Source organism: Streptomyces sp. NPDC001380 (assembly GCF_042895785.1).
In the GTDB taxonomy this organism is placed as follows: Bacteria; Actinomycetota; Actinomycetes; order Streptomycetales; family Streptomycetaceae; genus Peterkaempfera.
This window is the reverse complement of record NZ_JBIAWP010000008.1, coordinates 1-112,467: the sequence shown is the minus strand read 5'-3', so window position 1 is coordinate 112,467 and position 112,467 is coordinate 1. Positions and strand designations below refer to the sequence as shown.

General features: G+C 77.4%; 96 protein-coding genes, 2 pseudogenes and 1 riboswitch (1 of these 99 only partly in view). Of the genes and pseudogenes, 38 read left to right on the top strand and 60 right to left on the bottom strand.

Features of this window, described 5'->3' with window-relative positions; all coding sequences use genetic code 11:
• The 3 genes from ppk2 to ACFY07_RS12275 all read right to left on the bottom strand — a co-directional run.
• Nucleotides 1-264, bottom strand: partial view of a polyphosphate kinase 2 gene (gene ppk2 / locus ACFY07_RS12285; protein WP_390868591.1) — the 5' end (the start) only. Its footprint begins 636 nt before the window's first position; 264 of the gene's 900 nt are visible here — the first part of the coding sequence; it begins with the start codon at nucleotides 262-264; its stop codon lies off the left edge, out of view.
• Between the two features lie 80 nt (nucleotides 265-344).
• The gene (gene ppdK, locus ACFY07_RS12280) at nucleotides 345-3,068 is read right to left on the bottom strand and encodes a pyruvate, phosphate dikinase (protein WP_390868590.1); all 2,724 of its coding nucleotides are present in this window, start codon (nucleotides 3,066-3,068) and stop codon (nucleotides 345-347) included.
• Nucleotides 3,069-3,184: 116 nt separating this feature from the next.
• The gene (locus ACFY07_RS12275) at nucleotides 3,185-4,036 is read right to left on the bottom strand and encodes a universal stress protein (protein WP_390868589.1); all 852 of its coding nucleotides are present in this window, start codon (nucleotides 4,034-4,036) and stop codon (nucleotides 3,185-3,187) included.
• A 553-nt stretch (nucleotides 4,037-4,589) separates the two neighbouring features.
• Here ACFY07_RS12275 and ACFY07_RS12270 point away from each other — a divergent pair.
• Complete coding sequence (locus tag ACFY07_RS12270; protein WP_390868588.1) at nucleotides 4,590-5,900, top strand: cation:proton antiporter; 1,311 nt, start codon at nucleotides 4,590-4,592, stop codon at nucleotides 5,898-5,900.
• A gap of 286 nt (nucleotides 5,901-6,186) precedes the next feature.
• Here ACFY07_RS12270 and ACFY07_RS12265 read toward each other — a convergent pair whose 3' ends face one another.
• Entirely contained in the window at nucleotides 6,187-7,818 is a 1,632-nt protein-coding gene (locus tag ACFY07_RS12265) for a pyridoxamine 5'-phosphate oxidase family protein (RefSeq protein ID WP_390868587.1), read from the bottom strand.
• Nucleotides 7,819-8,274: 456 nt separating this feature from the next.
• Here ACFY07_RS12265 and ACFY07_RS12260 point away from each other — a divergent pair, with 456 nt between their 5' ends.
• The 3 genes from ACFY07_RS12260 (at nucleotide 8,275) to ACFY07_RS12250 (ending at nucleotide 12,908) form a co-directional block, all read left to right on the top strand.
• On the top strand, nucleotides 8,275-8,904 hold the full coding sequence (locus ACFY07_RS12260) for a hypothetical protein (protein WP_390868586.1): 630 nt from the start codon (nucleotides 8,275-8,277) through the stop codon (nucleotides 8,902-8,904).
• Between the two features lie 191 nt (nucleotides 8,905-9,095).
• Complete coding sequence (locus ACFY07_RS12255) at nucleotides 9,096-9,980, top strand: universal stress protein (protein ID WP_390868585.1); 885 nt, start codon at nucleotides 9,096-9,098, stop codon at nucleotides 9,978-9,980.
• A gap of 120 nt (nucleotides 9,981-10,100) precedes the next feature.
• Nucleotides 10,101-12,908: a cation-translocating P-type ATPase gene (locus ACFY07_RS12250; RefSeq protein ID WP_390868584.1), complete on the top strand. Its 2,808-nt coding sequence runs from the start codon at nucleotides 10,101-10,103 to the stop codon at nucleotides 12,906-12,908.
• Here ACFY07_RS12250 and ACFY07_RS12245 read toward each other — a convergent pair.
• Both ACFY07_RS12245 and ACFY07_RS12240 read right to left on the bottom strand, forming a co-directional pair.
• On the bottom strand, nucleotides 12,850-13,740 hold the full coding sequence (locus ACFY07_RS12245; protein ID WP_390868583.1) for a universal stress protein: 891 nt from the start codon (nucleotides 13,738-13,740) through the stop codon (nucleotides 12,850-12,852). The genes ACFY07_RS12250 and ACFY07_RS12245 overlap by 59 nt on opposite strands.
• Nucleotides 13,741-14,084: 344 nt before the next feature.
• Entirely contained in the window at nucleotides 14,085-14,975 is an 891-nt protein-coding gene (locus ACFY07_RS12240; RefSeq protein ID WP_390868582.1) for a universal stress protein, read from the bottom strand.
• A gap of 321 nt (nucleotides 14,976-15,296) precedes the next feature.
• On the opposite strand from ACFY07_RS12240, the gene ACFY07_RS12235 reads away from it, so the two are divergent.
• The 3 genes from ACFY07_RS12235 to ACFY07_RS12225 all read left to right on the top strand — a co-directional run bounded on the left by ACFY07_RS12235 (nucleotide 15,297) and on the right by ACFY07_RS12225 (nucleotide 17,454).
• Nucleotides 15,297-15,797, top strand: a complete 501-nt coding sequence (locus tag ACFY07_RS12235) for a universal stress protein (protein ID WP_390868581.1) — start codon at nucleotides 15,297-15,299, stop codon at nucleotides 15,795-15,797.
• 284 nt (nucleotides 15,798-16,081) lie between these two features.
• Nucleotides 16,082-16,768 (top strand): CBS domain-containing protein, encoded by a 687-nt coding sequence (locus tag ACFY07_RS12230; RefSeq protein WP_390868580.1) that lies wholly within the window; start codon nucleotides 16,082-16,084, stop codon nucleotides 16,766-16,768.
• A 56-nt stretch (nucleotides 16,769-16,824) separates the two neighbouring features.
• Entirely contained in the window at nucleotides 16,825-17,454 is a 630-nt protein-coding gene (locus tag ACFY07_RS12225; RefSeq protein WP_390868579.1) for a hypothetical protein, read from the top strand.
• A gap of 337 nt (nucleotides 17,455-17,791) precedes the next feature.
• Here ACFY07_RS12225 and ACFY07_RS12220 read toward each other — a convergent pair whose 3' ends face one another.
• Nucleotides 17,792-18,475 (bottom strand): CBS domain-containing protein, encoded by a 684-nt coding sequence (locus tag ACFY07_RS12220; RefSeq protein ID WP_230654174.1) that lies wholly within the window; start codon nucleotides 18,473-18,475, stop codon nucleotides 17,792-17,794.
• A gap of 296 nt (nucleotides 18,476-18,771) precedes the next feature.
• Between ACFY07_RS12220 and ACFY07_RS12215 the strand changes: the two genes are divergently transcribed.
• The 5 genes from ACFY07_RS12215 to ACFY07_RS12195 all read left to right on the top strand — a co-directional run bounded on the left by ACFY07_RS12215 (nucleotide 18,772) and on the right by ACFY07_RS12195 (nucleotide 23,371).
• Complete coding sequence (locus ACFY07_RS12215) at nucleotides 18,772-20,007, top strand: lycopene cyclase family protein (RefSeq protein ID WP_390868578.1); 1,236 nt, start codon at nucleotides 18,772-18,774, stop codon at nucleotides 20,005-20,007.
• Between the two features lie 98 nt (nucleotides 20,008-20,105).
• Nucleotides 20,106-20,558: a GNAT family N-acetyltransferase gene (locus tag ACFY07_RS12210; RefSeq protein ID WP_390868577.1), complete on the top strand. Its 453-nt coding sequence runs from the start codon at nucleotides 20,106-20,108 to the stop codon at nucleotides 20,556-20,558.
• 118 nt (nucleotides 20,559-20,676) lie between these two features.
• Complete coding sequence (locus ACFY07_RS12205) at nucleotides 20,677-21,420, top strand: class I SAM-dependent methyltransferase (RefSeq protein ID WP_390868576.1); 744 nt, start codon at nucleotides 20,677-20,679, stop codon at nucleotides 21,418-21,420.
• On the top strand, nucleotides 21,417-22,373 hold the full coding sequence (locus ACFY07_RS12200; RefSeq protein ID WP_390868575.1) for a phytoene/squalene synthase family protein: 957 nt from the start codon (nucleotides 21,417-21,419) through the stop codon (nucleotides 22,371-22,373). Before ACFY07_RS12205 ends, ACFY07_RS12200 begins: the two co-directional genes overlap by 4 nt.
• Entirely contained in the window at nucleotides 22,370-23,371 is a 1,002-nt protein-coding gene (locus ACFY07_RS12195; protein ID WP_390868574.1) for a DUF5914 domain-containing protein, read from the top strand. Before ACFY07_RS12200 ends, ACFY07_RS12195 begins: the two co-directional genes overlap by 4 nt.
• 53 nt (nucleotides 23,372-23,424) lie before the next feature.
• On the opposite strand, the gene ACFY07_RS12190 is transcribed toward ACFY07_RS12195, so the two are convergent.
• From ACFY07_RS12190 to ACFY07_RS12125, 14 genes are all read right to left on the bottom strand, one after another.
• Nucleotides 23,425-24,282 carry a hypothetical protein gene (locus ACFY07_RS12190; RefSeq protein ID WP_390868573.1) on the bottom strand — a complete coding sequence of 286 codons (858 nt, stop codon included), beginning with the start codon at nucleotides 24,280-24,282 and terminating at the stop codon, nucleotides 23,425-23,427.
• Nucleotides 24,283-24,422: 140 nt separating this feature from the next.
• On the bottom strand, nucleotides 24,423-25,997 hold the full coding sequence (locus tag ACFY07_RS12185; RefSeq protein ID WP_390868572.1) for an FAD-dependent oxidoreductase: 1,575 nt from the start codon (nucleotides 25,995-25,997) through the stop codon (nucleotides 24,423-24,425).
• Nucleotides 25,994-27,481 carry a phytoene desaturase family protein gene (gene crtI / locus ACFY07_RS12180; protein ID WP_390868571.1) on the bottom strand — a complete coding sequence of 496 codons (1,488 nt, stop codon included), beginning with the start codon at nucleotides 27,479-27,481 and terminating at the stop codon, nucleotides 25,994-25,996. The genes ACFY07_RS12185 and crtI overlap by 4 nt, the downstream gene beginning before the upstream one ends.
• Nucleotides 27,482-27,714: 233 nt before the next feature.
• On the bottom strand, nucleotides 27,715-28,116 hold the full coding sequence (locus ACFY07_RS12175; RefSeq protein ID WP_390868570.1) for an STAS domain-containing protein: 402 nt from the start codon (nucleotides 28,114-28,116) through the stop codon (nucleotides 27,715-27,717).
• Between the two features lie 29 nt (nucleotides 28,117-28,145).
• Entirely contained in the window at nucleotides 28,146-29,204 is a 1,059-nt protein-coding gene (locus ACFY07_RS12170) for a B12-binding domain-containing protein (RefSeq protein WP_390868569.1), read from the bottom strand.
• A gap of 22 nt (nucleotides 29,205-29,226) precedes the next feature.
• The gene (locus ACFY07_RS12165; RefSeq protein WP_390868568.1) at nucleotides 29,227-30,909 is read right to left on the bottom strand and encodes a PP2C family protein-serine/threonine phosphatase; all 1,683 of its coding nucleotides are present in this window, start codon (nucleotides 30,907-30,909) and stop codon (nucleotides 29,227-29,229) included.
• A gap of 373 nt (nucleotides 30,910-31,282) precedes the next feature.
• Complete coding sequence (locus ACFY07_RS12160) at nucleotides 31,283-32,203, bottom strand: DUF6891 domain-containing protein (RefSeq protein WP_390868567.1); 921 nt, start codon at nucleotides 32,201-32,203, stop codon at nucleotides 31,283-31,285.
• Between the two features lie 100 nt (nucleotides 32,204-32,303).
• Nucleotides 32,304-32,738, bottom strand: coding sequence for an SRPBCC family protein (locus ACFY07_RS12155; protein WP_230654154.1), 435 nt, complete (start codon nucleotides 32,736-32,738; stop codon nucleotides 32,304-32,306).
• Nucleotides 32,739-32,903: 165 nt separating this feature from the next.
• Nucleotides 32,904-34,316 carry an RtcB family protein gene (locus tag ACFY07_RS12150; protein ID WP_230654152.1) on the bottom strand — a complete coding sequence of 471 codons (1,413 nt, stop codon included), beginning with the start codon at nucleotides 34,314-34,316 and terminating at the stop codon, nucleotides 32,904-32,906.
• 106 nt (nucleotides 34,317-34,422) lie between these two features.
• Complete coding sequence (locus tag ACFY07_RS12145; RefSeq protein ID WP_230654150.1) at nucleotides 34,423-34,815, bottom strand: archease; 393 nt, start codon at nucleotides 34,813-34,815, stop codon at nucleotides 34,423-34,425.
• 95 nt (nucleotides 34,816-34,910) lie between these two features.
• Entirely contained in the window at nucleotides 34,911-35,348 is a 438-nt protein-coding gene (locus ACFY07_RS12140) for a DUF2267 domain-containing protein (RefSeq protein ID WP_230654148.1), read from the bottom strand.
• Nucleotides 35,349-35,678: 330 nt separating this feature from the next.
• Nucleotides 35,679-36,059, bottom strand: a complete 381-nt coding sequence (locus tag ACFY07_RS12135; RefSeq protein WP_390868566.1) for a chaplin — start codon at nucleotides 36,057-36,059, stop codon at nucleotides 35,679-35,681.
• Between the two features lie 110 nt (nucleotides 36,060-36,169).
• A complete protein-coding gene (locus ACFY07_RS12130) occupies nucleotides 36,170-37,633 on the bottom strand; it encodes an MFS transporter (protein ID WP_390868727.1) in 1,464 nt (487 codons plus the stop codon).
• 324 nt (nucleotides 37,634-37,957) lie between these two features.
• Nucleotides 37,958-39,079, bottom strand: a complete 1,122-nt coding sequence (locus tag ACFY07_RS12125; protein WP_390868565.1) for a PP2C family protein-serine/threonine phosphatase — start codon at nucleotides 39,077-39,079, stop codon at nucleotides 37,958-37,960.
• A gap of 260 nt (nucleotides 39,080-39,339) precedes the next feature.
• Between ACFY07_RS12125 and ACFY07_RS12120 the strand changes: the two genes are divergently transcribed.
• From ACFY07_RS12120 to ACFY07_RS12110, 3 genes are all read left to right on the top strand, one after another.
• On the top strand, nucleotides 39,340-40,356 hold the full coding sequence (locus ACFY07_RS12120; protein WP_390868564.1) for a CAP family protein: 1,017 nt from the start codon (nucleotides 39,340-39,342) through the stop codon (nucleotides 40,354-40,356).
• A gap of 166 nt (nucleotides 40,357-40,522) precedes the next feature.
• Nucleotides 40,523-40,855 carry a carboxymuconolactone decarboxylase family protein gene (locus tag ACFY07_RS12115; protein WP_230654142.1) on the top strand — a complete coding sequence of 111 codons (333 nt, stop codon included), beginning with the start codon at nucleotides 40,523-40,525 and terminating at the stop codon, nucleotides 40,853-40,855.
• A gap of 11 nt (nucleotides 40,856-40,866) precedes the next feature.
• The gene (locus ACFY07_RS12110) at nucleotides 40,867-42,270 is read left to right on the top strand and encodes a DUF2252 domain-containing protein (RefSeq protein ID WP_390868563.1); all 1,404 of its coding nucleotides are present in this window, start codon (nucleotides 40,867-40,869) and stop codon (nucleotides 42,268-42,270) included.
• 76 nt (nucleotides 42,271-42,346) lie between these two features.
• Here ACFY07_RS12110 and ACFY07_RS12105 read toward each other — a convergent pair whose 3' ends face one another.
• The 3 genes from ACFY07_RS12105 to ACFY07_RS12095 form a co-directional block, all read right to left on the bottom strand.
• Complete coding sequence (locus ACFY07_RS12105; RefSeq protein ID WP_390868562.1) at nucleotides 42,347-43,282, bottom strand: aldose 1-epimerase family protein; 936 nt, start codon at nucleotides 43,280-43,282, stop codon at nucleotides 42,347-42,349.
• Nucleotides 43,283-43,458: 176 nt separating this feature from the next.
• Nucleotides 43,459-44,856, bottom strand: a complete 1,398-nt coding sequence (locus tag ACFY07_RS12100; RefSeq protein ID WP_390868561.1) for a hypothetical protein — start codon at nucleotides 44,854-44,856, stop codon at nucleotides 43,459-43,461.
• 367 nt (nucleotides 44,857-45,223) lie between these two features.
• Nucleotides 45,224-45,670 (bottom strand): hypothetical protein, encoded by a 447-nt coding sequence (locus ACFY07_RS12095; RefSeq protein WP_374228200.1) that lies wholly within the window; start codon nucleotides 45,668-45,670, stop codon nucleotides 45,224-45,226.
• A 380-nt stretch (nucleotides 45,671-46,050) separates the two neighbouring features.
• On the opposite strand from ACFY07_RS12095, the gene ACFY07_RS12090 reads away from it, so the two are divergent.
• The 4 genes from ACFY07_RS12090 (at nucleotide 46,051) to ACFY07_RS12075 (ending at nucleotide 49,207) form a co-directional block, all read left to right on the top strand.
• Complete coding sequence (locus tag ACFY07_RS12090) at nucleotides 46,051-46,509, top strand: DUF6325 family protein (protein ID WP_390868726.1); 459 nt, start codon at nucleotides 46,051-46,053, stop codon at nucleotides 46,507-46,509.
• Nucleotides 46,510-46,514: 5 nt separating this feature from the next.
• The gene (locus ACFY07_RS12085) at nucleotides 46,515-46,808 is read left to right on the top strand and encodes an SHOCT domain-containing protein (protein WP_390868560.1); all 294 of its coding nucleotides are present in this window, start codon (nucleotides 46,515-46,517) and stop codon (nucleotides 46,806-46,808) included.
• A gap of 126 nt (nucleotides 46,809-46,934) precedes the next feature.
• On the top strand, nucleotides 46,935-47,576 hold the full coding sequence (locus ACFY07_RS12080) for a potassium channel family protein (RefSeq protein WP_390868559.1): 642 nt from the start codon (nucleotides 46,935-46,937) through the stop codon (nucleotides 47,574-47,576).
• A 155-nt stretch (nucleotides 47,577-47,731) separates the two neighbouring features.
• Complete coding sequence (locus ACFY07_RS12075; protein ID WP_390868558.1) at nucleotides 47,732-49,207, top strand: chloride channel protein; 1,476 nt, start codon at nucleotides 47,732-47,734, stop codon at nucleotides 49,205-49,207.
• 238 nt (nucleotides 49,208-49,445) lie between these two features.
• Here the strand turns inward: ACFY07_RS12075 and ACFY07_RS12070 are convergent, their stop codons facing one another.
• On the bottom strand, nucleotides 49,446-49,571 hold the full coding sequence (locus tag ACFY07_RS12070) for a hypothetical protein (protein WP_255744560.1): 126 nt from the start codon (nucleotides 49,569-49,571) through the stop codon (nucleotides 49,446-49,448).
• A 125-nt stretch (nucleotides 49,572-49,696) separates the two neighbouring features.
• On the opposite strand from ACFY07_RS12070, the gene ACFY07_RS12065 reads away from it, so the two are divergent.
• Nucleotides 49,697-52,069, top strand: coding sequence for a SpoIIE family protein phosphatase (locus ACFY07_RS12065; RefSeq protein WP_390868557.1), 2,373 nt, complete (start codon nucleotides 49,697-49,699; stop codon nucleotides 52,067-52,069).
• 54 nt (nucleotides 52,070-52,123) lie between these two features.
• On the opposite strand, the pseudogene ACFY07_RS12060 reads toward ACFY07_RS12065, so the two are convergent.
• The 9 genes and pseudogenes from ACFY07_RS12060 to ACFY07_RS12020 form a co-directional block, all read right to left on the bottom strand.
• A pseudogene (locus ACFY07_RS12060) lies at nucleotides 52,124-52,794 on the bottom strand (class I SAM-dependent DNA methyltransferase).
• Nucleotides 52,795-53,037: 243 nt separating this feature from the next.
• Entirely contained in the window at nucleotides 53,038-53,466 is a 429-nt protein-coding gene (locus ACFY07_RS12055; protein WP_230654127.1) for a hypothetical protein, read from the bottom strand.
• 177 nt (nucleotides 53,467-53,643) lie between these two features.
• Nucleotides 53,644-55,074, bottom strand: coding sequence for an adenylosuccinate lyase (gene purB, locus ACFY07_RS12050; protein WP_390868556.1), 1,431 nt, complete (start codon nucleotides 55,072-55,074; stop codon nucleotides 53,644-53,646).
• A gap of 142 nt (nucleotides 55,075-55,216) precedes the next feature.
• Nucleotides 55,217-55,675 carry a MarR family winged helix-turn-helix transcriptional regulator gene (locus ACFY07_RS12045; protein ID WP_390868555.1) on the bottom strand — a complete coding sequence of 153 codons (459 nt, stop codon included), beginning with the start codon at nucleotides 55,673-55,675 and terminating at the stop codon, nucleotides 55,217-55,219.
• A gap of 53 nt (nucleotides 55,676-55,728) precedes the next feature.
• Nucleotides 55,729-56,373 carry a thiol:disulfide interchange protein DsbA/DsbL gene (locus tag ACFY07_RS12040; protein WP_390868554.1) on the bottom strand — a complete coding sequence of 215 codons (645 nt, stop codon included), beginning with the start codon at nucleotides 56,371-56,373 and terminating at the stop codon, nucleotides 55,729-55,731.
• 166 nt (nucleotides 56,374-56,539) lie between these two features.
• Nucleotides 56,540-57,355: an ABC transporter permease gene (locus tag ACFY07_RS12035; protein WP_230654119.1), complete on the bottom strand. Its 816-nt coding sequence runs from the start codon at nucleotides 57,353-57,355 to the stop codon at nucleotides 56,540-56,542.
• A 108-nt stretch (nucleotides 57,356-57,463) separates the two neighbouring features.
• The gene (locus tag ACFY07_RS12030; RefSeq protein ID WP_374228198.1) at nucleotides 57,464-58,360 is read right to left on the bottom strand and encodes an ABC transporter permease; all 897 of its coding nucleotides are present in this window, start codon (nucleotides 58,358-58,360) and stop codon (nucleotides 57,464-57,466) included.
• The gene (locus ACFY07_RS12025) at nucleotides 58,327-59,523 is read right to left on the bottom strand and encodes an ABC transporter substrate-binding protein (RefSeq protein WP_390868553.1); all 1,197 of its coding nucleotides are present in this window, start codon (nucleotides 59,521-59,523) and stop codon (nucleotides 58,327-58,329) included. The genes ACFY07_RS12030 and ACFY07_RS12025 overlap by 34 nt, the downstream gene beginning before the upstream one ends.
• Before the next feature lie 77 nt (nucleotides 59,524-59,600).
• Nucleotides 59,601-60,683, bottom strand: a complete 1,083-nt coding sequence (locus tag ACFY07_RS12020) for an ABC transporter ATP-binding protein (RefSeq protein WP_390868552.1) — start codon at nucleotides 60,681-60,683, stop codon at nucleotides 59,601-59,603.
• 161 nt (nucleotides 60,684-60,844) lie between these two features.
• Here ACFY07_RS12020 and ACFY07_RS12015 point away from each other — a divergent pair, with 161 nt between their 5' ends.
• Nucleotides 60,845-61,588 (top strand): FadR/GntR family transcriptional regulator, encoded by a 744-nt coding sequence (locus tag ACFY07_RS12015; RefSeq protein WP_390868551.1) that lies wholly within the window; start codon nucleotides 60,845-60,847, stop codon nucleotides 61,586-61,588.
• A gap of 78 nt (nucleotides 61,589-61,666) precedes the next feature.
• On the top strand, nucleotides 61,667-62,518 hold the full coding sequence (locus ACFY07_RS12010) for a cache domain-containing protein (protein WP_390868550.1): 852 nt from the start codon (nucleotides 61,667-61,669) through the stop codon (nucleotides 62,516-62,518).
• Nucleotides 62,519-62,643: 125 nt separating this feature from the next.
• On the opposite strand, the gene ACFY07_RS12005 is transcribed toward ACFY07_RS12010, so the two are convergent.
• Nucleotides 62,644-63,102 carry a DUF3037 domain-containing protein gene (locus tag ACFY07_RS12005; protein WP_390868549.1) on the bottom strand — a complete coding sequence of 153 codons (459 nt, stop codon included), beginning with the start codon at nucleotides 63,100-63,102 and terminating at the stop codon, nucleotides 62,644-62,646.
• The gene (locus ACFY07_RS12000; protein WP_390868548.1) at nucleotides 63,099-63,857 is read right to left on the bottom strand and encodes a HipA family kinase; all 759 of its coding nucleotides are present in this window, start codon (nucleotides 63,855-63,857) and stop codon (nucleotides 63,099-63,101) included. The genes ACFY07_RS12005 and ACFY07_RS12000 overlap by 4 nt, the downstream gene beginning before the upstream one ends.
• Before the next feature lie 231 nt (nucleotides 63,858-64,088).
• On the opposite strand from ACFY07_RS12000, the gene ACFY07_RS11995 reads away from it, so the two are divergent.
• On the top strand, nucleotides 64,089-65,447 hold the full coding sequence (locus ACFY07_RS11995; RefSeq protein WP_390868547.1) for an NAD(P)/FAD-dependent oxidoreductase: 1,359 nt from the start codon (nucleotides 64,089-64,091) through the stop codon (nucleotides 65,445-65,447).
• On the opposite strand, the gene ACFY07_RS11990 is transcribed toward ACFY07_RS11995, so the two are convergent.
• The 3 genes from ACFY07_RS11990 to ACFY07_RS11980 form a co-directional block, all read right to left on the bottom strand.
• On the bottom strand, nucleotides 65,427-66,251 hold the full coding sequence (locus ACFY07_RS11990) for an FAD:protein FMN transferase (protein WP_390868725.1): 825 nt from the start codon (nucleotides 66,249-66,251) through the stop codon (nucleotides 65,427-65,429). The genes ACFY07_RS11995 and ACFY07_RS11990 overlap by 21 nt on opposite strands.
• Before the next feature lie 131 nt (nucleotides 66,252-66,382).
• On the bottom strand, nucleotides 66,383-66,943 hold the full coding sequence (locus tag ACFY07_RS11985) for an FMN-binding protein (RefSeq protein WP_390868546.1): 561 nt from the start codon (nucleotides 66,941-66,943) through the stop codon (nucleotides 66,383-66,385).
• Nucleotides 66,944-67,076: 133 nt separating this feature from the next.
• On the bottom strand, nucleotides 67,077-68,474 hold the full coding sequence (locus ACFY07_RS11980; RefSeq protein WP_390868545.1) for a ferric reductase-like transmembrane domain-containing protein: 1,398 nt from the start codon (nucleotides 68,472-68,474) through the stop codon (nucleotides 67,077-67,079).
• Nucleotides 68,475-68,727: 253 nt separating this feature from the next.
• On the opposite strand from ACFY07_RS11980, the gene ACFY07_RS11975 reads away from it, so the two are divergent.
• The 3 genes from ACFY07_RS11975 to ACFY07_RS11965 all read left to right on the top strand — a co-directional run bounded on the left by ACFY07_RS11975 (nucleotide 68,728) and on the right by ACFY07_RS11965 (nucleotide 72,833).
• Nucleotides 68,728-69,510: a response regulator transcription factor gene (locus ACFY07_RS11975; protein WP_390868724.1), complete on the top strand. Its 783-nt coding sequence runs from the start codon at nucleotides 68,728-68,730 to the stop codon at nucleotides 69,508-69,510.
• Nucleotides 69,511-69,566: 56 nt separating this feature from the next.
• Nucleotides 69,567-71,210 (top strand): sensor histidine kinase, encoded by a 1,644-nt coding sequence (locus ACFY07_RS11970; protein ID WP_390868723.1) that lies wholly within the window; start codon nucleotides 69,567-69,569, stop codon nucleotides 71,208-71,210.
• Between the two features lie 162 nt (nucleotides 71,211-71,372).
• Nucleotides 71,373-72,833, top strand: coding sequence for a glycoside hydrolase family 47 protein (locus tag ACFY07_RS11965; protein WP_390868544.1), 1,461 nt, complete (start codon nucleotides 71,373-71,375; stop codon nucleotides 72,831-72,833).
• Between the two features lie 54 nt (nucleotides 72,834-72,887).
• Here the strand turns inward: ACFY07_RS11965 and ACFY07_RS11960 are convergent, their stop codons facing one another.
• Together ACFY07_RS11960 and ACFY07_RS11955 are read right to left on the bottom strand one after the other, a co-directional pair.
• Complete coding sequence (locus ACFY07_RS11960; protein ID WP_390868543.1) at nucleotides 72,888-74,378, bottom strand: bifunctional phosphatase PAP2/diacylglycerol kinase family protein; 1,491 nt, start codon at nucleotides 74,376-74,378, stop codon at nucleotides 72,888-72,890.
• Between the two features lie 213 nt (nucleotides 74,379-74,591).
• Entirely contained in the window at nucleotides 74,592-75,944 is a 1,353-nt protein-coding gene (locus ACFY07_RS11955; protein WP_390868542.1) for an aminotransferase class I/II-fold pyridoxal phosphate-dependent enzyme, read from the bottom strand.
• A gap of 34 nt (nucleotides 75,945-75,978) precedes the next feature.
• Between ACFY07_RS11955 and ACFY07_RS11950 the strand changes: the two genes are divergently transcribed.
• The 3 genes from ACFY07_RS11950 (at nucleotide 75,979) to ACFY07_RS11940 (ending at nucleotide 79,103) form a co-directional block, all read left to right on the top strand.
• Nucleotides 75,979-76,719, top strand: coding sequence for a pyridoxamine 5'-phosphate oxidase family protein (locus ACFY07_RS11950; protein WP_390868541.1), 741 nt, complete (start codon nucleotides 75,979-75,981; stop codon nucleotides 76,717-76,719).
• Between the two features lie 43 nt (nucleotides 76,720-76,762).
• Nucleotides 76,763-77,416: an FMN-binding negative transcriptional regulator gene (locus ACFY07_RS11945; protein ID WP_390868540.1), complete on the top strand. Its 654-nt coding sequence runs from the start codon at nucleotides 76,763-76,765 to the stop codon at nucleotides 77,414-77,416.
• Between the two features lie 211 nt (nucleotides 77,417-77,627).
• The gene (locus ACFY07_RS11940) at nucleotides 77,628-79,103 is read left to right on the top strand and encodes a sugar porter family MFS transporter (RefSeq protein ID WP_390868539.1); all 1,476 of its coding nucleotides are present in this window, start codon (nucleotides 77,628-77,630) and stop codon (nucleotides 79,101-79,103) included.
• 159 nt (nucleotides 79,104-79,262) lie between these two features.
• Here the strand turns inward: ACFY07_RS11940 and ACFY07_RS11935 are convergent, their stop codons facing one another.
• Nucleotides 79,263-79,808, bottom strand: coding sequence for a Clp protease N-terminal domain-containing protein (locus ACFY07_RS11935; protein WP_390868538.1), 546 nt, complete (start codon nucleotides 79,806-79,808; stop codon nucleotides 79,263-79,265).
• A gap of 373 nt (nucleotides 79,809-80,181) precedes the next feature.
• On the opposite strand from ACFY07_RS11935, the gene ACFY07_RS11930 reads away from it, so the two are divergent.
• A complete protein-coding gene (locus tag ACFY07_RS11930; RefSeq protein ID WP_390868537.1) occupies nucleotides 80,182-80,883 on the top strand; it encodes a dienelactone hydrolase family protein in 702 nt (233 codons plus the stop codon).
• 226 nt (nucleotides 80,884-81,109) lie between these two features.
• Here ACFY07_RS11930 and ACFY07_RS11925 read toward each other — a convergent pair whose 3' ends face one another.
• The gene (locus ACFY07_RS11925; RefSeq protein WP_390868536.1) at nucleotides 81,110-81,814 is read right to left on the bottom strand and encodes a pyridoxal 5'-phosphate synthase; all 705 of its coding nucleotides are present in this window, start codon (nucleotides 81,812-81,814) and stop codon (nucleotides 81,110-81,112) included.
• Between the two features lie 594 nt (nucleotides 81,815-82,408).
• On the opposite strand from ACFY07_RS11925, the gene ACFY07_RS11920 reads away from it, so the two are divergent.
• Together ACFY07_RS11920 and ACFY07_RS11915 are read left to right on the top strand one after the other, a co-directional pair.
• Entirely contained in the window at nucleotides 82,409-83,155 is a 747-nt protein-coding gene (locus tag ACFY07_RS11920; RefSeq protein ID WP_390868535.1) for a VOC family protein, read from the top strand.
• Nucleotides 83,156-83,489: 334 nt separating this feature from the next.
• On the top strand, nucleotides 83,490-84,035 hold the full coding sequence (locus ACFY07_RS11915) for an HAD domain-containing protein (protein WP_390868534.1): 546 nt from the start codon (nucleotides 83,490-83,492) through the stop codon (nucleotides 84,033-84,035).
• Nucleotides 84,036-84,063: 28 nt separating this feature from the next.
• On the opposite strand, the gene ACFY07_RS11910 is transcribed toward ACFY07_RS11915, so the two are convergent.
• Entirely contained in the window at nucleotides 84,064-84,672 is a 609-nt protein-coding gene (locus ACFY07_RS11910; RefSeq protein WP_390868533.1) for a PadR family transcriptional regulator, read from the bottom strand.
• A 133-nt stretch (nucleotides 84,673-84,805) separates the two neighbouring features.
• Entirely contained in the window at nucleotides 84,806-86,299 is a 1,494-nt protein-coding gene (locus tag ACFY07_RS11905) for an FtsX-like permease family protein (protein ID WP_390868532.1), read from the bottom strand.
• Nucleotides 86,300-86,528: 229 nt separating this feature from the next.
• Between ACFY07_RS11905 and ACFY07_RS11900 the strand changes: the two genes are divergently transcribed.
• Nucleotides 86,529-87,362, top strand: coding sequence for a PhzF family phenazine biosynthesis protein (locus ACFY07_RS11900; RefSeq protein ID WP_390868531.1), 834 nt, complete (start codon nucleotides 86,529-86,531; stop codon nucleotides 87,360-87,362).
• Nucleotides 87,363-87,448: 86 nt separating this feature from the next.
• Here the strand turns inward: ACFY07_RS11900 and ACFY07_RS11895 are convergent, their stop codons facing one another.
• The 3 genes from ACFY07_RS11895 to ACFY07_RS11885 form a co-directional block, all read right to left on the bottom strand.
• Nucleotides 87,449-88,885 (bottom strand): CoA transferase, encoded by a 1,437-nt coding sequence (locus tag ACFY07_RS11895; protein WP_390868722.1) that lies wholly within the window; start codon nucleotides 88,883-88,885, stop codon nucleotides 87,449-87,451.
• Between the two features lie 166 nt (nucleotides 88,886-89,051).
• Nucleotides 89,052-89,840, bottom strand: coding sequence for a CPBP family intramembrane glutamic endopeptidase (locus tag ACFY07_RS11890; protein ID WP_390868530.1), 789 nt, complete (start codon nucleotides 89,838-89,840; stop codon nucleotides 89,052-89,054).
• A 145-nt stretch (nucleotides 89,841-89,985) separates the two neighbouring features.
• On the bottom strand, nucleotides 89,986-91,491 hold the full coding sequence (locus ACFY07_RS11885) for a glutamate--cysteine ligase (protein ID WP_230654072.1): 1,506 nt from the start codon (nucleotides 91,489-91,491) through the stop codon (nucleotides 89,986-89,988).
• Nucleotides 91,492-91,847: 356 nt separating this feature from the next.
• On the opposite strand from ACFY07_RS11885, the gene ACFY07_RS11880 reads away from it, so the two are divergent.
• The gene (locus tag ACFY07_RS11880) at nucleotides 91,848-92,468 is read left to right on the top strand and encodes a hypothetical protein (RefSeq protein WP_390868529.1); all 621 of its coding nucleotides are present in this window, start codon (nucleotides 91,848-91,850) and stop codon (nucleotides 92,466-92,468) included.
• A gap of 357 nt (nucleotides 92,469-92,825) precedes the next feature.
• A complete protein-coding gene (locus ACFY07_RS11875; RefSeq protein ID WP_390868528.1) occupies nucleotides 92,826-93,023 on the top strand; it encodes a DUF5999 family protein in 198 nt (65 codons plus the stop codon).
• A 97-nt stretch (nucleotides 93,024-93,120) separates the two neighbouring features.
• On the opposite strand, the gene gcvP is transcribed toward ACFY07_RS11875, so the two are convergent.
• The gene (gene gcvP / locus ACFY07_RS11870) at nucleotides 93,121-96,042 is read right to left on the bottom strand and encodes an aminomethyl-transferring glycine dehydrogenase (protein WP_390868527.1); all 2,922 of its coding nucleotides are present in this window, start codon (nucleotides 96,040-96,042) and stop codon (nucleotides 93,121-93,123) included.
• A 254-nt stretch (nucleotides 96,043-96,296) separates the two neighbouring features.
• Nucleotides 96,297-96,402, bottom strand: a riboswitch (glycine riboswitch).
• Between the two features lie 267 nt (nucleotides 96,403-96,669).
• On the opposite strand from gcvP, the pseudogene ACFY07_RS11865 reads away from it, so the two are divergent.
• The 3 genes and pseudogenes from ACFY07_RS11865 to ACFY07_RS11855 all read left to right on the top strand — a co-directional run.
• A pseudogene (locus ACFY07_RS11865) lies at nucleotides 96,670-97,032 on the top strand (PRC-barrel domain-containing protein); the annotation flags it as partial.
• A gap of 99 nt (nucleotides 97,033-97,131) precedes the next feature.
• Complete coding sequence (locus tag ACFY07_RS11860; RefSeq protein WP_390868721.1) at nucleotides 97,132-97,992, top strand: DUF2382 domain-containing protein; 861 nt, start codon at nucleotides 97,132-97,134, stop codon at nucleotides 97,990-97,992.
• A gap of 177 nt (nucleotides 97,993-98,169) precedes the next feature.
• Nucleotides 98,170-99,663, top strand: coding sequence for an MFS transporter (locus tag ACFY07_RS11855; RefSeq protein WP_390868526.1), 1,494 nt, complete (start codon nucleotides 98,170-98,172; stop codon nucleotides 99,661-99,663).
• Nucleotides 99,664-99,935: 272 nt separating this feature from the next.
• Here the strand turns inward: ACFY07_RS11855 and ACFY07_RS11850 are convergent, their stop codons facing one another.
• The 11 genes from ACFY07_RS11850 to ACFY07_RS11800 form a co-directional block, all read right to left on the bottom strand.
• A complete protein-coding gene (locus tag ACFY07_RS11850) occupies nucleotides 99,936-101,438 on the bottom strand; it encodes a DNA polymerase IV (RefSeq protein ID WP_390868525.1) in 1,503 nt (500 codons plus the stop codon).
• A 66-nt stretch (nucleotides 101,439-101,504) separates the two neighbouring features.
• Complete coding sequence (locus ACFY07_RS11845) at nucleotides 101,505-102,224, bottom strand: vancomycin high temperature exclusion protein (RefSeq protein WP_390868720.1); 720 nt, start codon at nucleotides 102,222-102,224, stop codon at nucleotides 101,505-101,507.
• Nucleotides 102,225-102,647: 423 nt separating this feature from the next.
• Nucleotides 102,648-103,298, bottom strand: coding sequence for a MerR family transcriptional regulator (locus tag ACFY07_RS11840; protein ID WP_390868524.1), 651 nt, complete (start codon nucleotides 103,296-103,298; stop codon nucleotides 102,648-102,650).
• 349 nt (nucleotides 103,299-103,647) lie between these two features.
• Nucleotides 103,648-104,124, bottom strand: a complete 477-nt coding sequence (locus tag ACFY07_RS11835) for a bifunctional nuclease family protein (protein WP_230654062.1) — start codon at nucleotides 104,122-104,124, stop codon at nucleotides 103,648-103,650.
• Between the two features lie 88 nt (nucleotides 104,125-104,212).
• The gene (locus tag ACFY07_RS11830) at nucleotides 104,213-104,908 is read right to left on the bottom strand and encodes a MerR family transcriptional regulator (protein WP_390868523.1); all 696 of its coding nucleotides are present in this window, start codon (nucleotides 104,906-104,908) and stop codon (nucleotides 104,213-104,215) included.
• A gap of 283 nt (nucleotides 104,909-105,191) precedes the next feature.
• Complete coding sequence (locus ACFY07_RS11825; RefSeq protein WP_390868522.1) at nucleotides 105,192-106,085, bottom strand: FHA domain-containing protein; 894 nt, start codon at nucleotides 106,083-106,085, stop codon at nucleotides 105,192-105,194.
• Nucleotides 106,086-106,200: 115 nt separating this feature from the next.
• Nucleotides 106,201-107,109: a DUF881 domain-containing protein gene (locus ACFY07_RS11820; RefSeq protein ID WP_390868719.1), complete on the bottom strand. Its 909-nt coding sequence runs from the start codon at nucleotides 107,107-107,109 to the stop codon at nucleotides 106,201-106,203.
• 513 nt (nucleotides 107,110-107,622) lie between these two features.
• Complete coding sequence (locus ACFY07_RS11815) at nucleotides 107,623-107,955, bottom strand: small basic family protein (RefSeq protein WP_230654058.1); 333 nt, start codon at nucleotides 107,953-107,955, stop codon at nucleotides 107,623-107,625.
• Nucleotides 107,952-108,860: a DUF881 domain-containing protein gene (locus ACFY07_RS11810; protein WP_390868521.1), complete on the bottom strand. Its 909-nt coding sequence runs from the start codon at nucleotides 108,858-108,860 to the stop codon at nucleotides 107,952-107,954. The genes ACFY07_RS11815 and ACFY07_RS11810 overlap by 4 nt, the downstream gene beginning before the upstream one ends.
• Nucleotides 108,861-109,060: 200 nt before the next feature.
• Nucleotides 109,061-111,556 (bottom strand): mannose-1-phosphate guanyltransferase, encoded by a 2,496-nt coding sequence (locus tag ACFY07_RS11805; RefSeq protein WP_230654241.1) that lies wholly within the window; start codon nucleotides 111,554-111,556, stop codon nucleotides 109,061-109,063.
• 99 nt (nucleotides 111,557-111,655) lie between these two features.
• Nucleotides 111,656-112,264 (bottom strand): CDP-alcohol phosphatidyltransferase family protein, encoded by a 609-nt coding sequence (locus tag ACFY07_RS11800; RefSeq protein WP_390868520.1) that lies wholly within the window; start codon nucleotides 112,262-112,264, stop codon nucleotides 111,656-111,658.
• Nucleotides 112,265-112,467 lie beyond the last annotated feature (203 nt).

The window sequence follows — 112,467 nt, the reverse complement described above, 5'->3', positions numbered from 1 at the left end:
GGTGACGCGTTTGATGGTGGAGCCCTTGCCCGCCGCGTCGCGGCCCTCGAAGACCACGACGAGGCGGGCGCCCTCGGCCCGCACCCACTCCTGGAGCTCGACGAGCTGCGCCTGGAGGCGGTACAGCTCCTGCTCGTAGCAGGCCCGCGGGAGGCGTTCCTGCGCACCGTTGCCGGCCTGCGTCCGGTCCCGGCCCCGCCCCTGCCCGCGGTCCGGACCGCGGTCCTGGCCCTGGTCCTGGTCCTTCCGTGACTTCTTCGCCATGGTGGGCGCTCCCTGCCGACGGTGCGGTGCTCCTGCGGCCACCGTACGGGCGTCCGCGGGGCGGCCGCAGCGCGGAGCGTTCAGCGGGAGGCGTCCCCGGCGTCCCCGGGACCCTCCGTGCCGCCCGCGAGGGCGGCACGGCCGGCCTCCAGGCGTGCGACGGGGATCCGGAACGGCGAGCAGGAGACGTAGTCGAGCCCGACCCGGTGGAAGAAGTGGACCGAGGCGGGGTCGCCGCCGTGCTCGCCGCAGACGCCGGTCTTCAGGCCCGGCCGGGCGGCGCGGCCCTCCTCGACGGCGATGCGGACGAGCCGCCCGACGCCGTCGGCGTCGATGGTCTCGAAGGGGGAGACGGCGAAGATGCCCTTGTCGAGGTAGGCGGAGAAGAAGGCGGCCTCCACGTCGTCGCGGGAGAAGCCCCAGGTGGTCTGGGTGAGGTCGTTGGTGCCGAAGGAGAAGAACTCGGCCTGGGCGGCGATGGCGCCGGCGGTGAGCGCGGCCCGCGGGAGTTCGATCATGGTGCCGACGGGGCACCGCACCTCGGTGCCGGACTCCGCGGAGACCTCGGCGAGCACCCGCTCCACCTCGGCGCGGACCAGCCGCAGCTCCTCCACGGTGTCCACCAGCGGCACCATGATCTCGGCCCGGGGGTCGCCGCCCGCCCGGCGGCGCTCGGCCACGGCCTCGGCGACGGCCCGCACCTGCATGGCGACCAGGCCCGGCACGACCAGGCCGAGGCGGACCCCGCGCAGGCCGAGCATGGGGTTCTCCTCGTGCATGCGGTCCACGGCGGCCAGCAGCTCGGTGTCGTGCGGGTCGGGGTGCCCGCCCGCGGCCTCGGCGGAGGCGACGCGCACGGCCAGGTCGGTGCGGTCCGGCAGGAACTCGTGGAGCGGCGGGTCGAGCAGCCGGATGGTGACGGGCAGGCCGTCCATGGCGGCGAGGATGGCGGCGAAGTCGCCGCGCTGGAGCGGCAGCAGGGCCGCCAGGGCGCGGTCGCGGCCCTCCTGCCCGTCGGCGAGGATCATGGCCTCCACCAGGCGGCGGCGCTCGCCGAGGAACATGTGCTCGGTGCGGCACAGCCCGATGCCCTCGGCGCCGAAGCGGCGGGCGCGGGCGGCGTCCTCGGGGGTGTCGGCGTTGGCCCGCACGCCGAGGCGGCGCACGCCGTCGGCCCGGTCCATGGCGCGGTGCACGGCCTCGGCGACGCCGCCGGCGGCGCGGGCGGCGTCCGCGGTGCCGCCGTCCTCGAAGTAGCGCATCACCGGGGAGTCCGCGAGGGGCACGGCGCCGGCGTGCACGGCGCCCGCCGTGCCGTCGACGGAGAGCAGCGCGCCCTCCTCCACGACGGTCCCGGCCGCGGTGGTGAAGCGGCGGGCGGCGGGGTCCACGGTGAGGGAGTCGGCACCGCAGACGCAGACCTTGCCCATGCCGCGGGCGACGACGGCGGCGTGGCTGGTCTTGCCGCCGCGGCTGGTGAGCACGGCCTGGGCGGCGATCATGCCGGGCAGGTCGTCGGGGGTGGTCTCCTGCCGGACGAGGACGACCCTCTCCCCCTCCGCCGCCCGCCGCACCGCCTCGGCGGAGGTGAAGACGGCGGTGCCGACGGCCGCGCCGGGCGAGGCGGGGATGCCGCGCGCCAGCGGCTCCCCGACCGCGGCGGTGTCGAACCGGGGGAACATCAGCCGGGCCAGTCCCTCGCCGGAGACCCGGGCGAGCGCCTCGTCGGGGCCGGTCAGGCCCTCGTCGGTGAGGGCGGCGGCGATCGCGAAGGCGGCCTCGGCGGTGCGCTTGCCCACCCGGGTCTGCAGCATCCACAGCGTGCCGCGCTCGATGGTGAACTCGATGTCGCACAGGTCCCGGTAGTGGTGCTCCAGGGTTCGCATGATCTCCAGCAGCCGGTCGTACGACGGCTTGTCGAGCCGCTCCAGCTCGGCGAGCGGCACGGCGTTGCGGATGCCGGAGACGACGTCCTCGCCCTGCGCGTTGGGCAGGTAGTCGCCGTAGACGCCGGGGCGGCCGGTGGCGGGGTCGCGGGTGAAGGCGACGCCGCTGCCGGAGTCGGCGCCGAGGTTGCCGAAGACCATGGCCTGGACGTTGACGGCGGTGCCCAGGTCGTCGGGGATGTGCTCGCGCCGGCGGTAGACGCGGGCCCGCTCGGTGTTCCAGGACCGGAAGACGGCGAGCACGGCGCGGCGCAGCTGCTCGACCGGGTCCTCGGGGAAGTCCTCCCCGGTGTGCTCGCGGATCAGCCGCCGGTACTCGCCCGCGAGGACGGCCAGGTCGGCGGCGTCCAGGCCGAGGTCGTCGGCGGCGCCGCGGTCCCGCTTCATCCGGGTGAGGGCGTCCTCGAAGACGGCCGCGTCGACGCCCATCACCGTGCTGCCGAACATCTGCAGCAGGCGGCGGTGGGAGTCGCGGGCGAAGCGCTCGCTGCCGGAGGTCTTGGCGAGGCCCTGCACCGAGTCGTCGTTGAGGCCGATGTCGAGGACGGTCTCCATCATGCCGGGCATGGAGAAGCGGGCACCGGAGCGGACCGAGAGCAGCAGCGGGTCGTCGGGCTGCCCGAGCCGGCGGCCGACGGCCCGCTCCAGGGCCGCCAGGTGCCGCCCGACCTCCTCGCGCAGGCCCTCCGGCTCGGCGCCGGTGGCCAGGTAGGCGCGGCAGGCGTCCGTGGTGACGGTGAAGCCGGGCGGCACGGGCAGGCCGAGCCTGGTCATCTCGGCCAGGTTGGCGCCCTTGCCGCCCAGCAGGCCGGCCTGCTCGCGGCCGCCCTCGGCGAAGTCGTACACGTACGCGGCCATGCGGTGCGCCTCCCGTGCGGGGTGGTCGGGGTCGGTGATCGGGGTCGGCGGTTCGGGGTCGGCGGTTCGGGGTCGGCGGGTCGGGGCGGGACGGGCCTGCCGGCCGTGCGGGGCCGTCAGTCGTGGGGGACGACCGCCACCGGGCAGCGGGCGAAGTGCAGGGCGGCGTGCGCGACCGGCCCGACCCGCATCGCCACGGCGGGCCGGCGCACCCGGCGGCCGACCACCAGCAGCCCGGCGTGCCCGGCGGCCCGGACCAGCACCTCGCCGTGGGAGCCGAGCTCCACCTGCTCGACGACCTCGACCTGCGGGTACTTCTCCCGCCAGGGGGCCAGTGCGGCGGCCAGGGCCTTCCGCTCGATGTCGGACTGCCCCTCGGCGAGGTCCACCGCCGCCTCGCCGTAGCCGTACACCGGCGGCAGGCTCCAGGCCCGGACGACCCGCAGCACGGCGCCGCGCAGGGCCGCCTCGCCGAAGGCGAACCCCAGCAGCGCCGGGGCCGGGTCGCGGTAGCCCTTGACCCCCAGCACGACCTCCTCCCCCGCGCCCTCCAGCGCCCTGCCGCCCTGGGCGCGGACCATCACCACCGGTCCGGCGGCGCGGGCCAGCACCTGGGCGCCGACGGAGCCCAGGACGAACCCGGCGACGGCGCCGTAGCCGTGCGAGCCGAGGACCAGCAGCTCGGACCGCTCCGACCGGTCGAGCAGCACGGCGACCGCCGACTCCCCCTCCTGCTCGACGGAGGCCTCCAGGCCGGGGTGGCGCTCGAGCAGGGCGCGCTCCGCCTCCCGGACCATGCGGGCGGCCCAGTACCGCCGGGTCTCCTCGTCCTGGACGGCGGGGGCGTCCGGCGGCAGCGTGTTCCAGGAGTGGACCAGGACCAGCGGCCGCCCGCGCCGCAGGGCCTCGCGGGCCGCCCAGTCGGCCGCGGCGAGACTCTCGGGGGACCCGTCGAGGCCGACGGTCACGGGCCGGTCGGTCGCAGCTCGGTCGGTCGCAGGCCGGTCGGTCGCGGGTCGGTCGGTCGCAGGTCGGGACACGGTGACACCTCCGGTGGCGGGGATGCGCGGGGGGCGCGGCCTGTGCCGGGCCGGCGGGCGGCCGGTCCGGACACCTCCCACCTTCGCGGCCGGGGGCGGTGCCCGCTGGGGCCACAGGTCCCGACCTGCCGCCCGTCCGGCCCCGCCGGGCACCGCGCCGGACGGTGCGGCGGCGGCGCCCGCCCGGCGGGACGCCCGGGCGCCGCCGCGGGGCGGGCGCTGGGCCGGACGGGTGGCGGACGGCGGGCCGTCCGGGTGAAACCGCCCGGACGCCCCCGGCCGGAGGAGGCCGGGCCCCGGACGGCGCGGCCGGGCGGTGCGGGGGCGCACGACCCCCTGCGGACCCGTGCGGGAGGCGGCCCCCGGGACCGGCGGGCCGCGCCGACGGGACCGGGGCGGCCCCGGGACCCCGGGGCGGGCCGCCGGGGAGGCGGCCGGTCCCGGGCGGGCGGGGGCGTCCGGCGCGGGTACCGGTAGGGGCATGGACGCGACCCTCTCGCTGGTCCTGCTGCTGCTCTTCCTCTGGGGCCTGTGCTCCCAGCGGGTGGAGCGGGTCGAGCTGACCGCCCCCATCGCCTTCGTCCTCGCCGGGCTGCTGCTCGGCGCGGGCACCGGCGCCGTCGACCTCGCCCCCTCCCGGGAGACGGTCAAGGCCCTGGCCGAGATCAGCCTGACCTGGGTGCTCTTCACCGACGCCGCCCGGCTGTCGTTCCGCGAGGTCCGGCCCGACCTGGGCCTGTACGTGCGGCTCCTCGGCGTGGGCCTGCCGCTGTGCATGGCGTTCGGGGCGCTGCTGGCGGCCGGCCTGCTGCCGGGCGTGTCCGGCTGGGCCGCCCTGTACGTGGGGGCGGCGCTGGCGCCGACCGACGCGGCGCTGGGCGCGGCGATGATGGTGAACCCCGTGGTGCCGGCGCGGGTCCGGCGGATGGTCAACGTCGAGAGCGGGCTCAACGACGGCATCGCCACGCCCTTCGTGGTGCTGGCGGTGGCGGGGACGGCGTCCGCGGTGGCGGGGGGCACGGGCCACCACGGTGCGGGCGGCGCGGCCGTGGAGTTGCTGGTCGGGGTCGTGTACGGCGCGGCGGTGGGGGCGGGCGGCGGGTGGCTGGTCCGCACGGCGCTGCGGCGCGGGTGGGCGGCGGAGGAGTTCACCGGTGCGGCCGTGCTGGCGCTGGCGCTGCTCTGCTACACCTGGGCGCTGGCGGTCGGCGGCAACGGCTTCGTGGCGGCCTTCGTCGCGGGGCTGGCGTTCGGCACGGTCCACGGGGGCGCGCCGGAGTGGCAGCTGCGGTTCACCGAGCAGACCGCGTCGGTGCTGTCGCTGCTGGTGTGGCTGGTCTTCGGCGCGGTCGCGGTGCCGTACGCGTTCGGGCACCTGACCTGGCAGGCGGTCGCCTACGCGCTGCTGAGCCTGACGGTGCTGCGGATGGTGCCGGTGGCGCTGTCGCTGGTCCGCAGCGGACTGGACCGCCGCACGGTGCTGTTCGTCGGCTGGTTCGGGCCGCGCGGGCTGGCGTCGGTGATCTTCGTGCTGCTCGCGGTGGAGGAGCTGGACCCGGACGCGGAGCGGGCGGTGGTGCCGGTGGTGGTGTGCACGGTGCTGCTGAGCGTCCTGGCGCACGGCCTCAGCGCCGGGCCGCTGGCCCGCCGGTACGGTGCGGCGGAGACGGAGGCGGAGGCGGCTGCGGCGAAAGGGGCGGCCGCCGGTCCGGAGGGCGCCCGGGGTGCCGAGCTGCCGGTGCGGGGGCTCTCCGCCCGCGCCACGGGACCGGGGCGGCCCGGCGGGACGTGAGCGGAGCCGCCCGGCGGGGCGCGGGCGCCGCGCGCACCTCGTGCGCCCGGCGCCCCGCCACCGCGCCAGGGGCCCTGCGGGGCGGGCCGCTCCGGGCCCGCGTCCGGGCCGGGGAGGGCCGCGGCTCAGAGCCCCCCGTCACCGCCCGGCCCTCCGGTACTGCGGGAGGACGGCTGCGCCGACCTGCCCGGCCGACCGGCACACCAGGTCCGGGGGCGGGCCGTCCGCGGGGCGGCGCCCCGGGACCCCGAGCGTGTCCCGGGGCGGCCGCCCGGCTCCCCGGCCCTCAGAGGGCCCGGACGACGCGGCCGGTGAGGCGGGTGACGGCGATGCGGATCCACAGGTCGCGGTCGCCGCCCGCCCAGGGCCGGGGCGCGGCGCGGGAGGCGAGGGCGCGCAGCTCGTCCGGGTCGGTGACGCGCTCGGCCCGGCCGGTCGCCAGGACGCTCCAGCCCTGGCTGAGGGCGTCGTCGACCTGGTCGACCTCGAAGGCGACCTCCTGGCCGATGGCGGCGGCGGGGGCCGCGCCCGCGGCGGTCCGGTAGACGATGCGGTCGCCGTCGACGGCGTAGTTGACCGGCAGGACGGAGATGCCGAGGTCGGTGGTGAAGGCGACACGCCCCACCCCGCGGCTGTCCAGGCGCGTGCGGCACTCCTCGGCGCCGAGCTCCTCCAGTTCGGGCCGGGCGGCGGCCTCGGAGCGGCCGGGCGGGAGGCCGACGTCCCCGCCGCGCAGCTGCTCGGCGGTGGTCTGCAGGGCCCCGGCCAGCCTCAGCAGGGCGCCGGGCTCGATCTGGGCGGGCCGCTCCTCCACGTACTGCAGGTAGCGGACGGCCATGCCGGCGCGGGACGCCACCTGCTCGCGGCTGAGCCCGAGCTGGCGGCGGCGCAGGGCCGCGCGGCGCCCGATGTCGCCGGCGTGGGGCGGCTCGGCGGGGCTGCCGGGCTGGTCGCTGCCGGACGGGCCGGGCACGTCGGGCCGGCCGAGCTGTCCGGGGCTGCCGGACTGGTCCTGCTGCTGGGTCACGGCGGACACCTCCGGGTCGGGTGTGCGCGGCTGTACGGGACGTCCCCTCCCCTCCCCAGGGAAGCACCCGCGGCGGCGGTCCGCCAGGTGCGCCGCCCGCCCGGGCCGCCGGGGGCCGCCGGTGGGGGTGACCAGGCCGTAGTGGCCGTCGCTGCGGTGGTGGAGCACGGCGCCGCGCCCGGTGGCGGCGTCGGTGAAGAAGACGAAGGGCAGGCCGGTGGCCTCCAGCCGGCGCACGGCCTCGGCCACCGTGGTCCGGGGCGCGGGGACCTCGCTGACGGTGACCGGCAGGCCGGCCGGGGGCAGGCCCGCGCCGGCGGCGGGGCCGGTGCGGGCCAGGCGGTAGCCGGTGGGCCCGGCCCGGTAGACCAGGGTGTCGAAGCCGGTGGCCGTGTCGGTGAAGAGGCGGAACCGGTGGCCGAGGGCGTCCATCTCGAAGACGGCCTCGTGGACCGGTTCGACGGGCGGTCCGGACGGCGCGCGGCGCACGACGCGCCGCTCCCCCGGGGGCAGCCGGCGCGGCGCCGGGGCGCCCTCGCGGCCGGCCGGGGTCCGGCGCAGGCACGCGCGGTCGAGCCGGCCCGCCAGCAGCTCGGCGAGCAGGTCGACCGCCGCCGCCGGGGTGGGGCCGCCCGCGCGGGCCCGCACCAGCCGCCCGCCGACGTCCACGGCCGCCTCGGCGGAGGCCGGACGGGCGCCGGACGGGCAGGCCGCCTGCGTGAGCCGCACCCGGACCCCGAGCACCGGTCCGGGCAGGGCGGCGACGACGGCCCCGACGGCGGTCCGCGCGCGGTCGGCGGCACGGCGGGGGACGTCGCCGTGCCGCTCCACCAGCACCTCGACGCCGCCCGGCAGGCCGACGGGCGGCACCTCGACGGGCGGCGTTCCCACGGGCCGCGTTCCCACGGGCGGCGTTCCCACGGGCGGCGTTCCCACGGGCCGCGTCCCGGCCGGCGGGCCGGCGGGCCCCTTCCCTGCGGGCAGCACCTTCGGACCGGTCATCAGTGCACCTCCTCCTCCGGCCACCAGGCTGCACCCCGCCGACGGCGCGGACCGAGGGCCGAAGGGGTCCCGACGGCGCGCCCAGAGGCCTGCCCGCAGGCCGGCGGCGGTGCCGGACGGCCCGCGGGGCCGGGACCTCCGGCACCTGCGCACGGGCCGCGCCGGGGCGGGACATTGGCGGCGCCCCGACCCCCAGGGACGGGCGACAACCACGGACGGGCGGCCGCCACGGACGGCCGGCGCGGACCGGGGGACGGGGCCCTGACGGGAGGACGGGTCCCGGCCGGGTCGGGGCGCGGACGGCAGCGACGGGCAGCAACGAGCAGCGGAGATGGGGAGAGGGCCATGGCAGTCCTGCGTGCACACCGGATCCGGGTCGGCAGACCCGGGCGGACACCGGCCGGGGAGGCCGGCGAGGCGGGGAAGGCGGCCGTGCGGCCGGAGGCGGCGGCCGCCGGGGCGGCGGGGGCGCGGGCGCTCGCCGTCCTGCGCGTCGCCACCGGAGCGGTGTTCCTCTGGGCCTTCCTCGACAAGGCCTTCGGCTGGGGCTGGGCGACCCCGTCGAAGGGCGCCTGGGTGAACGGCGGCTCGCCCACCCGCGGGTTCCTGGGCCACGTGGCGGCCGGACCGCTGCAGTCGGTGTTCCGCTCCTGGGCCGGCGCGTGGTGGGCGGACTGGCTCTTCATGGCCGGCCTGCTCGGCATCGGCCTGGCCCTGACCGCGGGGGTCGCCCTGCGGATCGCGGCGGCCGGCGGGGCCGTCCTGATGGCGCTGATGTGGGCGGCGGAGTGGCCCCCGGCCCGGCACCTGTCGGACGGCTCGGCCAGCATGTCGACCAACCCGCTGGTGGACTACCACGTGGTCTACGCGCTGGTCCTGGTCGCCGTGGCGGTGCTCGGCGCGGGCGGCACCTGGGGCCTGGGGCGCCGGTGGGCCGCGCTCCCGGTGGTCCGCGACCACCCCTGGCTGCGCTGACCGCCGCGGGCCGCGAGGCCGGGACGGAGGGCCGGGCCGCGGGGCCGGGACGGGCCTCCGCCCCGGCCCCGCGGCCATGGGACCTTGGGCTCGGAGCCGGGCGCCGATCGGCCCTGCCGCGCCCGCCGGGACCGCCGCACGCTGGGGGCGAGGGGCCCTTCCGGCCCGTCCGACGACGTACGGAGGCAGCCATGAGCGCGTTCCGAGGCGGGCGGCCGGTGGTCGCGGGCGTGGGGCGGTCCGCGACGGCGCTGCGGGCGGCGCACTGGGCCGCGGACGAGGCCGTGCGGCGGGGCGTCCCGCTGCGGATGGTCCACGCCCTGGAGTGGCCGCCCGGGTCGGACCCGCACCCCGCGGTGGACCACCCGGAGCGGACCTGGAGCGCCCACTACCGGGCCGCCGGCGAGGCCGTCCTGCGCGAGGCGGCCGACGAGGTGCGCCGCCGCCGCCCCGAGGCGGACGTGGAGACCCTCCTGGCGGACGGGGCGCGGGCCGCGGTGCTGCGCGCGCAGGGCGACGAGGCCGCGCTCCTGGTCATCGGGGCGAAGCGGCTGGCCGCCGAGGACGTGCTGACCACCGGCAACCTGGGCGTGGCGCTGACCTCGCACGCGGGCTGCCCCGTGGCGGTGGTCCGGGTGCCCGAGCACGTGACGCACGAGCCGCCGCTGGTCGTGGTCGGCGTGGACGGCTCGGAGAACTGCCGGGACGCCGTGGCCGTCGCCTTCGAGGAGGCCGCGCTGCGCGGCGCCCGGCTGCTGGCGGTGGAGGCCCGGCAGCACGTCGGCCGGCCGCTCGCGGAGTCCCGGAACCGGGAGCTGGAGGAGCGGGTGCGCGCGGACCTGTCCGAGGCGACCGCGGGCTGGCAGGAGAAGTACCCGGAGGTCGAGGTGCGGCACGAGGTGCTGCCCGGCAAGCCGGCGCAGGTCCTGCTGCGGGAGGCCGCGCACGCCCGCTGCCTGGTGGTGGGGACGCGGGGCCTCGGCGGCTTCCGCGGCCTGCTGCTGGGCTCGGTGAGCCACGTGCTGCTGCACCACGCGGCCTGCCCGCTGATCGTGGTCCCGCCGCGGACCGGCTGACCGGTGGCCGCCGCGGAGCGGGAGGGCGCCGTACGGCAGGGGGGCGGCGCGGCGCGGGCACCCGCCGCGGGGGCGCGGGCCCGGGGCCTGACGCCGCAGGAGGCGGCCAGGCGGCTCGCCGTGCACGGGCCGAACCGGGTGGAGCAGCGCCGGCGGGTGCCGCTGCGGTCGCGGGTGGCGGCGCAGCTCCGGGACCCGCTGATCCTGGTGCTGCTGGCCGCCGTCGTGCTGACCGTGGCGACCGGCGACCAAGCCGACGCGGTCGTCATCGCCCTCGTCGTCGTCGCGAACACGACGGTCGGCGTGGCGCAGGAGGTCCGCGCGGACAGCGCGGTGGAGGCGCTGACGGAGATGTCCGCGCCCACCGCACGGGTGCTGCGGGACGGGAGCGGCCAGCGGGTGCCGGCGGCCGAGGTGGTGCCGGGGGACGTGCTCCTGCTCGGCGAGGGGGACGTCGTGGCCGCCGACGCGGCGCTGGTGGAGGCCTCCGCGCTGCTGGTCGACGAGTCGGCGGTGACCGGCGAGTCCGTCCCGGTGGAGAAGGCCGCCGCGGGGGCGGGGGCCGTCTCCGGGGGCACGGGCGCGGCGGGGGCCGCCGTCGCGGGGGGCGCGGCCGGGGCGGGGGGCCAGCTGCAGGCGGGGACCGTGGTCGTGCACGGCCGGGGCGTGGCGGAGGTGACCGCGACGGGGGCGGCCAGCACCCTCGGCCGGATCGCCGCCCTGCTGGAGGCCCGTCCGCAGCGCACCCCGCTGCAGCGCCGGCTCGCGGACCTGGGCCGGGTGCTGGCGCTGACCGCGGTGGCGCTCTGCCTGGTCGTCTTCGCGTCCGGCCTGGCACGGGGCCAGGGCTTCGAACTGATGGCGGTGACGGCGGTCAGCCTCGCGGTGGCGGCCGTGCCCGAGTCGCTGCCCGCGGTGGTGACGCTCTCCCTGGCGCTGGGCGCCCGGCGGATGGCGGCCCGGCACGCGGTGGTGCGCCGGCTGCACGCCGTGGAGACGCTGGGGTCGGTGACGGTGCTCGCGACCGACAAGACCGGCACCCTCACCGAGGGCCGGATGGCGGTCGGCCGGGTGTGGACGCCGTACGGGTCGGCGCGCCTCACCGGGACGGGGTACCGGCCCGTGGGCGAGGTGCTGGTCGAGGCCGGTACGGAGGGCGGGGCCGGGGCGGAGGGCGCGGCCGGGGCGGACGGCCCGGACGGACGGGACGGCCGCCCGGACCGGGCGGGCGGGCCCGGGGGCGCGGGGGCGGACGCCGCGGCGCGGGCCGCGGTGCGCGCGGCCCTGGAGGCGGCGGCGCTGTGCAACGACGCGTCCCTGCGGCCGCCCGCCCCCGGCACGGACCGCTGGACCGCCCTGGGCGACCCCACCGAGGCCGCCCTGCTCGCCGCCGCCGCGAAGGCGGGCCTGGACCGGGACGCCCTGGTCCGGGAGCAGCCGCGGATCGCCGAGGCGCCGTTCGACAGCGCGCGGCGGCGCATGACAACCCTGCACCGGCGGCCCTCCGGCCGGGTGCGGGTGTGCCTGAAGGGCGCCCCGGAAGCGGTGCTCGACCCGGCGGTCGTGGCGGAGCCCCCGGCCGTGCTGGAGCGGGCGCGGACGGAGGCCGCGCGGCTGGCCCGCGACGGCTTCCGGGTCCTGGCCGTGGCGGGCGGTGGGGCGGACGGCCCCGACCCGTCGGCCGCCGAGTCGGGGCTGCGGCTGCTCGGCCTGGTCGGGATCGACGACCCGCCGAAGGCCGCCGCCGCCGGCACCCTCGCGGCCTGCCGCGCCGCGGGGATCGTCCCGGTGCTCGTCACGGGGGACCACCCGGCGACGGCCCGGTCCGTCGCCGTCCGGCTCGGCCTGCTGGACGGGGACGGCGGAACCGGCGGGGGGCGCGGCGGCGGGCCGGACGGGGTGGTGACCGGCGGCGACCTCGCCGCGGGCCGGGTCGGCGACATCACCCGGGTGCGGGTCTTCGCCCGCACCTCCCCCGAGCAGAAGGTGGACGTCGTCCAGGCCTGGCGCGACCGGGGCCAGGTCACCGCCATGACCGGCGACGGCGTCAACGACGGCCCCGCCCTGCGCCGGGCCGACATCGGCGTCGCCATGGGCCGCCGCGGCACCGAGGTCGCCCGGCAGGCCGCCGACCTGGTGCTCGCCGACGACGAGCTGGGCACGGTGGTGGCCGCCGTCGAGGAGGGCCGCCGCGTCTACGACAACATCCGCCGGTTCCTGCTGTACGGGCTGGCCGGGGGCGCCGCCGAGATCCTGGTCATGCTCACCGGTCCGCTGCTCGGCCCGGCCGTGCCGCTGCGGGCGGGCCAGATCCTCTGGATCAACCTGCTGACGCACGGCCTGACGGGGGTGGCCATGGGCGCCGAGCCCGCGTCGCCGCGGGCGATGCGGCGGCCGCCGCGCCCGCCCGAGCAGCACGTGCTGGGCGACGGGCTGTGGGCGGGGGTGCTGGAGCTCGGGGTGCTCGTCACGGCCGTCGGGCTGGGGGCCGGCCTGTGGGTCCGGCACGGCGGCGGGCCGTGGCAGACGACGCTCTTCCTGGCGCTGCTCGCCGCCCAGCTGGGGGTGTGCGCGGGCCTGCGGGAGCGCTGGCGCACCCGGGAGAACCCGTACCTGCCGCTGGCCCTGGCGGCCTCGGCGGGGCTGGGGCTCGCGGCGGTGTACGTGCCCGCGCTGCGCGCGGTGCTGGAGACGGTCCCCCTGGGAGGGGCGGAACTGCTGGCCGCCGCGGCGGCCGGGGTCGCGGCCGCCGCCGCGGCCAGGCTGGTGCGGCGGCGGGCGCGGCGGCGGGACGCCCGGACGGACGGCGGGGCGGACGCCCGGACGGACGGCGGGTCGGCCGGGGGCGGGCGGCCGGGAACGGCCGGGGTCAGCGGTACGGGACCACGGCGACCGGGCACGCGGCGTGGTGGACGGCGGCGTGCGTGACCGGGCCGATGTGCAGGCCCACGGCGGACTCCCGGTCCCGGCGCCCCACGACCAGCAGCCCGGCCTGCACGGCCGCCGCCGCCAGCGGGGCCCCGGCGCTCCCGCGCACCGTCTGGTGCACGACCCGCACCTGCGGGTGCTTCTCCCGCCAGGGCCGCAGCACGGCCTCCGCCCGCTCCTCGTCCGCGACGAGCAGCCGGGCGGCGGCCGCCGGCTCCAGCGGGGCCGGTCCGTGCTCGAGGCCCGCCGGGGGGTTCCAGGCATGGACGGCCCGCAGCAGGGCGGACCGCAGGGCGGCCTCCTCGAAGGCGAAGGCGAGCACGTCGTCGCAGGGCCTGCGCAGGTCCAGGCCCAGGACGACCTCCCGGGGCGGCGCTCCGGCGGGGTGCTCCGCGGCGGGCGCGGGCGGCAGGTCCGCGGCGGCCCGGACCAGCACCACCGGGCAGGCGGACCGGGACAGGACCGTCTGGGCCACGGAGCCGATCAGGAAGCCCCGGAGGGCGCCGAGGCCGCGCGAGCCGAGGACCAGCAGGGCGGCGCGCCGCCCCGCCGCGGTCAGGACCTCGGCCGGGGCGCCGGGGACCTGCGCGGTGGTGACGTCGGCACCGGCGTGGCGGGTGCGCAGCTCGACCTCCATCCGGGCCAGCACCCGCTCGCCCCAGCGGCGCCCCTCCCGGTCGGCCTCGGCGTGGCGGTGGCCTTCGGGCAGCCGGGGCCACGCCTGGACGAGTTCGACGGGCAGGCCGCGGAGCAGCGCCTCGCGGGCCGCCCAGTCGGCGGCGGCGACGCTCTCGGGCGAGGCGTCGAGGCCGACGACGATCGGTCGGGGCATGGGGGCCTCCTGTCGGCGGGGCGGACGCTGCCGTCCGCCCCGGTCCTGCCCGGCCGGGGTGCGGCCGGCCGGGGTGCGGGCCGTCCCGGTGTGCCCGGGCGCGGCGGCGCCCTCCGGGCGCCGTGCGGACGGTGCGTGCGGACGGTGCGTGCGGCCGGTCCGGGCGGCCGGTCCGGGCTCCGTGCGTCCAGCCTCGGCGCCCGGACCCGCCGCCGGCCAGGGGCGAAGGTCCCCGCGGCGGGCGGTCGCACGGCGTCCCGGACGCGGGCGTGCCGCCCGGTGGGGCGGCCCGCGGGCCCGGGCGGCGGGCCCGGGCGGCGGGCCCGGGCGGTACGGAGGGCCCGTCAGTCCTGCGGCGGGGGCGGGGTCCGCGCCTCGGGCACGACCGCGACCGGGCAGGGGGCGTGGTGCAGCACGGCGTGGTTGACCGGGCCGAGCTGGAGGCCGACCCCGCTGTGGCGGCGGCGGGCGCCGACGACCAGCAGGTCGGCGTCGGCGGCGGCCTCCAGCAGGGCCTTGTGGGAGCCGGCGTTGCGCGGCTCCAGCCGGAGGAGCACGCCCGGGTGGGCCGCGGCCGCGTCGGCGGTGGCCGCCTCCAGCATGCGGCGCGCCTGGACGTACCCGGCGTCCGCCATCGCGTTCATCGCCGGGCCGTAGAGCAGGAACGGGTCGGTGGAGTGCCAGGCGTGCACGGCCTCCAGCCGTGCGCCCCACGTCTCCGCGAGGTCGAGGGCGAACTCCGCGGCGGCGCGGGACGACCCGGGGTCCCCCACCCCCAGGACGACGCGGCCGTGCCGGCGGTCCACCGCGTCGTCCCCGCCGCGCACCACGACGACGGGGCAGGCCGCGCGGGCGGCGGTCTGCAGGCCCGTCGAGCCGAGCAGCAGCCCGGCGAAGCCGCCGCGCCCCCGGTCGCCGACCACCAGGACCGACGCCCCGCAGGCCGCCTCCAGCAGCGCCGGGACGGTGGCCTGCGGGACCACCTCGGCCCGGACCTCGACCCCGGGACGGCGGGTCCCGGCCCGTTCGGACGCGGTGTCGACCAGTTCGGCGACGGCCTTGCGGGCGAGGGCCAGGTCGGGGTTGTCGGACGGGTCGGGCTCGTAGCGGTCCCACAGCGAGGTGTGCAGCAGGCGCAGCGGCGCGCCGCGCACGTGGGCCTCGTCGGCCGCCCAGTCGACGGCGCGCAGGCTGGAGGCGGAGCCGTCGATGCCGACGACGACGGGGAGGGGCATGGTGGTCCTCCGTCCGGACGGTCCCGCGCGTCCGGGGTGCGGCGCGCGGACGGTGCACGGGCGACGGTGCCCGTTCCGGTACCAGTGCACGCCGGGGCCACCCGATCGGGCGAGGGCCGAACGGTCCAGGACCCGGCGGCGGCGCGGCCGGGCGTGGCGGGGTCGGGGGCCGGTCGGGACGGCGCGGGGCCGGGGCCGGGCCCGGGGACGGGGACGGTGCGGGTACGAAGGTCCCGGGCCGCCGGGCCGGGGCGGCCCTTGGCGGCCCGGCGGGCGCGGGGTCAGCCTGGAGGCCGGCAGGCGGTGCGGGAGGTGGCGGTCATGACGTCGGACGAGGGACGGGGCCGGGAGCCCGGCGGGCAGCAGCAGGAGCGCGGGCAGGGGCAGGAGGCGCGGGGGAGGCGGCGGATCGTGGTGGGCGTGGACGGCTCGCCCGCGTCGCGGGCGGCCCTGCGCTGGGCGGCGGACCAGGCGGCCCTGACGGGCGCGGTGGTCGAGGCGGTCACCGGCTGGGAGTTCACGCCGGTGTACGGGTGGAGCGTCCCGTCGCTCGACCCCGAGCTGGCCGCGGCCGCGGAGCAGACCCTGACGGAGAGCGTCCGCGAGGTGCTGGGCCCGGAACCGGCCGTGGAGGTGCACCGGTGCACGGCGTCCGGCAACGCCGCCCAGGTGCTGCTGGACCGTGCCCACGGCGCGGACCTGCTGGTCCTGGGCAACCGCGGGCACGGCGGGTTCGCGGGGGCCCTGCTCGGCTCGGTGACCCAGCACTGCGTGCACCACGCGGACTGCCCCGTGGTCGTCATCCCCCACGGCCGCGGCTGACCCGGCGCGGCCCGGCCCGGGCGGCGGCCGGGGCCGCCGGTCCCGCCGTGCCGCACCGGCCGGGGGCCGGGCCTCCGCACGGAGCCGCACGGGCCCGCCCCGGCCCGGACCCGAGCGGACCGGACCGGACCGGCCTCCGCCGGGGCAGGGCCGGTCGGCGGCGGCGGCCGGGGACGGACGGCCCACGCGGCGGCCCCGGCGGCGGGGCGACAGTGAGGGGGTGGGGCCGGGCCGGCGTCCCGAGAGGACGCCCGGCGGCCGCCGGACCGGAAGGAGCCTTGACGATGCGACACCGTACCGTGGGAGAGCTGATGACCTCCGGGGTGGTCCGCGCGCACCCGGACACTCCCTTCAAGGAGTTCGCCCAGCTGCTGGAGCGCAACGACGTGACGGCGGTGCCGGTGGTGGACGAGGAGGACCGCCCCCTGGGGGTGGTGTCCGAGGCGGACCTGCTGCGGCACGCCGCGGCCTGCGAGGACCCGGCGGGGCTGCTGCCCCCGGCCCGGCTGTCCCCCCGGGAGCGGGCCAGGAGCGAGGCCCTCACCGGGCAGGGCCTGATGAGCAGTCCGGCGGTGTGCGCCCGCCCCGAGTGGACGGTCGTCGAGGCCGCCCGGCTGATGGAGGGCAAGCGGCTCAAGCGGCTGCCCGTCGTCGACGAGGCGGGCCGGCTGATCGGGATCGTCAGCCGCTCGGACCTGCTGCGGGTCTTCCTGCGCAGCGACCGGGCGATCCACGAGGAGATCCGGCACGAGGTCCTCGACGGGACCCTCGGCCTGTACCCGGACTCGGTGGACGTCCAGGTGCACGAGGGGCAGGTGACCCTGTCCGGGGTCCTGGAGCGGCACAGCCAGCAGCAGGCCCTGGTCCGGCTGTGCCGGGGCGTGGACGGCGTGGTCGCGGTCCACGACCGGCTCGGGTACCGGGCCGACGACACGACGGGCCAGCCGGTGGGACCGGCCGGCCGCAGGTGACCGGAGTCCCCGCGGCCCGGTGGGGGCCGCGGGGCCGCGCGAGGAGGCGGAGTCCGATGCGCCCTACCGCACCCCAGCAGCGTCCGCCCGGCCGTCCCGGCCGGGCCGTCCGCCTGCGCCGCGCCCTGGGCCGGGACGGCAACCCCCTGTGGCGCCCGGTCGACCGGGCGCGGACCAGGCTCGCCTCGGTGGTGCTGCTGCTGGCGGTGGTGACGGCGGCGCTGTCCGCGGCGTTCTCCTGGACGCTGTACCGGTCGGACCTGAGGGCGGCCGACGCGCTCGCCGCGCACCGCCACCGGGTGGCGGCCACGACCCTGGCCGCGGCGCCGCAGGACGGCACCTGGATGCCGGGGGCGCTGGGCCCGCCGGTCCCGGCCCGCTGGCACTACCCGGCGCAGCGGACGCACACCGCGCCGGTGCCGGTGAGGAGCGGGACCCCCGCGAGGAGCACCGTCACCGTGTGGGTCGACGACCACGGGGCGCCGGCGGGCCCCCTGCGGTCCTCCGCCGACATCGTGACGGGCGCCGTCCTCGCGGGCTTCGCCGCGCTCACCGGCTCGGCGCTGCTGTGCGGGTCCGTCCAGGCGGTGGGCCGCCGGCGGATCGACGCCCGCACGGCGGCGGCCTGGGAGCGGGAGTGGGAGCAGGTCGAGCCGGGCTGGTCGGGTCGCTCCCGGTCGTCCTGACCCCCGTTCCCCGGGCCCCCCGCACGGGCCGGGACCCGCACGCGGCGCGCGGCGGGAGCCCGGTCCGTGCGGGCGTCGTCCGCGGGGCGTCCTCCGGGTCCTCCGCACAGGGCCCCGAGGAGGCTCCTCGGGGCCCTCGGCAGGGGCCCGGGACGTGCCGTGCGGGGCGCCCTGCGGGACGGGCGCCGTACGGGCCCGGGCCGGTGTGCGTGCCGCGGGGGCGCCCCGCGGCCGGTGGCGGCCTCCGCGGCCGGGCCGGGGCCCGGACGGCCGCGGAGGCGCACACGGGCGGCCGGTGCCCTCGGGGCACCGGCCGCCTGCGGGTCTCCCGGCCGGTTCAGTAGAGCGGGGCGGTCCTGGGCGGCTCGCGGTGCTGCGGGTGCGGGGCGTGCAGGCGGCAGTCGACGCCGACGACGCCCTCGACGGCGCGCGCCAGGCGGGCGGCCACCGGGACGAGGCAGGCGTCGCCGACCTCGCCGTCCAGCGTCACCACCCCTTCCACGACGGTGACGGAGACGCCGGCGGACGCCGGGCCGGGAAGGCCCTCGGCGAGTTCGCGCCGCACCTCGTCGGCGAGCTGGCCGTCCGCCCGCAGGAAGACCTTCAGCAGGTCGGTGCGGCTCACCACGCCGACCGGCCTCCGCTCGGCGTCGACCACGGGGAGCCGCTTGACGTGGTGCCGCGCCATCAGGCGCGCCGCCTCGGCGAGCGGGACGTCGGGCGCGACGCACACGGCGGGCCCGGTCATCACGTCGGAGGCGGTGACGCCGCCGGCCTTCTCGATCTCCTGGATCTGCTGCAGCTGCTCCCGGCGGGACGGCTCGTACCCGCGGTAGGCCTCCTTCTGCAGGAGGTCCGCCTCGGAGACGACGCCGACGACCCGGCGGTCGGCGTCGAGCACCGGCAGGGCGCTGATCCGCCAGTGACCCATGGCCGCGGCGATCTCCTTGAAGGGGGCGTGCCGGGAGACGGCGACCACGGGGGTGCTCATGACGTCCCGCACGCGGTAGGGCGCAGCCATCGTTCTCTCCTCCTCCGGTCCGTCCCGCCCCTGGTCGGACGGCTCCCCGGGGGCGGGCCCCGGGGCCCGCCGGGCCCCACTGCCATCGTGCGCGCGGGCGGCGGCGCGCGGTCAGGGGCCGAAGGTCCCCGGGGGCGGCCCCGGTGGCCGATACTCGGGGCCATGCGGAAACTCCCGGCCGGGACCCCGGCCCCGTGCAGGACTGCCCCGTGCAGGACGTCCCCGTGCCGGACGTCCCCGTGCAGCACCCCGGCCGTGCGGACGCCCCCGGCGGCCGTCGCGCGGGAGGGGCGCGGATGACGGGGGACACGGCCGGGCCGGCGGAGGGCGCCGGGTACGCCGGGGACGCCGAGGACGCCGAGGTGGTGGTCGTCGGGGCGGGGGCGGCGGGGCTGTCCCTGGCCCGGCACCTGGCCGGGGTGGTGACGGACGGTCCGCTGGTGGTGGTCGAGCCGCCGGACGGCCCGGCCCGCAGCCCGCTGCGGACCTGGTGCTGGTGGGAGGCGGGGCCCGGCCCGTACGACGCGGCGGTGCGGCACACCTGGGACCGGATCGCGGTCCACGGCCCCGACGGCACGCTGACCGACCGGCCGATCGCCCCGCTGCGGTACCGGATGCTGCGGTCGGACGACTTCGAGGCGCTGGTCGGCGCGGAGCTCGCCGCGCACCCGGCGGTGCGGCGGGTCACCGGGCGGGTGACGGCGGTCCGCGACGGGGCGCACCGCGCCGAGGTGGACGTGGAGGCCCCGGAGGGCCCCCGGCGGCTGCGGGCCCGCTGGGTGTTCGACTCCCGCCCGCTCCCGGCGCTGCCGCCCGCCCGCACCAGCCTGCTCCAGCACTTCCGCGGCTGGTTCGTCCGCACGCCCGCGCCGGTCTTCGACCCGGGGGCGGCGCTGCTGATGGACTTCCGGCTGCCGCAGCCCCCGCGCGGGGTGGCCTTCGGCTACGTGCTGCCCACCGGGCCGCGGGAGGCGCTGGTGGAGTACACCCTCTTCTCCCGCGCCCGGCTGGACGGGCCCGCGTACGACGCCGGCCTGGAGCACTACCTGCGGGAGGTGCTGGGCGTGGCGGAGTTCGAGGTGACCGGCACCGAGGAGGGCGCGGTGCCGATGACCGACGCCGCCTTCCCCCGCCGCACCGGCGCCCGGACGTTCCGCATCGGCACGGCGGGCGGCGCGACCCGCCCGGCGACCGGCTACACCTTCAGCACGGCGCAGCGGCAGGCCCGGGCCGTCGCGGCGGCGTACGCGGCGGGGCGGGTGCCGGTGCCGCCGCCGCCGCACCGCCGCCGGCACCTGGCGATGGACGCGGCCCTGCTGCGGGCGGTGGACACCGGGCGGATCAGCGGCGCGGAGCTGCTGGCCGGGCTCGTGGCGTCCGGCCCGCCGGAGCGGCTGCTGCGCTTCCTGGACGGCGGCTCGTCGCTGCGCGAGGAGGTCCTGATGGGCTTTCGGACGCCGGTGGTGCCGATGGCGCTGACCTGCCTGGAGCTGCCGCTGCTGCGCCGTACCGGGGCCCTGCGCGCCCGGTAGCGCCCCGCCGTCCCGCCGTCCCGCAGGGCCGTCCGCGCGCCCGCCCCGCCGCGGCAGGCCCGGGGGCCCCGCACGGACGTCCGGTTACGATGCGGTTCATGACAGGTATCGGCATCCGGTCCGCCGTCGCGGACGACGTCCCCGCCATCGTGGCCATGCTGGCCGACGACGTGCTGGGGGCCACGCGCGAGTCCCCCGACGACCTGAGCCCGTACGTCGCCGCGTTCGAGCGGCTCCAGGGGGACCCGAACCAGCACCTCGTGGTGGCCGAGCGGGACGGCGAGGTCGTCGGCACCCTCCAGCTGACCGTCATCCCCGGCCTGTCCCGCCGCGGCAGCACCCGGTCGGTCGTCGAGGGCGTGCGCGTGCACGGCTCGGAGCGCGGGCGGGGCCTCGGCCGGCAGCTGATGGAGTGGGCCGTCGACGAGTCCCGCCGCCAGGGCTGCTCGCTGGTGCAGCTGACCTCCGACGCGGCGCGGCCGGACGCCCACCGCTTCTACGAGCAGCTCGGCTTCGTCGGGTCGCACGTCGGCTTCAAGCTGCAGCTCTGAGCCGCCGCCCGGGACGCCCGGCGCGGCGCGCCGGGGCGTCGCGCGGTACCGCTGCAGGGGCGGGGACGGTAGCGTCTGGTCCCACGGACGACGGTCCGCGACAACGAGGAGGCAGGGGTTGAGTCTGCTGCGCAGCCGGGAGCTCTCGGACGCGTTCGACCGGGCGGCTCCCGCCTACGACAGGCTGGTGGGGGCCAATCCCGGGTACCACCGCCATCTCCGGCTCGCCGCAGGGCGGCTGGGCCTGCCGGACGGCGGCCGGGGGCTGGAGGTGCTGGACCTCGGCTGCGGGACGGGCGCCTCCACGGCGGCCCTGCTGCGCGCCGCCCCGCACGCCCGGATCACCGCGGCCGACGCCTCGGAGGGCATGCTGCGGCAGGCCCGCGCCAAGCACTGGCCGGAGCAGGTGCGCTTCGTGCACAGCCCGGCCGAGCGGCTCGCGGAGGCGGGCGTCACCGGCCCCTTCGACGCGGTGTTCGCCGCGTACCTGGTGCGCAACACCGCCGACCCGGACGCGGTGCTGGGGTCCGTCCGCGGCCTGCTGCGGCCCGGCGGCCGGCTGGTGGTCCACGAGTACACCCTCACCGGATCGCCGCTGCACCGCGCGGTGTGGCACGGGGTCTGCTGGTCGGTCGTCATGCCGCTGGGGGCCCTCGGCCCGGGCGGCGCGGGCCTGTACCGGCACCTGTGGCGCAGCGTGCTGGACTTCGACACCGCCGCCGACTTCCACGCCCGGGTGGGCCGGGCCGGCTTCACCGGGGTGCGGGCGCTGCCGGTCGGCGGCTGGCAGCAGGGCATCGTGCACACCTTCACGGCGCGCCGCCCGGCGGAGGGGCCCGACCCGGCGGAGGGCGCCTCGTGACCGTCCGCGAACTGGACAGCGCGGGCATCACCGACCCGGAGCTGCGTGCGGCCTACACCCGGTGCCGCGAGCTGAACGCCCGCCACGGCCGTACCTACTTCCTGGCCACCCGCTTCCTGACGCCTCCGCAGCGCCCGGCCGTGCACGCCCTGTACGGGTTCGCGCGCTGGGCCGACGACATCGTGGACGACCTGGGCAGCGACGCCTCCACGGAGGAGCGCGACGAGACGCTGCGCGGCCTGCAGAAGGAGCTGGACGAGGGCCTGGCGACCGGGTCCAGCGGCCACCCGGTGGTCGCGGCGCTGGCCGACACCGCCGCCCGGTACCGCATCGACCACCGGCACTTCGCCGACTTCATGGACTCCATGCGGATGGACCTCAGCGTCACCGACTACCCGACCTGGGCCGACCTCCACCGGTACATGCACGGCTCGGCGGCGGTGATCGGGCTGCAGGTGCTGCCCGTGCTGGGCACGTCGGCACCGCGCGAGGAGGCGGAGCCGCACGCGGCGGCCCTCGGTGTCGCCTTCCAGCTGACGAACTTCCTGCGCGACGTGGGCGAGGACCTCGACCGCGACCGGGTCTACCTGCCCGCGGACCGGCTCTCCCCGCACGGTGTGGACCGGGAGCTGCTGCTGTGGTGCCGCCGCACCGGCCGCACCGACCACCGGGTACGGGAGGCGCTGCGCGACATCATCGCCTCCACCCGCGAGATCTACGCCCAGGCCGCCCTGGGCGTGCCGATGCTGGCGCCGGTCTCCCGGCCGTGCGTGGCGACGGCGCTGGTGCTGTACCGGCGCATCCTGGACGAGATCGAGCACAACGGCTACCCGGTGCTGCACCGGCGGGTCGTGGTGCCGGCGGGCCGGCGGGCGGCGGTCGCCGCGGCGGGCCTGGGACGACTGGCCGCGGCCCGCCTGGGCCGCGGCGCGAGGAAGGGAAGGGGCCGATGAGGAGGCCGCGTCCGCTGCCGCTGAGCCTGCTGGGCGGCACCCGCTGGGCCGAGCAGGAGCCGACCTGGCGCGGCGCCCGCCCCGACGTCATCGACGGGGCGCTGAAGCGCGCCGAGGCGCGGCCGTCGGGCAACTGGTTCGTGCTGGGCGCCAGCGACGAGGTCCGGCGGGGCCGCCCCTTCGGGCGGACCGTGGCGGGCGTGGAGGTCGTCGCCTGGCGCGGCGCGGACGGACGGCTGCTGGCCGGCCCGGGCGCCTGCCCGCACCTGGGCGCGCCGCTGTGCGACAGCCGGGTCACGGGCGGGAGGCTGGTCTGCCACTGGCACGGACTGGCGCTGGGCGAGAAGGGCTTCGCGGGCTGGGAGCCGTTCCCGGCGCACGACGACGGCGTGCTGGCGTGGGTGCGGCTGGACGCGGCGGGCGGCGAGGAGCCGCTGCCGGAGCCGGTGGTGCCGGAGCGCCCGCCGCTCGGCCTGGCGCTGTCGGCGGTGACGACGGCGGTCGGCCGCTGCGAGCCGCAGGACGTGGTGGCGAACCGTCTGGACCCCTGGCACGGCGCGTGGTTCCACCCGTACGCCTTCGCGGACCTCACCGTCGTCGGCGCGCCGGGGTCGGGGCCGGTGGCCGAGGAGGACGACACGTTCGTGGTGGAGGTGGCGTTCCGGGTGCGGGGCCGCTTCGGCGTGCCGGTCCGGGCGGTCTTCACGGCGCCGGACCCGCGCACGGTCGTCATGCGCATCACCGAGGGCGAGGGCGAGGGCAGCGTGGTGGAGACCCACGCCACGCCCCTGACGCCGGACGGGCACGGGCGGCCGCGCACCGCGGTCGTCGAGGCCGTGGTCGCCGCCTCGGACCGGGCCGGCTTCGCCGCCGCCCGCCGCGCGGCGCCGCTGGTCCGGCCGCTGATGCGGCACACCGCCGCCCGGCTGTGGAAGGACGACCTGGCCTACGCGGAGCGCCGCTGGGAGCTGCGCAGCACGGGCCGCTTCCCGGGCTGACCCGCGCCGTCCCCCGGCCGCCGCCCCGAAGGGCGGCGCCGGGGGACGGCCCGTCAGCCGCCTTCCTGGCCCGAGGCGTCCGCAGGGAGGGCGTCGACCTCCTCGGCCAGGTCCTCCAGCGTGTACACGTCGGAGGGCGACGGCACCCGGACGTCGTCGTGGCGGCCGAGCTCGGAGTAGGTGAGCGTGGTGGTGAAGGCCCCGCGGCCGTCCTCGACGGTCTGGACCTGCCTGACGACCTCGTCGCGGCCGTTCAGCCAGAAGTCGAGCGTGACCTCGCTGACGCCCTGCTTCCCGTAGTCCTCCAGGGCCTGCGCGCGCTGCCGGGCGCTGAGCCACCGGGTCGCCGCCACGAGGGCGGCGACCGGCGCGGTGCACCGGTAGTGGACCGTGTCCGTGCCGGCGGCCTTCTCCTCCCCGGCCCTCCTCGGCGTGCCGGCGGAGGCCGCGACATCGAGCACGGAGGACGGGTGCGCCTGGTCGACCCAGGGGCCCAGCAGCATGGCGGCGGCACCGGAGGCGACGGGCTGGCCGGCCAGCCGCATCCAGTGCCTGCCGCCGTGCGTTGCCGCCTCGTTGTCGTCACCGCCGAGGTAGAGGGCGCTGTCGACCCTGAGCACGCGGGAGGGGGTCTCCGGGGAGGTGAAGGTCACGTCCATGGCCACGCGGCCCGACCAGTCCAGCACCCCCCTGGCGGTCCTCCTCGAGTCCAGGGGGCCCCGGATGTCCAGGGTGAAGGCGGCGCTGCCCGCCTTCGCCATCGCCGCGGAGGCGGCCCGGAGGACCTGTACGGGGGTGCGCCGGTCCTCCTTCCCGGCGGCGTCCCTCCCCGCATCGCAGGCGGACAGGCCGCCCGCGAGGACGCAGGAGGCCGCCGCGACCGCGGCGGCCCTCATGATGCTGACGTGCACGTGTCCCGACCCCTCGCTCCGTTGCGCCCCGGGCGGCCGCCCGGTCGGGGGAGACTAGCGGAGGGTACGGCCCCGGTCACGCGGGAGGTCCGCCCGTCCCCGGGAGCCTGACGGCTTCCCGGGGACGGGCGGACGCGCCGTCAGAGGCGGCGGGCCAGGGCGCGGAGCGGGGCGGAGCGGCCGGCGGTGGGCACGGACCACAGGTGCTGGCCCTGGACGCCCCAGCCCTGCAGCAGGTGGTTGGCGGCCTCGAAGCCGGTGGTGGCGGCACGCTCCATGAGCGCGCAGGGCACCCGGGTGCGGACGAGGTCGCCGGCCAGGACCAGCCGGGGGTGCGGGGTGCGGACCTCCGGGCGGTCCCCGTAGCCGCCGACGGGGAAGAGCGGGCAGTCGGCGCGCCACTCGTGGCGGACGTCGACCGTGCGGGCGGCGGCGGTCTCGGGGTAGATCCGGTGGAGTTCGGCGAGCAGCCGGTCCTCCACGGTCCGGCGGTCGGCGCCCGCGTCGACGGCGTAGGCGTGCAGCTCCACCACCGACCCGCCGGTGCGGTCGGCCCAGCGGCGGGCCTCGCCCTCCCAGCGGTCGAGGACGCTGACGTTGTCCAGCGGCCCGTAGCCGCTGGTGCCGAGGAAGCCGGGCCGGTCGGCGCGGACCGGGCGGTCCAGCCAGAGGCGGGAGACGAGGAACGGCGGCGCCTGGCGCAGCGTCCCGATCGCGCCCCGCCAGGCGGGGTCGCCGAGGTCGGGCGACTTCGCCACGAGCTGCTGGAGGCCGCCGGAGTCCAGGGCGAGGACGACCGCGTCGTAGGCCTCGGCGGGGCCGCCGTCCGGCGCGACCTCGAAGCCGCCGCCGGCCAGCGGGTCGACGCGGCCGACGGCGGTGCCGGTGCGCAGCCGGGCGCCGTGGCGCTCCAGGTAGGCGGCCAGCGGGTCCCACAGGGCCTGAGGGAAGGGCTCGGCGGGCACGTCGAAGAGCAGGCCCTCGCTGGAGCCGAGGAAGTAGATGTGGAACATCAGGGCCAGCTCGGCGGCGGAGAGCTCGCCCGGGTCGGCGAAGAAGCTGCGGGAGAAGACCTCGAACGCCAGGTGCCGGGCCTCCTCGGGGAAGCGCACGGCGTCGAGGAAGTCCTGCGCGCTGGTGCCGTCGAGGCGCTCGTACACCTCGGGGACCCGCACGTCGAGCAGCGGCAGGGCGGCCACCGGGTCGATGCCGGCCAGGGAGGACCAGGTGAAGGTGGGGCTGAGCGCGGCGAAGCCGAGGGCGCTCCACGGCGGGGTGCGCGGCACGCGGGCGAAGCTGTCGCGGGCGCCGCCGCGGCGCTGGAGCGGGTAGTCGGGCAGCGGGACGAGCATCCCGAGGCCCGGGTCGGCGCGGCGCAGCAGGCCGCGCAGGTTGTAGTACTGGCGGAAGAAGGCGTGGAAGCCGCGGCTCATGGTGGCGGTGGAGCCGTCGGCGAGGGTGGTGGACCAGCCGGCCAGGCGCCCGCCGAGGGTGGGGCGGGCCTCCAGGAGGTCGACGCGGACGCCGCGCTCGGCCAGGGCGGTGGCGGCGGCCAGGCCCGCGATGCCGCCGCCGACGACGGCGGTGCGGGGGGCGGGTCCGGCGGCGCGGGGGCGGCCGGCGGGGGCGGGCCAGGTGCGGGCGCGGCGGTCGCGGCCGCGCCGGGGGGCCGGTGGCTGCGCCTGGGGCCGGAGGAGGAGGTGCGGGGCGGTCATCGGCTTCCTCCGGTGATACGGGCGGCGGCGAGCTTGCCGGAGACCAGGACGGTGGGGACTCCGACGCCCGGCACGGTACCGCAGCCCGCGATGACGGCGTTCTCGGTGCCGTGCACCAGGTTCCGGGAGCGGAACGGGCCGGTCTGGGCGAAGGTGTGGGCGGCGGAGAAGGGCGTGCCGGCGGCGTGCCCCTGCGCGGCCCAGTCCGCGGGGCTGACGGTCCGTTCGACGCGGACGGCGTCGCCGAAGCCCTCCAGGCCGCGCTTCTCCAGCTCGGTGACGACCTCGTCGCGGTAGCGGGGGGCCAGCTCCTCCCAGTCCCGCGGGCCGGTCTCCAGGTTGGGGCAGGGGGCGAGGACGTAGTGGAGGTGGCGGCCGTCGGGCGCCAGCGAGGGGTCGGTGGCGGTCGGGCGGGTGATGAGCAGCGACGGGTCGGACATGAGGGCGCCGTCGCGGGTCAGCTCGTGGAAGGTGCGGTCCCACTCCCGGCCGAAGGAGATGGTGTGGTGGGCGAGGTCCGGCCAGGTGCGGTCGGTGCCGGCGTGCAGGACGAACGCGGACGGGGACCAGCGCAGCGGCACGGGCCGGCGCGGGGTGCGGCCGAGCAGGGCGTGGACGCCGGGCAGGTCGGGGGTGAGGACCACCGCGTCGCAGGGGATCCGCTCGCCGTCGGCGGTGAGCACGGCGGTGACCCGGCTCCCGCCGGGGCCGCGCTCCAGTCCGGTCACCTCGGCGCCGTACCGGAACTCCGCCCCGGCGCCGGCCGCGGCCTCGGCCATGGCGCGGGGCACGGCGTGCATGCCGCCGCGCGGGAAGTACACGCCGGCGACGGTGTCCATGTAGGCGATGACGGCGTACGCCGCCAGCGCCCGCTGCGGGGGGACGCCCGCGTACAGGGCCTGGAAGGAGAAGACGCGCTGCAGCCGCTCGTCGTGGAGGAACCGCCCGATGCGGGGGGCGAGGCGGCCGAAGCCGCCGAGGGCGGCGAGGCGGGCCAGGTCGGGCCCGAGGAGGGAGAGCGGGGAGTCGAAGTTGGCGTCGATGAAGCTGCGCATCTGCACCCGGTACAGCTCGGTCAGCCAGCGGCGCAGCCGCCGGTAGCCGACTGCCTCGCGGGCGCCGGCGAACCGTTCGACCTCGGCCTCCATGGCCGGGCCGTCGGTGTGGACGTCGAGCGAGGAGCCGTCGGCGAACCGGGCGCGGTAGGCGGGGTGCAGCGGGACGAGGTCGAGCATCTCGGCGCTGGAGCGGCCCACGGCGGAGAGCGCCTCGTCGAGCAGGTCGGGCATGGTGAGGACGGTGGGACCGGTGTCGAGGAGGTGCCCGTCGAGGTCCTCGCGGCCGGCCCGGCCACCGGGGAGGGCGGCCCGCTCCAGGACGGTGACGCGGCGTCCGGCGCCGGTCAGGTGCAGCGCAGCGGACAGGCCCGCCAGGCCCGCCCCGACGACCACCACGTGGTCGGTAGGTCCCGGTACGGTCCGCATCGCCCCTCCTCACCCGGCGTGCCGCCCGGCACGCCCTCACCTTCTCGGCCGCCGTGCGGGCGGCCGGCCGTCCTCCGGACGGTACCGTTCGGACCGTATCGCGGGAGCGCCCCCCCGAACCGCGGGACCCGCCGCAGCAGGCCGGCTCCTCGGCGCGGGGACCGCAGGACGGGGCTGCGGGACGGGGGCTGCGGCGCGGGGGGCTGCGGGACGGATGCCGGGCGGACGCCGGATCAGCCGGTGCCGGACGACGCGGAGTCCGCCAGCGAGGCGGATCCGGCGGCGGAGGCGGGGTCCTCGTCCTCGGCCGTGCGGGTGAGGTGGTCGAGGACGCCCGCGATGGAGAGGCGCTCCAGCGGCTGGCGGGCGGCGTTGACGACGCGGAGGCCGCCGGGCGCCGGGGCCGCACGGCGGGCGCGCAGCAGGCACACGATGCCGGAGGAGTCCATGAAGGTGACGCCGCCGAGGTCGACGACGAGGCGGTGCGTGCCGGGGGTGAGCGCCCGGCCGAGGGCGTGGTCGAGGTCCTCGCAGGTGTCGTAGTCCAGCTCGCCCTCCAGGACGAGGTGGACGGTGCCGTCGTCGCGGCGCGCCTCGGTGATGTCGAGTGCGGGCCGGTGTTCGGGGGCGTGCAACGGGTCGTCTCCTTCCTCGGGCTCGGGGGTCAGCGGGAGTGGGCGTGTCCGGCCCCTTCCAGGCTCTCCTTCCCGGCGGTGAGGTGTGCAAGGGTCCTCGGGAAGTCGTGCAGGGGGCCGGTGAGCGCGTCCACGGCCAGGTGGAGGCCGGCGGGGGGCACCCGCCGGGCGGCGAGGATGTGCGCGCTGAAGTCGAGGAAGCCGGTGAGGACGCGGGGGTCGTCGACGAAGACGCCCGCCGTGAGGAAGTCCAGCAGGTGGCCGAGGTCCTCCAGGGTGGCCTCGTGCTGGTGGTCGCTGTAGTCGCGCATGGCGGGGAACCGCTCGTGCAGGGTGTCGACGAGGTGCCGCAGCAGTTCGGGGCGGCGCCTGACGAGCTGCGCGTACTCCTCGTCGGCGAGGTGCGGCAGCGAGACCGCGCCGTCGAAGGGCGGCGGCCAGCCGCGCTGCAGCAGGTCGGCGGCGCCCGCGGCGTCGGCCGCGTACAGGTCCGCGCCGAGGGCGGCCGCCCAGGCCCCGTCGGGCCCGAAGCCGGGGCCGCCCGCGAGCACCGGCACCCCGGCGAGGCGGGCGGCCTCGACCATGCGGTGGGCGCGGGGCAGGCGCACCGGGAGCATGCAGGACAGGGCCGCCAGGTCCGGGCCGTGCTGGTGCAGGTAGGAGACCAGGTGGGGGGCGGGGACGTGGGCGCCGAGGAAGGTGACCCGGAAGCCGCGCAGTCGCAGCACCTCGGCGAGGATGCGGGCGGGCAGGGCGTGCCACTCGCCGTCGACGCAGGCCACCACGATGCTCCCGGCGCCCTCCTCGGCGGGGCGGCGGGTGGCGGCGGCGAGCGCGGCGACGGTCTGCTCGCTGACGTGGGTCGCGGCGTGCTCCTGGGCGACGCTCCACTCGGCGGAGGCCCACCGCTCCCCCACCGCGACCTGGGCGGGCGCGACCAGGTCCAGCAGGATCCGCTCCGGGGCCCAGCCGGCGTCGAGCAGCCCGAGCACGAGGGCGGCGGCTGCGTCCTCGTCGGCGCGGGCCAGGTGCGCGTCGTAGGCGGACCGGACGTCGGGGTCGAGGGCGGGTCGGGTGGCGGTGGTCACTCGGGTGCTCCTGGCTGAGGGGTCAGTCGGTGCGGGCGGGCGCCTGGAGGACGAGTACGGCGATGTCGTCGTGGGGGCGGCCGCCGAGCCACTCGGTGGCGAGGAGCTCGACGCGCTGGGCGACGGCGCCGGCGGGCATGCCCCGGCAGGTGGCGAGGTCCCGGACCAGCCGCCGCTCCCCGTACATCTCGTACCCGGCCGGGCCGCCTCGGGCCTCGGTGACGCCGTCGCTGTACAGCAGCACCAGCTCCCCGGGGGCGAGGTGGATCTCGGCCTGGTCGAAGATCGGGTCGGGCAGAGCGCCGACCAGCGTGCCGCCGATCTGCACCGGCTCGACCCGGCCGTCGTCGCGCAGCACCAGCGGCGGCAGGTGGCCGCCGCCGGCCAGGACCACGTCGAGGCCGCCGTCGGCGGCGGAGCGGGCGGAGCCGGTCACCAGGGTGGTGAAGCGGGCCTCCCCCGCGTCCAGCAGCGCCTGGTTGAGCAGGTGCAGGACGCGGACCGGCCGGATCTCCACCAGGGCCAGGGTGCGCAGGCTCTGCCGCACCCGGCCGGTGAGGACCGCGGCCTCCACGCCCTTGCCGCAGACGTCGCCGAAGAAGAAGTCCAGGCCGCCGCCGGGGCGGGGGTCGACCTGGTAGAAGTCGCCGCCGATCCGCAGGGCCTCGCGCGCCGGGCGGTAGGCGGCGCCCAGCCGCACGCCGTCGGCGGCGGGCAGCGCGGCGGGCTCCAGGCCCGACTGCAGCACGGAGGCGGTGTGGGACTGCTGCGTGTAGAAGGCGGACGCGGCCAGCGCGATGCCGGCGCGGGAGGCGAACTGGCGCACCAGCTCGGTGTCGACCGCGGTGAACCCCTCGCGGTCCGGGCCGCGGGCCAGGACGAGGGCGCCGGCGGGGACGCCGTTGCCCGGCAGCGGGATGACCAGCGCCTCGCCGCCCTCGCCGAGCTGCTGCGGGACGACGCCGAGGTCCTCCAGCTCCTGCCAGGGGCAGGCGGTGGGCTCGGGCTCCAGGCCGGACAGGGCGTCGGCGACCCGCGGCACGCCCTCCAGCACGGCGGCCGCGATCCGCCCGGCGACGGGCTCGGGGGTGTGCGGGCCGAAGCGGTGCCAGGTGGTGCGGTTGCCGCGCAGCGGCAGCACCACGACGGCGCTGTCGGCGAGCACGGGGACGGCCGTGCGGACCAGGGTGCGGACGGTGCGGCCGTGGTGGAGGGAGGCGCCGAGCTGCTTGCCGGCCTGGGCGAGGAAGGCAGACCGGGAGCGCTCGGCCAGCAGGGCGTCCTCCCGCTCGCGGACGGCGCTGTCGTCGCGGACCAGCCAGACGGTGCGGCCGTCCCAGGCGGTGCGGCGGCCGCTGAGCCGCCGGCCGAGGAAGTCGGCGTCGAAGGCGTCGGAGCCGTCGGCCGCGGCCGCCGCGAGAGGGCCGGCCGCGGGGGCGCCGAGCACCTCCCCCACCCGCAGGCGGGGGAAGAGCCGCCCGGCGGGGGCGTTGGTGCGCAGGACCACGCCGTCGGCGTCGCAGACGACCACGGCCTGGTCCACGAGGTCCAGCAGGCCGTCCTCGGGGTGCGCCGGGGCCTGCTGCGGGGCGGCGGGGGCCGGGGACGCGGCCGGGGCGGGACGCCGGGCAGCGCGGGCCGGGCCTCCGGCCTCCCTGAGGTCGCCGGGGGCCGGCTGGGCCGTCTGCTCCGTGTGCTCCGTCACCGGCGCCGGCCCGGGGCGGGGGCGCGGGGCGGGAGGGGGCGGTGGGCCGCCGCCTCCGTCGTGCTGCGCTCCATCTCTCCACCTCCGCCTGTCGTCGGTCCGTCTCCGGTCGCAGATCCGTTACCAAGGGCAACGGTACGCCCTTCCGGGTGTCCCCCGCGAATGTGCGGCAGGTGTGCGTGGCGCGTCCGCGGGCGTGGGCGCGGGCGGGGGGGGACGGGTAGGGCACCGGCCCGGGACGGCGGCCCGGCCGGCGTGGCGCTGCTCATCGCGGGGGTCGTGCCCGAGGGCGGCTGAGGGCGGCCGGACAGCGCCCGGGCCCGCCGGGGCCGCCCGCCTCCCCCGAGGGGGGCAGGCGGGCAGGCGGGCAGCGCTATCCGACGAGCCTCCTGCGCCAGTCCAGCGGCGTGACCGTGAGGGCACGCCCGGGGTCGCCGTCCCAGACGACCGGCAGGCCGACCGCCCCGAGGGCCGCCGCGACCTCCCGACCGACGGCCGCCGTCGTCTCCTCGGACCCGTCGAACCCGCCGTACAGCAGCGTCAGCCCGCGCCCGGCCGCCGCGCTCCCCGTGCACTGGGAATGGAAGTAGACGAAGCCGCGGGCGTCCGGTGCGCCCGCCGCACCGATCTCCGCCCCGCCGCAGGTGCGGCAGCAGGTGAAGTGCTCCCGTGCCGTGATGCCCGCCGCCTCCAGGGCGGCGAAGGCCCGGGTGAGCCGCTCCGGGTCCGTCTCGCCCTCCCAGGCGGCCTGCTCCCCGACGCGCTCCAGCCACATCCGGTCGGCCAGGTGCCGCGCCTGCTCGGGGGAGACCGGCCGGCGGCCGCCGGAGACGAGGTGGTCCTCCGCCGCCTCCGCCAGCTGCGCCCGGGTGGCGTAGCCGCCGGCGAGGATGCCATGGAGATGCTGTTCGAGCTGCCTGCGGTCGTCCTCGTCGAGGTCGAGCGGCGGCGGGGGCTCCGGAACGGGCCCCAGATCGAGCGGCGACCAGTCCGGCCCGGCGTCCCAGCCGTCCTCCCGGCGGGCCCAGGCGGCCATGGCGGCGGCCACCGGCTCCGGCCCGCCGAGCGTCGCGGCGAAGTGGCGGTCGGGCGCGCCGGCGCGGTGCTCCAGGGTGTAGTCGCCCCCAGCCTCGTGCCACACCTGGACGAAGACGTCGGGCAGGTCGGGCACCGGCTGGACGACCAGGAACCTGTCCCTCTCACCGCCGATCCGCCGGACCAGGCCGACGAGCTCCTGCGCGGTGGGCCGGACGCGCCGCCGCCCGTCCTCCGTGAGCACGGTGATCTCGAGCATGGCGCGCATTCTGGCACGGGCCGCCGACGGCCCGGGGGCCGCCGGCCCCTGCCGGGGACTCCGGCGGTGCGGCCCGGCGGCCGGCCGGCGGGGAGCCCGGCTAGCCGCGCAGGAGGCCGTCGACGGCGCGGCCGAAGAGGAGGCGGCCCGCCCAGCGGGACGGCGCGTCGAAGAGGGCGGGGACGCCGCGGACGCGGGCCTCCTCGGTCCACACGACCCGGGAGCCGGCGCCGTGCGGCGCCACCTCGATCTCGGCCCAGCCGGTGACCGTGCGGCCGCGCTTCTCCAGGCGGCAGCGGCCGGGCCGGCCGGCGGCGGGCGGCTCCCAGGCGACGACCTCCATCGGGTCGTCGAACCCGACGCCGCCCACGGCGGTGCGGGCGGTGAAGGCGGTGCCGGCCCGGTTGGGCGGCGGGGTGGTGACGGTGATCCGGGTCATGGGCACGTGGGCGGCGTGCCGCTCCCAGTCGGTGAGGCGGCGCCAGGCCTCGTCGGGCGGCAGGGCGGTGAGGCGTTCGATGCGGAAGGGGGCCACGGCGCGAGCATAGGCCCGGCGGGCCGCGCCGAGGGCGGGGCCGCGCCGGGCGCCGGGGCGCCGGGGGCGGGGCCGGGGTGTGCGGGCCGGGTGGCGGACGGCCTCGCCGCGCCGGGTGCAGGGGCGGGGATGCGGCGCCGGGGGCGGGCCGCCGGGGTCCGGGGCTCAGCCCTTGACGACGCCGAGCGGGACGAGCCGGGCGACCGGGCGGCACAGCCCGGCGCCGGCGGCCGCCGCCACCACGGCGTCGACGTCCTTGTACGCCCCCGGGTGCTCCTCGGCCAGTCCGCGCCAGGAGGAGGGCCGCACGGCGATGCCCGCCGCCTCCATCCGGTCGCGCAGCTCCCGGCCGCTGACCCCGCGGGCGGCCTGGTGGCGGCTCTGCACCCGGCCGGCGCCGTGGCAGGCGGAATGGAAGGCGCGGCTGCCCGCCACCCCGGTGAGGACGTGGGAGGCCGTGCCCATGGTGCCGGGGATGAGGACGGGCTGCCCGACCGGCCGCAGGTCCGGCGGCAGGTCGGGGTGGCCGGGCGGCAGCGCGCGGGTGGCGCCCTTGCGGTGGACGCACAGCCGGGTCGGGACGCCGCCGACGGCGTGCTCCTCCAGCTTGGCGAGGTTGTGCGAGACGTCGTAGACCAGGGAGAGCCGGGCGTCCGCGACGGCGGAGAAGACCCGGCGGGCGGCCTCGGCGAGCATGTGGCGGTTGGCGCGGCCGTAGTTGGCCGCGGCGGCCATCGCGCCGAGGTAGGCGCGGCCCTCGGGCGACTCCACGGGGGCGCAGGCGAGCTGCCGGTCCGGCACCCGGATCCCGTACCGGGGCATGGCCTGCTCCATCCGCCGCACGTGGTCGCCGCAGATCTGGTGCCCCAGCCCCCGCGACCCGCAGTGGATCATCACGCAGACCTGGTCCGGACCGAGGCCGAAGACGGCGGCGGTCGCCTCGTCGTACAGCTCGGCGACGCGCTGCACCTCCAGGAAGTGGTTGCCGGAGCCGAGGCTGCCGACCTGCTGCATCCCGCGCTCCAGGGCCCGGTCGCTGACCTGGGCGGGGTCGGCGCCGCCGACCGCGCCGCCGTCCTCGCAGCGCTCCAGGTCGCCCGGTTCGCCGTGGGTGCGCTCCAGGGCGCGGCGGGCGCCGCCGGTGAGCAGGCGCAGCAGCTCGCCGCGGTCCGGCGGGGTCCAGACCGCGCCGCGGGTCATGCCGCGCGGGACGGCCGGGTCGAGGGCGTCCATCAGGCTGCCGAGGACGGGCGCCAGCTCACGGGCGGTGGTGTCGGCGGCGAGCAGCCGGACGCCGCAGGAGATGTCGAAGCCGACGCCGCCCGGGGAGACCACGCCGCCGCGGGCGGGGTCGGTGGCGGCGACGCCGCCGATGGGGAAGCCGTACCCCCAGTGCACGTCGGGCATGGCGTACGAGGCCTCGACGATCCCCGGCAGGGTGGCGACGTTGCGGACCTGCTCCAGCGACTGCCCGGCGTCGCGGAGGAGGTCCCGGGAGGCGAACACCACGCCCGGGACGCGCATCCCGCCGCGCTGCTCGACCCGGAACTCGTAGGGGCCGGTCTGGGTGAGGTCCATGGCGGTCCCGGGGTACCCGCGGGGGCGGGGCCGAAACGGCGGGTCCGGCGAGGGTCCGGGGCGGGGGTCGGCGGGCGCGACAGGGCCCGGCGGGACCCGGCGGGGATCAGACGTCCACCGTGAAGGAGCAGGACCAGCCGTCCCCCGCGCCCATCCGCAGCCCGTGCAGCGACACCGCCTTGGGCAGGGCGCCGACGGCCTCGACCTCCCCGGTGCCGGCCATGGCCAGCCGCACGTCCAGCCCGCCGCCGGGGACGGGGGCGGCCTCCACCGCGACCGGCAGTTCGCCCGCCACGTCGAGGCGGTAGACCACCTCCTCCAGCAGGGCCACCAGCAGGTCCTCGTCGGGGGCCGGCGGGAGGCGGAGGGAGGCGGTGCGGTGCGGCCGGGCCGCCGCGCGGTCGGCGAAGGCGTCGACGAGTCCGGCGACGGCCTCGGCGAGGCAGCCCTCGCGGTCGGGTGCCCACGCCTCGACGCGCAGGTCGGCGGTGTGGGGCACGGTCCGGTGCCCGGCCGGCCGGCGCCGCCCGGCGGGAGGTCCGGGCGGCGGGGAGCCGGGGGGAGGCGCGGGGGCCGGAGGTCCGGCGGGCGGGGTCAGGCCGTGGACCACGGCGCGTCCTGCGTCCGGGCCTCGGGCAGCAGTTCGCGGATGTCGTGCGGGAGGACGTGGCCGAGCTTGCGCATCAGCTCGGGCGAGAGGGAGGCGTCGAGGACGTCGAGGACGGCGCCCGCCTCGCGGAGGGCGACCTCCTCGTCGGTCCCGGACCGCCAGGCGATGCGCCCGGCGAAGGTCGTCAGGTCGAACCGCTCGCCCCGCCGCCGCTCGTCCCGCGAGGCGCCGTGTCCGACGGCGGCGCGCAGCAGGTACTGCCCGAGGGAGGGCGGCAGCTGGGCGGCCATGTGCTCGGCGAGGCCGACGGGCACCCGTTCCCCGAGGGTCTCCAGGGTGGCGCGGGCCGCGCGCTCCGCTGCCGCGCGGTCCGGCAGCGCACCGCGCGCCCGGACCTGGCCGATGAACTCGTCGTGGTGCATGGGACCGGCCTTCCGTCGTCGAACGGTCGCCGGGCGGCCCGCCGCAGCGCGTCGGATCCGTCGCAGCGCGTGCGGGCCGCCGCCGCGCTGTCCGAGGGTCGCGTGTCCGCAGGGAGCCGGCCGAAACCCCGCCGGGCCGCCGGGACCGGGAACGGGCCTGCGGAGAGGCCCGTGGCGGGATCCGCGAAAGCGCGGCCCAGAGGCGGCGAAAAGGCGGCTCCCGCCCGAGCAGGCGCTCGGGCGGGAGCCGTACCCACCGGCGAACCGTGCTGCCGCGCCGACAGCGCGCCGGGCCGGGGGGTGGGGGGTGGTGCGTGACGGACGGGGGACTTACCAGTCCTTGCCGCCCTCGTGGCGTCCGCCGTGCTCGCCGCGCCCGCCGCCGTGGCCGCGCTCGCCGTACTCGCCGCCGTAGCCGCCGAAGCCGTGGCCGCGGCCGAAGCCCTCACGGCCGTAGCCGCGGCCGAAGCCGCCCTCGGCGTTGATGCAGGTGTTGCCGCCGACCGGGTTGAGCGCCGCGAGGACGTTGACGCCCAGGCCGCAGACGTTGATCGGGACGTCGATCGGGATCTGGACGACGTTGCCGGACAGGACGCCGGGGGAGCCGACGGCCGCACCCTGGGCGCCGGAGGCGCTGGCGGTGCCCGCAGCGGTGGCGGTCAGGCAGCCGGCGACGGCGGCCAGGACGGCAGCCTTGGTGATCTTGTTCATCGAGGAGCTCCTCAGGTGAAGAAGTGGTCGCCTACTGGGTAACCGATCCGACGCCGCGTCAGCGCGCGGCGCACGCACTCTCACCCGGATAGCCCGCCCGTACGCCCTGATCAGCCCAGACGCCGCCCCCCGCCGGGAGCAGCGGCCGCGCCGCCCGGCTCCGGCTCCGCGCCCGCCCCCGGCGGCCGGCCCTGCGCCCGGCCGGTCCCGGCGCGCCCGCGGCCGCCCGTCACGTCCACGAGGGCGGCCACCAGGGCCAGCAGAACGAACCCGGTGGCCACCGCGATGCCGCGCTGGAAGGCGCCGGCCCAGTCGCCGCCGTGGGAGTTCAGGTGGGCGAAGAAGACGGAGCCGACCGCCGCGATGCCCACGGCCGAGCCGATGCGCTGGCCCGTCTGCAGGACGCCGCCCGCGCTGCCCGCCCGGACCACGGGGACCTCGCTGAGCGTGAGGGTCTGGTTCGGGGTGATGACCAGGCCGCTGCCGACGCCCGCGAGGAGCAGCGGGGCGAGGGTCGCCAGGCCCGCGGAGTGCCCCGGCACCAGGTGGACGGCGAGGGCCGCGCCCGCCATCCCGACCGCGACCAGCACCAGCCCCCAGGCCACCAGCGGCCGGCCCATCCGGTTGACCACCCGGCCGCCGGCCGCCGCCGCGACGGCCGAGCCGAGCGCGAAGGGCGTGATCGCGAGTCCGGCCTGCAGGGCGCTGTAGTGCAGGCCGTTCTGCAGGTAGAGCGTGAACATGAAGAAGATCGCGGTGAAGCCCGCGAAGTACACCAGGGAGAGCAGCGCCCCCAGCGCGAAGGACCGGGCGCGGAACAGCCGCAGGTCCACCAGCGGCTCGGCGCGGCCCGCGTACCGGAGCTCCCAGAGCGTGAAGGCGGCCAGCAGCAGGGCGGCGGCCGGCAGCAGCAGCCACTTGCGGGCGCCGGGCCACTGCTGCTCCTGGACGAAGGGCAGCAGGAGCGCCACCGTGCCCGCGCCCAGCAGGAGGACGCCCACCGGGTCGAAGCCGCGGTCGCGCCGGACGGCCGCGCCGTCCCCGACCCCCTGGGCCAGGGGGCCGGGCAGCAGCCGGTACGCGACCGGCAGGGCGGCCACGCCGATCGGCAGGTTGACGTAGAAGACCCAGCGCCAGCCCTCCTGAACCCCGAAGGCCTGGATGAGCAGGCCGCCCAGCAGCGGCCCGATCGCGGTGGAGACGCCGACGGTGGCACCGAGCAGGCCGAAGGCCCGGCCCCGCTCCTCGCCGCGGAAGAGCTGCTGGACGAACCCGGACACCTGCGGCATCAGCAGGCCGCCGGCCAGGCCCTGCAGGAGGCGGGCGCCCACGAGCCAGACCTCGTTCTGCGCGGCGCCCACCAGGGCGCTGGCGGCGGTGAAGAGGGCGAGGCCCGCCATGAAGACGGCCCGGCGGCTGCGGACGTCCCCGAGCCGCCCGGCGGGGACGAGGACCAGCCCGAAGGCGAGGGCGTACCCGGAGAGCACCCACTGCAGGGCGCTCTCCGACGTGTGCAGGCCGGACCGGATCGACGGCAGGGCGACGTTGACGATGCTGACGTCGAGCAGCGTCATGAAGGCCGCGATCAGGCAGACGGCGAGGGCCTGCCAGCGGTGCGCGGCCTGCGGGCGGCCGCCGCTGCCGGGCCTGCCGAAGACGGCGGATGCTGTGCTCACGGGTGGGCCTTTCGGGCGTCGTCGGGCGGCGCCGGTCGCAGGACGCCGGGCGCCGCTCCCTGCCTGGACTGCTGCCCCGGCTGGTCGCCGGGATGCGGGGCGGGGGTGGCGTCGGGGTTCGGGCCGGAGGACCGGGGCGGATGCACGGCGGGGGCGGGGCGGAGGCAGGCGGCAGACGGCGGTGCGGCGGCGCGGTCAGGCGGCGGCGGTGCGGCGGCGCGGTCAGGCGGCGGCGGTGCGGCGGACGAGGAGGACGGCGATGTCGTCGCGGTGCACCCCGGCCGTGTAGCTGTCCAGGTCGTCCCGGAGCGCCTCGGTCACCTCCGGGACGCTGCGGCCCGCCCAGCGCGCGAGGCGTTCGGTCAGCGGGTAGAAGGAGCCGTGCCGGTCCCGGGCCTCGGTGACGCCGTCGGTGCAGAGCAGCAGGACGCTGTCCCGCGGGAAGTCGAACCAGGCGACGGTGCGGGGGACCGCAGCCAGGTGCTCCAGCCCCAGGGGCACGCCCGGCTCGCCGAGCGGCACGGTCCGGGCGCCGTCCCCGTCCAGCAGGTGCGGGGTGATGTGCCCGCAGTTGACCGCCTGGCAGGAGGTGGCGCCGTCCACGCCGAGCACGAGGGCGGTGACGAACCGCTCCTGCTCGCCCTCCCCCAGGGCGTAGGTGTTGTGCCGGACGACGGCGTCCTCCAGGGCGTCCACGACGGCGGTGAGCGTCGGCTCGCGGTACGCCGCCTCCCGGAAGGCGCCGAGCACCGCGAAGCCGGTCCCGATCGCGGCGAGGCCCTTGCCCTGGACGTCGCCGATGAGCACCCGGCTGCCGTACGGGGAGGCGACCACCTCGTAGATGTCGCCCCCCACCAGGATGTCGCTCTCGACCGGGTCGTAGAGGCCGCCGACCAGCAGCCGGTCGGTCAGGAGCGGCAGCGGGCGCAGGATCTGCCGCTGGAGGGCGGCGGCAGTGGACCGCAGGCGCCCCAGCTCCTCCTCGCGGCGGATGCGGCGGCGGCACGCCTCCACGCTGAGCCCGCCCAGCACCGCGCAGAAGCCGGCGGCCACCAGGCTGGTCACCCCGCTCCGGTCCGACAGGTAGCTGTAGGCGGTCGAGACGGCGGCGGTCGCCCAGACGGCGGCGAGCACGGTCTGCGCCACCGTGCCGAAGATCGCGGCGAAGGCGGGGAGGAAGGCGAGCAGCGGGGCCAGCCGGACGTCGACGCCGAGCAGGACGCTGCTGCCGAGGACCAGGGCGGTGACCGCGACCAGGGTCGCGAGGACGGCCTTGAACGCCGTGCTGCGCCGCCCGTGCGGCTGCCGCCGCCGTCCGCCCCGGGACCGCCCCGGCGTCCTCACGGGCGCCGCCGGCCGCCGGGGACCGCAGGAAGGGTGGATCGCATCCTGCTGCGCTCCTCTCCGGGTCCCACGGCCGATCCTCGCCCGCCGGGGCGCCCCGCCGCCTCCCCGGATCCGTGCGGTGTCGGCCGGACGGGTGAACCCGGGGCGCCCTGCCACGCCGCCGGTCGGAGCAATCGGCGGGCCGGGGGCGCCGGGTGGGGTGGACTGCGTCACCCGGCCGTGCGCGGACGCGGCGCCGCCCGATCTGGAGGTTGTCCATGAACAGGCCGAACCGGCAGAGCCGGCTGAACCGTACGACGAGGCTGGGCGCCCTGGCCGCCGCGGCGGCCCTGGCGGGACTGGCCGCCGCCCCGGGCCCGGCCCGGCCCGCCCTCCCGGACGCCACCTCGCAGCGCTTCCTCCAGGAGGCGCTCCAGGCCGTGAACTCGGTGCGGGCGCGGCACCACGCGCCGCCGGTGGTCCTGGACCGGCGGCTCACCGAGTACGCGGAGCAGCGGGCCCGCGAGGTCTCCCGGTGGGAGGGCCTGTCCGCCCGGCGCGGGGCCCCCGCGCCCGGCACCGGGGAGGACCTGTACTGGAGCGGCAGCTCGGTCCGGGTGGTGCGCACCGCCGGGGAGGCGGTGGACGCCTGGTACCGCGAGGCCCGGGCGTACGACTTCGGGCACCCCGGCACCTCGCGCGGGACGGGCCGCTTCACCCAGCTGGTCTGGCGGGCCACCACGCGGATCGGCGCGGCCCGGGTGGCGGGGCGGGGCGCGCACTGGTTCGAGACGTACGTGGTCGTGGTCTTCCGCGGCGCCGGGAACGTGCCCGGGCAGTACGGGCGGAACGTCCTGGCCGCCGACCCCGGCCCGGCGGGGGGCTCCGGACCGGGCACGGGCCCGGGTCCGCGGCCGGGTGCGGGGAACGGGACCGGCGCGGGGAACGGGACCGGCGCGGGCGGCGGTCCGGGGAACGGCGGCGGACCGGGAGCGGGGAACGGGACCGGCGGACCGGGTGCGGGCGGCGGGACCGGTGGCGGTACGGGTCAGGGCGGGAGCGCGGGACAGGGCGGCGGCACGCGGCCCGGCACCGGCACCGGCACCGGCACGGGGAACGGCAGCGGGGCCCAGCCGGGTACGGGGAGCGGGAACGGCGCGGCCGGCGGCACGGGCACCCGGCCCGGCGCGGGCGCCGGGGGCCGTCCGGGGGCCGGTACCGGCCCGGTGACGGCACCGGGGAGCGGCTCCGCGGCCGCCCCGGCGCCGGAGGCGGGCCCCGTCGTCGGCAGCTGACGCCCCGCCCGCCGCGGCCCCTCCGGCGGGAGGGGCCGCGGCCGTGGGGGCGGCGGGTCCCCGGCGGCCCGCCCGCCACGGACTGCGGGAGGCGGCCGACGGGAGGAGACTGGGAGTGTCCGCCCCGCAGGGACGGCACGACGGGGGCAGGACGAGGAGGCGCCGGATGACCACGAGCCGCCCGCTGACCACCGAGGAGCTCCTGGGCGTGCTGGCCCGGGGCGACGCGCAGCTCATCGAGGGGCTCACCACGATGACCGCGGGCGCCTTCGAACGCTCGGGCCTCGACGAGGAGACCTACCTGCTGATACGGATCGCCGCCCTGATCGCCATGGACGCCTCCCCCGCGTCCTACCTGGTCAACCTGGGTGCGGCCGTGCACGCCGGGGTGCCGGCGGAGAGGCTGGAGGGCGTCCTGGTGGCCCTGGCCCCCCTGGTCGGCAGCGCCCGCACCGTCACCGCGGCCGGCAACATCGTCCAGGCCTTCGACCTCCACTGAGCGGGCACGCCATGACCGGTCCGACGGCCGCGGGCCGCACACCCCGGGAGCGGGCCGCCCGCGGCAAGGCCGCCCGGGCGCGCACCCCGCGCTCCCTGCACGGCGAGTTCACCCCGGCGCGGGGGCGGCCGCACCCGGTGGACGTCGTCGAGCGCCAGTCCGCGACCCGGCTGCCCGAACTGGTGCCGATCCGGTACGGGCGGATGACGGAGTCGCCGTTCCGCTTCTACCGGGGCGCCGCCGCGATCATGGCGGGCGACCTGGCCGGGACGCCGGACTCCGGACTCACGGCGCAGCTCTGCGGCGACGCGCACCTGCTCAACTTCCGGCTGCTGGCGACGCCCGAGCGGCGCCTGGTCTTCGACATCAACGACTTCGACGAGACGCTGCCGGGCCCGTGGGAGTGGGACGTCAAGCGGCTGGCGGCCAGCCTGGTCATCGCGGGCCGCGCCAACGGGTTCGACCGCCGGGAGCGGGCGTCCGTGGTGCAGGGCGCCGTGCGGTCGTACCGGGAGTGGATGCGCTCCCTGGCCCTCATGGGCAACCTCGCCGTCCACTACGCCAAGGCGGACGCGGAGGAGCTGCAGGTGCTGCTCCGCGGCCGGCTGCACGAGGCGGGGCGCCGGCAGGTCTCCCGGGCCGTCGCGAGGGCCCGCACCCGCGACAACCTGCAGGCGTTCGGGGCGCTCACCCGGCTGGTGGACGGCGAGCGCCGGATCACGCCCGACCCGCCGCTGGTCGTCCCGGTGGCCGACCTGCTGCCGGACCTGGAGCGCGGCGCCCTGGAGGACCGGATCCGCGGGCTGATCCTCAACTACGGCCGCACCCTCCAGTCCGACCGGCGGCAGCTGCTGGAGCAGTACCGGATCGCGGACATGGCCCGGAAGGTGGTCGGGGTCGGCAGCGTCGGCACGCGCTGCTGGATCGTGCTGCTGCTGGGCCGCGACGACGGGGACCCGCTGCTGCTTCAGGCGAAGGAGGCCGACCGGTCGGTGCTCGCGCCGTACGCCGGGGAGAGCGCGTACCCGAACCAGGGCGAGCGGGTCGTCTCCGGGCAGCGGCTGATGCAGGCCGCCAGCGACATCTTCCTGGGCTGGGAGCGGGTGAGCGGCATCGACGGGCGGCCGCGCGACTTCTACGTCCGCCAGCTGCGGGACTGGAAGGGCATCGCCGTGCCCGAGGCGATGGCGCCGCGCGGGATGCGGGTCTTCGGCGAGCTGTGCGGGGCGACGCTGGCGCGGGCGCACGCCCGGTCCGGCGACCGGATCGCGATCGCCGCCTACCTGGGGTCGGGCGACGTGTTCGACCGGGCGCTGGTGCGGTTCGCCGAGAGCTACGCCGACCTCAACGAGCGCGACCACCGGGCCCTGGTGGAGGCCGTGCGCAGCGGGCGGGTCGCGGCCACGCGGGCGTGACCCGGCCGCGGCACGGCCACGGCGCCGGTACGGGCGCAGGGCCCGTGCCGGCGCGGCGGCCGCGGGGCGCGGCGCGTCAGGCGCGCCAGGGGGTGAGCCCCCACCGCAGGACGTGCCGCTCCCCCGGGGCCAGCACAACGAGGTCCGTGCCGCTGCGGAAGGCGTCGGGCGGGCAGGACATCGGCTCGACCGCCAGGCCGCGGCGCCGCGCGCCCTCCGCCAGGGTGTCCCCGGTGAAGAGCTGGACCGCCCGGACGCCCTCACCGAGCCACAGGTCGGTGCCGTGCTCCCCCGACGGGTGGGCCAGGCGCACCGCAGGGCGGCCGCCGGGCCCGGCCTCCAGGCCGGTGTAGGCGGTGTCCAGCTCCAGCGCGCCGACGGGGCGCGGGGTGCGGAAGTCGTAGGGCGTGCCGTCCACGGGCTCCGGGTCGCCGACCGGGGTCCCCCGGTCGCCGGTGCGCAGCCGGAGGCGGGCGGGCACGGTGAGCACGGCCTCGTCGACCAGGTCCGTGCCGGCGGTGAGGTAGGGGTGCTGGCCGATCCCGTAGGGCGCGGCGGCGCCGGAGCGGTTGCGGGCCGTCACCGCGACCTCCAGGCCCCCGGGTCCGAGCGCGTACTCCGCGCGGACGTCGAGGCGGAAGGGGTACCCGGGCTGCGGCCAGACGGTGGCGCCGAGGACGACCCGGTCCTCCCCGTGCTCCAGCGGCTGCCAGGCGGTCCACCGCAGCAGGCCGTGGATGGCGTTGCCGCGGGCGGGCTCGGTGAGCGGCAGCTGCTGCTCGCCGCCCTCCCAGGGGTAGCGGCCGTCGGTGATCCGGTTGGGCCAGGGCACCAGGAGCTGGCCGCGGCCGCCGCTGATCCGGTCGCCGGAGGCGAAGCCGTCGAGCACCGGGCGGCCGCCGGCCTCGTAGTGGCGCAGCGCGGCCCCCAGCTCCACGACGACGGCGCTCTGGTCGCCGCGGGCGATGCGGAACTGACGGCCGGTGGGCGTGTCGTCGTCCGTCTGCGGCATCCGGCGCCTCCTTCTCGGCTGCGGGATCTCCCGGGGGACCTCCCGCGGGCGGGCCGCCGCGGTGCGGCCCGTCGGGACACCGTACCCGGGGGCGGCCGCCGTGCGGGCCCGGCGCGGCGGGTGTCGCAGGGCCGTGTGGGGGGCGCGCCGGAGCCGTAGGGGACCTCCCGGGGCCGTCAGGGGCCGGTGTCCAGGAACTCGCGGACGGCGAGGGCGGCGAGGACCGCGGCGGCGGTCCAGAGCACGACCCCCCACGTCGGGTACGACCAGGTGAGGAGCACGACCGCGGCCACGGCGAGGATCAGCGCCCCGATCCAGCGCTTGCGGCGGTGGACGAACCGGCCGACCGGGCCCGTGCGCATCCCGGCCGAGGCGGCCGCGCCGCGCAGCGCGCCGACCGCGCGGGCGCACCCCGAGCGGACGGCCACCGCGGGTCGCGAGGGGCCCTCCAGCCAGGCACCCAGGGCGGTGACGGCGGCGAGGGCCCCGAGCGCCCGCACGGCGGCCCGCAGGAACCGCACCAGCGCGTCGAAGACGGCCCCGGCGGCGGCCTGGGAGGTGCCGGGCGGGAGGCGGTCCAGGTAGAGGGCGCGGAAGGCGCTGAGGGAGAGGCCGAGGACGAGCATGGCCGCGGTGACGCCGAGGGCGGCGCCGAGCAGGGCCCGCCGGCGGTCGGCGGCGAGCAGCACCCCGCAGGCGGCGAGCAGCAGGGCCGCCACGGGGAGCCAGGTGCCGGCCAGCTGGAGGAGGCGGATCCCGGTGCGGAGCCTGCCGACGTCCTTCGAGGCGAAGACGGTGATGGTCGTGTGGACGACCGGGATCTTCGCGGCGGGGGCGAAGCCCGCCTTGACGAGTTCGTCCTTGGCCCGGGCGATGACCGGCCCGATGTCGACGGTGACCTGGTTGTCGGTCAGCGCGACGGCACCGCCGCCCTTCCCGGAGAGGGCCTTGTCGAAGGAGGCGTGGGCCGCCCGGTTGGCCTCGGTCCAGACGGTCGCGAAGGCGCTGCTGGTGACCACCTTGTGCACGGCGTTGCCGACGAGGTCGCTCAGCCCGCTGGTGATGGGGCCGCTGAGGCGGGTGATCAGGTCGGCGGCCTGCGGGGGGACGCCCTTCTGCTGCGCGGCCTTCGCCAGCTGGTCGACCAGGCCCTTGACGTCGATCCGGGCGACGATCTCGGCGGTGGCCCGGTCGGTGACGGCCTGTTGGACGGCCGGGTCGGAGGCCAGGGGCGCGACGGTGGCGACGTACCGGTCGGTGTCGTCGACGATGCTGTCCGCCCAGACGGCGACGACGGCGAGCAGGGAGAGGAGCGAGGCGGCCAGGATCAGCAGGAAGGAGGAGAGCGACCGCAGGCGGTGGTGGCGGGCGGGGGGCGGACCGGCGTGCTCCAGCACCTCGACCCGGTGGCGCAGCTCGTCCAGCTCGCGCGGCCCGCCCGGGTGGTCGGGGCCGTCCGGACGGTCGGGGCCGTCCGGGCGGTGGGGGCCGTCCGGGCGGTCCGGGCGGGCGGGGCCGCGGGGCCCGGCGGGGCCGGGGGGTTCCGGCGGGGGGCCGGGGGCGTGGTCCGCCATGGTCGGCCTCCTGCGTCCGGTGGGGGGTGGCGGGCGGGGCGGTGCGGCGGGCGGACCCGGCGCGGGACGCGGCAGCGGGGATGCGCCGGTACCGGTCCTCCCGTCGACGCAACCACCGGTGCGGCGGGGCGGCACGCCGTGGGCGGCTCCGGCTGCTCCGTCCGGGGCGGGGATCCGGCGGACGGCCCAGCGGCCCGGACGGCGGGCCCGGCGGTCGGGGGCGGCGAGCCCGCCGCCCCGGGCCGGCGGTGCGGGGTCCGGGGGCGGGAGGGGCCCGCCCGGGCAGGGGCCCGGGCGGCGGGCGGCCGGGCAGGGGGCGGCCCCGGCCGGGCGGAGCCGGCCGGGGCCGCAGGAAGGCGGCGGGAGGTCAGGCCTCGGCCGCTCCCTCGCCGGTCCGGGCGACCAGGGCCCAGATGATGACGACGTCGAGCGCGATCACCACGATGGCCCACAGCGGGTACCAGGGGAGCCACGCGAAGTTGGCGAGCATGCTCAGTCCGGCGAGCGCGACGCCGACGACGCGCGCCCACATGGCGCCGGTGAACAGGGCGCAGCCCGCGAGGGCGACCAGGACGCCGAGGATCAGGTGGATCCAGCCCCACCCGGTGAGGTTGAACTGGTAGACGTAGTTGCGGGTGACGACCAGCAGGTTGTCCTTGGCGAGGGCGGAGATGCCCTCGAAGATCGCCATCAGGCCGGCGAAGATCATGAGGACGGCGGCGAACATCGTCCAGCCCGTCACCATGGTGTTGACGCCGGTGGTGGCGCGGGGAGCCGTACCGGCTGCACCCGCCCCGCTCACATGACTGGCCATGTCGTACTCCTCCGGGGTGAGAGAAGACCTCACGCCGGCCGGTCGGGCCGGACGGCGACCCCCGTGTCCAGCGTGGCACCGGTTCACCCGGTCGGCATCCCCGTGGAACCGTCCGGCTCACGGACGTGCCCTACGGCCCAGCCGAAAGGCCCAGGCAGGAGGGCCCTTCCGTCGCCCGCGGCGGGCGGCCGCGGCACGCGGCCGTGACGTGCGGCCCGGTCCGGCCGGTGGTGCAATGGCGGGGGCGGCGGGACCCCGCCGCCGCGGGACCGTCCGGGGCCCGCCCCGCGCAGGCGGCCGGTGCCGCCGGAGGCCCCGGTCACCGGGGCGACCGCACTCCTGAACGGCGAGGAGCCGACGTGAGCGACGACGTGGACGAGATGGGGCCCATCGACTACCTGGTCGTGGAGTTCCCCGGCGGCCGGACGACCGGTGAGGGGATGCCGCTGCTGGTCGACCTCGTCGACCGGGGCGTCATCCGGCTCCTCGACCTGGCGTTCCTGCGCCGGGAGGCCGACGGCTCCGTCACCGCGCTGGAGCTGGCCGACCTCGACCGCGACGGGCGGCTCGACCTGGCGGTCTTCGAGGGCGTCTCCTCGGGGCTGCTCGGCCGGGACGACCTGGACGAGGCGGCTGCCGCCCTGGAGCCGGGCAGCTCGGCGGCGGTCGCGGTCTACGAGAACCTGTGGGCGGCGCCGCTCGCCGCCGCCCTGCGCCGGTCCGGGGCCCGCATGGTGGCCGGGGGCCGCATCCCGGTCCAGGACGTCCTGGCGTCGCTGGACGCCGCAGAAGCAGCGCCGGGGTCCGCAGGCGGCCCCCGGCCCACCGTGGGGAGGTGAGGAGCGTGCCCGGACTGATCCGCGGGGTCGCCCGCACGGCCGTGATCTCGGGGACGGCGACCGCCGTGTCCAACCGGGTGTCGCGGCGTCAGGCGGGCCGCTGGGCCCAGCAGGAGGCCGCCCAGCAGGCACCGGTGCAGCAGGCGCCGGCTCCGGCGCCCGCCGCGGCGCCCGGACCGGGCGGCGACCCGGTCAGCCGGAAGATCGACCAGCTGAAGGAGCTCGCCGAGCTGCGGGAGCAGGGCGTGCTGACGGACGCCGAGTTCGAGGCGCAGAAGCAGGCCGTGCTCAGCGGCTGAACCGCCGCGCCCGCCGCCCGCCCCGGGCACGCGGCCCGGACCGGGCCGCGTGCCCGGGGCGGGCGGCCCTCCCTGACCGGCCGTCGGACGCGGGCCGGCCACGGCAACGGAAGGGGCGAAGGACTCATGCCGGACAACGGGGGTTCCGACCCCGGGGCACCGCCCGGCGTCCCCGGCGGACGGACGAGCCCGTGGCTGGTGCTGCGCTCGCTGGCGAGCTCGGCCGCGACGGTCGCCATGCTGGTCGCCCTCTACTCCATCGCCCCGCTGGACACCCCCGTCGACGCCTGGACGGCGCTGGCGCTCGTGGCCGGGCTGCTGGTCTTCGGTGCCGTGGTCGCCCTCCAGGTGCGGGCGATCGTCCACGCGGACCACCCGCGCCTGCGGGCGATCCAGGCGCTCTCCTGCGTCATCCCGCTGTTCCTGCTGCTCTTCTCCGCGACGTACTTCATGATCGCCCGCAGCACGCCGGACTCCTTCACCGAGAGGCTGGGCCGCACGGACGCGCTGTACTTCACGATCACCGTCTTCGCGACGGTGGGCTTCGGCGACATCGCCCCGGTGACGGCGGACGCCCGGATCGCGACCACGGTCCAGATGGTGCTCGACGTGCTCCTCGTGGGTGTGATCGCCAAGGTGCTCCTGGGCGCGGTGCAGATCGGCCTGCGGCGCCGGGGGGCGCAGGCGGGGTCCGCCGGAACGAAGGAGGCCGCCGGAGACCCGGGCGGCACGGGCGGCACGGGCGGCACGGGCGGCACGGGCGGCTGAGGGCGCGGGTCCCCTGCCGCACGGCCCGGGGCGTCCGGGACCCGCGCGGGTGCCCCGGGAGGCGGCTCCCGGGGTGCCGGAAGCCCGCCGGTCGCCGACGCTGGGGGAAGGTGCCGGCCGTGCCCCCGCGGCCGAACGGGCGAGGAGACGCGCGGATGGCCCAGTCGAGCAGGGAACCGCAGGGGCCGGCCTCACCGAGGGGGGCGCAGGCCGGAGCGGCGGAGCGGGAGGCCGTCCGGCCGGTCCAGGCCCCCGAGACCGTGGAGCTCCACGACCTGCTGCGGACCTCCGGCTACCGGCGCATGCTGCTGCTGTCCGCCCTGGTGGGCATCCCCGTGTCGCTGCTCGCCTTCGGGTTCGTCGCCCTGGAGCACGAGATGCAGCACGGCGTGTGGGTGTCGCTGCCGCACGCGCTCGGCCTGTCCGCCCCGCCCTGGTGGTGGCCGCTGCCGTGCCTGACGCTGGCCGGCCTGCTGGTGGCGCCGTGCGTCACCCGGCTGCCCGGCCACGGCGGGCACGTCCCCGCGGCGGGGTTCGGCGCGGGCGGGCCCTCGCTGCCGTCGCACGTGCCGGGCGTGGTGCTGGCCGCGCTCGCGAGCCTCTCCCTCGGCGCGGTGCTGGGCCCGGAGGCGCCGCTGATGGCGCTGGGCAGCGGGCTGGCGCTGGCGGTCGTGCGGTCGGCGCAGCGGGCCGAGGCGCCGCAGCTGGCCACGGTCCTGGGCACGGCGGGTTCGGCCGCGGCCATCTCGACGATCTTCGGCAGTCCGCTGGTGGCGGCGGTGCTGCTGATCGAGGCGGCGGGCATCGGCGGGCCTCAGCTGTTCGCGCTGATCCTGCCGAGCCTGCTGGCCAGCGGGGTGGGCGCGCTGGTCTTCACCGGGTTCGGCCGGTGGACGGGCCTGGACGTCGGCTCGCTGAAACTGCCGCTGGAGGCCCCGGTGCCCCACCTGGACACGGGCGACTTCCTGTGGGGGCTCCCGCTGGCCGCCCTCGTCGCCGCCGGTGTGGCGGGCCTGACCACGCTCGGCCGCCGCACCGCCGCCTGGACGGGGCGGCGCACCGTGGAGCGGACAGTGCTGTGCGCGGCGGCGGTCGGCGTCTGCATCGCCGCGTACGCCCTGGCGACCGGGCGCGACCCCGCCGAGGCCGCCCTCTCCGGCCAGAGCACCCTGGCCGTGCTGGCGGGCGACCCGCACGCGTGGCCGGTCTCGGCGCTGCTGCTGCTCGTGCTCTTCAAGGGGCTGGGCTGGGCGGTGTCGCTGGGCAGCCTGCGCGGCGGCCCGATCTTCCCCTCGATCCTGCTCGGGGCCGCGTTCGGGACGGCGTGCTCGGGCCTGCCCGGCTTCGGCACGGTGCCCGCCATGGCCGCGGGGCTCACCGCGGCCGCCACCGCCGTCATGCGGCTGCCGGTCTCGGCCGTGGTGCTCTCCTCGCTGCTGCTCGGCAAGGACGCGGCGGAGGACATCCCGCTGGTCGTCCTCGCGGCGGTCGTGGGCTTCGCCGTCGGCGAGCTGCTGCGCAACCGGACGCACGGGGAGGACGCGGCGGCACCGCCCGCACCGCCCGCACCGGGGGCGCCGGGGGCGGGCGGCGGACCGGGGCCGGGCGGACCGGCGCACACCGGACCGTGACCGCCGCCCGTGCGCCCGCCGCCCGGCTGCGGCGGCGGGACCCGGACCTGCTGGCGGTCCGGCACGGCGTCCGGGCGGACGGCCGTCCACCTGGCCGACGTCCGGACGTGGCTGGGTGCGGTCGGCCGCAACCTCGGCGGGCTGTCCCCGGACAGCGGGGCCGCGCCCGCGGCGGCGGGCCCGGGGCGGCCGGGGGCCGCGGCGGGCGGGCCGGCCGGGAACGGACCGGTCAGGAGCGTCAGGAGCGGTGGCGGGGAGGCGCGGGGCGGTCGCGGTAGCGGAGGCCGCCCATGAGGAAGAGCAGCGTCCCGGCGCAGACGGCCAGGACCAGCAGCGCGTAGCCGATCATCTGGAGGGCGATCATCGCGGGCCCCTTCCGCCGGGCGGTGTGCCCGGTACGGACCCATTAAGGCACGGCAGGGCGGGTGGTGCAGAAGTCTGCGACGATCGAGGTTGCGGGGGCCGTGCGTGCGGGAGGTGAGCCGACCGGTGTCCGAGCGAGACGTGCTCATGCGGCTCGACACCCGGGGCGTCGTGGTGGAGTGGAGCCCCGAGGCCGAGCGGCTCCTCGGCCGCACCGCGGCGGAGGCGCTGGGCAGGGCGGCCGCCGCGCTGGGCCCGTTCCCCGACGGGGCGGCGGACCTGCGCCTGGAGGTCCGGCCGGTGCCCCGGGCGGACGGGGCGGCCGTGTGGGAGGTGACCGCCCGCCCGGCGGGGGCGGACCGCGGGGGCGAGGGAAGCGGGGACGGCGGGGACGCGGCGGCCGGCGGCCTCGGGGCCGCCCTGGTGGAGGCGCTCTTCACCCAGTCGCCCGTCGGCCTGCACCTCCTCGACCCGGAACTGCGCCTCCTTCGCTTCAACGCCGCGGCCTCCGGGGTGCAGGGCGCGGATCCGGCCGCCCTGCTGGGCCATCCGGTGACCGAGGTCTACCCGCTGTGCGAGCCGACCCGGGCCGAACCGATGCTGCGCAAGGTCCTCGCCACCGGGATGCCCGTGCGGAACCACCTGGTGCGCTGCGGCACGGTGGCCGAACCCGACCGCAAACGGTCCTTCGCCCTGTCGGCCTTCCGGCTGCTGGGCAGGGACCGGCGGGTGCTGGGCCTGGCCGTGTCCGTGGTGGACGTGACCGAACAGGAGCGGGCCCGGGCCCGCCTGGTCCTGCTGGGCCAGGCGCGGACGGCCATCGGGCGCACCATGGACATGATGCGGACCGCCGACGAGCTGGCGGGGGTCACGACCCCGGGATTCGCCGACGCGACCGCCGTGGACCTCCTCGACTCCCTCGCTCGGGGCTCCGACCCTCCGTCCGGGCCCGTCGACCCCGACGTGCCCCTGCGCCGGGCGGCCTTCCGCTCCCGGCACGGGCTGCCGGGCACCCGGCCGGTGGGGAACGTGGGCCGGTACCCCTACCCGACGCCGTTCACCCAGAGCCTGGCCGACCGGCAGCCGCGCCTGGTCCGCAGTCTGGACGACGAGGGGCAGGCCTGGCTGGCCCGGGACCCCGAGCGGGCCCGGCAGCTGCGCGCCGCCGGCGTCCACTCGCTGGTCGTGGTGCCGCTGGTCCTCCGGGGCGCGGTGCTGGGCCTGGCCGCCTTCTACCGGTCGGGCGACTCGGAGCCGTACGACCAGGACGACCTGCCCGTGGCCGCCGACCTCGCCGCCCGCACGGCGCTGTGCGTCGACAACGCCCGGCGGTACACCCGCGAGCACATGGTCGCCGTGACGCTGCAGCGCGAGCTGGTCCGCTGCACGCTGCCCGAGCAGGCCGCGGCGGAGATCGCCCACTACTACCTGCCGGCCGGGGCGGGCGGCGACTGGTTCGACGTCATCCCGCTCTCCGGCGCCCGGGTGGCCCTCGTCGTCGGCGACGTGGCCGGGCACGGGCTGCGGGCGGCCGCCACCATGGCGCGGCTGCGCACCGCGATCGACGCGCTGGCCGTCCTCGACCTGGAGCCCGATGAGCTCCTGGCCCGCCTCGACGACACCGCCCTGCGCATCGCGGAGGAGGGCTCGGACTGGCCGCCGACCCCGTCCGGGGGCTCCGACCTGCTGCTCGCCACCTGCCTGTACACGGTGTACGACCCCCTGTCGCGGCGGTTCACCGCCGCCAGCGCCGGCCATCCGGCGCCGCTGCTGACACGCCCCGACGGGACGGTCGAGGAGGTGGGCGTCCCCGTGGGGCCGCCCCTCGGCAAGGGCGGCCTGCCGTTCGACGCCGTGGAGCTGGAGCTGGCCGAGGGCAGCCTGCTCACGCTGTACACGCCCGGGCTGCTGCGCGGCGCGACGACCGGCGAGGCCGGCCGGCCGGGCGGCACGACCGAGCTGCTGCGCAGGGCGGTGGCCCGGCACGACCGGCCGCTGCGGGCGATCCGGGACGAGGCCGTCTACGGGCTGCTCCCCTCCCGCCCGGAGGACGACGCCGTCCTGCTGCTGGCCCGCACCCGGACCCTGGACCCCGCACGGGTCGCCACCTGGTCGCTGCCCTTCGAGACGTCGTCGGCCGCGGCGGCGCGGCGCCTGGTGCGGGAGCGGCTGGCCGCGTGGGGATTGGGCGAGGAGGCGTCCGCCGCCGAGCTCGTCGTCAGCGAGCTGGTCACCAACGCGGTCCGCCACGGGGCGGCGCCGCTGCGGCTGCGGCTCATCCGCGACCGGGCGCTGACCTGCGAGGTCTTCGACGGCAGCGACAACGCGCCGCGGCTGCGGCACGCCCGCGCCAACGACGAGGGCGGGCGGGGCCTGTTCATCGTGGCCCGGCTGGCCCAGGGGTGGGGCACCCGCTACACCTCGGGCGGCAAGGTCATCTGGGCGCAGCTGGCCGCGGGCCAGGCGCCCGGGGAGGACCCGGACGGAGGACAGCGGTAGGCGCCGGGTGACGGGCCCGGCACGGGATCCTGTGCCGTCTCCGGCGCCCGGTCCTCAGGCGGGGCGCTCGGCCATGACGACCAGGCCCGGCCCGCTCTGCTCGCCCGCGGGGAGCCGGAGTTCGGCGACCGGGCGCAGCCCGGCCCGCGCGATCAGGTCCACGAGCTGTTCCGGCCGCCACCGGTGCGTCGTCCACCGGACGGGCACACCTCCGTAGGCCTCGGTGCGCACCACGTCCCCGTCGCCGACGTGTGTCGCGGTGATGAAGTGTCCGCCCGGCTCCAGGGCGCGCGCGAACAGGGCGAGGACCTGAGGAAGGACGTCGCGGGGGAGGTGGAACAGGGACCACCACGCGAGCACGCCGCCGAGGGACGCCTCACCGAGGTCGAGGTCGGTGGCGGAGGCGACGTCGAAGCGGCACTGCGGATGGAGACGGCGCGCGTTCTCGACCATGCGGGGGGGGAGAGGTCCACCCCGGAGACGTCGAGTCCGCGTTCGGCCAGGTGGGCGGTCACCGTCCCGGGTCCGCAGCCGACGTCGAGAACGGGTCCGAGACCGCTCACGGTGTCGGCGAAGGCATCGACGGCCGCCTTGAGCCAGGGATGGCGCCGGATGTCGCCGAACCCGGTCGTCACCACCATGCGGGCGTAGGTGTCGGCCACCCGGTCGTAGGACTCGCGGACCGCGTCGAGATCGGCCGGGCGGTCGGTGCGGTGTGCGCGCATCAGCCGAGGATAGGACGACGGTCCCGGTTCCGGCGGTGCAGCTGTCGGAACACGGACCGGCCGGGGTCCGGCCGCCGCGAGGGGGCCGACGCGGTTCCCGTCGTCGCGGCGGACCCTGCGCCGGGCCGGGGCCGCTGTCGGGGCCGCTGCCGGGCCTCGGGTCGGGCCTTGGGTCGGGAGCGTCCCCGGCATCCGCGCGGTGCCCCACCGCCGGCTCCCGTTCCGGCGCTCCCCGCGGGCCGGTCAGACCGACGGCTGGGCGAACCACTCCCGCGCGGAGGTCAGGCCCCACACGATCACGGCGTCGATCGCCACGACCAGGACGCCCAGCACCGGCGCGGACGGGATGAAGAACATCCACCGCACGGCGCTGACCACGGCGAAGGCCAGCGCCAGCAGCCTGCCGGTGACACGCTGCCGCCCGTTGAGCGCCCAGGCCGCGTAGAAGGCGAGCAGCGCGAGGACCAGGTCGAGGACGCCCCACCAGGCGTGGGCGGAGCCGAAGACGGCGAAGGCGCGCGGGGAGAGCCAGCTGCTGCCGGCCCACTCGGTGACGGCGGCGATGACGAGGAAGGTGCCGAGCAGCACCATCATCACCGAGGCGAACTCCACCCGGGGAGGCATGGCTTCCTCCGGCTGCGCGGGCCGTCCTCCGGGTGCGTCGCTGTACATGACCCGATCCCAGCACCACGGCGGCCCCGGGGCACGCCGGGACGGCGCGCCGCTCCCCCGGCCGGGTGGCGGCCCGGTCCGGGGGAGGCGGCGCGGCGGCCGTCCGTACCGCGCGGCCGCCGGCGGGGCGGCCGCGGGTCGGGCGGCGCGGCGGGGGTCAGGCGGCGCGGCGGCGGGTCAGAGGATCGCGCCGGGGGTGTACTTCGCGGCCTGCGGGTACTGGTCGGCGACCTCCTGCACGCGGCGGGCGACCTCGGCCACCTGCGCGCCGGCCGCGCCGGTGAAGGAGAGCCGGTCGGCGAGGAGGGCGTCGAGGGCGGCCCGGTCCAGCGGGATGCGGCCGTCGGCGGCGAGCCGGTCCAGCAGCTCGTTGTGCCGGGCGCCCTCGCGCATGGCCAGGGCGGAGGCGACGGCGTGCTCCTTGATGACCTCGTGGGCGGTCTCCCGGCCCACGCCGGCCCGCACCGCGCCCATGAGCACCTTGGTGGTGGCCAGGAACGGCAGGTAGCGGTCGAGCTCGGCCTCGATGACGGCGGGGAAGGCGCCGAACTCGTCGAGGACGGTGAGGAAGGTCTCCAGCAGGCCGTCGAAGGCGAAGAAGGCGTCCGGCAGGGCGACGCGGCGGACCACGGAGCAGGAGACGTCGCCCTCGTTCCACTGGTCGCCGCCGAGCTCCGCGGTCATCGAGGCGTAGCCGCGCAGGATGACGGCGAGGCCGTTGACGCGCTCGCAGGAGCGGGTGTTCATCTTGTGCGGCATCGCGGAGGAGCCGACCTGGCCGGGCTTGAAGCCCTCGGTGACCAGCTCGTGGCCGGCCATCAGGCGGATGGTCTTGGCGAGGCTGGAGGGGGCGGCGGCGAGCTGGACGAGCGCGCTGAGCACGTCGAAGTCCAGGGAGCGCGGGTAGACCTGGCCGACGCTGGTGAGGACCCGGTCGAAGCCGAGGTGGGCGGCGACGCGGCCCTCCAGCTCGTCGAGCCTGGCGGTGTCGCCGCCGAGGAGGTCGAGCATGTCCTGGGAGGTGCCGACCGGGCCCTTGACGCCGCGCAGCGGGTAGCGGCCGAGGAGGTCCTCCAGGCGGGCGAAGGCGGCGAGCAGCTCGTCGGCGGCGGTGGCGAACCGCTTGCCCAGCGTGGTGGCCTGGGCGGCGACGTTGTGCGAGCGGCCGGCCATGACCTGCTCGGAGTACTGGGCGGCGAGGCGGCCGAGGCGGACCAGCACGGCGACGGTGCGGTCGCGGACGTGCTCCAGGGACAGCCGGATCTGGAGCTGCTCGACGTTCTCGGTGAGGTCCCGGGACGTCATGCCCTTGTGGATCTGCTCGTGGCCGGCGAGGGCGCTGAACTCCTCGATCCGGGCCTTGACGTCGTGCCGGGTGACCCGCTCGCGGGCGGCGATGGAGTCGAGGTCGACCTGGTCGACGACGCGCTCGTAGGCGGCGACGGCGTCGGCGGGGACCTCGATGCCGAGGTCCTGCTGGGCCTTCAGCACCGCCAGCCACAGGCGGCGCTCCAGCACCACCTTGTGCTCGGGGGACCAGAGGCGGGCCAGCTCCGCGGAGGCGTACCGGGCGGCCAGGACATCGGGGATGTTGGGCTTGGCGCTCACGCTGCGCAAGCCTAACAGTCCTGGTCAGCGCGGAGCCGCCCGGGACGCCGCGGGGGCCCGGGCGGGAGCCGCGGGTGGCGGGGCCCGGGCGGGACGGCCCCGGCGGCAGGCCGGCCCCGGCCGGGATCAGTCCTGGCCGGGATCAGTCCTGGCCGGGGCCGGCCAGCAGCGGCAGCAGCGCGCCGCAGAGTTCGTGCAGGGCGCGGCGCTGGCCGTCGTCGAGGGAGTCGAAGGCCCGCCGGGCCCGCTCCATCCCGGCCCGGATACTGTGCAGCGCCTCGCGGCCCTCGTCGGTGACCACCACGATCTTGACCCGGCGGTCGGTCTCGGCGGCACGCCGCACGGCGAGCCCGCGGCCCTCCAGCCGGTCCACGATGCCGGTGACGTTGGAGGCGTCGCAGCCCAGCCGCCCGGCGAGCGCGCGCATCGGCACCGGCTCCTGGACCGCGCCGAGCGCCTTGGCCTGGGCGGAGGTGAGCCCGAGGCGGGCGGCGGCGGCCGCGAAGTCGTGGAAGTAGGCGGCGCCCACGGCGGCGACCGCCTCCATGAGGTCGGTGGTGGTGGGGGTCTCGGCGGTGGGGGCGGCAGCGGTCTCGGCCATGCCCCCACGGTACGGCAGACAACTTGACAGGTTCAAGATTTCACGGGCGCAAGCTACCGGCGCGGCGCCGCCCGGCGCACCAGGCGGTCGACCACCGGCACCATCCCCTCCACGCCGCCCGCCAGGGTCGGCGCGGTGCGGTACCGGCCCTGGACCACCACGCTGGGCAGCTCGGGCACGGCGTAGCGGGCCATCAGCGCGGGCGCCTCCCGGGTCTCGCGGCGGACCTCGGCCGAGGCGTAGGCCCGGCGGAACCGGGCGCCGTCCACGCCCTGCTCGCGCGCCCAGGCGGCCGCCGACGCCTCCGTGGTGAGGTCGCGGCGCAGGTCGCGCACGGCGTGGAAGGCGGCGGCCTGGAGGCGGTCGACCAGGCCGAGCCTCTCCAGCGTGTAGTAGAGCCGGGCGTGGGCGGTCATCACCCGGTCGCCGCCCGGCCACACGGCCGGCACCCGGCGCAGCCGCACGTCGCGCGGCTGCCGGACGGCCCAGGCCGCCAGCGGCCTCTCCAGGCGCTGCGAGTGCCGGCAGTCGTACCAGAAGAACTCGACCGCCTCCCGGCCGCCCGGCCGGTCCACGGCCTGGGGGCGGTCGAGCCGGACGTACCCCTGCGGGGGCGCGCCGGCCGCGGTGGCGGCGGCGGGGCAGAGGGCGGCGGCGAGGGCCGCGAGCACGGCGGCGGCCCGGGTGCGGAGCTTCATGGCGGCACCCTGGCAGGTGCGGGCGCGGGCGGGTGCGGGGCGCACGGCGGCCGGCGGCGGATTCCCCCGATGGGACGACCGGGCCAGGGCCCGTTATCCCGTAGGGGGACGGTCGGCCGACCGCCCCCCTGCGGGCCGGGCGGGGACCGGCCCGGCCCGGCTCCCGTCACAGGCGGCCGCCGGAGGCGGAGTCGGCGGAGAGCCGCTGCGCCAGGTAGACGGGCACCACCGAGGCGACCACCAGGACCGCCGCCACCACGTCGACCACCGGCGCCTGGTTGGGCCGGGACATGTTGGAGAAGATCCACACCGGCAGGGTCTGCACCCCCGCCCCGGCGGTGAAGGTGGTCACCACGATCTCGTCGAAGGAGAGCGCGAAGGCCAGCAGCGCCCCCGCCGCCAGGGCGGAGCGCACCATCGGGAAGGTGACGTCCCGGAAGGTGCGGAAGGTGTCGGCGCCCAGGTCCATCGCCGCCTCCTCCAGCGAGGCGGCCGTGCGCCGCAGCCGGGCGGCGACGTTGTTGTAGACCACCACCACGCAGAAGGTGGCGTGCCCCACGACCACGGTGAACAGGCCGAGCCCGACGCCGAGCGGCTGGAGCACCGTGCGGAAGGCGGTGTTGAGGGCGACGCCGGTGACGATGCCGGGCAGGGCGATCGGCAGCACCAGCGCGAAGGAGAGCGCCTCGCGGCCGAAGAAGCGGTGCCGCTGGGCGGCGAAGGCCGCCATGGTGCCCAGCACCAGCGCGAGGGCGGTGGCGCCCAGGCCCGCCTTGACCGAGGTCCACAGCGCCGAGCGGGCGCCGTCGCTGTGCCAGGCGTCGGACCACCAGTGCAGGGTGAGGCCGGAGACGGGCCAGCCGAGGGTCCGGTCGGCGTTGAAGGACTGCACCAGGACCAGCAGCAGCGGCAGGTAGACGGCGGCGAGCACGGCGGCGGCGGCGACGCGCAGGGCGGTCCGGGCGCGTCGGGAGAGGTTCATGGGGGGCTCGGCTCCTCACGGACGGGGCGGGCTGGCTGCGCGTCGGGGGGGACGCCGTACCGGGTCGGGGCCGTGCGGGGCCGCGGCTCCCGCGGCCCCGCACGGGCCTCACAGGCTGCGGAGGGCGCCGCTGCGCCGCACGGCCAGCAGGTAGAGCAGGATGACGACGACGGGGACGGTCCCCAGCGCGGCCGCCAGCGGCAGGTCGAGGGTGATGTTGGCGTACACGAGGTTGCCGATCAGCTGCGTGCGGCCGCCGACGATCTGCACCGCGATGTAGTCGCCCAGGCTGAGCGAGAAGGTGAAGACCGAGCCCGCCGCCACCGACGGCAGCACCATGGGCAGCACCACCGAGCGGAAGGTCCGCCCGGCGCCGGCCCCCAGGTCCGCGGAGGCCTCCAGCAGCTTGTCGGGCAGCTGCTCCAGGCCGGCGTGGATCGGCAGGATCATGTACGGCAGCCACAGGTAGGCGAGGACGGCGACCACGGCGGGCAGGCCGAAGCCCGGACTGCCCAGGCCCAGCGGCCGCAGCACCCAGTCCAGCGGACCGCCCTCGGCGAGGATCGCCCGCCACGCGTACACCTTGACCAGGTAGCTCGCCCACAGCGGGGTGAGCACCGCCACCACCAGCAGGCGGCGGTGGCGGGGCCGGGCGACCTTGGCCATGTAGAAGGCGACGGGGAGGGCGAGCAGGACGTCGATGACGGTGACCGCCACGGCGACGCCGATGCTGCGCAGCGCCACCGTGCGGAAGACGTCGGTGGTGACGACCGCCCTCAGGTTGTCGAGGCTCCAGATCCGGACGACGTCGGAGGTGAAGGGGTCGGTGGTCCAGAAGGCGGAGAGGAAGAGCGCGGCGAGCGAGCCCAGGTAGGCGACGACCAGCCAGGCGGTGGGCGCGGAGAGCAGTCCGGCCAGGCGCAGCCGGGGGTGGCGGTGGAGGAAGGCGGCGAGGGCGGTCACGTCGGTGCTCAGCCCTTGATCCCGGTCCAGGCCTGGACCCACTTGGCGTAGGGGACGCAGGTGGTGTCCTTGCGGCCGTCGACGCACTGCGGGATGGGCGTGGTCCAGAACCAGACCCGCTTCCAGTAGGCGGCGTCAGAAGCGTGGTAGGTGGCGCAGAAGGACTTGTCCGCGGTGTGGTCGCAGGCGAGGCGGTTGGCGGGCGCCTCGCCGAAGTACTCGGCGACCTGGGCGTTGGCCTCGGGGGAGACGATCCAGTCCATCCACCGGTAGGCGCAGTTGGGGTGCTTGGCCTTGGCGGAGACCATCCAGGTGTCGGACCAGCCGGTGGAGCCCTCCTTGGGCAGGACGGCGTCGACGGGCGCCTTCTCCGCCTGCGCGGTGTTCGCGATGACCTGCCAGGTGGTGCCGAGGACCGAGTTGCCGGACTTGAAGGCGGAGACCTCCTTCAGGTAGTCGCTCCAGTACTCGCCGATGTTGGCGTTCTGCTGCCGGAGCAGCGCGACGGCGGCGTCGAACTGCTCGGAGTCCAGCGCGTAGGGGTTCCTGATGCCCAGCTCGGGCCTGGTGCTCATGAGGTGGAGCGCGGCGTCCGCGATGTAGATCGGCGAGTCGTAGGCGGTGACCCTGCCCTTGTACGGGGAGTCGGCGGCGAAGACCGGGGCCCAGGAGTCGGGGGCGGGGCTGACCTTGTCCTTGCGGTACATCAGCAGGTTGGCGCCGTAGCCGTGGGGGATGCCGTAGGCGACCCCGTTCACGGAGTTCCACTTCTGCATCTTGAGGGAGGCGAACACGTCCTTGTAGTTGGGGACGAGGTCGGTGTTGACGGGGGCGGCGTCGCCGGAGGCGATGAGGCGCAGCGAGGCGTCGCCGGAGGCGGAGACGGCGTCGTACTCGCCGGTCTTCATCAGGTTGACCATCTCGTCGGACGTGCCGGCGACCTTGGTGCTGACCTGGCAGCCCGTCTTCTTCTCGAAGGGGTGGACCCAGTCGACCTTCGGGTCGTCGGAGCCGTCCTCGGCGTAGCCGGCCCAGGCGATGAGGTTGACCCTGCCCTCGCCGGGGCCGAGGGTCTTCATGGCCTGGAGCCTGGGCGGGGTGAAGCCGGCGCCGCCCGCGGCGGACGGCTTCGCGGTGGAGGAGCAGGCGGTCGCGGCGAGCGCGACGGCGCAGAGGGCGGCGGCGAGGGCGGGGGTGCGGCGCACGGGGAGGGCTCCGTTCGGAGGCGACGGGGACGGGGGTGTGCGGGCGGTGCGGGGAGGGGCGGCCGTGCGGCGGTGCGTCAGGCGGCCTCGCCGATCCGGACGTTGTGCCGCCGGTCCCAGACGAGCAGGGCCCGGGCACCGCGCAGGGCGGCGGAGTCGGTGGCGGAGGCGTCGAGGTTCTGGCGCAGCGCGGTGAGGCGGCCGCCCGCGTCGAGGTCGACGACCAGGCGGGTGGTCTCGCCGAGGTAGACCGCCTCGGCGATCCGGCCGGCCGCCCGGCAGAGCTTCGCGTCGCCGTCCCCGCCGTCCCCGCCGCCGGGCTGCGCGGCGTCCTCGCCGGTGAGGACGCGGATCTTCTCGGGCCGGACGCTGAAGGTCCCCCGCTCCCCCAGCACCTGCTCGGCGGCGTCGCCGTCGAGCAGGTTGGAGGTGCCCACGAAGGAGGCGGCGAAGGCGGTGGCGGGCCGCTCGTAGAGCTCGGCCGGGGTGGCGACCTGCTCGATGCGGCCGGCGTTGAAGACGGCGATCCGGTCGCTGAGGGTCAGCGCCTCCTGCTGGTCGTGGGTGACCAGGACGAAGGTGATCCCGGCGGCGCGCTGGATCTCCTTGAGCTCGCCCTGCATCTGCTCGCGGAGCTTGAGGTCGAGGGCGCCCAGCGGCTCGTCCAGCAGCAGCACCCGGGGGCGGGTGACCAGGGCGCGGGCGAGGGCCACGCGCTGGCGCTGGCCGCCGGAGAGCTGCCCGGGGCGCCGGTCGCCGAAGCCCTCCAGGCGGACGCCGCGCAGCGCCTCGCGGGCGCGCTCGGCCCGCTCGGCCCGGGGGACGCGGCGGACCTTGAGGCCGTAGGCGACGTTCTGCTCGACCGTCATGTGCGGGAAGAGGGCGTAGTCCTGGAAGACCGTGTGGACGTCGCGCTCGAAGGGGGCGAGGCGGGTGACGTCGCGTCCGGCGAGCTCCACGGTGCCCGCGGTGGGGGCCTCGAAGCCCGCGATCATGCGGAGCACGGTGGTCTTGCCCGAGCCCGAGGGGCCGAGCATGGCGAAGAACTCGCCGTCGGCGACCTCCAGGTCGACGCCGCGGACCGCCTCGACCCGGTCGTACGACTTGCGCAGTCCGCGCAGTGCGATGGCCGGGGTGTCGCTGGTCGGCTGCGCCGGCATGGTGCGGTTCCTCCTCGCCGTAGGGGTGTGGGCGAAAACCTATGGAATTATATTTCAAAGGACAAGACCCGGGCCGGGTAAAGCTTCGGCCAAGTGGGAGAGTGGACACGGACATCCGTGCGTACGGGGCCAGCGCGGAACGGTCAGAAGGACGGCGGAGGTTGGAACGACTCTCGGGCGGCGCCCACCTCGGCGTCTTCGCCCCCGTGCAGAACCAGGCGCGCGTCGGCGCCGTCGCCCGCCGCCTCGGCGACGCCATCGAGCTGGGCCTGCTCGCCGACGGCGAGCAGCTGCCCGGCGAGGCCGACCTCGCCGCCCGCCTCGGCGTCTCCACCGTGACCCTGCGCGGGGCGCTGGTGGTGCTGCGGGAGCAGGGGCTGCTGGAGACCCGCCGCGGCCGGGGCGGCGGCAGCTTCGTCACCGCGCCCTCCGGCCCGCCCGCCGAGCGGCTCCGCGCGCGCCTGGCCGAGTACGGGGTCGAGGAGCTGCGGGACCTGGGCGACCACCACGCCGCGGTCTCCGGCGCCGCCTCCCTGCTGGCCGCCTGCCGCACCGACGAGGACGGCCTGGCCCGGCTGCGCCGGTTGGAGGAGGAGTTCGCCGCGGCGGCGGGCGACGCGGCCGCGCTGGCCCGGGCCGACCGGCGGCTGCACGTGGAGGTCGCGGCCGCCGCGCAGTCGCCCCGGCTGACCCGGGAGGAGATCCGTTTCCAGACGGAGTCCGGAGCGCTACTCTGTCTCGCACTTTCGGAGGACGATCTGGCAGGGGCGGCGGTTCGGCAGCACCGCTCCCTGCTGGCGGCCGTCGAGGCCGGGGACGGGCAGGGGGCCCGCGCCCTCGCCGAGGAGCACGTGCGGGCCGCCGTGGACCGCCTGGTCGACCTCCGGCTGCACCTGCCCGACTGAGCCCCCTCCCGGGGCACCGGCCGGGCGCCCGACACCGCCCGCCCCCGCGGCCGCGGCACCCCGACCCAGGCAGGCCCCGTGACCGTCCAGCACTCCCCCGCCTCCCCCCGCACCGCGGCCCGCACCACGGCCCGCGGCGGACCGGGCCGCACCCCCGCGGGCCCCGCCGCCCCGGCGGCCGCGGCGGACCCGGGAGCGGCGGCCGCCACGGCCGAGGAGGCGGTGGCACGGGTCCGGGACACCCTGGAGCGGGTCTTCGCCGCCGTCGAACGGACCCGGGAGGCGGCGGAGCGCATCGTGGGCGGCGCCCGTGCCGCCGGCGCCGCCCCCTCCACCGCCGACCTGGCCGCACTGCGCCCGCTGCTGCTGCGGCAGCTCGCGGAGCACGCCCCCCTGATCTCCGGCGCGGGCTTCGTCGCCGAGCCCGGCAGCCTCGCCGACGCCCCCGCCTGGCTGGAGTGGTGGCAGCCCGGCCCGGACGGCGCCCCGCGGCCGCTGCGCCTGCACCTGGACCCCGACCGCTCCGCGTACGCCGACTACACCCACTGGGACTGGTTCGCGATCCCCCGCACCACCGGGCAGCGCGCCGTCTCCGGCCCGTACGTCGACTACCTCTGCTCGGACGAGTACAGCCTCACCCTGGCCGCGCCGGTCACCGTCGGCGGGGAGTTCGCCGGGATCGCGGCGGCCGACGTCTACCTGCGGCACTTCGAGGCGGCGGTGCGGCCCGTCCTGCGGCGGCTGCCGGCCCCCGCCTGCCTGGTCAACGCCCGCGGGCGGATCGCCGCCTCCAACACCGCCCGGCACGTCGCCGGCTCGCTGCTGCGGGGCGTGGACCCGGCGGCGGTGCCGGGGACCGGCGCCCACCGCCAGGGCGGGCTGGAGCTGCGGCGCTGCGGGACCCTGCCGCTGGTCCTGGTCACGGGCTGACGCGGGACGCGGCGGCGCGGCGGCACACGCGGGCCACCCCGGAGACAGCGGGGTGTCCTGGGCCGCACCGGGAGGCCGGCTCCGGCGGACCAGGAGGGCCGCCTCAGCGGACCAGGAGGACTGCCTCAGCGGACCAGGAGGTCCGCGAGCCGCTCCAGTTCGGCAGCCGGGTCGGCGGTGAGGCCCGTGTGGACCGGCCCCGGCTGCACGACGGTGCTGCGCGGCGCCGTCAGCCAGCGGAACCGCTGCCCGGGGCTGTCGGCCGCGGCCTGTCCGGCGTGCCCGCCGCCCAGGCAGACCCCCTCCACCCCGCGCAGCACCCGCCGGACGCCCTCGGTGTCGGCGTGCGGGTCCAGGGCCAGCAGCCGCGCCTCGTCCAGGTGGGTCAGCGCGCCGACGAAGCCGGGGACGCGGCAGTAGAGGAGGACGCCCACGTTGACGCACTCGCCGCGCTCGACCCGGGGCACGGCGCGGAGCACGGCGTACTCGTAGTCGTGGAGCACCGGGTCCGGGCCGCCGGGTGCCGGGGCGGACGCCGGGCCGGACGCCGGGCCGGGTGCCGGGGCGGGGCGGTCGGCGGTCATGCGGGCACCTCCGGGAGCCAGTCGCGGGGCCCGGCCGCACGGGCGGCGAGCTGCGCGGCGTACGCCTCGCGGACCGCGTCCGGGCAGTCGAAGCCGGGCTCGTCCGCCAGCCACTCGTCGGGGACGAGTGCGGCGGCCTCCAGCAGCAGGTCGTCGGTGACCAGGGGCCCGAGCTCCCGGTCGGCGGCGGCGACGTCGGGCCCGAAGCGGAGGAGCGCGTGGTCGCCCGCGTCGAACGGGCGGCGGGTCCAGGCCGGGGCCCCGGGCCAGTGGTGGTGGAAGATCAGGCAGGCGCCGTGGTCGACGAGCCACAGGCCGCCGCCGTCGACGAGCAGGTTGGGGTTGCGCCAGGAGCGGTCCACGTTGCCCACCAGCGCGTCGAACCAGACGATCCGCCCGGCCTCCCGCGGGTCCACCTCGAAGCAGAGCGGGTCGAAGCCGAGCGCGCCGGAGACGAAGGCCATGCCCAGGTTGAGGCCGCCGCTGGCGCGCAGCTGGTCCTGCACCTGCTGGTCGGGCTCGCTGCGGGCGAGGACCGGGTCGAGGTGCAGGCGCCGCAGCTCGGGCACCCGCAGGCCCAGCCGCCGGCCGATCTCCCCCGCCAGCACCTCGGCCACCAGCGCCTTGCGGCCCTGGGCGGCGCCGACCCACTTGGCGACCCACACCCGGTGGTCGTCGCCCTCGACGAGGCCCGGCATCGACCCGCCCTCACGCAGTGGCGTCACGTACCGGACCGCCGTCACCTCGGGAAGCACCCGCACACCCTACCCACCGCCGGACGGCCGCCGGGAATCCGCGGTCCGCGGCACCGGCCGCACCCGTCCGCCGCGCATGATCCGCTGCGGGCCGGTGAGGAGCAGGGACGAGGCCGTGCGGACCGGTGGCGGGGCCTTCGGCGCCGTGCCACTGTGGCCGCAGGCGGCGACGGTGCCGCCGCACGGGGACACCGGCGGCAGTGACGAGACCAGCGCTGTGAGGGATGCCTGATGGAACGACCCCGGATCCTGGTGGTGGGCGGCGGCTTCGCCGGAGTCGAGTGCGCCCGGCGGCTGGAGCGCAAGCTCGCCCCGGCCGAGGCGGAGATCGCACTCGTCACGCCCTTCAGCTACCAGCTGTACCTGCCGCTGCTGCCCCAGGTGGCGGCCGGCGTGCTCACCCCGCAGTCCGTCGCCGTGTCGCTGCGGCGCGTCCTGCGGCGGACCAACATCATCCCCGGCGGCGCGATCGGCGTGGACACCCAGGCCAAGATGTGCGTGATCCGCACGATCACCGACAAGGTGGTCGTCAAGAAGTACGACTACATCGTGCTGGCCCCCGGCAGCATCACCCGCACCTTCGACATCCCGGGCCTGAACCAGTACGCGCGGGGCGTGAAGACGCTCGCCGAGGCCGCGTACATCCGCGACCACGTGATCTCCCAGCTGGACCTGGCCTCGGCGACGGCGGACCGGGCCGAGCGGGAGTCCCGGCTGCAGTTCGTGGTGGTCGGCGGCGGCTACGCGGGCACCGAGACCGCCGCCTGCCTGCAGCGGCTCACCACGGCCGCCGCCAAGCGGTACCCGCGGCTGGACCCCCGGCTGATCAAGTGGCACCTCATCGACATCGCGCCCCGGCTCATGCCCGAGCTCGGCGACAAGCTGGGCCGCACCGCGCTGGAGATCCTGCAGCGGCGCGGCATCGAGGTGTCGCTGGGGGTGTCCGTCGCCGAGGTCGGCGAGGACAGCGTGAAGTTCACCGACGGGCGGCTCGTCCCCAGCCGCACCCTCATCTGGACCGCCGGCGTCGCCGCCAGCCCGCTGATCGCCACCCTCGGCGCCGAGACGGTCAAGGGCCGCCTGGCGGTCACCGCCGAGATGCGGCTGCCCGGCGTGGAGGGCGTCTTCGCGCTCGGCGACGCGGCGGCGGTGCCCGACCTGGAGACGGGCGACGGCGCGGTGTGCCCGCCCACCGCCCAGCACGGCATGCGGCAGGGCAAGGCGGTCGCCGGCAACGTGGTGGCGGCGCTGCGCAACCAGCCGCTGAAGCCCTACCGGCACAAGGACCTGGGCCTCGTGGTGGACCTCGGCGGCATGGACGCGGTCTCCCGCCCGCTCGGCGTGGAGCTGCACGGCCTGCCCGCCCAGGTGGTCGCCCGCGGCTACCACCTCATGGCGCTGCGGACGAACGTCGCCAAGGTCAGGGTGTCGACCAACTGGACGCTCAACGCCACGGCCGGCGACGACTTCGTACGGACCGGCTTCCTCGCGCGGCGCCCGGCCGCGTTGCGGGACTTCGAGTACACCGACGCGTACCTGACCCCGGAGCAGGTCCGGGAGCACACCCGGTCACTGCTGGCCAAGGGCTGACGGCACGGCGGGCCGCCACTCGCCCGGGTCCGCGGAGGCCCGGGCGGGGGCGGCCCGCGGCGCGTCGGGTGCCTCGGGCGCGTCGGGGAAGCCGGAGGTGCGGCGCAGGGCGCCGTCGGGCAGGACCGCCAGCGCCTCCAGTCCCCCGCGGGCCTCCAGCCGCGCCACGCAGGCGGGACCCATGGCGAAGGCCGCGGTCGCCCAGGTGTCGGCCTCGGTGAGGCCCGTGCCGACCACGGTGACCGAGGCGAGCGCGGTGGCGGGGCGGCCGGTGTGCGGGTCGGTGATGTGGGCGCCGCGCTCGGCGGTGCCCGAGGTGGCGACCGCGATGCCGTACCCGGAGACCACCGCGGCCAGCCGCCCCGGCAGCAGGGGGTGGGCGACGCCGATCCGCCACGGCCGGCCGGGCGCCGGGCCGCCGGTGGTCTGCACGTCGCCGCCGCCGGTGACGCTGTGGCTCCGCGAGCCCGCCTCGCGCAGCAGCCGGGCGGCCTGCTCCACGGCCCAGCCCTTGACGAGGCCGCAGGGGTCCAGGCGCCCGGCGGGGCGGGCGGTGAACCAGCCGCCGGTCTCCCGGGACGCCTCCTCGCACCACTCCAGGACCAGGGCGACGTCGGGGTCGCACTCCTCCAGGGCGGTCTCGCCGCGGTCGAGGCGGCTGATCTGGCTGTCCTCCCGGTAGGGGGAGAAGACGGCGTCCACCCGGTGCAGCCAGGCGACCGCCCCGCGCAGGGCGTCCTCGACGGCGGCCCGGCGTCGGCCGCGGCCCGCGTCGCGGACGTCGAAGGAGAAGACGGTGCCCATGGCGTGCTCGACGTGGCGCAGCGGGGGCGCGGCGGGGTCGACGGCCGCAGGGGCGGTGGTCGAGGGGTCGACGGCTGCGGGACCGGTGGCCGCAGGGCCTTCCGGGGTGGCGCCGGCCGGCGCGGCGGCGGTCACAGGCCCGCCCTGTCGAGCGCGCTCTGCAGGGAGCGGGTGTAGCCGTCGCTGGTGTAGGTGGCGCCGGAGACGGCGTCGATCCGGGCGCTCTGGGCGCTGAGGGCCTCCTGGTTGAGGATCGGCAGGGCGTAGCCGTTGATCTCCTGGTCCCGGTGGTCCTCGTTGGGGTACTGCACCACCGAGATGTCGGTGATCTTCTTCCCCTGGACGCTGACCTTCACCTGGACCGGCCCGTAGCGGGTGTCGGCGGCGTCGCCGGTCACGGTGCGGGCGGTGCCGGGCGCCGTACCGGACGAGCCGGACGGGTTCGACGAGCCCGACGTGCCGGACGTGCCCGACGAGCCGGTGGACCCGGTGGTGCCGCCGTCGTCGGTCCCGCCGTCGGCGCCGCCCTGGTCGTCGCCCCCTGCGGCGGTCCCGCCGGACGCGGTGGACGTGCCGCCCCCCGCGCCGGTCGAGATGGGCGCTCCGGCGGTGGACTGCCCGTGGGGCTTGAGGGAGAGCAGCAGCACCACTCCGGAGACGGTGGCTGCGCTGGTGATGACGGCTCGGCGCACGGCGGGCTCCTCGTTGTCCGGGATCGGATCGGGTCGGGCGGATCGCGCGGGGTCGGGCGGATCGCGCAGGTCGGGTGGGTCGCGCAGGTCGGGTGGGTCGGGCGGATCGGGACGGGCGGGCCGGCCTCCGGCCTCAGAGGGCGAAGGACTCGTGGTGGATCCGGCTCCGCCGCACCCCTGCCGCCCGCAGGGCCCGGACCGCGGTCTCCGCCATGGCGTCGGGGCCGCAGAGGTAGACGTCGTGGGCGGCCAGGTCGGGCACCAGGCGGCGCAGCGTGTCCGGGTTGAGCGGCTCGCCGACCTCGGCCCGCCGGCCCACCAGGTAGTGCCGGGCGGCGCCGCGGCCCGCCGCGATCGCCTCCAGTTCGCCGCGGAAGAGCAGGTCCTCGGCGCGGCTCGCCCGGTAGACGAGGGTGAGGTCGCCGGGCGCGGCCGGCAGGGTCTCGAAGAGGGCGCGCAGCGGGGTGATGCCGACGCCGGCGCCCAGCAGCAGCACCTTGCGCGAGCGGCGGCGGGCGGCGGTGAAGGCGCCGTACGGGCCCTCGGCGCGGACCCGGGTGCCGGGCCGGAGCCGGGCGGCGGCCCGGCTGTGGCCGCCGAGGTCCTTGACCGTGAACCGCAGGTACCGCGGGTGGACGGGCGCGGAGAGCGAGTACGGGTTGGCGGCCCAGCGCAGGCCCGGCGCGAGGAACTGCAGGCGGAAGAACTGCCCGGGCTCGGCCCGCAGCTCCTCCAGGTGCCGGCCGGTGAGGAAGACCGAGACCGTGCCCGGCCCCTCGGGGCGCACCTCGGCGACCCGCAGCCGGTGGCGGCGGTCCAGCCGGAACGGCACGAGCAGCCGGTACCAGCCGAGCAGCGCGGCCGTGCCGAGGTAGAGCCCGTACCAGGCGGCGCGGGCGGGGGCGCTGGACACGAAGTCGGCGCCGTTGGCGAGCTGGTGGGCGAAGCCGAGGGCGACGGCGGCGTAGGTGGCCAGGTGGAGGTAGTACCAGACCTCGTAGCCGAGCCTGCGGCGGGCGGCGCGGGCCGAGACGGCGGCGGTGCCGAACAGCAGCAGGGTGGCGGCGGTCGCCTTCAGCATCTCCGGGTAGTGGAGCACGATGTCGACGGTCTCGCCGGCGACGCCGTGGCGGTTGGTGAGCGCGTAGCCCCAGATCGTCAGCACCACGTGGGCCGCGACCAGGCTGATCATGTACCGGCCGCCCATGGCGTGCCAGCGGGCGAGCCGGTCGGCGCCCACGCCGCGCTCCAGGAGCGGCAGCCGGGCCATGAGCAGCACCAGCAGCGGGGCGGCGTAGCCGGCGAGCAGGCCGGTGATGCGGCCAGCCCCGGTGAGCCAGGCGCCGGTGCCGGGGACGGCGGGGGTGCCGGTCCACCACAGGGCGAGGACGCCGGCGGCGCCGGCCCACACCAGGGCCAGGACCGCCGCAGGGAGCACGCCCGGGGGCAGGGCGGGGCTCCCGGGTGCGGCGGGACGGCGGTGTGCCGGGGGGCCGCCGGTGCGGGTGCGTCCGTCCGTGACAGTCGCCATGGGGTTCCTCCTTCGCCGGGGCCGGCGTGGGGGCCGGTACGCCGCAACCCTGGCACCGCTCCCTCTGCGTTCCCTCTGAGCCCTGCGGCCCCCGACCGCCCCCGGACGGCGAACCCGCAGGTCGGAGCGGCGCGGAGGGCGTCCGGGGCCTTCGGATCCCCCCAGGGTTCTCATAGGGTTCTCAGAGGAAGGCGTGACACTGTCGGGAGGAGCACGGGTGCCGGGGCACCTGACGGCGGACCGGACGGGGACGATGGACGAGCAGACCGCAGCAGCAGCCACCGCGCCGGCGGCGGCCGCGCAGGACGGCGGCGGCCCCGTGCGGGTCCTGGTCGTGGACGACGAGCCCGACCTGGTGGACGTGCTGTGCGGGGCGCTGCGCTACGAGGGCTGGGAGGTCCGGGGCGCAGCGAACGGCGCCGCGGCGGTGGCGCGGGCCCTGGAGTTCCGCCCGGACGCCGTCGTGCTGGACGTGATGCTGCCCGACGTCGACGGCCTGGAGGTGCTGCGCCGCATCCGGGCGGCGCAGCCGGAGGTGTGCGTGCTCTTCCTCACCGCGCGCGACGCCGTGGAGGACCGGATCGCGGGCATCACGGCCGGCGGCGACGACTACGTGACCAAGCCGTTCAGCCTGGAGGAGGTCGTGGCCCGGCTGCGGGGCCTGCTGCGCCGGGCGGGCATGTCCCGGGCGGGCGCGCCCGCGCCGGGCCGGGGCGCGGGGCCGGTCCGCGGCGAGGGGTGCCTGGTGGTGGGCGACCTCGTGATGGACGAGGAGGCGCGCGAGGTGTCCCGGGGCGGCGAGGCGGTGGAGCTCAGCCCCACCGAGTTCGCCCTGCTCCGCTACCTGATGCGCAACCCGCGCCGGGTGCTGAGCAAGGCGCAGATCCTGGACCACGTGTGGTCGTACGACTTCGGCGGCCAGGCCCACGTGGTGGAGCTGTACATCAGCTACCTGCGCAAGAAGATCGACGCCGGGCGTGCGCCGCTGATCCACACGGTGCGGGGCGCCGGGTACGTCCTCAAGCAGGCCCAGTGACCGGCGGACGGGCGGGAGCCGCGGCGGACGGGCGGGCGGCCGTCGGCCCGCGCGGCCTGCGGCGGCTGGTGCCGCGCACCCTGCGGGCCCGGCTGATCGCGGGGCTGGTGGTGCTGCTGGCCGTCACCTGCGCCGGTGTGGGCCTGGCGACCACGGCGGCGCTCGGCCGGTTCCTGGTGGACCGGCTGGACCAGCAGCTGGCGGACACCGGCGGCCGGTACGCGGCCAGCCTGGAGCACGACGACGAGCGCCCGGGGCAGGGCGGCGACACCCGGGGGCAGGCCGACGGCACCTTCGGCGCCCGCCTGGTCGGCGGGCGGGTCACCCGGGCCGGGGTGGTCGACGGCGACGGCGACGACTCGGCGGCCGGGACCGACGACGCGGTCCCCCTCGCCGGGCGGGACCGCGCCGCCCTGGCCGCGCTGCCCGCCGACGGCCGCGCCCGGACCGTGCACCTCGCCTCCCTGCCGCCGTACCGGATGCGCGCGGTGCCCGGACGCGACGGGGACGTCCTGGTCACCGGCCTGCCGCTGGCGCCGGTGGAGCAGACCGTGCACCGGCTGGCCGCGGTGGAGGCCGTGGTCTTCGCCGTCGCGCTGGTGGTCGCCGGATCGGCGGGCGCGGCGTGGGTGCGGCTGTCGCTGCGGCCGCTGCGGCGGGTCGCCGACACGGCGCAGCGGGTGGGCGAGCTGCCGCTGGCCAGCGGGCGGGTCGCCCTGTCCGAGCGGGTGCCGTACGCCGACCCGCGGACCGAGGTCGGCCGGGTCGGCGCCTCCCTCAACCGGATGCTCGGGCACGTCGAGGACTCCCTCGCCCAGCGGCACGCCGTGGAGGAGCGGCTGCGGGCCTTCGCCGCGGACGCCAGCCACGAGCTGCGCACCCCGGTCGCGGCCGTGCGGGGCCACGCGGAGCTGGCGCTGCGGCACCCGGGCCCGGTGCCGCCGGAGGTGCGCCACGCGCTGGAGCGCGTCCAGGCCGAGTCGCTGCGGATGGGCGCGATCGTGGAGGACCTGCTGCTGCTCGCCCGGCTCGACGCGGGCCGCCCGCTCGCCCGCGAGCAGGTCGACCTGACCCGGCTGGCGCTGGACTGCACCGCCGACGCCCGGGCCGCCGACGTGCAGGCCGCGGGCGTGCAGGCCGCGGGCGTCCGGGCCGCCGGGGCGGGGTCCGCCGGGTCCGGCCACCGCTGGCGGCTGGAGCTGCCCGAGGAGCCCGTGTCGGTGCCCGGCGACTCCCACCGGCTGCAGCAGGTCGTCGGCAACCTGCTGGCCAACGCCCGCACGCACACCCCGGAGGGCACCACGGTGACGCTGCGCGTGGACCCGGCGGCCGTGCCGGGCGGCCCGGTGGTGCTGACCGTCACCGACGACGGCCCCGGCCTGCCGCCGGGGCTGGGCGACGCGGTCTTCGGCCGGTTCGTGCGCGGGGACCGCGGGCGTTCCCGTGCCACCGGCAGCACCGGGCTGGGGCTGGCGATCGTCCGGGCCGTGGCGGAGGCGCACGGGGGCTCGGTGTCCGTGGAGAGCCGTCCGGGCCGCACCGCGTTCCGGGTGGCGCTGCCGTCGGCCCGCCCGCAGTCCCCGGGCGGCGCCGCGGACAGGGTCCCGGAGGACGGCGGCGCCGCGGCCGGGGACGCGGAGGAGCGCGGCCCCGCGGGCGGCGGGTCCCCGTACGGCGGCCGGGTGCACCCCTCCGGGTGACGCCGGCTGCACCACGGCCGGGTCACCCGTGGGAGTGGTCCCGCGGCGGGGCCGGACGGCCCGGAGGCCCGGTGGGAGACCGGTCCCGGGCCCCGGGGGCGCCGCCGCGCCGCACCGGCGGGTCCCGGCGCGGGCGCGGGGCGGCGGTAGCGTCCCACAACCATGCGATCGCTCTCCCCCGCCGCGCTCCGCGCGCGGCTGCCCCGCCGTGCCGTCCTGGGCGCCGGCGCGGCCGCCTCCGTGGCCTCCCTCCTGCCGGCGCGCCGGGCCTCCGCCGCGGCGCCCCCGCCCGCCGCCGCAGCCGACGGCCTGCGCGCCCTGCCCTCGGACGCGGAGGTCGCCCGGCAGGTGCGCGCCGAGTTCGTGCACAGCTGGGAGGGGTACAAGCGCAGCGCCTGGGGCCGCGACGAGGTGCGCCCCCTGTCCGCCGGGCACAACGACTTCTACCTGCCCGGCCGCACCTTCGGCCTGTCCATCGTCGAGGCCCTGGACACCCTGTGGGTCATGGAGCTGGACCACGAGGTGAAACGGGCCGCCGACTGGATCGAGAAGCACTTCGACCCGGCGCAGGACGGCGACATCCACGTCTTCGAGGCGGTGATCCGCCTGGTCGGCGGCCTGCTCTCGGGCCACCTGTGCACCGGCCGCCCCAAGCTGCTGGCCCGCTGCCGCGAACTGGCGGACCGGCTGCTCCCCGCGTTCACGGCGTCCCCGACGGGCATCCCGTACACCCGGGTCAACCTGCGCACGGGCGCGGTGTCGGGCACCAACCCGCCGCTGGCGGAGGTGGGCAGCAACATCCTGGAGTTCGGCGTGCTGTCGCAGCTCACCGGCGACCGGCGCTACTTCGACGCGGCCAAGCGCGCCTACCGGGCGGTGCTCGACCGCCGCTCCTCGCTCGACCTGCTCGGCACCAGCATCGACACCGAGAGCGGGCGCTGGACGGACACCACCTCCAGCGTGCCCAACCCGCCGGTGGACTCCTTCTACGAGTACCTGTGGGCGGGCGGCGAGCTCTTCGGCGACCGCGAGCTGCGCGACTGGTACCGGCTGCTGACCGACGCGGTGCTGCGGGCGCAGGGCGAGCGGAGCGACGGGCGGCTGTGGTTCGCCCAGGTCGACCAGGAGACCGGCGAGGTCGTCGGCCGCAGCCAGTCGGAGCTCGGCGCCTTCTACGCCGGGCTGCTCGGCAAGGGCGGGGACCGCGCCGCGGGCGAGGACTACTACAAGTCCTGGACGATGCTGCTGGACCGGCACCCGGTGCTGCCCGAGGCCGTCGACTTCGGGGAGGGGACCATCCTGTCGGCGCGCAACGACCTGCGGCCGGAGTACGTCAACTCCTCCTTCGACCTGTGGCGGCTCACGGGCGACGCGTCCTACAAGCGCACGGCGTACCGGTACTTCAAGGGCCTGCGCGACCACCTGCGGGTGCCCGGCGGGTACACGGTGGCGGCCGACGTGACGACGTCCCCGGTGCGGCTGGGCGACCTGACGCCCGGGTACTGGTTCGCGGAGAACCCCAAGTACCTGTACCTGATGTTCGCCCGGACGAGGCGCTTCGACCAGCGCAAGGGGCTGCTCTCCACCGAGGGCAAGATCCTGCGGGGCGCGGTGCGGTCCTGACCGCGCACGGCGGCGGCCGGCCCGGGCGGGGCCGGCCGCCGCCGGGGCCGCCGGTCAGTCGGCGGGGCGGTAGACGGTGAGCGCCTGCCGCTGCTTGTCGAGCAGCAGCGCGTCGGGGGCGGGCGCCACCTCGCCGTCGAACGCCATGTGCCCCACGTCCTCCAGTCCGGAGAGCCGCAGGCGGTGCAGGCGGGCGGCCCCGTACACCCGGGAGCGTCCCAGGGTGCCGGTGAGGACGGCGGCGATGAGCCGGGTCCGGGCGAAGGGCGTGCTGCCGTCCACCGTCCGGATGTCGAGCAGCCCGTCGTCGAGCCGGTCGCGGTAGGTGGGGGCGAAGCCGTCGGGCCGGTACACGCCGTTGCCGGCGAAGAGGAGCCACAGGCGGCGCGGGCTGCCGTTGACCTCGACCCGCAGCGGCTCGGCGGTCCGCAGCACCCGCACCAGCCCGACGGCGACGGCCGGCCACTTGCCGAGGCGGTTCTCCAGCTGCTCGCGGGCGCGGACCAGGTCGGGGTAGACGCCGATGCTGAAGGTGTTGAGGAAGCGCGCCCGCTCGGTCTCCGGACCGCCGTCCGGCCCCGCGGCGCGCACCAGGCCGAGGTCGACGCTGACGGCCTCGCCCGCGCACACCGCGTCGGCGCACGCCTGCAGGCCGTCGATGCCGAGGTCCAGCGCGAAGTGGTTGAGGGTGCCGCCGGGGAAGACCGCGAGCGGCAGCCCGGCGCGGGCCGCGGTCACGGCGGCGGCGTTGACGCTGCCGTCGCCGCCGCACACCCCGAGCGCGCCGCCCAGCTCGGCGGCGCGGCGGGCGGCCTTCTCCAGCAGTTCGGCCAGGTCGTCGTCGGGCCCGCACGGCACGATCTCCGCGGCGGGCAGCAGGGCCCGCAGCCGGGCGGGGAGGTCCGCGGCCGGGTCGGACGTGCCGAGGCCGGCCCGGTCGTTGACCACCGCGACCAGGCCCTCGCCGCCGGGCAGGGCGGGCGCGGAGGTCCGCACCCGGGCCTCGGCGGGCGACTCGGGGCGCAGCGGCCACCAGCGGGTGGTGAGGGCGGCGGCGCCCATGCCGAGGGCGCAGCCCGCCAGCACGTCGCCGGGGTAGTGGACGCCGACGTACACGCGGGAGGCGGCGACGGCGGCCGCGACCGGGGCCAGGACCGCGCCGTAGCGGGGGGCCTCCAGGGCGACGGCGGTGGCGAAGGCGACGGCCGAGGCGGAGTGGCCGGAGGGGAAGGAGCTGCTGAGCGGCTGCCGGGACAGGCGCCGCATCAGCGGGACCGGCCCGATGCCGGGCCGGGTGCGGCGGGCCGCCCACTTGGCGGCGGTGTTGGTGGCCAGCGAGGCGACCGCGAGGGAGCCGATGCCGCGCAGGGCGGCGCGCCGGGCGCTGCGGGTGCCGACGACGCCGAGGGCCGCGGCCGCGCCCATCCACAGCACGCCGTGGTCGGCGGCGCGGCTGAGACGGGGCAGGACGGGGTGGGCGCCGCGCAGGCGGGCGGCGGCGACGCGCTCGAACAGCCGCCGGTCGAACTCGCTGATCCTCTGCATGCCCGGCGGATACCCCTCGCGGCGTCCGGACACGCCTGGGCAGGGCCGACACGCCCGGGGCGGGGGAACGGGCAGGGGCGCCGGGGCGGACCGTCCGGGCGGGCGGCGGGCGGCGGGCCGGGCGGACCGGTACCGTCCCGACCGCCGGTGCCGGTCGGGCCGGGCCGCCACGGGACGGTACGGGCAGGAGCGGGCCGGTCGGGGCGGGGCGCCTCAGACCGGGCGGCCGGAGGCGGCGCCGCGGCCGAGGGCGGCGGCGGTGTCGGCGGCGAGGGCGGGGACCTCGTGGAGCGTCAGGGGCGAGACGGTGAGCCGGATCCCGGGCGGCGACTCCAGCCGGAAGCGGGCCCCGGGCGCGGCGGCCCAGCCCCGCTGGAGGAGGCCGGCGACGGCGGCGGCCTCGTCCCGGACCGGCACCCACACGTTGAGCCCGCCGGCGCCGTGCGCGGCGACCCCGTGCGCGGCGAGCGCGGCCAGCAGGGCGTCGCGCCGCTCGCGGTAGGCGGCGGCGTTGCGGGCGGCGGGGGCGGCGTCGGTGCGCCACAGCTCGGCGACGGTGCGCTGGAGCAGGTGGCTGACCCAGCCGGCGCCGAGCCGCTGGCGGCCGAGCACCCGGTCCACGGTGTCGGTGTCGCCGGCGGCGACGGCGAGGCGCAGGTCCGGTCCGTACGCCTTGGCCGCCGAGCGGACCACCGCCCAGTGGCGGACCGTCGGCCGCCCGTCCGGCGCGGCGGCGAGGGGCCGGTACGGCTGGTCGACGATGCCGTGGCCGTGGTCGTCCTCGACCAGCAGGACGTCGGGGTGGCGGGCCAGGACGGCGCGCAGGTCGCGGGCGCGGGCGGCGGTGAGGGCGGCGCCGGTGGGGTTCTGGGCGCGGCTGGTGACGACCAGGGCGCGGGCGCCCGCCGCGAGGGCGCGGGCGGCGCGGTCGGGCAGCGGGCCCTCGTCGTCGACGGCGACGGGGACGGGCCGCAGGCCGAGCGCGGGGACGAGGTCGAGCAGGCTCCCCCAGCCCGGGTCCTCGACGGCGACGGCGTCGCCGGGGCGCAGGCGGGCGGTGAAGATGCGCTCGACGGCGTCGAGGGAGCCGGAGGCGACGGCGAGCGGCCCCTCGGGCACGCCGTCGGCGCGGAAGGCGGCCGCGGCCAGGGCGAGCAGCCCGGGGTCGGCGGCGGGGTGGCCGTAGAGGACGGGCTCGCGGTCCAGCGCGGCGGCCGCGGCCGCGAGGGCCGGGGCGAGCGGGGGCAGCAGGGCGGTGTCGGGGTTGCCGGTGGACAGGTCGCGGACGCCCGGGGGCACCTCGACCCGGATCTGGTCGCGGGGGGCCACGGCGGGCCGGGGCCGGATGCGGCTGCCGCGCCGCCCGGCGGTCTCGATGACGCCGCGGTCGCGCAGCAGGCGGTAGGCGGCGGCGACGGTGTTGGGGTTGACGCCGAGGCCGGCGGCGAGGTCGCGCAGCGGCGGCAGGGCCTGGCCGGGCGCCAGCTCACCGGAGCCGACCGCGCGCTCGACGTCGGCTGCGATCTCCGTGGCACGGCGGCCACGGATCCGATAATCTCCTAGCACAAAGCAGAGTATGCACTAGTGCAGAGGGGCTGTCATGTCGGCGCACACGGACGCGGACGGGACCGGGACGGCCGGAGGGGCGGGGGAGGCCGGGGAGGCCGGGGAGGCCGGGGAGTACGCGCGCACCCCGCGCACGACCCCGACCCGGTACCGCGACCGCGCCACCTGGGAGCGGGAGGCGGTCCGGGCCGTCCTGGACGAGGGCTTCGTCTGCCACCTGGGCTTCGTGGCGGACGGCGCCCCGGTGGTGCTGCCCACCGTGTACGCCCGGGTCGGCGACCGCCTGTACGTCCACGGCTCGACCGGCAGCCGCCCGCTGCGCGCCGCCGGGGGCGGGGACGGCGGGACCGGCGAGGGCGTGCGGGTCTGCGTGACGGTGACCCTGGTCGACGGGCTGGTGCTCACCCGCTCCGCGTTCAACCACTCGGTCAACTTCCGCTCCGTCGTCGCCCACGGCACGGCGCACCGGGTCACCGACCCCGGGGAGCTGGCGGTGGCGCTCGACGCGATCGTGGACCAGGCCGTCCCCGGCCGGTCCCGGGACTGCCGGCCCGCGAACGCCCGCGAGCTGGCCGCGACCGCGGTGCTGCGGCTCGACCTCGACGAGGTGTCGGCGAAGGTGCGGGCCGACGGCGCGGAGGACGACCCGGAGGACCTGGGGCTGCCGCACTGGGCCGGGGTGGTCCCGGTCCGCACCGTCCGCGACGCGCCCGTGCCCGACCCCGCCCTGCCGCCCGGGCGGCCGCTGCCGGACTACCTGCGCGGCGCCGGCTGAGGCCGCCGGACGGACCGGGGGCCCGCCGACGAGAGGACGTACCGTGCTCATCCGCCCCTGGGACCGCGGCGAGGAGGCCGAGTGGCGCGCCTGGCTCGCCGAGGGCCGCGACTTCGGGCTGCTCGCCGCCAACGGCCCGGCCGGCAGCGGTCCGGTGGTGACCCCTGCCCACTTCGTCCTCGACGCCGACCGCGCCGAGATCCTCGCCCACCTCTCCGCCGCCAACCCGCTCTGGGCGGCGCTGCGGGCGGACCCGCACGTCACCCTCACCGTCACCGGCGACCACGCCTTCGCCCCCGGCACGTGGCGCGCCCCCGACGGTGCGCCGCCCGAGCACGGCACCCCCACGAGCTCCTACGCCTCCGTGCAGTTCCACTGCACCGCCGCGACCGTGGACGACCCGGAGGAGAAGGCGGAGCTGCTCACCCGGCAGCTGGCGCACTTCCAGCCGGAGACCCCGGGCCTGTCGGTCACGCCGGGCGCGGCGCCCTTCGGCGGCCTGCTGCCCGGGCTGCGCGGCCTGCGGCTCACGGTGCGGGAGGTGCGGGCCACGTTCACGTACGACGACAAGCTGACGCCCGCCCGGCAGGCCGCCGCCGGGGAGCGGCTGGCGGAGCGGGGCCGGCCCGGCGACGCGGGCGCCCGGCGGCAGCTGCTGCGCCGCGCCGCGGCGCGCGCCGGGAACCTCCCCGCCTGACCGGCGGCCGGGCGGCGCGGCAGGCGGCCGGCGCGGGGCGGCCGGGGCGGGGCGGGGAGCGGCCGGGGCGGGCCGCCAACCGGGCTCCGACCGGGGGAGATTGGCCGCCGGACGGCGGGGCAGGGGCCGGAGGGCAAGGGACCGACGGCTCCCGGATCCGGAAAAGGTGGTATCGCACCCTTGCGTGCGGTATGACCGTTTACCTGATGTCATGGGAGCGGACGACGTCCATCCGGCCTCGCGGGCGGCCCGCCCCAGTCCTCGGGAGCACACCCTGACCAGCACCAGACCGGCACACCAGGCCGGAGAGACCCCCCTCGCCCACGTCGTCTTCATCGCCGCGAGCGCCGCCATGGGCGGCTTCCTCTTCGGCTACGACAGCGCGGTGATCAACGGCGCGGTGACGGGCATCCAGAAGCACTTCGCCGTCGGCAGCGGGGAGACCGCCGCCACCGTGGCGGCGGCCCTCCTCGGGTCGGCGGTGGGCGCCGCGGGCGCGGGGTGGCTGGCCGACCGGTTCGGCCGCATCCGCATCATGCAGCTCGCCGCCGTGTTGTTCGCCGTGAGCGGCGTCGGCTCGATGTTCCCGCCGAACATCGAGGTCCTGGCCATGTGGCGTGTGATCGGCGGCATCGCCATCGGCATCGCGTCCGTGATCGCCCCCGCCTACATCGCGGAGGTGTCCCCCGCCGCCTACCGGGGGCGGCTGGGGTCGTTCCAGCAGATGGCGATCGTGCTGGGCATCGCCGTGTCCCAGCTCGCCAACTACGCCCTGAACCAGGCGGCGGGCGGCGACTCCAGCGGGCAGCTGGCCGGCATCGAGGCCTGGCGGTGGATGCTGGGCGTCGAGGCCGTCCCCGCCCTCGTGTACGGCCTGATGTCGCTGGCGATCCCGGAGTCGCCGCGCTACCTGATCGCCTCCGGCCGCGAGGCGAAGGCGCGCGAGGTCCTCGCCGAGGTCGAGGGCCCGGAGGCCGACCTGGACGCCCGGGTCATCGAGATCCGGTCGGTCATGGCGACCGAGCGGCGCTCCACCCTGCGCGACCTGCTGGGCGGCCGCTTCGGGCTGCTGCCGATCGTCTGGGTCGGCATCGGCGCCTCGGTGTTCCAGCAGTTCGTCGGCATCAACGTGATCTTCTACTACTCGTCGCTGCTGTGGCAGTCGGTGGGCATCAAGGAGAGCAATTCACTGCTGATCAGCCTCTCCACCTCGATCATCAACATCATCGGCACGGTGATCGCGATGTCGCTGGTGGACCGGGTGGGCCGCAAGCCGCTGGCGCTCGCGGGCTCGGCGGGCATGATGGTCGCCCTGGCCGTCGCCTCGTGGGCGTTCTCGTACCGCACCGGCACCGGCGACACGGCCCAGATCCCGAACCTGCAGGCCGTGATCGCCCTGGTGGCGGCGCACTTCTTCGTGCTCTGCTTCGCCTTCTCCTGGGGCGTGGTGGTGTGGGTCCTGCTGGGCGAGATGTTCCCCAACCGGATCCGCGCCCTGGCGCTCGGCGTGGCGGCCTCCGCCCAGTGGCTCGCCAACTGGATGATCACCGTCACGTTCCCGTCCCTCGCGAACTGGAACCTGTCGGCCACCTACGCGATCTACGCCGGGTTCGCCCTGCTGTCGATCCCGTTCGTGATGTTCGCCATCAAGGAGACCCGGGGCCGCACCCTGGAGTCGATGGGCTGAGCCGGCACGGCCCGCACGGGCCGGTACGGACCGCCGACGGGCGGCCCGCGCGGACACGGCGTCCGCCCGGGCCGCCCGTCGGCGTACGGATGCCGCAGGCCTCCCGCGCCGGCCGGGCGCGCCTCGGGCGGCTGCCGGGCCTCGGGCGGCTGCCGGGCCTCAGACGGTCTGCCGGACGCCGGCGCAGCGGGCCCGGACCGCCACCGGGTCGATGCCGGACGAGCGGAGGATCTGCGCCGCCCGGCTGTCGGGGTCGGCGAGCAGCGCGGCGAGGAGGCGGTGGCCGACGGGGAGGGCCTCCGGGCGCGCCGCGGCCTCCTCCAGGGCGGCGGCGGCCGCCCCGCTCAGGCCGGGCCGGTCGGGGGCGCTCCGCGGCGCCTCGGCACCGGCGGTGTCGGGAACGGCACCACCCTCGGCGCCGGCATCGGCATCGGCGCCCGGCTGCTCGGCGGTGGCCCGCCAGCCCCGGCCGAAGCCGATGGAGCGCTGCACCAGGTAGCCCATCAGCCGTACGGCCTGCCGGGGCAGGGGCGCGGCGGCATCCAGCGCGGCGGCGTCCGACTCCAGCAGCGAGTGCAGCAGGTGGCCGGTGTCGACGGCCTCGTCGCCGGCCCGCGCGGCCCTGCGGCGGGCCGCGGCCGCCACGGCGCCCAGGACGGCGGGTGTTGCGGGCAGAGGGGTGGTGCGGAGGAGTTCTGGCTGCACGGTTCCACCCCATCACTCGGCCCCGGGTGCGGTCGTCCGCCCGGGGTACCGCCCGGGATCCACCGGGAGGAGGGCCGACACGGGCCGCACTCCTCCGCGGGAAGGAGGCCGCCCCGGCCGGGACGGCTGCGAGCAGTGTGCTGCGTACGGTGACGGGGCGTCAACCCACAGGCACCATCGCTCCTCCGGCGCACCGTGGAAGCAGGAGTGACGTCGCACCAGCCGGATTTCCGACGGGTCCGCCGCATCCGGAGCGGTCCCGGCATCGGAAGAGGTCAGCGTGGTGACGCCCCCGGGCGGCGGCGTCCGCATACGATCGTCGGCACGGGCGGCAGCGCCCGCACGCCGCACGCGCCGTCCCAGAGGAGGGGCCATGGCAGACCCGGGAGGCTCCCGGCAGAACGTGACCTTCCCGAGCAACGGCGGTGAGGCCCACGGGTACCTCGCCCCGCCGCCCTCGGGATCCGGGCCCGGCCTGGTGGTGGTCCAGGAGTGGTGGGGGCTGACGTCGCACATCGCGGAGATGTCCGACCGGTTCGCCGCCGAGGGCTTCACGGTCCTGGCGCCCGACCTGTACGGCGGCCCCACCACCCACGACAAGGAGGAGGCCGCGCGGCTGCTGCAGGAGATGCCGGTCGAGCGGGCCGCGCGCGACCTTCGGGGCGCGGTGGACTTCCTGCTGGAGCACCCGGCGGCCACCGGGGACGCCGTCGGCGTGGTGGGCTTCTGCATGGGCGGCGGCTTCGCGCTGGTCCTGGCCGCCCAGGAGGGCGACCGGGTGGCCGCCGCGGTCCCGTTCTACGGACTGCCGCGCGTCCCCGGGTACGACTACCGGGGGCTGACCGCGCAGGTCCTCGGCCACTACGCCGAGCAGGACGCGGGCATCCCGATGTCCGCGGTGGACGAGGCGGCGGAGCGGATCGAGGCGGCCTCCGGACGCAAGCCGGAGATCCACTTCTACCCGGCCGGCCACGCCTTCATGAACGACGAGAACCTGATCGGCACCTACGACCCGGAGCAGGCCGCCATCGCCTGGCGGCGGACGCTGGCCTTCCTGCACGGCGTCCTCGGCTGAGGCAGGCGGCACGGCGGCCCGGCGCAGGAGGACCGCGCCGGGCCGCCGTACTGCCGGTGGGCCGCCGGGCGGTGTCCGGTCCGCCCGGCCCGCCGGCGTCCGGCCGCACCGGGCGGCGGCCCCGGGCGGCCGCAGCACGCCCGGCGGCCCCGCGCCGCGGCGAGAACCGCTCCACCGCCCGCCCTGCGGGCCGGCGCCGCCCCCGCTCGCGGCGCCGACCGGACCGTCAGGGCCAGAGGAGGCCGCGGCCCCAGGTCCCGTCGGCGTGGCGGGTGTAGGCGAGCCGGACGTGCCGGCGGTGCCGGTCGCCCTGCCAGAACTCCACCTCGTCGGCGACCAGGCCGTAGAGGGTGTGGCCGGGGGCCACGAACCCGGGGTCGGCGTCCATCAGGGCGGCGGCCTCCTGCCAGGCGGCGTCCAGCTCGCCCGGGCCCTGGAGTCGCTCGCTCTGGCGGCCGACCAGGCCGGCGACCCGGGAGGCGGGGCTGCGGCCGAGGAAGTCGGCGGCGGCGAGCCGGGGGTCCCCCGTCTCCACCCGGCCGCGCAGCCGCACCTGGCGGCCCTGCGCCGGCCAGTACACGGTGAGCGCCGCCCACGGGGTGGCGGCCAGCTGGCGGCCCTTGGGGCTGTCCGCGTCCGCGGCGAACCACCAGGCGCCGCGGGCGACGTCGACGTCCCGCAGGACCAGCATCCGGGCGTCCGGGCGGCCGTCCGCGTCGACCGTGCTCAGGGTGACCACCTGGGCGTCGGGGGCGTCCGCCTCGAACGCCTGCAGCAGCCAGTCGACGAAGAGCGGGCCGGGCTCGTCCGGCACGTGCCCGACGTCGAAGGAGGGGAGCTCGCGGGCCATCGGCGGCCGCCCGCGCAGCAGGGCCGCCAGCGGCCCCTCCGCCCGGCCGCCCGCACCGGCGCCCTCCACCGTGTGCTGCACAGCAGCCTCCTCACTGCCGCCCCGGCGGGCGGCCTCGGTGATCATTCCCCGCCCATACTGCCGCACACCCGCAGGCGGGAGGGGCCGTCCGGCACGGGCGCGCCCCGCGCGGCGCGGGCTCGTCCGGGCCGGACCACCAGAAGCCGGGCGAAAGACGGGACGCCCGGCGGCGCGGCGGCCGGACCGCCGGGCAGACCGGGCCGACCGGGCCGAACGGGCCGACCGGACTCCGCGGCCGCACCCCCGCACGCCCCCCGGCGCCCCTCGCACGCCGCCGCCCCGGGGACGTCACGGGCCGGACGCGGGTGGGCCCACCGCTGCCTGCAGCCGGACGGTGGACGCCCCGCGGGAGGGGACCCGGACCTCGGCGGCCTGCTCACCGGCACCGGCGACGACCGTCCGCACACGCGGCACACCAGCAGCGCCTTCGGCCACGTGCCCCCGCACAGGGCCTCCGCAGGCCGACCCGGTCTCCGGGGGCCGCCCCGCAGCGGTCCCGCGGCCGGGAGCCGGGCATGCGGCGGGCGGGCGGGCCGGTCCCCGTTCGGCGACGGTGCCTGCGTCGTCGCGGAACGGGTGCATAGGATCACCGGCATGGCGCTGCGACCTGTCCAGGTGAACATCAAGGCTCTCGACGACTCGGCGGTCGGCCGGTTCTGGGCGGAGGCGCTCGGCTGGGGCGTCTCCAGCGAGGGGCCCGGCGTGACCAACGTCGAACCCGGCGGCGGCTTCGTCTGGCCGGACCCGGTCGCCGTCTGCGTCGACGTCGTCGTCGTGCCGGAGCCCAAGCCGCCGGTGAAGAACCGCGTGCACCTCGATCTCGCCACCACCTCCGCGGCCCATCAGGCGGAGCTGGTCGCGCGCCTCCGCGCCGTGGGAGCGACGCCCGCCGACGTGGGCCAGGGCGACGTGCCGTGGACGGTCCTCGCCGACCCGGAGGGCAACGAGTTCTGCGTGCTGGAGCCCCGGGAGGTCTACCGGGACACCGGGCCGATCGCCGCGGTGGTCGTCGACTGCGCGGATCCGCGGGCCATGGCCCGGTTCTGGGGCGAGGCGGTGGACTGGAGCGTGCACGAGGTGGCGGACGACCATGCGGTGCTGCGCTCGGCCGAGGGGGTAGGCCCGTACCTCGAGTTCCTCCGGGTGCCCGGCGTGAAGACCGTGCCGGACCGCGTCCACCTCGACCTGCTGCCGTACCCGGGCGACGACCAGGAGGCGGAGGTGGCCCGGCTGCGGGCCCTCGGCGCCACCGGCCTCGACCTCGGCCAGGGGGACGTCCCGTGGAGGTGCCTGGCCGACCCGGAGGGCCACGAGTTCTGCGTCCTCGCGCCGCGGTCCTGACGCGGAGCCCCGGCCGGCGGCGGGCCCCGGCACCCCGGACAGCGGCGCGGCGGCCGGACCGCCGGGCGGGACCGGTCCGTCCGTGCACGGCCGCCGGCGGCACCCGGTCCTGCGCGGGGGCTTCGGCGGCCGGCCCCTGCCCCGGGGGCCGGCGTCCTCCCGGCGCGGCCGGGCCCGGGTCCGCCGAAGGCACGCGGGCCGCGGGGCGGCCCCGGGGAACGACGGAGGCCGGGCCGGGCCGGGCGCCGCGGGGCGGGCCGCTCCCGCCGGCGCAACCGCCCTCCCCTCCCGCGCGTCGTCTCCCCCGAGGCCGCCGGGCGCGGGGAGGGGGCGCATGCACAGGCCGCTGCTGTACCTGGACGTCGACGGGGTGCTCAACCCCCTGGCGCCGCCGCCCGGCACGGACTTCGAGAACCGGCGCGTGCTCGGCCTGACGGTGCGGCTCCACGCCCGCCACGGCGCCTGGCTCCGCGAGCTCGCCGACGTCTGCACCCTGGTGTGGGCGACCACCTGGGAGGAGGACGCCAACGTGCACCTCGCGCCGCTGCTGGGCGTCCCGCCCCTGCCGGTGGTGCGGTTCACCGGGTACCGGCCGCAGCCCGGCGACCCCCGGCTGCCCCTGATGGAGCTCCTGTCGGCCCGGAAGTGGGCGCCGCTCCTGCGCCACGCGGCGGGCCGCCCGTTCGCCTGGGTCGACGACGTGATCCCGGCGCGGCTGGTGCGGCGCTCCCTGCTGCGGCGCGACCGGTTGCTGCTCCGGGTCGACCCGCTGGAGGGGCTGACGCGCGGGCACGTGGACCGGCTGCTGGCCCGGCCCCCGGCGCCGGGACTGCCGGGCCGGGCCGGCAGGCGTCCGGCCCGGCCCTCCTCGGCGCGGTAGCCGCGGGGCGCGGCGGCGGCCCGGCGGCTCAGTCCTCCTCGGCGAGGATCAGGTAGAGCCTCCGGCGCGTCTCGGCGAGGAGCGCGAGGGCCTTGGTGCGCTGCTCGGCGCTGCCGGCCGCCACGACCTGCCGCAGGGCGTCGGCGAGGCCGCCGAGGGACTTCACGGCGTCCTGCGCGGCCTCCCAGTCCGGTCCCGGACCGCCGGCCGCCTCCTCCCAGGGGGCCTCGGGACCGGCGTCGGCCTCGGCGCGGCCGCTGTCGGTGAGCTCGAAGAGGCGCTTGCCGCCCTCCTCCCGGCTGCGGATCAGCCCCTCCTCCTCCAGCATCTGGAGGTTGGGGTAGACCGAGCCGGGGCTGGGGCGCCAGGCGCCCGAGGTGCGCTCGGCGATCTCCCGGATCATCTCGTAGCCGTGCATCGGACGCTCCCGCAGCAGGGCGAGGAGCGAGGCGCGCACGTCGCCGCGCCGGGCACGGCCGCCGTACCGGCCCCTGGGGCCGCGCGGACCGGGGCCGAAGCCCCCGAAGCCCGGTCCGCCGAACGGCGGCCCGAAGGAGCCGAAGGCGGGACGGGCGCAGGGGCCCCCGTGGGGGTGGGGCCCGGGCCTGCCCGGGCCGAAGGGGAATCCGGGTCGCATGGCGTCTGCCGCCTTCCATGTCACCGTAGCATCTCAGGGCTTTGACGATATATCGGTGACAGTCGCCGGTCAACGGACTGCGAGGAGCTCGCCCCCGGGCGCCGAAGCGTCCGGGGGCGAGGCGGGATGCACGTCACCCGTTCCGGGCGGCCTCGGGGCCGGTCATCCGCCCGAGCCGAGGGAGGGTGGAGCCGATGATGCCGAGCGCGGCGGCCAGTCCGCCCGAGACGAGAAGGCAGTAGGCCGCGTCGGGCAGGACCAGGTCGTAGTGCATCTGCGACGTCAGGAACATCTCCGACGCGGCGAAGGCAGTGCCGATCGCGGCCGCGGAGACCTCCAGCAGCGGCAGCGCGCTCTCGAGGCCCACCACGGTCTGCAGCAGCCGCAGCGGTGCGCCGGCGAGGCTCAGGATCGCGAACGGGCGCCTGCGGTCCGACAGGCCCGCGACGACGCTCACCGCCAGACTGCATCCCGCGATCGGCAGCGTGGTGAGCAGCACCACGTCGGCCAGTTGCCGCCAACCGGCGAGCTGCTGCTGCAGGTCGGTGCCGAAGTCGCCGACCGTGCGGGCCTGCCGGTGCGGGTAGGCGACGGTGAGCAGCCTCCTCACGCGCTCCATGGTCGGCGTCGACCCGTCGGTGGCCACGTAGACCGGTTGCACGGGCAGGCGGTTGACGGCGTCCGGGCCGACCCCGGCCGCAGGCCACTGCCAGTCCGGGTGCGACTCCAAGCCGAGGAAGGCGTAGCGGTCGACGGCCGCGACGCCCGCCCCGGCCGGACAACGGCCCACCATGGGGGTCCGGGCCAGGTCGGCGCAGGCCACCAGCGCGGGCGCGTCCGGGCCGGGGCCGGCCGGGCCTCCGCCGGTGCCGCCGGTGCCGGCGTGGACGAGGGCCTGCGGGACGCCGAGCGTCAGATCGGAGAGGAAGAACCGCTGGCCCGTGAGCGGGACGGCGGCGACGCGGGGGCGCAGCGCGGCGTAGAGCGCGAAGCCCGCCGGCGTCCCGGCGGCCGCCGCGAGTGCGGACTCCACGGCCGCGACCAGAGACACCTGCCGGGGCGTCGCGCCGACCAGCCGCATCGCGGCGTACCGCTGCTCGCGGGTGGCTGCGGACAGCCGCGTCGCGGTGCCGATGAAGACCAGCACCGGGAAGATCAGCGCACCGGCGACCACGGAGAGGACGAGCATCATGGCGTCATCGCGCACACCCCGGTCCCAGCACGCGTTGTCGCAGGTGGGCGGTCTGGCCGTGGCGATGGAGGTGACGGTCCGCGCCGTAGGCGCGCCCTTGACCGCATCGGGGGTGCGACCGATGACGGCGATCAACGAGTCCGGGGAGGGCAGCGCGGCGTCGCCGATCGCGCCGGCGAACCGTCCCGGGAAGCGGTCGCCCGGTTGACCTGCCGGGGTGTCGCGGATCAGCCCGGCCGGCGCCGGTGAGGCGTAGTACTCGCCGGGCGCCGGGAGTCGTGCGGGGCCAGGCGGAACTGGCGAAGCCGGGCCGGTCGCGGCGACGTCGACCTCGGTGAGGGACCTGCCGTCGTAGTAGTCGCCGTGGGGCCACCACCACAACGGATCCCCCGACGCCTCGCCGGTACGGCTCGCGGCCCCGGTGTCGAGCCACACCTGACGTCGGAGAGAGTGAGGCGCCCCGGCCGCGCGAGCGGCGTCGGCGGCGCGGCCCGCGGGACGTCGGTTCGCCGGTTCGCCGGGGCGGCAGTTCATGAGTTCGTCGGGTCGGCGGCTCGCCGACGGGACGGCGGAGGAGACGGCCGGTCCCCGTTCCCTGTGCGGCAGGCCACCGGTGGCGGATCGGCCGTGGTGGGGCCCGGCGCCGGGTGCCTACCCTCGGCCCATGCGCATCAGGATCATCGACGCCTTCACCGACCGGCCCTTCTCCGGCAACCCGGCCGGCGTCTGCCTCCTCGACGGGGACACCTGGCCGGACGACGCCCGCATGCGGCAGGTCGCCGCCGAACTCAACCTCTCCGAGACGGCCTTCGCCCGTCCGCTGCCGCCCGGCGGAGACGCCGACTGGGGGCTGCGCTGGTTCACCCCGGCGGTGGAGGTCGACCTGTGCGGGCACGCGACCCTCGCCACCGCGCACGCCCTGCGGTCCGACGGGCTCCTCCGGGAGAGCGGGGAGGACGCGGGGGGCGGCGTCCGGTTCGCCACCCGCAGCGGCGTGCTCACCGCCCAGGCCGCACCGGACGGCGGGCTCACCCTGGACTTCCCCGCCTCCCCCGTCGTGCCCGTCCCCGTGCCCGCGGGGACCGCGGAGGCCCTCGGGGCGGCGGTGACGGCCGCCTACGGCACCGGACCCCTCGGCGACCTGCTGGTGGAGGTCGCCGACGAGCGGACGGTGCGCGCCCTGGAGCCCGACCTGGCCGCCGTCGCCCGCCTGGAGACCCGGGGCGTCGTCGTCACAGCTGCGGCGGAGGACCCGGCGGCGGCCCACGACTTCGTCTCGCGGTTCTTCGGCCCGGCCGTGGGCGTTCCGGAGGACCCGGTGACGGGCAGCGCCCACACCGCGCTGGCACCGCTGTGGTCGGCCCGGCTGGGCCGCAGCGACCTGACCGGCCTGCAGGTGTCCCCGCGCTCGGGCGTGGTCCGCACCCGGCTGCGCAGCGACCGCGTCCTGCTGTCCGGGCACGCGGTCACCGTCCTGGACGGCGTCCTCCGGGTCTGAACGGGACCGCCGGCCCGCAGGACGGGCCTGCGGCGGGGTACGCCCCGGGGCCCCCGCCGGGCCGGACGGACGCCCCGGGGCCGGCGTCACGCCCAGGCGGCCGGGTCGGCCCCCCAGGGGCCGACCGGGCGCCGCCAGTCGCGGGGACCGCCGTCGAGGTGCACCGGCGGCAGGGCGTGGCGGACGCGGCCCATCGGGGTGTCGGCCTCGGCGAGGTACGGCGCCGCGGCCGCCTCCGCGGCGTCGGCGGCGGATGCCGCGGGGGCCGGACCGGAGGACGGCTCCGGGCGCGGCTGCCGCAGCAGCCAGGCTGCGGTCCGGGCGAGGGAGAGGCGGACGACGCGCCCTCCCCCGTCGGCGGCGGCGTCCGCCCGGGCGCGCAGGACGGCGGCGGCCAGCAGGTAGCCGGTGGCGTGGTCCAGCCCCTGCACGGGCAGGGCGCCGGGGGTGCCGTCGGCGGCGGCGTGCAGGTGGGCGATGCCGCTCGCGGCCTGGACGAGGCTGTCGAACCCCCGCCGCCCGGCCCACGGCCCCACCGGTCCCCAGGCGTCGACGGTGGCGACGGTCAGGCCGGGGCGGCGTTCCAGGAGGGCCTCGGGGGACAGGCCGTGGCGGTCCAGGGCTCCGGGCCGGTAGCCGATGACGACCGCGTCGGCGCCGCCGAGCAGCTCCTCGAAGCGGTCGCGGTCGGCCCGCCGGTCGAGGTCGAGGAGGGCGGACCGCTTGCCGAAGCCGGTCTCCAGGTGCTGCTCGGGGATCTCCGGCAGCCGGGGGCTGTCGATCCGCAGCACGTCGGCGCCGAGCAGGCCGAGGGTGCGGGTGCCGACCGGTCCGGCGATCACCCGGGTGAGGTCGAGCACCCGCAGGCCGGCGGCGGGCAGCAGCGGGCCGCCGCCGGACGGCAGGGGGCCGTCGGCCGCGGCCGGCGGACCGGGGCGGGCGGCGGGGGCGGCGCCGGTCCGCTCCAGGGTCAGCAGCGGCAGGGCGGCGGCCGCCGCGCCCTGCGGGTGGGCGGCCCACTCCTGCGGGGTGCGGACGGCGACGGCGAGGCCGCCCGCGTCCGTGACGAGCCGGGCGGTCTCCTCGGCGGGCCGCCCGGCGACGGCGGCGGCCACAGCGGCGGCGGGGTCGGCGGCGGAGCCGGGGACGCCGAGGGCCGCGAGGAGCCGCTCGCGGTGGTGGGGGTAGTTGGCGTGGGTACGGACCCAGCCGTCCGCGGCCGGCCAGAACCGGGAGAGCGGGGCCCAGGCGCGCCAGGGCTCCCCGTCGCGCCGCAGGTGCCTCTCGCCGGCGAAGGCGGTGGCGACGGCCGCGGCGTCGACAGTGACCGCCGGGGTCACGGCGGCGGCGCCGGTGCGCAGGGCGGCCAGCTCGGCCGCGGCGAGGGCCGCCGCGCCGACGGCGGCGCCCGCGAGGGCGGCGAGCGGGAGGCGGGCCGGCAGCAGGCCCTCCGGCCCGGTCCAGCGGACCCGGTGCGGTGCGGCGGGGTCGCCGCCCAGCAGCGTCCACGCCTCGCCGAGCATCGCCTGCGCCTGCCGGCGCTCCTCCTGAGGCTCCGTCACGTCCGCTCCCCGTCCTCCGCCGCCTCCGGCCGGCCGCCCGCCGGGCGTCCTCCGTCCGCGACCCTACGCCCCGGCCCCGGCCCCCGGGGGTCGGGGACCGGGCACCGCCGGGCGGCGGACCGGACGGTCAGCCCGTCGGCAGCCAGCCGACGTGCCCGGCGAGCAGCGCGTAGCCGACGAACGCCACCGTGTCGATCAGGCCGTGCGCGGCGACCAGCGGCCCGACCCGCCCCCAGCGGCGGTACAGCAGGCAGAAGACCACGCCCATCACCACGTTGCCGGCGAAGCCGCCGACGCCCTGGTAGAGGTGGTACGAGCCGCGCAGCAGCGCGCTGGCCGCCAGCGCCGCCGGCCAGGACCACTCCAGCTGGGAGAGGCGCCGCAGCAGGTAGCCGACGACGATGACCTCCTCCACCACGGCGTTCTGCCAGGCGGAGGCGACCAGGACGGGGATGCGCCACCACACGTCGGGCAGCGAGGAGGGCACGACGGTGAGGTTGGCGCCGGCCGCCCGCGCGCCGAGGTAGAGGGCGAGGCCGGAGCCGCCGATGGCGGCGGCCACCACGGCGCCCCGGGCCAGGTCGGAGCGGCGGCGGGTGAGGTCGAAGCCGATCGCCCGGACCGAGGAGCCCTCGCGGAGCAGCAGGTGGGCGACCAGGGCGACCGGCACCAGGGCGGTGGCGACGTCGAAGAGCTGCCAGGCGAGGTCGAGCCAGGGCCGGCCGGGGGCCAGGGAGCCGTTGAGGGTGGCGGTCTGCTGCTTGAGGGCGGCGGGGCTGGTGAGCGAGCCGACGAAGTGGATCAGCGCGCTCAGCCCGCTGGCGCCCAGCGACAGGGCCAGGACGATGACCGTCTCCTGGCCGAGCAGGCGCCGGGGGACCGCGGGGGCGTGCGCGGGGTTCTCGGTGGTGGTCAAAGGGGGCTCCCACACGCGCGAAGGGCCGGGCGGATCATCATTCCACAGCCGTTCACGCACGCCGTGCGCGGCGGGTTCACCCCGGCCGCGCCGGGCCGGGCGGGCGCCGCCCGGCCCGGCCCCGTCGCCCCGGGCCGGCCGCTCCTCAGCCCACCGGCCAGGTGTGGACCGGCTCCCCGCCGCGCATGTACTCCATGTACCGCCGGGTCATGGACGCGAGCGCGGTCGCCCGGTCCTGGCCGTAGCGGTCCCGGAAGTGGTGGAAGGTGGCGCTCTGCCAGGAGGCGCCGTTGGTGCGCCGGCGGCAGCGGGCCTCGATGATCCCGAGGTAGCGGTCGCGGTCGGCGGCCTCCACGCCCCAGGCGTCCAGGCCCTGCGCGGCCAGCGGCAGCAGTTCCTCCAGGACCAGCTCCACGGCGGGCACCCGGACCGGCGGCCCGCCGCGCCCGGCCCGGCCCTGGCGCGGCCAGTGCAGGACGGCGTCGATGCCGGCGCGGGCGGCGGCGTGGAAGTTCTCCGACGCCAGCGCGAAGGGCAGCCGGGTCCACACCGGCCGCTGCTGCTCGGCGAGCGAGCGCACCAGGCCGTAGTAGAAGGCGGTGTTGGCCAGGGTGTCGGCGACCGTGGGGCCGGCCGGCAGGACGCGGTTCTCGACCCGCAGGTGCGGGACGCCGTCGGCGACGTCGTAGACCGGGCGGTTCCAGCGGTAGATGGTGCCGTTGTGCAGCCGCAGCTCGGAGAGCCGGGGCACGCCGCCGTCGGCGAGCACCTTCGCCGGGTCCTCGTCGTCGCAGATCGGCAGCAGCGAGGGGAAGTACCGGACGTTCTCCTCGAAGAGCTCCAGCGGCGACTCCACCCACCGCTCGCCGAACCAGGTGATCGGCCGCACCCCCTGGGCCTTGAGCTCCTCGGGGCGGGTGTCGCAGGCCTGCTCGAAGAGGACCGGGCGGGTCTCGCGCCACAGCTCGCGCCCGAAGAGGAACGGCGAGTTGGCGCCCACCGCGACCTGGGCCCCGGCCAGCGCCTGGGCGGCGTTCCACACGGCGGGGAACCGCTCAGGGGTGACCTGGAGGTGGAGCTGCAGGGAGGTGCAGGCGGCCTCGGCGACGATGGACGCCGACTCCACCTCCAGCCGCTCCACGCCGTCGATGTCGAGGGCGATGTCCTCCCCGCGGGCGGCGAGGATCTGGTCGTTCAGCAGGCTGTACCGGTCGTTGCGCGACATGTTGTCGAGCACGGCGTGGTCGTTGGTGAGGGTGGGCAGCACGCCCACCATCACGATCCGCGCGCCGACCTCGGACGCCTTGCGGTCCGCGTAGCGCAGACCGGTGTCGATCTCCTCGCGCAGTTCCTCGAAGACCCGGCCGCCGAGCCGGTGCGGGGCGATGTTCACCTCGATGTTGAACTGCCCCAGCTCGGTCTGGAAGTCCGGGCTGGCGATCGCCTTCAGCACCTGCTCGTTCCGCATGACCGGCAGGCCCTGCTCGTCGGCGAGGTTCAGCTCGATCTCCAGGCCCATCACCGCCCTCGGGCGGTCGAACCGCTTCTCCCGCAGCATGCGCTCCAGTGCCTCCAGGCACGTCCTGAGCTTCCTGCGGTAGAGCTGCCGGTCGGACAGGTCGGAACCAGCGGCCGCGACCTTCTCGCCCATGGGCGCCATCCCTCCTCGGTGCACCGTGCCTGCATCATGCCCCGACGGGGTGATCGATAGCCCGGCCCTTCATCTGCGGCGGGACGCCTTTCCGCCCGCGCGCCGCTCACACCACGGACCTGCGGCGCGTGCCCGGGATCACGCGCCGGAGGGGCGCCCGCGGGCGGGAGGTCCCCTTGCGCGGCGCCGCCGGGCGCCATACAAGAGTCACAGTCGGCAGTCACCGCCCGCGCCCGGTCCGCCGGCCCGCCCGGAGGCCCCACCCGCCGCCGCCCGCGTGCCCGCAGCCCCGCCGGCACCGCACGCCGAACCGCCCAGCGCCTGCACGCCGATCTCTACCGGAGAGGCGACCCGCCATGACCCTGCAACTCACCGCGCCGCCCGACGGAGCCCTGCGCTCCGTCCTCACCGCCCTCGCGTCGCCGACCGCGGTGCGCCACGTCACCGCGCCCGGCCTGCGCTCGCCGGACGCCGCCCGCCCACCGGTGCCCGCCCACCCCCTGCCCGTGCACCTGCTGCGGCCGGGCACCCCGCTGGATGCGGCGCCCCGCACCGGCTGGCGGTTCCTGATCCGGTGCGGGGAGGAGGTGGTCGCCGCGGCGGAGACCCTGGAGACGCGGGACGGCCACGCGTTCTCGCACTTCGCCGAGGGCCCCTACCTGGAGGCGACGCTCCGGGCCCTGCGGCAGGCCGGGCGCGCCGCGGGGCCCGCGGGCCCGTACGAGCCGCGGCTGCTGTCGGTGCCGGCGCTGTACACCACCGCGCTGTGGCTGCACCCGCTGCGGCCCGGCGGCGCGGACCTGCTGATCCCGCTGGCGCCGGCGCCGCTGGGCGTGGCGGCGCACCGGCCGTACCCGGCGGGCGAGCTGCTGGGCCTGTTCCGGCGCTCCGCGGCGCCGGGGAAGGGCGCGGCGGGGAAGGGGAAGCACGGTGCGCCGCCCGCCGACCCGGACGCGCTGACCGTGGCAGGCCGGTGACGCGGGGCGGGGGTCCGGCGCGCGCCGGGCCGCCGCGCCCGCCCGGACGGGCCCTCCCCGCCCCCTTCCGACGGGCCCTCCCGCACCCCTCCGGACGGACCAGGACACGGGGGTCCTTCCGGGTGGTCCGGGGACGCCGGGGCCACCCCGACGGGTGGTCCGGCGGCGCGGGCGTGTGGCGCGTGTCACCAAACGGCTGCGGGACGGTCCCCGGATGCAGACACTGGGAACCAGCGCGGAGGGCCTGATGTCCTACCCCGTGAGCGGACGGCTCACACCTGCCGGGGGCGTGATCCCCGGCACCGGGGCTGCGGGCCGCCGCGCGGTGACCGGAAACCTGCGAAGCGAGGGTACGACATGTGCCAGCACCGACCCGAGTGCCCGTCGGCCGACTCCCCGGACCGCGAGGCCGCCCTGACCGTGGCCTGCCACCCCGAGCAGGGCTGGACCCTGCTGTGCAACGGCGTGCTGGTCTTCGACGACACCGGCGAGCTCCTGCCGGACGGCCGGGTGATCGCACCCCACCGCCCGCTGGCCGGCGCGGGCGCACGCTGAGGCGCGCGGTTGCGGGAAGGGGCGGGACGGCGCACCACGCGCCGCCCCGCCCCTCCGTGCGCCCCGGGGGTCCGCGGGACCCCCGGGGCCTGCCGGGTCAGGCGCCGTACTCGTCCAGCGGCGGGCAGGAGCAGACCAGGTTGCGGTCGCCGTAGGCACCGTCGATCCGGCGCACCGGCGGCCAGTACTTGTCGGCCGGGCTGACGCCCTTCGGGAAGACCGCCTCCTCGCGCCCGTACGGGTGCGTCCACTCGCCGGTCAGCACCGCCGCGGTGTGCGGGGCGTTGCGCAGCGGGTTGTCGTCGGCCGGCCACTCCCCCGCGCCGACCTTCTCGATCTCGGCGCGGATCGCGACCATGGCGTCGCAGAACCGGTCGAGCTCGCCCAGGTCCTCGCTCTCGGTGGGCTCGATCATCAGCGTGCCGGCCACCGGGAAGGACATGGTCGGGGCGTGGAAGCCGTAGTCGACGAGCCGCTTGGCGACGTCGTCCACGGTCACCCCGGTGGCCTTGGTCAGCGGCCGCAGGTCGATGATGCACTCGTGCGCCACCAGGCCGCCGGGGCCGGTGTAGAGCACGGGGTAGTACGGCGCGAGGCGCTTGGCGACGTAGTTGGCGCCGAGCACCGCCACCTGGGTGGCGCGGCGCAGGCCCTCGCCGCCCATGAGCCGCACGTACGCCCAGGAGATCGGCAGGATCGCGGCCGAGCCCCACGGGGCGGCCGAGACCGGGCCGACGCCGGTGGCCGGGCCCGCCTCGGGCTGCAGCGGGTGGTTGGGCAGGTACGGCGCCAGGTGGGCGCGGACCGCGACCGGGCCGACGCCGGGGCCGCCGCCGCCGTGCGGGATGCAGAAGGTCTTGTGCAGGTTGAGGTGCGAGACGTCCGCGCCGAAGCGGCCGGGCTTGGCGAGGCCGACCAGCGCGTTGAGGTTGGCGCCGTCCACGTACACCTGGCCGCCCGCGTCGTGCACGGCGGCGCAGATGTCGGTGATGTTCTCCTCGAAGACGCCGTGGGTCGAGGGGTAGGTGACCATGAGCACGGCGAGCGCGTCGCGGTGCTGCGCGATCTTCGCGTGCAGGTCCTCGACGTCCACGTCGCCGTCGGTGCTCGTCCTCACCACGACCACCCGCATGCCCGCCATGACGGCGGAGGCGGCGTTGGTGCCGTGCGCGGAGGACGGGATGAGGCAGACGTCGCGCTGCTCCTGGCCGTTGGCCCGGTGGTAGGCGCGGACGGCGAGCAGGCCCGCCAGCTCGCCCTGGGAGCCGGCGTTCGGCTGGAGCGAGACCGCGTCGTAGCCGGTGACCTCGGCGAGGCGCTGCTCCAGCTCGCGGATGAGCGTGAGGTAGCCGCCCGCCTGCTCCACGGGGGCGAAGGGGTGCAGCTGGCCGAACTCGGGCCAGGTCACCGGCTCCATCTCGGTGGTGGCGTTGAGCTTCATGGTGCACGAGCCCAGCGGGATCATGCCGCGGTCCAGCGCGTAGTCCCGGTCGGCCAGGCGGCGCAGGTAGCGCAGCATGGCGGTCTCGGAGCGGTGGCTGTGGAAGACCGGGTGGGTCAGGTACTCGTCGGTGCGCAGCAGCGCCTCGGGCAGCACCTCGCCCGCGGCGGCGTCCAGCGCGTCGGCGTCGCCCGCGGCCACGCCGAAGGCGGCCCAGACGGCGGCCAGGTGCTCGCGGGAGGTGGTCTCGTCGCAGGCGGCGGAGACCAGGTCGGCGTCGACCAGGCGCAGGTTGACGCCGTTCTCGCGGGCGGCGGCGACGACCTCGGCGGCGCGCCCGGGCACCCGGGCGGTGACGGTGTCGAAGAAGGAGCCGTGCACGACCTCCACGCCGCCGGCCCGCAGGCCCTCGGCGAGGACCGCGGCGTAGCGGTGGGTGCGGCGGGCGATGGCGGCCAGGCCGTCGGGGCCGTGGTAGACCGCGTACATCGACGCCATGACGGCGAGGAGCACCTGGGCGGTGCAGATGTTGCTGGTGGCCTTCTCCCGGCGGATGTGCTGCTCGCGGGTCTGCAGCGCCAGCCGGTAGGCGCGGTTGCCGTCGGCGTCGACGGAGACGCCGACCAGGCGGCCGGGCAGGCTGCGGGCGTACTCGGCGCGCACGGCCATGTAGCCGGCGTGCGGGCCGCCGAAGCCCATCGGCACGCCGAACCGCTGGGTGGTGCCGACCGCGATGTCCGCGCCCAGCTCGCCGGGCGCGCGCAGGAGGGTGAGGGCCAGCAGGTCGGCGGCGACGGTGACGACCGCGCCGAGGGCGTGGGCCTGCTCGACGAGCGGGGCGAGGTCCCGCACCGCGCCGGAGGCGCCGGGGTACTGGAGCAGCACGCCGAAGACGCCGCGCTCGGCCACGTCGGCCGGGATGCCGCCGGAGAGGTCGGCGACGACGACCTCGACGCCGGTGGGCTCGGCGCGGGTCTGCAGGACGGCGGTGGTCTGCGGCAGGCAGTCGGCGTCGACCAGGTAGACGCCGCCCTTGACCTTGCCCATGCGGCGGGAGAGCGCCATGGCCTCGGCGGCGGCGGTGCCCTCGTCCAGCAGGGAGGCGCCGGAGGTGGGCAGGCCGGTGAGGTCCGCGACGACGGTCTGGAAGTTGAGCAGCGCCTCCAGCCGGCCCTGGGAGATCTCCGGCTGGTAGGGGGTGTAGGCCGTGTACCAGGCGGGGTTCTCCAGCACGTTGCGGAGGATCACCGGCGGGGTGAAGGTGCCGTGGTAGCCGAGGCCGATCATCGGGGTGAGGACGGTGTTGCGGTCGGCCAGCTCGCGCAGCTCCGCGAGGACCTGGGCCTCGGAGCGGGCCCCGGGCAGGTCCAGCGCCTCCAGGCTGCGGATCGCCTCGGGCACGGCGGCGGCGGTCAGCTCGTCGAGGGAGCCGTAGCCGACGTGGGCCAGCATCTTGTCCTGCTCGGCCCGGTCCGGGCCGATGTGGCGGTTCTCGAAGGGGCTCGCCTGCTCCAGCTCGGCGAGGGTCGCCGGCTGCGTCGCGGCGCGGGGGCGCCCGAGGGTCTGGTCGGCGTTCATGGCGCTTGAGGCCTCCTGGTCACGGACCGGTGGGGGCTCGCGCGCGTACGGTGCGCCGGCGTCCTGCGGGGCCGGCGGCCGGCGCGTGCGGGCCCGGACGGCCTCCCCCTCTGTCATCGGAACCTGAGAGCTTCGCCGCGCGCCCGTGCCCGGGGGAACACCCCCGCGCCCGCGCCCGCCGGCTTGCACCGTCGGTGAGGGACCGGCCGCCGGCGCCTGTGCCGGCCGCACCCTTCCCTGCTTTCCAGAGTGACCTCGCCCGTCCGGTACGGATGCCTGAGAGATTCCGGGGAGGAGTTGCTCCTTCGGCGCCCTGCTCCCGCCGGGGCGGAAGCATGAGGACTCTCCCGAACGGGCTCGACGGTCGATGCCACACTACCAGCGGCGCGCCCGCGCGCCCCGGCTCGCCCGCCTCCCGTCCGCGCCCGCCCGTACACGGAGCGCCGCTGGTGGAGCCACACGCCTACCCCCGAACGGTCCACCGGAATCCCGCACGGCCCTCCCCGGGTCGACATCGGGCGGAATATGCATTTTTGTGTGAATTGGCGGTGTGACCGCCTGCCACTCATTCGCCGCCCCGGCGCCCGGGGCCGCCGGCGCATGCCGGGAAATTGCACTGGAGGAACCGTGCAGACCGACATCGATCCGCGGGACCTGATCGGCCACAAGGCCGTCGACCGGAACGGGGACAAGATCGGCACCGTGGACGAGGTGTACCTCGACGACGCCACCGGACGTCCCGAATGGGCAGCCGTGCGCACCGGCGTCTTCGGCCGCGACGCCTTCGTCCCCCTGAACGCGAGCGAGTTCTCGGGCGACCAGCTGCGGGTGCCGTACGAGAAGTCCCTCGTCAAGGAGTCGCCGGACTTCGGCGCGGGCCAGCACCTCTCCCCCGCGCAGGAACTGCAGCTCTACCGCTACTACGGCCTCGACGCCCCCGGCGGCCGGCCCGCGCAGGGCGCCCCCCACGCCCCCGACCGGGAGTTCGGCGCCGTACCCGCCGCCAGCCCCGCGCCGGACGCCCGCGGCACGGCGGCGGAGCCGCCGCACCAGGCGTACCAGCAGCAGGCCCCGGCGGCGCAGGCCCAGGTGCAGGCGCCCCAGCCCCACGCGCAGCCCCAGCCCTACGCCCAGCCGCAGCCGCAGCCCGTGCAGGAGTACCGGCCCCAGGAGGCGCGGCCCGTCGAGACGTACCAGCCCCAGCAGACGGCCCAGGCGGTGCGGCCGGCGGCCGAGCACGTCCACCCGGCGCCCCGCTTCGCCGAGGCGCCCACCGTCCAGGCCCCCGCCGCGCAGGCTCCCTCCGTGCAGGCCCCCTCCGTGCAGGAGCACCCGCGGCGGGAGCAGGCCGCTGCGGCGGAGCAGGGCCAGGTCCGGGCGGCGGCCGCCCCCGGCCCCTCCCACCTCGACGTGGTCTGCCGCGAGGAGCGGGTGGACGTCGGCACGGAGTGGCACGTCCTCGGCACCGCCCGGCTGCGCAAGTACGTGGTGACCGAGGAGGTGGAGCGCCGCATCCCGGTGGTCCGCGAGCGGGTCCGGGTCGAGCGGGTGCCGGTGGGCGAGGCCGAGCTCGCGGGGATGAGCGAGGAGGACATCGCGGAGGCCGTGGAGGAGGTCACCCTGCGCGAGGAGCGCCCGGTGGTCCGCAAGCGGATGGTGCCGATCGAGCGGGTGCGGCTGGTCGTCGAGCGCGTCACGCACGAGGAGGTCGTCCGCACGCAGCTGCGCCGCGAGCAGGTGAAGGTGCACGACGGCGGCGACGCGGGGGCCGAGGGCCGGGGCCCGGCGGGTGCGGCCGGTGCGCCGGAGCAGGCCGGCGGCCGGGGACAGGGACAGGGACAGGGACAGGCGTACGGTCACGGCGCCGCGGGCGGCCCGCAGGAGCCCCCGCACGTCGTGCAGTACAACGGCTCGGGCCCGGTCTCGCAGCGCGACCAGCCGATCGGCTGACCGGCCCCCGATCCCCCGCAGCAGCGAAGCCCGCGGCCAGGACCTCCTGGCCGCGGGCTTCGCTTTACCTAAACTTCATACTTTGAAATTTGACACGCTGAAACAACTTCCGCACGATTGCTTCACCACTTCAAGCTTAATGGGCATGAACGACTACGACTTCTGGGAGGAAGACCCGTGAGTGAGGCACCCCAGCCCGCCGCCACGGCCCCCGTGCAGCAGGGAAGCGGGCGGGTGCTGCCCGCCCTCGTCCTCGCCATGCTGGCCTTCTCCGTGGTGCAGACCGCGGTGGTGCCGATCCTGCCGTCCCTGGCCCGCGAGTTCGACGCCACCGGGTCCAGCATCACCTGGCTGATGACGGCCAACCTCCTGGCCGCGGCGGTCCTCACCCCGCTGCTCGGCCGCTTCGGCGACCTGCGCGGCCGCAAGCCCGTCCTGCTCCTCTCCCTCGCCGGCCTGGTGGCCGGCTCCGGGATCGCCGTCGCCACCCACTCCTTCAGCTGGCTGGTCGTCGCCCGGGTCCTGCAGGGCGCCGGCGGCGGTGTGCTGCCGCTGGCCATCAGCATCGTCCGCGACGAGCTGCCCCCGCGGAAGGTCACCGGCGGCGTCGCGCTGATCAGCGCCAGCATGGGCGTCGGCAGCGGCCTCGGCCTCGTCGCCACCGGCCTGCTCATCGAGCACTGGAGCTACAAGTCGATCTTCTGGATGGGCCTGGCCTTCGGGCTCGTCGCCCTCCTGCTGGTCGCGCTGCGCGTCCCCTCCGACCCCGTCGTCGACCGCGCCGGCGGCGCCGACCCGCTCGGCGCCCTCACCCTGGCGGCCTGGCTCTCCGCCCTCCTGGTCGCCGTCAGCCAGGGCAACGGCTGGGGCTGGACCTCCGGCCGCACCCTCGGCCTGTTCGCCGTGGCCGCGGTGGTCGCGGCCGCCTGGGTCGCCCTGGAACTGAAGGTCGCCCACCCGCTGGTCGACATGTCGATGATGGCCCGCCCGGCGGTGGCCTTCACCAACCTCTCGGGCCTGCTCGTCGGCTTCGGCATGTACGGCTCGTTCATGGTGATCAGCGACTTCGCGCAGACCCCCGCCAAGGTCGGCTACGGCTTCACCGCCACCGTGCTGCACGCCGGCGTGATGCTGCTGCCCTCCGCCCTCGGCAGCCTGGTCGCCGCCCCGGTGGGCGCCCTGCTCATCGCCCGCCGCGGCCCGCGCCTGCCGCTGGTCCTCGGCGCCCTGGTGGGCGCGGTCGCCATGGGCTACCTCGCCCTGCGGCACGGCCGCGAGGGCGACGTCTACACCGCGTCCGGGCTCTTCGGCCTGGGGGTCGGACTCGCCTACGCCGCGATGCCCGCGTACATCAACGGCGCGGTGCCCGCCGAGCAGAGCGGCATCGCCAACGGCATGAACGCCGTGCTCCGCACCGTCGGCGGCGCCATCGGCACCGCCGTCATGGGCGCGGTGCTCACCGGCGACACCATCCCCGCGATCGGGCTCCCCACCCTGGACGCCTACCGCCACGCCTTCTGGATCACCGCGGTCGGCTGCCTGGTGGCCGCCGTCGTCCCCTTCGCCATCCGCCGCACGGCCACCGCCGCGAGCGCCGCGCCTGCGGCAGCCGGGACCGTGCCCGCCGCCGAGCCGGCGGCGTCCCCCGAGGGGGTCAGGACCGGCGCCTGACAAGGGCGCCGCACCGACGCCGGGTGAGGACACACCCCGGCGCACGGGCCCCGGTGCCAAGGGACGGGTCACCGAGGGCCGACCGCGCCCCGTGTGGAGAGTGGAAGGGCATCCCACTCCCCGCGCGGGGCGCACGGCGTACCGGCCGCACTCCCTCCCCCGCCCCGGGCCCGCCCCGGCCAGCCCGGAACGGCCCCCGCACCGACGCCCCTGTGCCGCGGCTCCCGCCGGGCCCCGGCGGGAGCCGCGGGGCGAGGTCCCGGCCGGACCCGTCAGTCCCCGCCGCCGGACGCGGCCGCGCCGGCCGTCCCGTCCGAGGCGACGAGCGGCACCGGCGGCGCCGGCCGCAGCCCGGGGTCGTCCACCCGGAAGGTCCGCACCCGGCCCGGGGGCGAGTCCGGGGTCTCGAAGCGGACCGTCACCCGGCCCACCCCGCTGCCCTGCACCCACCCCGGCCCGAAGTCCGCGTGGTGCACGTCGTACCCCGGCATCCACCGCCGGGCGGCCGGCGCGTCCCCATCCCCGTCGTCCCCGTCGCCGGAGCCGTCCGCACCGCCGGCAGCCACCCCGTCCGGAGCGGCGGACCGGCCGGGGTGGAAGGCCCGCGGCTGCCCCGGCCCACCGTACGCCGCGTCCCCGCCCTGCGCCTGGCCCGCCGCGTCCTCCCCGGGGCGCTGGGCGGCCTGCGCGAAGAGGTCCTCCTGCGTGAAGTCGGCGAGGCCCGACACGCCCACCCCCAGCAGCCGCACGCCCCCCGTCACGTCGACCTGCTCCACCAGCCGCCGGGCGGTCTCCGCGATCACCGAGAGGTCGTCCGTCGGCGCCCGCAGGGTCTCCGAGCGGGTCAGCGTGCTGAAGTCGAACCGCCGCACCTTCACCACCACCGTGCGGCCCGACCGGCCCGCCCCGCGCAGCCTGCGCACGCACCGCGCCGCCAGCCGGTCCACCTCGCGGACGATCCGGTCCCGCTCCACCAGGTCGACCTCGAAGGTGTCCTCCACCGAGACGGACTTCGCGTCGCGCTCCGCCACCACCGGACGGTCGTCCAGGCCCAGCGCCATGGCGTGGAGCGAGCCGCCGTGCGCCCTGCCCAGCAGCCGCACCAGCTCCGGCTCCGCCGAGGCCGCGACGTCCCCCACCGTGGTCAGGCCGGCCCGCCGCAGCGTCTCCGCGGTGGCGGGGCCGACGCCCGGCAGCGCCCGGGCCGGCATCGGGGCCAGCACGGCCCGCTCGGTGCCCGGCCCGACCAGGACCAGGCCGTCCGGCTTGGCCTCCTCCGAGGCGATCTTCGCCAGGAGCTTGCAGCTCGCCAGGCCGACCGAGCCGGTGAGCCCGGTGGCGGCCGCGATGTCCGCCCGCAGGTCCTCGCCCAGCGCCCGGACCAGGTCGGCGCCGGCGGCGGGCGCGGCACCGGCCAGCACCTCGCCGTACGGGCCGGCCTCCAGGTCCACGAACGCCTCGTCCAGGCTGAGCGGCTCCACCAGCGGGGAGAGCCGCCGCAGCAGGCCCATGACGGTCTCGCTGACCTGCCGGTAGAGCTCGAAGCGCGGCACCAGGTAGGCCGCGTTGGGGCAGAGGCGCCGGGCGTGGGCCATGGCCATCGCCGAGTGCACCCCGAAGCGGCGCGCCTCGTACGAGGCGGTGGCGACCACGCCGCGCCCGCCGAGGCCGCCCACCACGACCGGCCTCCCGCGCAGGCTGGGCTTGGCCGCCTGCTCCACCGAGGCGAAGAAGGCGTCCATGTCCAGGTGCAGGATCGTCGGCAGGGAGCGCACCCCCCGATCCTCCCTCACCGGTCGGACAGTCGCCGGGCCCCGCCGCACGACGGGCGCCACGGCCTGTTATCGGCTGCGGCCGCCGGCGGTGCGGGCCGCGGCCAGCGCGCGTGCGACGCCGGGCTCGGCGGGGCCGAGGAAGTGCGGGTCCGGCCGGACGGCGGCGTCGACCGCGGCCTTGCCGGCCGCGGCCAGCTCGCGCACCCCGCCGTAGTACCAGGTGGCGTCGTGCGGCTCGGCGACGCCGACGCCGTAGGAGTCGATGCCCGCCGCTCGGCACAGGGCGAGGGCGCGGCGGATGTGGAAGTCCTGACTGACCAGCACCGCCCGGTCGACGCCGAAGATCCGGTGCGCCCTGGTGCAGGAGTCCCAGGTGTCGAAGCCGGCGTAGTCCAGGACGATGCGGACCGCAGGGACGCCCTCGCGGCGGAGCTGGTCGCGCATCGCGGTCGGCTCGTCGTAGTCGGTGGTGCTGTTGTCACCGGTCACCAGGACCGCCTGCACCCGGCCCGCCCGGTACAGCCGGGCGGCGGTGTGCACCCGGTTCGCCAGGTACGGGGAGGGGCGACCGGAGAGAAGGCCCGCGCCGAAGACGACCGCGACCGGCTCGGACGGCACCGTGGCCTCGGTGCGGACGCGGTCGCCCGCCGTGAGCCAGAGCCAGGTGGCGGGGAGGAGGGCGGCGGTGCAGAGCGCCACCGGCGCCCGCAGGGCCCGGCGGCGGCCCCGCCGGGTGGCGAGGAGGCGGCGCACCCGTGCGGCCGCCGCGGCGGCGGGGGCCCGCAGCCGCGCGGGGAGCCCGCGGGCCGCCCGGAGGCCGGGCCCGGCGGGGGCCGCTCCCCTGCCGGGCCGGTCCGGCCGGCCGGACCGGCCCGGCCGCTTCGACCGACGTCCCGCCACGCCCACCGCTTCCTCCCGCCGCCGCACCGTGGTCTTCCTCCACGGCTGCGGACGCTCCCGGGCGCGGGACGGTTCCCTGCGGGGCCGGGCCGCCAGGGCCGCCCGGGCGGGCACGACCGCCGGTGCGGGTCGCGCCGCCTGCCGGACGCGCACCGGGCGGGCACGGTACGGACGAGCGGGCCGCGCCCGGAGCGGCCACGGGGCGGTCCGGACGGCGGCCGCGCGGAACGGGGCACGCGGAACGGACTCACGGAACGGGCTCACGGGGCGCGGGGCCCGCAGGACGGGGCCGGGGGCGCGGGGAGCGGGTCAGACGGCGCGGTTGCGGCGGCGGGCCAGTTCGTCGCCCGGGTCGTCGGCGACCAGGGTCTCGCCGGTGTCCGTCCGCTCGGCGTGGAGCCTGCCGAGCGAGCCCTCGAGCTCGCGCCAGACCGCGCCCACGGCGATCCCGAAGACGCCCTGGCCGCCCTGGAGCAGGTCGACGACCTCGTGCGGCGAGGTGCACTCGTAGACGGTGGCGCCGTCGCTCATGAGCGTGACGCCGGTGAGGTCCGCGATGCCGCGGGAGCGCAGATGGGTGACGGCCACTCGGATGTTCTGCAGGGAGACGCCCGCGTCCAGGAGCCGCTTGACGATCTTGAGGATGAGGATGTCGCGGAAGCTGTAGAGCCGCTGGCTGCCGGAGCCCTGGGCCGGGCGGACGCTCGGCTCGACGAGCCCGGTCCGGGCCCAGTAGTCGAGCTGCCGGTAGGTGATGCCGGCCGCGGCGCAGGCGGTCGGACCGCGGAACCCGACGAGGGCCGAGTCCGGGCCGGGATGCGCGTCGTCCTGCGGGGACGGGTCTGCGGGGACCTCGGACATGCGCGCCTCCCAGGTGCGCCGCACCTGGCGGCGGTCCTCGCGCACCGGGTGGACGGGGCTGGAGCCACCTGCGGCTGTACTGTCGCCGGTGCTGCTCACGCCGACCTCCGTCCACTCGTCTCCCGGGGCCGTCGGACTCCGGGCACACTCCCGACGGTAGGCAGTCGCCAGGGGCGCGTCAACGATCGCCACGCTGGGCACGCCGGGCGAAGTCAACCGCGTGAGTGGTTTCGCGTGCCCTTAGTGTGGGTACGACTGAACGTTTTGGCAAAACGATCAGGAGGGTCCGCGGAGAGCGTCACCGCATCGTGACCGGAGCCGTCCCACCGGGGCACCGCCGGCCGGGCCGGCCCGGACGACCCGGCCGGCCCGGGGGCACGGCCCGGGGTCCGCGGGCGGCGGAGCACCCGGGCGTCCGCACCCGCGCGGCACCCGCGCACGGGGGCCGCTACTGGGGCCCGGTGCTCCCGAAGTCCTCCGGGGAGATCTGGTCGAGGAACTCGCGGAACTTCTCGACCTCGTCCTCCTGCTCGTCCGGGATCGCGATCCCGGCCTCGTCGAGCACCCCGTCGCTCCCGTAGATGGGCGTACCGGTGCGCAGGGCGAGCGCTATCGCGTCGGACGGCCGGGCGCTCACCTCGACCCCGCTCGCGAAGACCAGCTCGGCGTAGAAGACGCCCTCCCGCAGGTCGGTGATCCTGACCTCGGTGAGCTGCTGCCCCACCGCCTCCAGCACGTCGCGGAAGAGATCATGGGTCAGCGGCCGGACCGGCGTCATCCCCTGCTGGGCGAAGGCGATCGCGGTGGCCTCCCCCGGACCGATCCAGATGGGAAGGTACCGGTCGCCCCCTACTTCCCGAAGCAGGACGATCGGCTGGTTGGAGGGCATCTCGACCCGGACACCCACGACGTCGAGCTCGTTCACAAGAGCAACCCTATGGCCCACGCCCCGGATATGAAAGCGCAGCCGCCGCCAGGGGCACGGCGCGCCGGACCCGTGGGCCGCCCGCCGGTCACTGCGGCAGCGCCCGGAGCCCCGCCTGGACCAGGGCGGCGTGCAGCCGCACGGAGAGGGCCGCCAGCTCCCGGGCGGTGGCCTCGGCGTGGGCGCGCGTCTGGGGGTTGCGGTGCCGGCGCAGCGGCGCGACCACCTGCTCGACCAGGCCGACCTCCCGCTCCGCGGCGGCCTTGACCGCCCGCAGGTGGCGCGGCTCCAGTCCGAACCGGCCCAACTCGGCGACCAGCCGGGCCACCTGGAGCATCTCCGCGTCGTAGCCGCCGTCCGGTCCCGCGCTGACCAGGCCGTACGACTCCCACTCGCGCAGCTCGGACTCCTCGGCCTCCGCGGCGGCCAGCAGCTCGGCCCGGCCGAGCCGGACCCCGCCCGGTCCGCCGGCGCCGGGCACCAGCTCGCGCTCGGCCTCGGCCACCGGCCCCGGACGCTGGTCGGGGCCTGGCAGCGCCGGGGGCGCCTCGCCCCGGTCCATGGCGTCCAGGTGCTCGCGGATGACGCGCAGCGGGAGGTAGTGGTCGCGCTGCATGCGCAGGACGTAGCCGAGCCGCTCGATGTCGGCGGGGCCGAACTTCCGGTAGCCCGACGGCGTCCGCGACGGCTCGACGAGGCCCTCCGCCTCCAGGAAGCGGATCTTGGAGATGGTGACCTCGGGGAAGTCGTCGCGCAGCAGCGCCAGGACGGCGCCGATGCTCATCGGCCTGTCCCGGCCCGCCGGCCTCGCCCGCGGGCGGTCCACGGACCGGGACGCCGGCACCGTCCCCGCCGCGGCGGGCGGGCGGACGCCGCCGGCGTCACTGCGGGCTCCCTGGTCACTGGGCACGGCTGGGTGCGCTCCTCCCGGTCGGGCTGCCCGGACCCCCGGCGCCCGTACCTCCGCTGCTCGAAGCCGTGCCGCCCGGGCCGCACCGGCCCGGACCGCCGGCCAGGGGCCGGTCCGGCAGCCCGCCGGACCGGCCCCACCGGCCGGTCACCGCCGGTCAGAACCCGCGGTGACCGGCGAAGAAGACCAGCCGGTACTTGCCGATCTGCACCTCGTCGCCGTTGGACAGCGTCCACTCGTCGATGCTCTCGCGGTTCACGTAGGTGCCGTTGAGGCTGCCGACGTCCGCCACCGTGAAGCCGGTCGGCGTGCGGCGGAACTCCACGTGGCGGCGGGAGACGGTGACGTCGTCCAGGAAGATGTCGCTCTCCGGGTGGCGTCCGGCCGTCGTCAGGTCGGAGTCGAGGAGGAAGCGGCTGCCCGAGTTGGGGCCCCGGCGGACGATCAGCAGCGCCGAACCGGCGGGCAGGGCGTCGATCGCCGCCAGCACCTCCGGCGAGAGCGCCGGCTGCGTGCCGGTGCCGGTCGCGTCGGGGTCGTAGGACTCAAGACCCGAGATGGAGATGGTCGAGGTCGTCTCGGCCGGACGCTCCACGGGCTGCACACCGCGCAGCGGCGCCCCGCAGTTGGAGCAGAACCGGGCCGCCTCCGGATTGTGGTTCCCGCACCGGGTGCACACCGTCGCAGCCATGGCGTTCGCAGCCTCCTGGCGCGGGCCGCCCTGGTGGGCGGCGGCCGTGTAGGGATCAGGGGAGAACCCTCCACCCGAGGTTGAGGGTCCCGCGTCGAAACCTATGCGCGGCGCGCCCGAGGGGTCAACCGACGCGCCGGGGACGCCGCCGCGGCCACCCGTACCGCCGCCCTGCCCCCCCGCCTGGTCGCGGAAGAGCGGGCGCTCGCCCACCTGCGTGGCGAACTCGTCGCCCTGCGGGGCCCCGCGCATGCCCGGCACGCCGCCGGGGTCCTCGCCGGCACGGCGGTGGCGGGCCGTCTGCGCCTCCTCCGCACCGCGGCGGGAGTTGCGGCCGAACAGCTTCGAGAACAGACTCACGGGCGAATCCCCTTGAAAGAAACGAACCCGCCCGCGGGGCGAGGTGGTGTGGTCGTCGGACAGTCTTGCGGACGCACCCGCCGCGGGCGGCACCGGGGGCGCGCGGACGCACCGGTCATGGCTGCGCCGGCCGAGCGTACTCAGGCGGCTTCGGCTGGATCAAGGCGTCCACCGTGAGCTTCCGCTGCTCCTGGATGGTGGCCGTGGCCTGCTCCTTCTCCAGAGTACGCACCACGCCGCCGGGGATGTTGAGGGCTGGCTGCAGATCCTGAGGATTGCCGATCACGGTGAAGACGTAGGGCTGCGACACGCTTCTTCCGTCGATCTGGACACCCCCCGACGCGGGATCGGTGAAGTACGTGTCCGCCACCACCCGCACGTTGTCGATCTGGATCGCCTCCGCACCCGCCGCCCGCAGCTCCTGCAGGGTGTCCAGCAGCATATCCGCCTTGACGTGGCCACCGGGGTCCCTGATCGTCAGCGTGATGCCGGGCCCGGTCGCCCGGACCGTGCCGGCCAGCACGCCGAGCTCCTCCTCCTTGCGGCGGGTCTGCGCCTGGGCCTCCTTGGCCTGGTTGGAGCTGCTCTCCAGCTGCGCCAGCGACTGCTCCAGCTGGTGCTTCTCCTCCTGGAGCCGCTGCTGCCGGCTGTCGAGCTCGTCGAGGATGCGCACCAGGTCCTCCTGGCGGGCCCCGCGCAGGCGGCTCTGGTCGTTGGTGGAGCTGACCTGGATCGCCAGGCCCAGCCCGAGGGCGAAGAGCAGCACGGCGACGACCAGCTGGGCGCGCGAGAACCGCGGCGGCCACGCCGCCGACAGCAGGCGGCGGCGGCCGTCGCGCGGGGGGCCGCCCGCGGCGGAGCCGCTCCCGGCGCCGGTCCCGGCGGCCCCGGAGGACGAGCTGTCGGAGGGCACGTCGCCGTCGGCGGGGGCGCCGGGGTCACGGGGGATGCCGGGGTCGCCGGGGCTGCCGGAGCGGTCGCCGAGCGGGCCGTGGCCGCCGCGGGTACGGCCCTCGGACGGCATGCCCACGGGGGTGCGGTCCTCCGGGGTGCGGTCCTCCGGGGTGCGGTCCTCGGCGCCGCGGCCCTCGGGAGAGCGGTCACGGTCGGGTCCGGGGACGCGGCCGCCTCCGGACACCCGGTCCCGGGCCGCCGGGCCGCCGGGCGCAGACCCCCAGGTCCGGGAGACGGGGTCCTGCGGACGCTCCGGGGCCGCCTCCCCCGCGCCTCGGGCCCCGCCCGGCCCGCGGGCCTCCCCCGCCTCGGCCTCTCCCGGTCCGGCGGGCACCGGGCCCGCGGGCGTGTCCGGCCCGCGCCCGGCGTCCGAGGCCGCACCGCCCTCGGGCGGCACGGGCCCGTCCGGCCGCTCCGGGGGCGTTGCCCCGGTGCCGTCGCCGCGCCTCGGCTCGCTCTCGTCCTGACTCACCCGTCGTGCTCCCGCCCGGCCCCGCAGTCGTCCAGTGTCCCCGTGCTCATCGTCCCGCCGTACTCACCGTGCCGCCACGTCCGCCCGGCCGCCCCGCACCGCCACCGGTCCTCACGCCCGGAAAACGTGGCGCCGGATGGCCGCCGCGTTGGAGAAGATCCGGATGCCGAGCACGACGACCACGCCGGTCGACAGCTGGGACCCGACGCCGAGCTGGTCGCCCAGGAAGACGATCAGGGCTGCGACGACCACGTTGGAGAGGAACGAGACGACGAAGACCTTGTCGTCGAAGATCCCGTCCAGCATCGCCCGCAGACCGCCGAACACGGCGTCCAGCGCGGCGACCACGGCGATCGGCAGGTAGGGCACGACGGCGTCGGGCACCTCGGGCTGGACCACGAGTCCCACCACGACTCCGATGACGAGCCCCAGTACGGCAATCACGGTGTTGCTCCTCCTGTCCCTGCCCCGTCAGGCGAGGCGTAGCGCAGCGTCACCCCGGTCGCGGCCGGCACGTCGACGTTCCCCTGGGCCGAGATGTTCGCACGGATCCCGTAGTTGTCCTGCAGCAGCTTGAGGTAGCGGCCGCCCACGCTGTCCCGGAAGCCCGCGGCGAGCCGCTTGCCGTCGCCGATCGCCAGGACCGTGTACGGGGGCACCAGCGGACGGTTGTCGACGAGTATGGCGTCGCCGGCGGCCCGGATGGCGGAGAGGGCGGTGAGGCGCTGCCCGTTCACGGAGACCGCCTCCGCGCCGGACTCCCAGAGGCTGTTCACGACGAGCTGCAGGTCGTGGTCGCGGACCCGCCCGCTGTTGCCGAAGCCGCCCGCCTCCCGCGGGTCGGTGCCGCCCTCCGTGCCCCCGGCGTCCGCGGCGTCGTCGACGACGAGCCTCACGCCCGGACCGGACGCGGCGAGCGTGCCGGAGAGCACCCCCAGCTCCTGGAGCCGCACGTCCTCCCCGGTCGACCGCAGCGCCTGCTGCTGCGCGGTCGCCACCCGGCTCCGGAGCCGTTCGATGTCGCGCTGCAGGCGGTCCGCCGAGGAGCCGGCGGTATTGATGCGGTCGACCAGCTCCTGCCGCTCCTTGGCCAGCGTCGGCGCGGCCTTGTGGGACTGCACCCCGGCCACGGTGATGACGACGGCTGCCAGCGCCAGACCCGCGGCCAGCACCAGCCGCCCGCGCCCCGCGGACGGCATCCTGCTGGTCCCGTACTCGCCCCTGCGGCGCGCCGCCTCGGCGTACCCGTCGTCCAGGGTGTTGTCCATGACGCTGGTCAGCAGCGACATGGAGGCGTCCGGGCGCGCGTACCGCGCGTCGGGCTCTCGGGTCGTCCGCTTCTCCGGCATGCGGGACATCGTCGCATGTCGACGGGGGTCCGCTCGCACAACCCCCGCCACACGCGCCGTGATCGGAGACACGATCGTGACAAAGCCTCCGATACGGCGGGGGAAAGCGCGGGGGAAGGCAGGACGACACCGCGGGAACGCCCCCTGAGGGCCGTTCCCGCGGCGGGGTCGCCGGGCCTGCCGCCCGCCCGGCCGCCCTGCTACCGGCCGGCGCCCTCGACGACGGTCGCCCACTCGTCGAGCAGGGCCTCCGTCGAGGCCTCGTCCGGACCCTCGGCCCACAGGTGGGTGACGGCCTCGGCCGGGTCGGGCAGCACCATGGTCCAGCGCCCGTCCGGCTCCACCACGCGCACGCCGTCGGTGGTGTCGACCTCCCGGTCGCCCGCCGCCTCGACGACGGACCGCATCACCATGCCCTTGGCGGACCAGGGGGTGGCGAGGTCGCGGCGCAGGACGTGCGCCTTGGGGATGCGGGCGTCGATCTGGCTGAGCGTGAGCTGGGTGCGCGCCACCAGGCCGATCAGCCGCACGAAGGCCGCCGCGCCGTCGAAGACGCCGCTGAACTCCGGGACCACGAACCCGCCGCGCCCGTCGCCGCCGAAGACCGTGCCCTCGGAGGACGACGCCCGGGTGAGGTCGTCCGGCGAGGTGGTCGTCCACAGCACCTCGGTGCCGTGGTACGCGGCCACCTGTTCGGCGATCCGGGTCGTGGTGACGGGGAGCGCGACCCGGCCGCTGCGCCGCTCGGCGGCCACCAGGTCCAGGAGGACCAGCAGCGCGCGGTCGTCCTCGATGATCCGGCCCCGCTCGTCGACGAAGGAGATCCGCTCGCCCACGGGGTCGAAGCGGGCGCCGAACGCCGCACGCGAGGAGGCGACCATCTCGCCCAGGCGCACCAGGCCGGCCCGCCGGTCCTCGGCAGTCTCGGTGGGGTGCGTCTCGTCGAGCCCGCCGTTGACGGTGAGCGCCTCGACGCCGAGCCTGCCCAGCAGGGTCGGCAGGACGAGGGAGGCGCTGCCGTGGGCCGCGTCCACCACGACCTTGAGGCCGGAGCCGGCCACGCCGCTGATGTCCACGGCCTTCAGGAGGGTGCCCGCGTAGGCGTCGAAGACCCGGGAGGAGGAGGTGAGGTCGCCGATCTCGCCGGGGAACGCCCGCCGGTACTCCTGCCGCGCGTACACCCGGTCGACCTTGCGCTGCCCGGCCGGGGAGAGGTCGGCGCCGCGCTCGTCGAAGAAGATGATGTCGACCGAGTCCGGCACGCCCGGCGTGGTGCGGAGCATGATGCCGCCCGCGCTGCCGCGCGCCGTCTGCTGGCGGGCGACGGGCATCGGGACGTTCTCCAGGTCGCGGACGTCGATGGCACTGGTCTGCAGCGCGGAGATCATCGCCCGCTTGAGCGCGCGGGCGCCGCGGGAGTGGTCACGCGCGATGGTGACCGTGGCGCCCTTCTTCAGGGTGGTGGCGTAGGCGCCGGCCAGCCGCACGGCCAGCTCGGGGGTGATCTCGACGTTGAGGATGCCGGACACGCCGCGGGCGCCGAAGAGGTGCTCCTGGCCCCGGGACTCCCAGATGACCGAGGTGTTGACGAAGGCGCCGGCCTCGATGGTCTTGAAGGGGTACACGCGGACGTTGCCCGCGATGATCGACTCCTCCTCGATGAGGCACTCGTCGCCGATGACGGCGCCGTCGTCGATCCGGGCGGCGCGCATCACGTCGGTGTTCTTGCCGATGACGCAGCCGCGCAGGTTGCTCTGCGGACCGATGTAGACGTTGTCGTGCACCACCGCCTTGTGGAGGAAGGCGCCGCGCTTGACGACGACGTTGCTGCCGAGCACGGTGTGCTCCCGCAGCTCGACGCCCGCCTCGACCTTGGCGTAGTCGCCGATGTACAGCGGCCCGCGCAGGACCGCGTCCGGGTCGACCTCCGCCCCTTCCGCGACCCACACGCCGGGCGAGATCTCGAAGCCGTCGATCTCGACGTCGACCTTGCCCTCCAGGACGTCCGCCTGGGCCTTGACGTAGCTCTCGTGGGTGCCCACGTCCTCCCAGTAGCCCTCGGCGACGTAGCCGTAGATCGGCTTGCCCTCCTTGAGGAGCTGCGGGAAGACGTCGCTGGACCAGTCGACGGACTGGTCGGCGGCGACGTAGTCGAAGACCTCGGGCTCCATCACGTAGATGCCGGTGTTCACCGTGTCCGAGAACACCTGGCCCCAGGTGGGCTTCTCCAGGAACCGCTCGACCTTGCCCTCGTCGTCGACGATGGTGATGCCGAACTCCAGGGGGTTGGGCACCCGGGTCAGGCAGACGGTGACGAGCGCGCCCTTCTCGCGGTGGAACCGGATCAGGTCGGTGAGGTCGAAGTCGGTGAGGGCATCGCCCGAGATGACCAGGAAGGAGTCGTCCCTGAGGGCGTCCTCCGCGTTCTTGACACTGCCCGCGGTACCGAGCGGCACCTCCTCGTTGGCGTAGGTCAGGCTCATGCCCAGTTCCTCGCCGTCACCGAAGTAGTTCTTGACCAGTGAGGCGAGGAACTGCACGGTGACCACGGTCTCGTGCAGACCGTGCCGCTTGAGCAGCCGCAGGACGTGCTCCATGATCGGCCGGTTGACCACCGGCAGGAGCGGCTTCGGCATACTCGAGGTCATCGGGCGCAGGCGAGTGCCCTCGCCTCCGGCCATCACGACGGCCTTCATGTCGGGTGCGTCCTCCTTCAGGGCTGTGGACATCAGTCCGTCCGGCTGTTCCCAGCTCCCCCTGCTCGGGCGACGTACGACCCGTCCGACGCAACGGGATCAGCCGGCCGCGGTGTCCGCCTTCAGGATCCGGCGGACCTGCACCGCGTACAGGATTCCTGCCCACCAGTAGAGGGTTGTACCCCACCAGGCGAAGGCCCATCCGAAAACATCTGCGGCATTGCCCAGCCAGTCGCCCCTGCCGCTCAGAAGGAGCAGCGGGAATGCGTACATCAGATTGAAGGTCGCGGCCTTGCCGAGGAAGTTCACCTGGAACGGGCCGTAGCCGTTCCTGCGCAGGATCAGAAGCATCACGCCCATGAAGAGCTCGCGCAGCAGCAGAATCGCCGTGAGCCACCAGGGAATGATCTCCCGCCAGGTCAGGCCGAGCAGCGTCGAGAAGACGTACAGCCGGTCGGCGGCAGGGTCGAGGATCTGCCCCAGCCGGCTGATCTGGCCCCACTTGCGCGCGAGCTTCCCGTCGAGGTAGTCGCTCACCCCGCTCAGCAGCAGGATCAGCAGCGCCCAGCCGTCGCAGTTGGGGCCGCCGAACTCGGGCCAGAGGACCAGCCAGAGGAACACGGGCACGCCGACCAGGCGCGCCATGCTGAGCAGATTGGGGATGGTGAGGACGCGGTCGGTCTGGACGCGCGTCTCCTGGACCTCCACCCGGGGGCCTCCTGTCCGGGGCGATGACGGTGCACGCCGACTGTACCCGCCGCCGGAAGCCGGCCGACGACGGCCCTGCCTGCGGTGCGGTCCCGTTTCCGGGCATGCGAAAGGGCCCCGCTGCCGTTCCCGGCTGCGGGGCCCTCCCTCAACAATTGTTCGGCGGCGTCCTACTCTCCCACAGGGTCCCCCCTGCAGTACCA

What these genes read in the sequence shown, in the direction of transcription:
- ppdK (WP_390868590.1), bottom strand. Translation starts at nt 3,068, where the DNA reads ATGGCCGCGTACGTGTACGACTTCGCCGAGGGCGGCCGCGAGCAGGCC.
- ACFY07_RS12270 (WP_390868588.1), top strand. Translation starts at nt 4,590, where the DNA reads ATGGACGCGACCCTCTCGCTGGTCCTGCTGCTGCTCTTCCTCTGGGGC.
- ACFY07_RS12260 (WP_390868586.1), top strand. Translation starts at nt 8,275, where the DNA reads ATGGCAGTCCTGCGTGCACACCGGATCCGGGTCGGCAGACCCGGGCGG.
- ACFY07_RS12255 (WP_390868585.1), top strand. Translation starts at nt 9,096, where the DNA reads ATGAGCGCGTTCCGAGGCGGGCGGCCGGTGGTCGCGGGCGTGGGGCGG.
- ACFY07_RS12245 (WP_390868583.1), bottom strand. Translation starts at nt 13,740, where the DNA reads ATGCCCCGACCGATCGTCGTCGGCCTCGACGCCTCGCCCGAGAGCGTC.
- ACFY07_RS12240 (WP_390868582.1), bottom strand. Translation starts at nt 14,975, where the DNA reads ATGCCCCTCCCCGTCGTCGTCGGCATCGACGGCTCCGCCTCCAGCCTG.
- ACFY07_RS12235 (WP_390868581.1), top strand. Translation starts at nt 15,297, where the DNA reads ATGACGTCGGACGAGGGACGGGGCCGGGAGCCCGGCGGGCAGCAGCAG.
- ACFY07_RS12230 (WP_390868580.1), top strand. Translation starts at nt 16,082, where the DNA reads ATGCGACACCGTACCGTGGGAGAGCTGATGACCTCCGGGGTGGTCCGC.
- ACFY07_RS12225 (WP_390868579.1), top strand. Translation starts at nt 16,825, where the DNA reads ATGCGCCCTACCGCACCCCAGCAGCGTCCGCCCGGCCGTCCCGGCCGG.
- ACFY07_RS12220 (WP_230654174.1), bottom strand. Translation starts at nt 18,475, where the DNA reads ATGGCTGCGCCCTACCGCGTGCGGGACGTCATGAGCACCCCCGTGGTC.
- ACFY07_RS12215 (WP_390868578.1), top strand. Translation starts at nt 18,772, where the DNA reads ATGACGGGGGACACGGCCGGGCCGGCGGAGGGCGCCGGGTACGCCGGG.
- ACFY07_RS12210 (WP_390868577.1), top strand. Translation starts at nt 20,106, where the DNA reads ATGACAGGTATCGGCATCCGGTCCGCCGTCGCGGACGACGTCCCCGCC.
- ACFY07_RS12195 (WP_390868574.1), top strand. Translation starts at nt 22,370, where the DNA reads ATGAGGAGGCCGCGTCCGCTGCCGCTGAGCCTGCTGGGCGGCACCCGC.
- ACFY07_RS12185 (WP_390868572.1), bottom strand. Translation starts at nt 25,997, where the DNA reads ATGACCGCCCCGCACCTCCTCCTCCGGCCCCAGGCGCAGCCACCGGCC.
- crtI (WP_390868571.1), bottom strand. Translation starts at nt 27,481, where the DNA reads ATGCGGACCGTACCGGGACCTACCGACCACGTGGTGGTCGTCGGGGCG.
- ACFY07_RS12160 (WP_390868567.1), bottom strand. Translation starts at nt 32,203, where the DNA reads ATGCTCGAGATCACCGTGCTCACGGAGGACGGGCGGCGGCGCGTCCGG.
- ACFY07_RS12150 (WP_230654152.1), bottom strand. Translation starts at nt 34,316, where the DNA reads ATGGACCTCACCCAGACCGGCCCCTACGAGTTCCGGGTCGAGCAGCGC.
- ACFY07_RS12140 (WP_230654148.1), bottom strand. Translation starts at nt 35,348, where the DNA reads ATGCACCACGACGAGTTCATCGGCCAGGTCCGGGCGCGCGGTGCGCTG.
- ACFY07_RS12135 (WP_390868566.1), bottom strand. Translation starts at nt 36,059, where the DNA reads ATGAACAAGATCACCAAGGCTGCCGTCCTGGCCGCCGTCGCCGGCTGC.
- ACFY07_RS12130 (WP_390868727.1), bottom strand. Translation starts at nt 37,633, where the DNA reads ATGACGCTGCTCGACGTCAGCATCGTCAACGTCGCCCTGCCGTCGATC.
- ACFY07_RS12120 (WP_390868564.1), top strand. Translation starts at nt 39,340, where the DNA reads ATGAACAGGCCGAACCGGCAGAGCCGGCTGAACCGTACGACGAGGCTG.
- ACFY07_RS12115 (WP_230654142.1), top strand. Translation starts at nt 40,523, where the DNA reads ATGACCACGAGCCGCCCGCTGACCACCGAGGAGCTCCTGGGCGTGCTG.
- ACFY07_RS12110 (WP_390868563.1), top strand. Translation starts at nt 40,867, where the DNA reads ATGACCGGTCCGACGGCCGCGGGCCGCACACCCCGGGAGCGGGCCGCC.
- ACFY07_RS12105 (WP_390868562.1), bottom strand. Translation starts at nt 43,282, where the DNA reads ATGCCGCAGACGGACGACGACACGCCCACCGGCCGTCAGTTCCGCATC.
- ACFY07_RS12100 (WP_390868561.1), bottom strand. Translation starts at nt 44,856, where the DNA reads ATGGCGGACCACGCCCCCGGCCCCCCGCCGGAACCCCCCGGCCCCGCC.
- ACFY07_RS12095 (WP_374228200.1), bottom strand. Translation starts at nt 45,670, where the DNA reads ATGGCCAGTCATGTGAGCGGGGCGGGTGCAGCCGGTACGGCTCCCCGC.
- ACFY07_RS12090 (WP_390868726.1), top strand. Translation starts at nt 46,051, where the DNA reads ATGGGGCCCATCGACTACCTGGTCGTGGAGTTCCCCGGCGGCCGGACG.
- ACFY07_RS12080 (WP_390868559.1), top strand. Translation starts at nt 46,935, where the DNA reads ATGCCGGACAACGGGGGTTCCGACCCCGGGGCACCGCCCGGCGTCCCC.
- ACFY07_RS12075 (WP_390868558.1), top strand. Translation starts at nt 47,732, where the DNA reads ATGGCCCAGTCGAGCAGGGAACCGCAGGGGCCGGCCTCACCGAGGGGG.
- ACFY07_RS12070 (WP_255744560.1), bottom strand. Translation starts at nt 49,571, where the DNA reads ATGATCGCCCTCCAGATGATCGGCTACGCGCTGCTGGTCCTGGCCGTC.
- ACFY07_RS12055 (WP_230654127.1), bottom strand. Translation starts at nt 53,466, where the DNA reads ATGTACAGCGACGCACCCGGAGGACGGCCCGCGCAGCCGGAGGAAGCC.
- ACFY07_RS12045 (WP_390868555.1), bottom strand. Translation starts at nt 55,675, where the DNA reads ATGGCCGAGACCGCTGCCGCCCCCACCGCCGAGACCCCCACCACCACC.
- ACFY07_RS12040 (WP_390868554.1), bottom strand. Translation starts at nt 56,373, where the DNA reads ATGAAGCTCCGCACCCGGGCCGCCGCCGTGCTCGCGGCCCTCGCCGCC.
- ACFY07_RS12035 (WP_230654119.1), bottom strand. Translation starts at nt 57,355, where the DNA reads ATGAACCTCTCCCGACGCGCCCGGACCGCCCTGCGCGTCGCCGCCGCC.
- ACFY07_RS12020 (WP_390868552.1), bottom strand. Translation starts at nt 60,683, where the DNA reads ATGCCGGCGCAGCCGACCAGCGACACCCCGGCCATCGCACTGCGCGGA.
- ACFY07_RS12005 (WP_390868549.1), bottom strand. Translation starts at nt 63,102, where the DNA reads ATGACCGCCGACCGCCCCGCCCCGGCACCCGGCCCGGCGTCCGGCCCG.
- ACFY07_RS11995 (WP_390868547.1), top strand. Translation starts at nt 64,089, where the DNA reads ATGGAACGACCCCGGATCCTGGTGGTGGGCGGCGGCTTCGCCGGAGTC.
- ACFY07_RS11990 (WP_390868725.1), bottom strand. Translation starts at nt 66,251, where the DNA reads ATGGGCACCGTCTTCTCCTTCGACGTCCGCGACGCGGGCCGCGGCCGA.
- ACFY07_RS11980 (WP_390868545.1), bottom strand. Translation starts at nt 68,474, where the DNA reads ATGGCGACTGTCACGGACGGACGCACCCGCACCGGCGGCCCCCCGGCA.
- ACFY07_RS11975 (WP_390868724.1), top strand. Translation starts at nt 68,728, where the DNA reads ATGGACGAGCAGACCGCAGCAGCAGCCACCGCGCCGGCGGCGGCCGCG.
- ACFY07_RS11965 (WP_390868544.1), top strand. Translation starts at nt 71,373, where the DNA reads ATGCGATCGCTCTCCCCCGCCGCGCTCCGCGCGCGGCTGCCCCGCCGT.
- ACFY07_RS11960 (WP_390868543.1), bottom strand. Translation starts at nt 74,378, where the DNA reads ATGCAGAGGATCAGCGAGTTCGACCGGCGGCTGTTCGAGCGCGTCGCC.
- ACFY07_RS11950 (WP_390868541.1), top strand. Translation starts at nt 75,979, where the DNA reads ATGTCGGCGCACACGGACGCGGACGGGACCGGGACGGCCGGAGGGGCG.
- ACFY07_RS11940 (WP_390868539.1), top strand. Translation starts at nt 77,628, where the DNA reads ATGGGAGCGGACGACGTCCATCCGGCCTCGCGGGCGGCCCGCCCCAGT.
- ACFY07_RS11930 (WP_390868537.1), top strand. Translation starts at nt 80,182, where the DNA reads ATGGCAGACCCGGGAGGCTCCCGGCAGAACGTGACCTTCCCGAGCAAC.
- ACFY07_RS11920 (WP_390868535.1), top strand. Translation starts at nt 82,409, where the DNA reads ATGGCGCTGCGACCTGTCCAGGTGAACATCAAGGCTCTCGACGACTCG.
- ACFY07_RS11915 (WP_390868534.1), top strand. Translation starts at nt 83,490, where the DNA reads ATGCACAGGCCGCTGCTGTACCTGGACGTCGACGGGGTGCTCAACCCC.
- ACFY07_RS11910 (WP_390868533.1), bottom strand. Translation starts at nt 84,672, where the DNA reads ATGCGACCCGGATTCCCCTTCGGCCCGGGCAGGCCCGGGCCCCACCCC.
- ACFY07_RS11900 (WP_390868531.1), top strand. Translation starts at nt 86,529, where the DNA reads ATGCGCATCAGGATCATCGACGCCTTCACCGACCGGCCCTTCTCCGGC.
- ACFY07_RS11895 (WP_390868722.1), bottom strand. Translation starts at nt 88,885, where the DNA reads ATGCTCGGCGAGGCGTGGACGCTGCTGGGCGGCGACCCCGCCGCACCG.
- ACFY07_RS11885 (WP_230654072.1), bottom strand. Translation starts at nt 91,491, where the DNA reads ATGGGCGAGAAGGTCGCGGCCGCTGGTTCCGACCTGTCCGACCGGCAG.
- ACFY07_RS11880 (WP_390868529.1), top strand. Translation starts at nt 91,848, where the DNA reads ATGACCCTGCAACTCACCGCGCCGCCCGACGGAGCCCTGCGCTCCGTC.
- ACFY07_RS11875 (WP_390868528.1), top strand. Translation starts at nt 92,826, where the DNA reads ATGTGCCAGCACCGACCCGAGTGCCCGTCGGCCGACTCCCCGGACCGC.
- gcvP (WP_390868527.1), bottom strand. Translation starts at nt 96,042, where the DNA reads ATGAACGCCGACCAGACCCTCGGGCGCCCCCGCGCCGCGACGCAGCCG.
- ACFY07_RS11830 (WP_390868523.1), bottom strand. Translation starts at nt 104,908, where the DNA reads ATGAGCATCGGCGCCGTCCTGGCGCTGCTGCGCGACGACTTCCCCGAG.
- ACFY07_RS11820 (WP_390868719.1), bottom strand. Translation starts at nt 107,109, where the DNA reads ATGCCGTCCGAGGGCCGTACCCGCGGCGGCCACGGCCCGCTCGGCGAC.
- ACFY07_RS11810 (WP_390868521.1), bottom strand. Translation starts at nt 108,860, where the DNA reads ATGCCGGAGAAGCGGACGACCCGAGAGCCCGACGCGCGGTACGCGCGC.
- ACFY07_RS11805 (WP_230654241.1), bottom strand. Translation starts at nt 111,556, where the DNA reads ATGAAGGCCGTCGTGATGGCCGGAGGCGAGGGCACTCGCCTGCGCCCG.